This is a genomic window from Streptomyces sp. NPDC102283 (assembly GCF_044766265.1).
In the GTDB taxonomy this organism is placed as follows: domain Bacteria; phylum Actinomycetota; class Actinomycetes; order Streptomycetales; family Streptomycetaceae; genus Streptomyces.
On sequence record NZ_JBIWLQ010000018.1, the window covers coordinates 1 to 113,881 of the forward strand.

At 70.9% G+C, this 113,881-nt stretch carries 98 protein-coding genes, 2 tRNA genes and 1 pseudogene (1 of these 101 cut by a window edge); 56 read left to right on the plus strand and 45 right to left on the minus strand.

The window, feature by feature from the left end; all coding sequences use genetic code 11:
• Positions 1-220: 220 nt before the first annotated feature.
• Positions 221-1,210, minus strand: coding sequence for a transcriptional regulator (locus tag ACIRJT_RS29445; RefSeq protein ID WP_403914921.1), 990 nt, complete (start codon positions 1,208-1,210; stop codon positions 221-223).
• A 176-nt stretch (positions 1,211-1,386) separates the two neighbouring features.
• On the opposite strand from ACIRJT_RS29445, the gene ACIRJT_RS29450 reads away from it, so the two are divergent.
• Positions 1,387-1,731 (plus strand): hypothetical protein, encoded by a 345-nt coding sequence (locus tag ACIRJT_RS29450; RefSeq protein WP_403914924.1) that lies wholly within the window; start codon positions 1,387-1,389, stop codon positions 1,729-1,731.
• A 91-nt stretch (positions 1,732-1,822) separates the two neighbouring features.
• Here the strand turns inward: ACIRJT_RS29450 and ACIRJT_RS29455 are convergent, their stop codons facing one another.
• The gene (locus ACIRJT_RS29455) at positions 1,823-2,050 is read right to left on the minus strand and encodes a DUF397 domain-containing protein (RefSeq protein ID WP_403914927.1); all 228 of its coding nucleotides are present in this window, start codon (positions 2,048-2,050) and stop codon (positions 1,823-1,825) included.
• A complete protein-coding gene (locus tag ACIRJT_RS29460; protein ID WP_403914930.1) occupies positions 2,047-2,883 on the minus strand; it encodes a Scr1 family TA system antitoxin-like transcriptional regulator in 837 nt (278 codons plus the stop codon). Before ACIRJT_RS29460 ends, ACIRJT_RS29455 begins: the two co-directional genes overlap by 4 nt.
• 156 nt (positions 2,884-3,039) lie before the next feature.
• Between ACIRJT_RS29460 and ACIRJT_RS29465 the strand changes: the two genes are divergently transcribed.
• Positions 3,040-3,447: a hypothetical protein gene (locus tag ACIRJT_RS29465; protein ID WP_403914932.1), complete on the plus strand. Its 408-nt coding sequence runs from the start codon at positions 3,040-3,042 to the stop codon at positions 3,445-3,447.
• Here ACIRJT_RS29465 and ACIRJT_RS29470 read toward each other — a convergent pair.
• Positions 3,436-4,053, minus strand: a complete 618-nt coding sequence (locus tag ACIRJT_RS29470) for a GNAT family N-acetyltransferase (RefSeq protein ID WP_403914935.1) — start codon at positions 4,051-4,053, stop codon at positions 3,436-3,438. The two genes, ACIRJT_RS29465 and ACIRJT_RS29470, sit on opposite strands and share 12 nt — an antisense overlap.
• Before the next feature lie 190 nt (positions 4,054-4,243).
• Between ACIRJT_RS29470 and ACIRJT_RS29475 the strand changes: the two genes are divergently transcribed.
• Positions 4,244-4,912, plus strand: coding sequence for a DsbA family protein (locus ACIRJT_RS29475; RefSeq protein ID WP_403914937.1), 669 nt, complete (start codon positions 4,244-4,246; stop codon positions 4,910-4,912).
• A gap of 112 nt (positions 4,913-5,024) precedes the next feature.
• Here ACIRJT_RS29475 and ACIRJT_RS29480 read toward each other — a convergent pair whose 3' ends face one another.
• Positions 5,025-6,155, minus strand: a complete 1,131-nt coding sequence (locus ACIRJT_RS29480; RefSeq protein ID WP_403914938.1) for a hypothetical protein — start codon at positions 6,153-6,155, stop codon at positions 5,025-5,027.
• Positions 6,156-6,488: 333 nt separating this feature from the next.
• Here ACIRJT_RS29480 and ACIRJT_RS29485 point away from each other — a divergent pair, with 333 nt between their 5' ends.
• The 3 genes from ACIRJT_RS29485 (at position 6,489) to ACIRJT_RS29495 (ending at position 7,883) form a co-directional block, all read left to right on the plus strand.
• Positions 6,489-6,968, plus strand: coding sequence for a nucleoside deaminase (locus ACIRJT_RS29485; protein ID WP_403914941.1), 480 nt, complete (start codon positions 6,489-6,491; stop codon positions 6,966-6,968).
• A 60-nt stretch (positions 6,969-7,028) separates the two neighbouring features.
• Positions 7,029-7,349, plus strand: a complete 321-nt coding sequence (locus tag ACIRJT_RS29490; RefSeq protein ID WP_403914944.1) for a DMT family transporter — start codon at positions 7,029-7,031, stop codon at positions 7,347-7,349.
• Between the two features lie 120 nt (positions 7,350-7,469).
• Positions 7,470-7,883, plus strand: coding sequence for a DMT family transporter (locus ACIRJT_RS29495; RefSeq protein ID WP_403914946.1), 414 nt, complete (start codon positions 7,470-7,472; stop codon positions 7,881-7,883).
• A gap of 99 nt (positions 7,884-7,982) precedes the next feature.
• Here ACIRJT_RS29495 and ACIRJT_RS29500 read toward each other — a convergent pair whose 3' ends face one another.
• The 6 genes from ACIRJT_RS29500 to ACIRJT_RS29525 all read right to left on the minus strand — a co-directional run bounded on the left by ACIRJT_RS29500 (position 7,983) and on the right by ACIRJT_RS29525 (position 13,701).
• Complete coding sequence (locus ACIRJT_RS29500; protein ID WP_403914948.1) at positions 7,983-8,612, minus strand: ScbR family autoregulator-binding transcription factor; 630 nt, start codon at positions 8,610-8,612, stop codon at positions 7,983-7,985.
• A 165-nt stretch (positions 8,613-8,777) separates the two neighbouring features.
• Entirely contained in the window at positions 8,778-9,221 is a 444-nt protein-coding gene (locus ACIRJT_RS29505) for a MarR family winged helix-turn-helix transcriptional regulator (protein ID WP_403914951.1), read from the minus strand.
• Positions 9,222-9,371: 150 nt separating this feature from the next.
• Positions 9,372-10,496 (minus strand): IS701 family transposase, encoded by a 1,125-nt coding sequence (locus ACIRJT_RS29510; RefSeq protein ID WP_403914955.1) that lies wholly within the window; start codon positions 10,494-10,496, stop codon positions 9,372-9,374.
• 91 nt (positions 10,497-10,587) lie between these two features.
• Positions 10,588-11,883 carry a serine hydrolase domain-containing protein gene (locus ACIRJT_RS29515; RefSeq protein WP_403914958.1) on the minus strand — a complete coding sequence of 432 codons (1,296 nt, stop codon included), beginning with the start codon at positions 11,881-11,883 and terminating at the stop codon, positions 10,588-10,590.
• A gap of 80 nt (positions 11,884-11,963) precedes the next feature.
• Positions 11,964-13,007, minus strand: coding sequence for an aldo/keto reductase (locus ACIRJT_RS29520; protein WP_403914961.1), 1,044 nt, complete (start codon positions 13,005-13,007; stop codon positions 11,964-11,966).
• A gap of 139 nt (positions 13,008-13,146) precedes the next feature.
• Positions 13,147-13,701, minus strand: coding sequence for a TetR/AcrR family transcriptional regulator (locus ACIRJT_RS29525; RefSeq protein ID WP_403914964.1), 555 nt, complete (start codon positions 13,699-13,701; stop codon positions 13,147-13,149).
• 242 nt (positions 13,702-13,943) lie between these two features.
• On the opposite strand from ACIRJT_RS29525, the gene ACIRJT_RS29530 reads away from it, so the two are divergent.
• The gene (locus ACIRJT_RS29530) at positions 13,944-15,254 is read left to right on the plus strand and encodes an MFS transporter (protein ID WP_403914966.1); all 1,311 of its coding nucleotides are present in this window, start codon (positions 13,944-13,946) and stop codon (positions 15,252-15,254) included.
• Here the strand turns inward: ACIRJT_RS29530 and ACIRJT_RS29535 are convergent.
• From ACIRJT_RS29535 to ACIRJT_RS29545, 3 genes are all read right to left on the minus strand, one after another.
• On the minus strand, positions 15,236-16,930 hold the full coding sequence (locus ACIRJT_RS29535; protein ID WP_403914969.1) for a serine/threonine-protein kinase: 1,695 nt from the start codon (positions 16,928-16,930) through the stop codon (positions 15,236-15,238). The genes ACIRJT_RS29530 and ACIRJT_RS29535 overlap by 19 nt on opposite strands.
• A 268-nt stretch (positions 16,931-17,198) precedes the next feature.
• The gene (locus ACIRJT_RS29540; RefSeq protein ID WP_403914971.1) at positions 17,199-17,723 is read right to left on the minus strand and encodes a MarR family winged helix-turn-helix transcriptional regulator; all 525 of its coding nucleotides are present in this window, start codon (positions 17,721-17,723) and stop codon (positions 17,199-17,201) included.
• Positions 17,716-18,339 (minus strand): DJ-1/PfpI family protein, encoded by a 624-nt coding sequence (locus ACIRJT_RS29545; RefSeq protein ID WP_403914974.1) that lies wholly within the window; start codon positions 18,337-18,339, stop codon positions 17,716-17,718. The genes ACIRJT_RS29540 and ACIRJT_RS29545 overlap by 8 nt, the downstream gene beginning before the upstream one ends.
• A 187-nt stretch (positions 18,340-18,526) precedes the next feature.
• On the opposite strand from ACIRJT_RS29545, the gene ACIRJT_RS29550 reads away from it, so the two are divergent.
• The 3 genes from ACIRJT_RS29550 (at position 18,527) to ACIRJT_RS29560 (ending at position 21,649) form a co-directional block, all read left to right on the plus strand.
• The gene (locus tag ACIRJT_RS29550; protein ID WP_403914977.1) at positions 18,527-19,909 is read left to right on the plus strand and encodes an aspartate aminotransferase family protein; all 1,383 of its coding nucleotides are present in this window, start codon (positions 18,527-18,529) and stop codon (positions 19,907-19,909) included.
• A 198-nt stretch (positions 19,910-20,107) separates the two neighbouring features.
• Positions 20,108-20,875: a GntR family transcriptional regulator gene (locus ACIRJT_RS29555; protein WP_403914979.1), complete on the plus strand. Its 768-nt coding sequence runs from the start codon at positions 20,108-20,110 to the stop codon at positions 20,873-20,875.
• Between the two features lie 123 nt (positions 20,876-20,998).
• Positions 20,999-21,649, plus strand: a complete 651-nt coding sequence (locus ACIRJT_RS29560; protein WP_073800172.1) for a hypothetical protein — start codon at positions 20,999-21,001, stop codon at positions 21,647-21,649.
• Positions 21,650-21,789: 140 nt separating this feature from the next.
• On the opposite strand, the gene ACIRJT_RS29565 is transcribed toward ACIRJT_RS29560, so the two are convergent.
• Positions 21,790-22,590 carry an SLATT domain-containing protein gene (locus ACIRJT_RS29565; RefSeq protein WP_403914982.1) on the minus strand — a complete coding sequence of 267 codons (801 nt, stop codon included), beginning with the start codon at positions 22,588-22,590 and terminating at the stop codon, positions 21,790-21,792.
• Positions 22,591-22,957: 367 nt separating this feature from the next.
• Here ACIRJT_RS29565 and ACIRJT_RS29570 point away from each other — a divergent pair, with 367 nt between their 5' ends.
• The 3 genes from ACIRJT_RS29570 (at position 22,958) to ACIRJT_RS29580 (ending at position 24,789) form a co-directional block, all read left to right on the plus strand.
• Positions 22,958-23,302, plus strand: coding sequence for a YbaB/EbfC family nucleoid-associated protein (locus ACIRJT_RS29570; RefSeq protein WP_403914985.1), 345 nt, complete (start codon positions 22,958-22,960; stop codon positions 23,300-23,302).
• Between the two features lie 99 nt (positions 23,303-23,401).
• A complete protein-coding gene (gene recR / locus ACIRJT_RS29575; protein ID WP_097868467.1) occupies positions 23,402-24,001 on the plus strand; it encodes a recombination mediator RecR in 600 nt (199 codons plus the stop codon).
• Between the two features lie 128 nt (positions 24,002-24,129).
• On the plus strand, positions 24,130-24,789 hold the full coding sequence (locus ACIRJT_RS29580; protein ID WP_403914989.1) for a DUF5063 domain-containing protein: 660 nt from the start codon (positions 24,130-24,132) through the stop codon (positions 24,787-24,789).
• Positions 24,790-24,929: 140 nt separating this feature from the next.
• Here the strand turns inward: ACIRJT_RS29580 and ACIRJT_RS29585 are convergent, their stop codons facing one another.
• Positions 24,930-25,790 (minus strand): NAD(P)H-binding protein, encoded by an 861-nt coding sequence (locus tag ACIRJT_RS29585; RefSeq protein WP_403914992.1) that lies wholly within the window; start codon positions 25,788-25,790, stop codon positions 24,930-24,932.
• A gap of 180 nt (positions 25,791-25,970) precedes the next feature.
• Here ACIRJT_RS29585 and ACIRJT_RS29590 point away from each other — a divergent pair, with 180 nt between their 5' ends.
• From ACIRJT_RS29590 to ACIRJT_RS29620, 7 genes are all read left to right on the plus strand, one after another.
• A complete protein-coding gene (locus ACIRJT_RS29590) occupies positions 25,971-26,522 on the plus strand; it encodes an SgcJ/EcaC family oxidoreductase (protein WP_403914995.1) in 552 nt (183 codons plus the stop codon).
• A 352-nt stretch (positions 26,523-26,874) separates the two neighbouring features.
• Positions 26,875-27,912: a hypothetical protein gene (locus ACIRJT_RS29595; RefSeq protein ID WP_403914998.1), complete on the plus strand. Its 1,038-nt coding sequence runs from the start codon at positions 26,875-26,877 to the stop codon at positions 27,910-27,912.
• Between the two features lie 50 nt (positions 27,913-27,962).
• Positions 27,963-28,541 (plus strand): Uma2 family endonuclease, encoded by a 579-nt coding sequence (locus ACIRJT_RS29600; protein ID WP_403914999.1) that lies wholly within the window; start codon positions 27,963-27,965, stop codon positions 28,539-28,541.
• Between the two features lie 262 nt (positions 28,542-28,803).
• Positions 28,804-30,075: an aspartate kinase gene (locus ACIRJT_RS29605; RefSeq protein WP_403915001.1), complete on the plus strand. Its 1,272-nt coding sequence runs from the start codon at positions 28,804-28,806 to the stop codon at positions 30,073-30,075.
• Complete coding sequence (locus tag ACIRJT_RS29610; RefSeq protein WP_403915003.1) at positions 30,072-31,145, plus strand: aspartate-semialdehyde dehydrogenase; 1,074 nt, start codon at positions 30,072-30,074, stop codon at positions 31,143-31,145. The genes ACIRJT_RS29605 and ACIRJT_RS29610 overlap by 4 nt, the downstream gene beginning before the upstream one ends.
• Positions 31,146-31,417: 272 nt before the next feature.
• Positions 31,418-32,080 carry a SigE family RNA polymerase sigma factor gene (locus tag ACIRJT_RS29615; protein WP_075025223.1) on the plus strand — a complete coding sequence of 221 codons (663 nt, stop codon included), beginning with the start codon at positions 31,418-31,420 and terminating at the stop codon, positions 32,078-32,080.
• Positions 32,077-33,630, plus strand: coding sequence for a hypothetical protein (locus ACIRJT_RS29620; protein WP_403915006.1), 1,554 nt, complete (start codon positions 32,077-32,079; stop codon positions 33,628-33,630). Before ACIRJT_RS29615 ends, ACIRJT_RS29620 begins: the two co-directional genes overlap by 4 nt.
• 50 nt (positions 33,631-33,680) lie before the next feature.
• Here the strand turns inward: ACIRJT_RS29620 and ACIRJT_RS29625 are convergent, their stop codons facing one another.
• The gene (locus tag ACIRJT_RS29625) at positions 33,681-34,586 is read right to left on the minus strand and encodes an SURF1 family protein (RefSeq protein ID WP_403915008.1); all 906 of its coding nucleotides are present in this window, start codon (positions 34,584-34,586) and stop codon (positions 33,681-33,683) included.
• A gap of 51 nt (positions 34,587-34,637) precedes the next feature.
• The gene (locus ACIRJT_RS29630) at positions 34,638-36,479 is read right to left on the minus strand and encodes a prolyl oligopeptidase family serine peptidase (protein ID WP_403915011.1); all 1,842 of its coding nucleotides are present in this window, start codon (positions 36,477-36,479) and stop codon (positions 34,638-34,640) included.
• Between the two features lie 249 nt (positions 36,480-36,728).
• Here ACIRJT_RS29630 and ACIRJT_RS29635 point away from each other — a divergent pair, with 249 nt between their 5' ends.
• Together ACIRJT_RS29635 and ACIRJT_RS29640 are read left to right on the plus strand one after the other, a co-directional pair.
• Positions 36,729-37,568, plus strand: a complete 840-nt coding sequence (locus ACIRJT_RS29635) for a class I SAM-dependent methyltransferase (protein WP_403915014.1) — start codon at positions 36,729-36,731, stop codon at positions 37,566-37,568.
• Between the two features lie 201 nt (positions 37,569-37,769).
• Positions 37,770-38,162, plus strand: a complete 393-nt coding sequence (locus tag ACIRJT_RS29640) for a nuclear transport factor 2 family protein (protein ID WP_403915292.1) — start codon at positions 37,770-37,772, stop codon at positions 38,160-38,162.
• Between the two features lie 101 nt (positions 38,163-38,263).
• On the opposite strand, the gene ACIRJT_RS29645 is transcribed toward ACIRJT_RS29640, so the two are convergent.
• Positions 38,264-39,070 (minus strand): SGNH/GDSL hydrolase family protein, encoded by an 807-nt coding sequence (locus ACIRJT_RS29645; protein WP_403915016.1) that lies wholly within the window; start codon positions 39,068-39,070, stop codon positions 38,264-38,266.
• A gap of 576 nt (positions 39,071-39,646) precedes the next feature.
• On the opposite strand from ACIRJT_RS29645, the gene ACIRJT_RS29650 reads away from it, so the two are divergent.
• The gene (locus ACIRJT_RS29650; protein ID WP_403915018.1) at positions 39,647-39,961 is read left to right on the plus strand and encodes a hypothetical protein; all 315 of its coding nucleotides are present in this window, start codon (positions 39,647-39,649) and stop codon (positions 39,959-39,961) included.
• Positions 39,962-40,042: 81 nt separating this feature from the next.
• Here ACIRJT_RS29650 and ACIRJT_RS29655 read toward each other — a convergent pair whose 3' ends face one another.
• The 9 genes from ACIRJT_RS29655 to ACIRJT_RS29695 form a co-directional block, all read right to left on the minus strand.
• Positions 40,043-41,311, minus strand: a complete 1,269-nt coding sequence (locus tag ACIRJT_RS29655) for a TIGR02679 family protein (protein WP_403915020.1) — start codon at positions 41,309-41,311, stop codon at positions 40,043-40,045.
• Positions 41,308-45,555: a TIGR02680 family protein gene (locus ACIRJT_RS29660; protein ID WP_403915022.1), complete on the minus strand. Its 4,248-nt coding sequence runs from the start codon at positions 45,553-45,555 to the stop codon at positions 41,308-41,310. The genes ACIRJT_RS29655 and ACIRJT_RS29660 overlap by 4 nt, the downstream gene beginning before the upstream one ends.
• Positions 45,552-46,880, minus strand: coding sequence for a TIGR02678 family protein (locus tag ACIRJT_RS29665; protein WP_403915023.1), 1,329 nt, complete (start codon positions 46,878-46,880; stop codon positions 45,552-45,554). Before ACIRJT_RS29665 ends, ACIRJT_RS29660 begins: the two co-directional genes overlap by 4 nt.
• Positions 46,877-48,583, minus strand: a complete 1,707-nt coding sequence (locus ACIRJT_RS29670) for a TIGR02677 family protein (RefSeq protein WP_403915026.1) — start codon at positions 48,581-48,583, stop codon at positions 46,877-46,879. Before ACIRJT_RS29670 ends, ACIRJT_RS29665 begins: the two co-directional genes overlap by 4 nt.
• Positions 48,584-48,719: 136 nt before the next feature.
• Positions 48,720-52,490 (minus strand): AAA domain-containing protein, encoded by a 3,771-nt coding sequence (locus tag ACIRJT_RS29675; RefSeq protein ID WP_403915029.1) that lies wholly within the window; start codon positions 52,488-52,490, stop codon positions 48,720-48,722.
• Complete coding sequence (locus ACIRJT_RS29680) at positions 52,487-52,903, minus strand: hypothetical protein (protein WP_403915031.1); 417 nt, start codon at positions 52,901-52,903, stop codon at positions 52,487-52,489. The genes ACIRJT_RS29675 and ACIRJT_RS29680 overlap by 4 nt, the downstream gene beginning before the upstream one ends.
• A 218-nt stretch (positions 52,904-53,121) precedes the next feature.
• On the minus strand, positions 53,122-53,421 hold the full coding sequence (locus ACIRJT_RS29685) for a hypothetical protein (protein WP_403915033.1): 300 nt from the start codon (positions 53,419-53,421) through the stop codon (positions 53,122-53,124).
• A 916-nt stretch (positions 53,422-54,337) separates the two neighbouring features.
• The gene (locus ACIRJT_RS29690) at positions 54,338-54,826 is read right to left on the minus strand and encodes a DUF6650 family protein (protein WP_403915036.1); all 489 of its coding nucleotides are present in this window, start codon (positions 54,824-54,826) and stop codon (positions 54,338-54,340) included.
• Between the two features lie 107 nt (positions 54,827-54,933).
• Entirely contained in the window at positions 54,934-55,413 is a 480-nt protein-coding gene (locus tag ACIRJT_RS29695) for a hypothetical protein (protein ID WP_403915039.1), read from the minus strand.
• Between the two features lie 860 nt (positions 55,414-56,273).
• Here ACIRJT_RS29695 and ACIRJT_RS29700 point away from each other — a divergent pair.
• Positions 56,274-57,068 carry an IS5 family transposase gene (locus ACIRJT_RS29700; protein ID WP_403915294.1) on the plus strand — a complete coding sequence of 265 codons (795 nt, stop codon included), beginning with the start codon at positions 56,274-56,276 and terminating at the stop codon, positions 57,066-57,068.
• A 319-nt stretch (positions 57,069-57,387) separates the two neighbouring features.
• The gene (locus ACIRJT_RS29705; RefSeq protein ID WP_403915042.1) at positions 57,388-58,170 is read left to right on the plus strand and encodes a hypothetical protein; all 783 of its coding nucleotides are present in this window, start codon (positions 57,388-57,390) and stop codon (positions 58,168-58,170) included.
• Here ACIRJT_RS29705 and ACIRJT_RS29710 read toward each other — a convergent pair.
• Entirely contained in the window at positions 58,151-58,723 is a 573-nt protein-coding gene (locus tag ACIRJT_RS29710) for a hypothetical protein (RefSeq protein ID WP_403915044.1), read from the minus strand. The genes ACIRJT_RS29705 and ACIRJT_RS29710 overlap by 20 nt on opposite strands.
• A 220-nt stretch (positions 58,724-58,943) precedes the next feature.
• On the opposite strand from ACIRJT_RS29710, the pseudogene ACIRJT_RS29715 reads away from it, so the two are divergent.
• Positions 58,944-59,492 (plus strand): annotated as a pseudogene (locus ACIRJT_RS29715) (tyrosine-type recombinase/integrase); the annotation flags it as partial.
• Positions 59,493-59,596: 104 nt separating this feature from the next.
• On the opposite strand, the gene ACIRJT_RS29720 reads toward ACIRJT_RS29715, so the two are convergent.
• From ACIRJT_RS29720 to ACIRJT_RS29730, 3 genes are all read right to left on the minus strand, one after another.
• A tRNA-Pro gene (locus ACIRJT_RS29720) sits at positions 59,597-59,670 on the minus strand.
• Positions 59,671-59,698: 28 nt separating this feature from the next.
• Positions 59,699-60,469 carry a Pr6Pr family membrane protein gene (locus ACIRJT_RS29725; RefSeq protein ID WP_403915045.1) on the minus strand — a complete coding sequence of 257 codons (771 nt, stop codon included), beginning with the start codon at positions 60,467-60,469 and terminating at the stop codon, positions 59,699-59,701.
• A gap of 140 nt (positions 60,470-60,609) precedes the next feature.
• Positions 60,610-61,548, minus strand: a complete 939-nt coding sequence (locus ACIRJT_RS29730; protein WP_403915048.1) for a metallophosphoesterase — start codon at positions 61,546-61,548, stop codon at positions 60,610-60,612.
• A gap of 98 nt (positions 61,549-61,646) precedes the next feature.
• Between ACIRJT_RS29730 and ACIRJT_RS29735 the strand changes: the two genes are divergently transcribed.
• Positions 61,647-62,111 (plus strand): GatB/YqeY domain-containing protein, encoded by a 465-nt coding sequence (locus ACIRJT_RS29735; protein WP_403764616.1) that lies wholly within the window; start codon positions 61,647-61,649, stop codon positions 62,109-62,111.
• A 229-nt stretch (positions 62,112-62,340) separates the two neighbouring features.
• Here ACIRJT_RS29735 and ACIRJT_RS29740 read toward each other — a convergent pair whose 3' ends face one another.
• The gene (locus tag ACIRJT_RS29740) at positions 62,341-64,584 is read right to left on the minus strand and encodes a transglycosylase domain-containing protein (RefSeq protein WP_403915051.1); all 2,244 of its coding nucleotides are present in this window, start codon (positions 64,582-64,584) and stop codon (positions 62,341-62,343) included.
• A gap of 639 nt (positions 64,585-65,223) precedes the next feature.
• On the opposite strand from ACIRJT_RS29740, the gene ACIRJT_RS29745 reads away from it, so the two are divergent.
• Entirely contained in the window at positions 65,224-65,574 is a 351-nt protein-coding gene (locus tag ACIRJT_RS29745) for a WhiB family transcriptional regulator (RefSeq protein ID WP_006126397.1), read from the plus strand.
• 52 nt (positions 65,575-65,626) lie between these two features.
• Here ACIRJT_RS29745 and ACIRJT_RS29750 read toward each other — a convergent pair whose 3' ends face one another.
• Together ACIRJT_RS29750 and ACIRJT_RS29755 are read right to left on the minus strand one after the other, a co-directional pair.
• Positions 65,627-67,120 (minus strand): ArsA family ATPase, encoded by a 1,494-nt coding sequence (locus tag ACIRJT_RS29750; RefSeq protein ID WP_403915054.1) that lies wholly within the window; start codon positions 67,118-67,120, stop codon positions 65,627-65,629.
• A complete protein-coding gene (locus tag ACIRJT_RS29755) occupies positions 67,117-68,091 on the minus strand; it encodes an ArsA family ATPase (RefSeq protein ID WP_403915057.1) in 975 nt (324 codons plus the stop codon). The genes ACIRJT_RS29750 and ACIRJT_RS29755 overlap by 4 nt, the downstream gene beginning before the upstream one ends.
• A 72-nt stretch (positions 68,092-68,163) precedes the next feature.
• Here ACIRJT_RS29755 and ACIRJT_RS29760 point away from each other — a divergent pair, with 72 nt between their 5' ends.
• From ACIRJT_RS29760 to ACIRJT_RS29775, 4 genes are all read left to right on the plus strand, one after another.
• Positions 68,164-68,322, plus strand: coding sequence for a DUF4177 domain-containing protein (locus ACIRJT_RS29760; RefSeq protein WP_017947820.1), 159 nt, complete (start codon positions 68,164-68,166; stop codon positions 68,320-68,322).
• Complete coding sequence (locus ACIRJT_RS29765) at positions 68,322-68,792, plus strand: RidA family protein (RefSeq protein WP_007450324.1); 471 nt, start codon at positions 68,322-68,324, stop codon at positions 68,790-68,792. Before ACIRJT_RS29760 ends, ACIRJT_RS29765 begins: the two co-directional genes overlap by 1 nt.
• Before the next feature lie 194 nt (positions 68,793-68,986).
• Positions 68,987-69,922 carry an NUDIX hydrolase gene (locus ACIRJT_RS29770; RefSeq protein ID WP_403915061.1) on the plus strand — a complete coding sequence of 312 codons (936 nt, stop codon included), beginning with the start codon at positions 68,987-68,989 and terminating at the stop codon, positions 69,920-69,922.
• Positions 69,919-70,755 carry an MBL fold metallo-hydrolase gene (locus tag ACIRJT_RS29775; RefSeq protein ID WP_403915064.1) on the plus strand — a complete coding sequence of 279 codons (837 nt, stop codon included), beginning with the start codon at positions 69,919-69,921 and terminating at the stop codon, positions 70,753-70,755. The genes ACIRJT_RS29770 and ACIRJT_RS29775 overlap by 4 nt, the downstream gene beginning before the upstream one ends.
• A 101-nt stretch (positions 70,756-70,856) precedes the next feature.
• Here ACIRJT_RS29775 and ACIRJT_RS29780 read toward each other — a convergent pair whose 3' ends face one another.
• On the minus strand, positions 70,857-71,531 hold the full coding sequence (locus ACIRJT_RS29780; protein ID WP_003967450.1) for a Crp/Fnr family transcriptional regulator: 675 nt from the start codon (positions 71,529-71,531) through the stop codon (positions 70,857-70,859).
• 370 nt (positions 71,532-71,901) lie between these two features.
• Between ACIRJT_RS29780 and nth the strand changes: the two genes are divergently transcribed.
• From nth to ACIRJT_RS29795, 3 genes are all read left to right on the plus strand, one after another.
• Positions 71,902-72,753, plus strand: coding sequence for an endonuclease III (gene nth / locus ACIRJT_RS29785; protein WP_403915067.1), 852 nt, complete (start codon positions 71,902-71,904; stop codon positions 72,751-72,753).
• A 94-nt stretch (positions 72,754-72,847) separates the two neighbouring features.
• Complete coding sequence (locus tag ACIRJT_RS29790; protein ID WP_403915070.1) at positions 72,848-73,678, plus strand: NUDIX hydrolase; 831 nt, start codon at positions 72,848-72,850, stop codon at positions 73,676-73,678.
• A 91-nt stretch (positions 73,679-73,769) separates the two neighbouring features.
• Positions 73,770-74,975: a MarP family serine protease gene (locus tag ACIRJT_RS29795; protein WP_403915073.1), complete on the plus strand. Its 1,206-nt coding sequence runs from the start codon at positions 73,770-73,772 to the stop codon at positions 74,973-74,975.
• 86 nt (positions 74,976-75,061) lie between these two features.
• On the opposite strand, the gene ACIRJT_RS29800 is transcribed toward ACIRJT_RS29795, so the two are convergent.
• From ACIRJT_RS29800 to acs, 5 genes are all read right to left on the minus strand, one after another.
• Positions 75,062-75,265 (minus strand): hypothetical protein, encoded by a 204-nt coding sequence (locus ACIRJT_RS29800; RefSeq protein ID WP_352239652.1) that lies wholly within the window; start codon positions 75,263-75,265, stop codon positions 75,062-75,064.
• Positions 75,266-75,380: 115 nt separating this feature from the next.
• A complete protein-coding gene (locus ACIRJT_RS29805; RefSeq protein ID WP_403915076.1) occupies positions 75,381-76,403 on the minus strand; it encodes an alpha/beta fold hydrolase in 1,023 nt (340 codons plus the stop codon).
• A complete protein-coding gene (locus ACIRJT_RS29810) occupies positions 76,400-76,954 on the minus strand; it encodes a phage holin family protein (protein WP_403915079.1) in 555 nt (184 codons plus the stop codon). The genes ACIRJT_RS29805 and ACIRJT_RS29810 overlap by 4 nt, the downstream gene beginning before the upstream one ends.
• 40 nt (positions 76,955-76,994) lie before the next feature.
• The gene (gene nhaA, locus ACIRJT_RS29815; RefSeq protein ID WP_403915082.1) at positions 76,995-78,416 is read right to left on the minus strand and encodes a Na+/H+ antiporter NhaA; all 1,422 of its coding nucleotides are present in this window, start codon (positions 78,414-78,416) and stop codon (positions 76,995-76,997) included.
• Between the two features lie 237 nt (positions 78,417-78,653).
• Positions 78,654-80,651: an acetate--CoA ligase gene (gene acs / locus ACIRJT_RS29820; RefSeq protein ID WP_403915084.1), complete on the minus strand. Its 1,998-nt coding sequence runs from the start codon at positions 80,649-80,651 to the stop codon at positions 78,654-78,656.
• A gap of 390 nt (positions 80,652-81,041) precedes the next feature.
• Between acs and ACIRJT_RS29825 the strand changes: the two genes are divergently transcribed.
• On the plus strand, positions 81,042-82,517 hold the full coding sequence (locus ACIRJT_RS29825) for a hypothetical protein (protein WP_403915086.1): 1,476 nt from the start codon (positions 81,042-81,044) through the stop codon (positions 82,515-82,517).
• Positions 82,518-82,625: 108 nt separating this feature from the next.
• Here the strand turns inward: ACIRJT_RS29825 and ACIRJT_RS29830 are convergent, their stop codons facing one another.
• The gene (locus ACIRJT_RS29830; protein ID WP_403915088.1) at positions 82,626-83,621 is read right to left on the minus strand and encodes an ATP-binding protein; all 996 of its coding nucleotides are present in this window, start codon (positions 83,619-83,621) and stop codon (positions 82,626-82,628) included.
• 102 nt (positions 83,622-83,723) lie between these two features.
• Here ACIRJT_RS29830 and ACIRJT_RS29835 point away from each other — a divergent pair, with 102 nt between their 5' ends.
• Complete coding sequence (locus ACIRJT_RS29835; RefSeq protein ID WP_403915091.1) at positions 83,724-84,548, plus strand: oxidoreductase; 825 nt, start codon at positions 83,724-83,726, stop codon at positions 84,546-84,548.
• 560 nt (positions 84,549-85,108) lie between these two features.
• Here ACIRJT_RS29835 and ACIRJT_RS29840 read toward each other — a convergent pair.
• Positions 85,109-85,954 (minus strand): HAD family hydrolase, encoded by an 846-nt coding sequence (locus ACIRJT_RS29840; RefSeq protein WP_403915094.1) that lies wholly within the window; start codon positions 85,952-85,954, stop codon positions 85,109-85,111.
• Between the two features lie 499 nt (positions 85,955-86,453).
• Here ACIRJT_RS29840 and ssd point away from each other — a divergent pair, with 499 nt between their 5' ends.
• The 8 genes from ssd (at position 86,454) to ACIRJT_RS29880 (ending at position 92,967) form a co-directional block, all read left to right on the plus strand.
• Positions 86,454-87,590 (plus strand): septum site-determining protein Ssd, encoded by a 1,137-nt coding sequence (gene ssd, locus ACIRJT_RS29845; RefSeq protein ID WP_403915097.1) that lies wholly within the window; start codon positions 86,454-86,456, stop codon positions 87,588-87,590.
• Positions 87,587-88,735, plus strand: coding sequence for a TadA family conjugal transfer-associated ATPase (locus ACIRJT_RS29850; RefSeq protein WP_403915100.1), 1,149 nt, complete (start codon positions 87,587-87,589; stop codon positions 88,733-88,735). The genes ssd and ACIRJT_RS29850 overlap by 4 nt, the downstream gene beginning before the upstream one ends.
• Positions 88,736-88,743: 8 nt before the next feature.
• On the plus strand, positions 88,744-89,652 hold the full coding sequence (locus ACIRJT_RS29855; protein WP_403915103.1) for a type II secretion system F family protein: 909 nt from the start codon (positions 88,744-88,746) through the stop codon (positions 89,650-89,652).
• Positions 89,649-90,491: a type II secretion system F family protein gene (locus ACIRJT_RS29860; protein ID WP_403915105.1), complete on the plus strand. Its 843-nt coding sequence runs from the start codon at positions 89,649-89,651 to the stop codon at positions 90,489-90,491. The genes ACIRJT_RS29855 and ACIRJT_RS29860 overlap by 4 nt, the downstream gene beginning before the upstream one ends.
• 204 nt (positions 90,492-90,695) lie before the next feature.
• On the plus strand, positions 90,696-90,962 hold the full coding sequence (locus ACIRJT_RS29865) for a DUF4244 domain-containing protein (RefSeq protein WP_403915108.1): 267 nt from the start codon (positions 90,696-90,698) through the stop codon (positions 90,960-90,962).
• On the plus strand, positions 90,949-91,422 hold the full coding sequence (locus tag ACIRJT_RS29870) for a TadE family type IV pilus minor pilin (protein WP_403915111.1): 474 nt from the start codon (positions 90,949-90,951) through the stop codon (positions 91,420-91,422). Before ACIRJT_RS29865 ends, ACIRJT_RS29870 begins: the two co-directional genes overlap by 14 nt.
• Before the next feature lie 200 nt (positions 91,423-91,622).
• Positions 91,623-92,144: an Rv3654c family TadE-like protein gene (locus tag ACIRJT_RS29875; RefSeq protein WP_403915114.1), complete on the plus strand. Its 522-nt coding sequence runs from the start codon at positions 91,623-91,625 to the stop codon at positions 92,142-92,144.
• A gap of 217 nt (positions 92,145-92,361) precedes the next feature.
• Positions 92,362-92,967, plus strand: coding sequence for a TlpA family protein disulfide reductase (locus ACIRJT_RS29880; RefSeq protein ID WP_403915116.1), 606 nt, complete (start codon positions 92,362-92,364; stop codon positions 92,965-92,967).
• A gap of 75 nt (positions 92,968-93,042) precedes the next feature.
• Here the strand turns inward: ACIRJT_RS29880 and ACIRJT_RS29885 are convergent, their stop codons facing one another.
• Complete coding sequence (locus ACIRJT_RS29885; RefSeq protein WP_403915118.1) at positions 93,043-95,559, minus strand: DEAD/DEAH box helicase; 2,517 nt, start codon at positions 95,557-95,559, stop codon at positions 93,043-93,045.
• A gap of 79 nt (positions 95,560-95,638) precedes the next feature.
• Here ACIRJT_RS29885 and ACIRJT_RS29890 point away from each other — a divergent pair, with 79 nt between their 5' ends.
• The 11 genes from ACIRJT_RS29890 to ACIRJT_RS29940 all read left to right on the plus strand — a co-directional run bounded on the left by ACIRJT_RS29890 (position 95,639) and on the right by ACIRJT_RS29940 (position 112,924).
• Positions 95,639-95,992, plus strand: a complete 354-nt coding sequence (locus ACIRJT_RS29890; protein ID WP_003967428.1) for an STAS domain-containing protein — start codon at positions 95,639-95,641, stop codon at positions 95,990-95,992.
• 199 nt (positions 95,993-96,191) lie between these two features.
• On the plus strand, positions 96,192-96,662 hold the full coding sequence (locus tag ACIRJT_RS29895) for an ATP-binding protein (RefSeq protein WP_403915121.1): 471 nt from the start codon (positions 96,192-96,194) through the stop codon (positions 96,660-96,662).
• Between the two features lie 552 nt (positions 96,663-97,214).
• Positions 97,215-99,644: a sodium-translocating pyrophosphatase gene (locus tag ACIRJT_RS29900; protein WP_403915124.1), complete on the plus strand. Its 2,430-nt coding sequence runs from the start codon at positions 97,215-97,217 to the stop codon at positions 99,642-99,644.
• A gap of 372 nt (positions 99,645-100,016) precedes the next feature.
• The gene (locus ACIRJT_RS29905) at positions 100,017-100,703 is read left to right on the plus strand and encodes a small secreted protein (protein WP_403915126.1); all 687 of its coding nucleotides are present in this window, start codon (positions 100,017-100,019) and stop codon (positions 100,701-100,703) included.
• A gap of 78 nt (positions 100,704-100,781) precedes the next feature.
• Entirely contained in the window at positions 100,782-102,308 is a 1,527-nt protein-coding gene (locus ACIRJT_RS29910; RefSeq protein ID WP_403915129.1) for a methyltransferase, read from the plus strand.
• Between the two features lie 479 nt (positions 102,309-102,787).
• Complete coding sequence (locus ACIRJT_RS29915; protein ID WP_403915132.1) at positions 102,788-102,985, plus strand: hypothetical protein; 198 nt, start codon at positions 102,788-102,790, stop codon at positions 102,983-102,985.
• Between the two features lie 281 nt (positions 102,986-103,266).
• Positions 103,267-106,173: a type I DNA topoisomerase gene (gene topA, locus ACIRJT_RS29920; RefSeq protein WP_403915135.1), complete on the plus strand. Its 2,907-nt coding sequence runs from the start codon at positions 103,267-103,269 to the stop codon at positions 106,171-106,173.
• Positions 106,174-106,459: 286 nt separating this feature from the next.
• Positions 106,460-109,759, plus strand: a complete 3,300-nt coding sequence (tmk, locus tag ACIRJT_RS29925; RefSeq protein ID WP_403915137.1) for a dTMP kinase — start codon at positions 106,460-106,462, stop codon at positions 109,757-109,759.
• Positions 109,760-109,911: 152 nt separating this feature from the next.
• On the plus strand, positions 109,912-111,117 hold the full coding sequence (locus ACIRJT_RS29930; protein WP_403915140.1) for a DNA polymerase III subunit delta': 1,206 nt from the start codon (positions 109,912-109,914) through the stop codon (positions 111,115-111,117).
• 79 nt (positions 111,118-111,196) lie between these two features.
• Entirely contained in the window at positions 111,197-112,726 is a 1,530-nt protein-coding gene (locus ACIRJT_RS29935) for an alpha/beta hydrolase (protein WP_403915143.1), read from the plus strand.
• Between the two features lie 124 nt (positions 112,727-112,850).
• Positions 112,851-112,924 (plus strand) — tRNA-Thr (locus tag ACIRJT_RS29940).
• A gap of 607 nt (positions 112,925-113,531) precedes the next feature.
• Here the strand turns inward: ACIRJT_RS29940 and ACIRJT_RS29945 are convergent.
• Positions 113,532-113,881, minus strand: partial view of a hypothetical protein gene (locus ACIRJT_RS29945; protein WP_361333251.1) — the 3' portion only. The gene runs 205 nt beyond the window's last position; only the last 350 of its 555 coding nucleotides appear in the window; its start codon lies off the right edge, out of view; the stop codon is at positions 113,532-113,534.

Below are 113,881 nucleotides of genomic sequence, written 5' to 3' on the forward strand. Positions count from 1 at the left end.
TCGTCGGACAGGATCAACTCGGCCTTCGGCCGCCCAGTACGCGCCACAGACCAAGCCTATACATCTGAACAGAATTCCTGACTCAGAAGACTAGGAGCTGTCGTCGACGTACGGTCGAGCGAGACGCGGCGGGTCGAGCGAGGCGCGATCGGTCGGTTGACCTCCGGTGGGTCGGGGTGCGGACGGTCGGCCGGTCGACGCACGGTCGGGGCGGCAGCCGTCACTCATCGCACCACGATCCGCGCCTCCGCCCCTGCGCCACCTCACGTCCGAGCGGGGTCAGGGCGTGCACCACCTCGCAGCCCCTGCGCGTACTGGTGATGAGCCTCGCCTTGCGCAGCACCGACGCGTGCTTGCTCGCGCTCGCGATCGACACACCGATCCGCACGGCCAGTTCGCCCGTCGAGCACGGTGAGGCCAGAGCGCACAGGGCCATGGCCCTGGTGCGGCCCAGAAGTTCGGGCAGGGCGTCGAGGGTGCCCGCACCGTCGGAGCGACGGTTCGCGGGGTAGACCAGAACCGGTGGGAGGTCGGGGTCGATGAGCGTGATGGGACGCCCCGTGCAGAAGAAGGACGGGATCAGCGAGATACCGCGACCGCGCAGGTGGAGGTCGCCGTTGCGGGGATAGTCGGCGACCAGCGTCGGCGGCTCCCAGCGGATGCAGGGCGACAACGAGCTCAGCAGCCGTTCGGAGCCCCCCTCCAGCACGTCCCGGCTGTGGTGCGCGCGGTCGCTGTGCACCACGTCGTCGATCAGTTGCCGTTGTGGCGCGAGGAGTTCGCGGACGTAGACGATGAGGGCGGCGTCAAGTTCCTGCCGGGCGGCACGGTCGCCCTCCGCGAGCCGCCGGAGCCGGTCGGGCGGCGTCCGCTGCGTGCAGCATGCGGCAAGCTCGGCGCGCACGCGATCCGTCGGCGTGGCGAGGATCAGGTCACGGGCGACCTCCATCCCGCCCCTGTGGGGTGGGGTCAGAAAGTCGGGGAATTTTCCCCGGGCCGGCACCAGCGTGGTGAGCAGCCGGATCGGCTCTCTCAGGTCGCTTCGGGCCAGCCGTCTGCGGACATGCTCCAGCCACGGCGCGTGGTTCGGGGCGGTCTGCCGGGCCTGGAGTGCATGCAGGCTGTTGACCAGCTCCCACATGGGGTCGGGCCGGGGAGCCACCGTGATGCGTGTCAGGTCGTCTGCTGTGAAATGGATACGGAGTTCCATGGATCCCCCGAATGAACGCATCCGTTTTCCGTGCGATGAAAACCCTTGGACCCGTTTTCACGGGCTTCCTCATCATCGTCGGAGAAGCTCCTAAACGAGCGATGAGCGAACCAAGACCAACCAGATGGGGGAAAACGCGCATGCGTCACATTCGGAGCACCATCACGAGGACTGCTATGGCCGCGACGGCGCTCGCCACCGGCGCCGTACTCACGTTGGGCGGAACCGCCACCGCGGTGGAGGCGGCAGCCACGATCCACGGCTGCCCGTCCGGGGCCGTCTGTCTCTACCCGAACGCGAGCTGGAACGGCGACCGGCCGAGCCATGCGTTCTACTCGTACGGCACCCACAGGATCTACGACCAGATCGGCATGAAGCGCTGGTTCAACAACCAGACCGGTGGAGCCAAGGCGTACCGCTGCACGGGTTCCAACGGCACCGGTTGCGGGGGCAACCAGGCGGCCGGCACGTACTACGACCACGACTTCACGCCGATCAATTCAGTGAAGCTGGCAGCGTGACGGAGCCGCGCCTTCCTTGAGCGGTCTGCCTCCTGGCGTGGCGATGCACACGCCAGGAGGCAGACCGCGCGGGAGCGGTGATGCCGGGCTGTCAGCCCGCCCAGCCGAGGAACGCGGACCAGGCGTCCGGCGCGACGGCGAAGGCGGGCCCGTCGGGCACCTTGGAGTCACGGACGTGGACGGCGTGGGGGCAGGTGGCGACCTCGATGCAGTCGCCGCCGCTGGAGCTGCTGTAGGAGGACTTGCGCCAGGCGAAGGCGACCTCGATGCACTCGCCGCTGCTGTAGCTCGACTTGAACCATCGGAGGGTGCTGCTCATACCGCTACTCCTGCCAACCGCTTGATGAGGTCCAGCGATTCACGAGGACCCAGGGCCTGTGACCGGATCTTCGCATAGCGCTGCGCGTAGATGCTCACCTTTGCCGGGTCGCTGATCAGCATGCTCTCGTCCTGCGGCTCCAGATAGACGAGATGCTCGTGCGCCGGAGTCTCCAGCAGGTTCATCGAGCCGCGATCTCCTGCATACTCCCCGTACTTACCGGCGTCCAGCGGCAGCACCAGAAGCGTGACGTTCCGGCGGCGCGCGCACTCCACGAGATGGAGGAGCTGCTCGCGCATGACCTCCTCGTCGCCGATGACCCGGCGCAGGACGGACTCGTCGATGATGATCTCGATCATCGGGACCGGCTCCCGGTCGAAGAGGGCCTTGCGCTCCATCCGCAGCTGGACCAGCTCTTCGACGCGCTGGTCGGAGAGCGGCGGGTATCCGCCGCCGATCAGCGCGCGTGCGTACGCCTCCGTCTGGAACAGCCCGTGGACGACGTTCGTCGCGAACAGCTGAAGGCTCAGCGCCGCTTGCTCCAGCAGCGCGTAGTCCTGGAACTGGAGCGGATACCTCTCCATCCGCATGTACCGCCGCGCGCTCTCGAACATGGCGGTCCCGTTGCCGAGCACCCGTTCCAACTCGACCAGCATCGCGTCGCTCGCGGGCTGCGCGCACGTCTCCATGGCGCTGACGGCCGCTGCCGAGTAGCCGAGCTCGTGACCGAGCTGTTCCTGTGTCCAGCCCCGCTGGATACGCATCGTCCGGGCCACATCCGCCACCATGAGGGCCATCGGGCTCGCGGTCTGCTTGTTTTCAGCACTCGCCATTACGCGATCTCTTTTCGACTCAACCGAACTCAACCGGTCATTACTCGAAGTCGTTGAATTCCGCCCCACTTCAGAGAAGTTCGAGCAGGTCAACGGCTGTGCGACGCACCTCGGCAGGTAGCGAGAACGCTAGGTGATCGGGGTCACAATCGTCTCGTGAACGCACTTAATGGTGGGCTGAGGGCCGAGTGGATTCCGGACTCCGGATTTCATCTCCGCAAGGCGGGCGTGCAATTCGACGCCGTCCGCGTGGACGGCGACGACGGGCGGCGGCTGGCCGACCTGATGGAGGAGTTGGTCGGCGGCGAACCGGGACCCGTCGTCACCGAGTCGAACGGTCGGCGCGGGGTGTACTTCCTCGTGCCGGCGGGCTCGACGGCCGGGCGGCCGTGGCCGCGTGCGGTGACGCAGTTCAACGCGGCGACGGGCCGTATCAGTTACGTCCCCGTACCGGCGCTGGGGGGTGACACCTGGCCGCTGGCGTGGCGGTACCCGCCCACGCGTGCGGGGCGGTTCGTGCACACGCTGATCCTCTTCAACGCCGCCTACGCGTTACTGAACTGAGCGACCCAGATACGTCACGGACCCCGCGTCCGGCACGGCGATCTCGTGGAAGCCGACGCGATCGTAGAAGGCGCGGGCCCGGGTGTTGACGGTGAGCATGCCCAAGTGGACCGCCTTGACGCCCTGTTCGCCCAGGGCGTCCAAAAAGGCCTCCATGAGGCGTCGCCCGTGTCCGGACCGCTGGTGGGTCGGGAGCAGGTCGATGTGCAGGTGGGCCGGATAGCCGGCCAGCTCCGGCACGATCATGCGCTCGGGGGCGTGCATGAGGGCGGTCATCTCCTCGGCCCGTGAAGCGGGTTGGCGTACGGGGGCCGGGTAGCGCTCGGCGAGGCCGGGGAGCCATTCGGCGCGGTAGCGGTCGACGAAGGACGCGGTGTCCGCCGTGCCGAGGATGTAGCCGACCGCGCGCCCGCCGTCCTCGACCACGAAGGCCAGCTCCGGCTCCAGGGCGGCGTAGGGCGCGGCGAAGATGTTCGGCAGCAGGCCCGGGTCCGGGTAGAGGTGGCGGGCGTCCCCGCCCTCGTGCCCCGTGCGTACGCAGATGTCGAAGAGGGCCTCGCGGTCCTCGGGGCGGTACGGGCGCAGCAGGGGCGACGGAGAGGTCATGCGGGGATCTTTCAGGTGTGGGAGCGCTCTCGCAAGGGGTTTCCCGCGGCTTCCGGCTTGCCGTCCCGGCAACGGCGGGACGGCTTGACATAAAAGTGCATGATCGTGCAACCTTTTGATCGTCCGTCAACTCCCACCGCCCTGCCGGGGGGTGTTGTTGCTTGTGCGATCAATGACCTGGAGTCGGCGCATGGCTGAACCCGTGAAGATCAAGATCTGGTCCGACTACGTCTGCCCCTTCTGCATGCTGGCCGAAGGCCCGGTCGAAGAGGCGATCAAGGACGTCGGCGCCGAGGTGGAGGTCGAGTGGATGCCCTTCGAGCTGCGTCCTCACCCCCAGCCCACCCTGCGGCCGGAGGACGCGTACCTGCCCGGCATCTGGGAACGGGCCGTCTATCCCATGGCACGTCGTCTGGGCGTCGACATCACGCTCCCCGCCGTCTCTCCCCAGCCGTACACGGCTCTCGCCTTCGAGGGCTATCAGTACGCGGCCGAGCGCGGCCTCGGAACCGCCTACAACCAGCGGATGTTCCGGGCCTTCTTCCAGGAGGACCAGGACTTGGGGCAGATCGACGTCCTCGTCGCCCTGGCCGGTGGGATCGGCCTGGACGAGGCCGGGTTCCGGGCCGCGCTGGCGGACGGTACCTATCGTGCGCGACACCAGGAAGCCCTGCGGGAGGCGGCGGCCCATCGGGTGCAGTCCGTTCCCACCATGCTCGTCGGCGACACCCGGATCGAGGGAGTCCCGCGGCCCGCCCAGTTGCGCCAGGCGATCCTGGACGCGCAGGCGCAGCAGGCGGAAGGCGACGCGGAGGGCGATGTCTCTGGTGCCTCCTGCGGTATCGGCGGGAGTTGCTGACGCGCCCGGCGTGCGTCCCGCGCTCTCTCCGCGACCGTGGACGGCCGGGCCGGCCTTGTCCACGGAGGGGCGGGACCGAGGCCGAGGAGTCCGGCGCTGTACGAAACACACCCTAGAACGGGTCGGCCGGAGATCTCTGCGTAAGAGTCTCGTAGAGGGTGCGCAGCCATGGGGCGCGCACGGCCGGCAGCCGGGCCAGGGTGTATTGGAGCGTGCGCCGGTCGGCCCGGAACAGGCTGTGGGGGAGCTGCGGGGGCGGGTCGTCGCGGAGTACGTCCTGGGGGAGGCGGCCTGACGCGGGAACGGGCAAGTGCGGCTGGGGGGAGACCAGCCACAGCCACACCCCCAGTGGCAGGGGCACCAGGTGTGCCGACGCGGTCCGGTCGACCGGTGCCCAGGTCTGACCTGTCTCCGGTGCCCAGATCTGACCTGTCTGGGGATGGACCGGTACGAGGAGGATGTCGACGCCGGCGTCCGGTGAGGGCTGTCCCGGTCCGGCCAGGACGGCTCGCCGCCCCGGGGGGCCTGGCGGCAGCAGAGCGTCGAGCGTGCGTCGGAACACGTCCGCGGCCGGACCGTCCGGCACCGTCACCGGCCGCCCCTGGGAGGCGACCAGCAGATGGGCGAGCGCCTGGCCGGCTGCCGCCTCCCACCGCGGGCTCCACGACCAGTAGTGGGTCGCCCCCCGCGGTCCTCGCCATACGGGGATCGCCTCGAACGGGGGCGTCTTCTGCCCCGTCGCCGCCAGCTCCGCCCAGGAGAGGGGCGCGTCGTGGCTGCCGTCGACGGGGGCGCGGTGCACGGCGCCCGAGGGGAGCCGCACCGCCTGCCAGAGCGAGCAGTCGTCGATCCTGGTCGCCACGGGGAGGCCGCATGCCTCGCAGGCCATGTTGGGCCCGTCGGCTCCGTCGGGGCCGCAGCAGGAGCCGCCGAGCTTCTCCGGAATCAACCGGGTTCCACGGATATCTCCGGGCGCGATGACGCTCGCTCCGGTCCTGCTGTCGGGCAGGGAGTAGACCGGAGCGTGGATACCGCGTGCCTCCGCCTCGCCCGGATCGATCTCGTCCCACGTCCGCCACGGTCCTCCCCAGGGGTCCGGGTCCACGGCGAACGTCCCGGACTCCATGAGTACCGGAAGCCGGGTCCCGTCCCCGTACTGCTGACGGGTGTGGGCCGGCAGTGAGACCTGGGACAGCGGGACGGTCAACTCGGCACCGCATCCCGCGCACAAGAAGACGAACACATGACCTCCGTCTGGGAATCAGTGCATCTTCGCAGGTCGCCGACGGTCGCCCAACGTATTTTCGTCCGCTGCTGGACCGGCACCCGACACCGTCGCGGAGTGTCGACGCGGCGCGGGCAAGCGCGGCGGCTGACCCCGAGGTGCGCCGCACGGAGGCGGCACCTGCGCAACGCCCGTGCGTGAGCGTGCACTTGACGGTTGTTACTTGCACATGCAAGATTAGCCCTCGCCGGACACGTCGCCGACGGGGAATTGCGGAAGCATCTGTTTGCATGTGCAGGCAAGTGTCTGGGGAAATGATCGATGCAAGGCAACTCGGGAGACGAACTGCTCATGGGTACAGACGAAAGCGAACTGCTGGGCTTCGCCCGCGAGGCGGTCCGGCTCAGCCGCGAGCATGTCGCGCAGGGCGGCATCCCCTTCTCCGGCATGGTCGTGGGCGGTGGACGGGTCCTGGGGACGGGCTTCAACCGGGTCCGCGAGGACAACGACCCGACCGCCCACGCCGAGGTCGTCGCCCTCCGCGCCGCCACCGCCGAGTACGGGCTCCACGCGGGGGCAGGCGCCACCCTGATCGCCTCCGGCGAGCCCTGCGCCCTGTGCTATCTGGCGGCGCGGTACGCCGGCATCGGCCACATCGTGCACGCCGCCGACCGCGGGGCCGCCGCCCGGTACGGCTTCGACTACACGGGCTCCTACGCCGTCTTCGCCGAGGACCCGGAGCGCTGGCCCCTCAAGGTCACGGCGCTGCGGCTCCCGGAAGCCGAGCAGCCGTTCCAGGACTTCCTCGCCATGAGCACCTCCCCGAGCTGACAGCCGGACTTCCCGCTCGCCCGTTCATCCCGCACATTCCGCCGTACGGAAGGACCTCCCATGCACTGGCTCCACCTCGCCATCGCCGTCGCCCTCGAAATCCTGGTCGCCATCGCCGCCGGAAAGGCCGAGGGCTTCAAGAACCGCAAGTGGACCGGCATCACCCTGGCCAGCGGCGCCGCCGCGACCTTCTTCCTCAGCAAGGCGCTGCTGACCTTCGACGTCGGCGTCGGCTACGCCCTGTGGACGTCCGTCGCGGGCGTCGGTATCACCGTCCTCGGAGCGCTGTTCTTCGGTCAGCGTCTGAACGTGAACAAGGCGATCGGCATTCTCCTCGTCATCGGTGGCGTCGTCGGCCTGCAACTGAGCGGTTCCGCCTGAGTCCTGAGGACCTGAGTCCTGAGGACCTGAGTCCTGAGGCCGGCTCCCGGCCCGGCGCGCCTCGCCCGCATCGCGCCCCGCAACCACCTGACGACATCCCTGAGAGAGGACCCACCTCCCATGTCCAACGCAGCCAAGAGCTCCACCAACGCCTGGATCTCGCTTCTCGTCGCCGGACTCTTCGAGATCGGGTACGCGCTCGCCGTCGGCGGCAGCGAAGGCTTCACCGTCCTGACCTGGTCCCTGGTCGCGGTGGTCTTCTTCCTGCTGACGCTCTACGCGCTGAGCCTCGCCCTCCGCACGATCGACGTGAGCATCGGCTATGCCGTCTGGGCGGGGATCGGCGCGGTCGGCGCCGCGGTTCTCGGCCCGCTCTTCTTCGACGAGACCCTCACCCTGGCCAAGGGTGTCTGGCTGACCGTCATCATCGTCGGCGTCATCTGGCTCAAGCTCGCCGACCGCAAGAAGCCCGAGGCGGCTGCCGCGCCCCGGCCCGACCCGGTCGCGAACCGGTCCGGTGCACTTCAGGTCTGACGCTCCCCCCCCGCCGGTACGCCGCAGGCGCCCGCCGCTCCCTCACGAGGGGCCGCGGGCGCCTGCGGCGTACTCCTCGGGCGGGGCCGGGCGGGGCGGTCAGGGCATCAGCGAGGCGCCGCGGGCGGGGGTCGCTTCGGCGCGGGTGATCACGGACGGGACCGCGATGCCCGGGAGGAGAAGGTGCCACATCTGCTGGGTGCGCTCGGGAAGGTCCCTGCGGCCGCTGACGACGTTGGAGTACAGCTGCATGCCGGTGCAGGCGGAGACCACGAACTCCGCGACCGCGACCGGATCGATGCCCGGCTGCAGTTCGCCCGCGTCCCGCGCCTCGTGGAGACACGCGGTCATGATCCCGCGGAACTCCTCGTAGGGGTCGGCGTCGAGGGAGTCGCCCATGGAGGCCTGTTCGTTGGTCAGCCGTACGCCGGCCCGAAGCAGCGGGTCGCGCTGGAGCTGCCACGACCAGACGAGGGTGAGGTCGATGAGCCGTTGCAGTCCACTGGCGGCGAGCAGCGGGACGAGGGTCTGCGGCTGGCTGTTCATCACCACCTTGGCCAGGTCCTCCTTGGAGCCGAAGTGGAAGTAGAGCGCGCCCGCGGTCACACCGGCGCGCTTGAGGATGCGGGTGATGCTGGCCCCCGCGTAGCCGAACTCGTCGAAGACCTCCGCGGCTGCGTGCAGGAGTGCTCGGCGGGTCTGTTCTGCCCGCTCTTGCTTCAGCGCCATACCTCTCACCTTCCCAAAAAAAATGCTCCTTATGTTATCTGCTCCGAGGGTACGCCGAGGCCGGAAAGTCCTGAGCGCGCAAGAACGGCGGGAGGTCCGGTTCCCGGACGTGTCCCGCCGTCTGTCGTGGTGATGGGGGGTGAGGTCGTGGTGGTCGCGGTCGCGTCAGGCTGCGCTGCGCAGCGCCTGCACCGCACGGGCGAGCTGGTCGTCGGAGCTCGCGGTGTTGAGGGCCGAGCTGAGGACGTCGGCGTACGTGGCGCGGGCGTCCTGGTAGTGCTTGCGGCCCTCGTCGGTGATGACGGCGAAGACGCCGCGCTTGTCGTCGGCGCAGGTGTCCTTGTAGGCGTAACCGGCGCCGTCCAGCCGCCCCACCAGGCGGGTTACGGAGCTCTGGCCCAGACCGATATGGTCCGCGAGCTCCTGCATGCGGCATTCGCCGTTCTCGGCCTGGGTGAGGGCCTCCAGGGCGCGGTACTCGGAGAGGCCGACGCCGAAACGCCGCTGCAGCGTGTGCGCGAGCTGACGCTCCACGAAGGCGTGCAGGCCGAGTACGGCATCCCACATGGCCTGGTCGGAGGCGGCGCGCGGCTGCTTGTGGATCGTCATGGAACGGCTCCCCTTGTCGACTGCGATGAACAACAAGATACATGCCCATGCAATCATCTGGGGGCGATGGAGCCTTAGTAGAGCCTCTGAAGGGGCCCTGAGGGGGCTCAGGTCGGGATGTAGTTGTAGGAGCAAGTAAGGCGGAGTGGGTCAGGGCCGGTAGGGCATGCCCTCCAGGGTGCTACAGGCGTAGGCGGCCGAGACGAGCGTCATGTGCCGGTGCCAGCCGGGGTAGGAGCGGCCCTCGAAGTCGAGGAGGCCGAAGTCCTCGCCCATGCGGTCGATCGAGGCCTGTGCCCCTCGGGGTGAGCGGGTCAGCTCCAGCAGTTCGGCCGGGTGGCGGTCGGTGATGTTCGTCAGCCAGATCCGGCCCGGACGCCCGCTGCTCGCGTCCCACTCGGCCAGCAGCCGACCCGCACCGTGGCCGCGCTCGCCGTCCGGGCGCAGCCCGCGTACGGGAGTGTCGTGCGAGATGGCCTGTCGGCCGGCCTCCGCCGGGTGCCGTACGCCCCGGCGCAGCAGCATGCCGCGTGCCGACTCCCGTTCGCCGGGCGGCAGTTCCGGCCCGCCGAGGGCGGTCTGACCCGGGATGGCGAGGAGGAAGGCGTGCCCGCCGCCCTGTAGCCGCTGTGCCAGTGGCGCGACGTCGCAGAGGGCCGTCAGGTCGGCCACCACGGGCGCCGTCCGCCCGTCCGACCGCGACGTCATCTCCTGGACGAGGCGCAGGGCGTGGTCCCACAGCGGCTGGGCCCGCGTCGTCGCGGGGATCTTCGCCCGGTCGCGCACGGCCTCGTCGTGGGTGAACCGGGGAGGCAGGAAGAGTCGCCAGTCGACCGGGACGTGTGTCCGCCCGGCGTCCAGGAACAGGCCCAGGCCCAGCTGGCAGTTGACGGTGCGCCCGGACTCCAACAGGAAGCGCTGGTGCACCCCGGCCGAGCAGTCGCCGCGCTTGGGGAGCACCGCAGGCGCCAGCGTCCAGGCCCGTACCGGCAGCGACCGGGCGGCCCAGCGGGCCAGCTCGCCGCGGGCCGGGGCCCATTCCCACGGGCTGGCGTTGACGAACTGGTGCAGCGAGGTCGACGCCGCCTCCGAGCCGGTCACGACGGCCGCCATCCGGCGCACGGTCTTCTTTCCCTGTGTCCGCAGCAGCCCCTGGAGGTACAACCGCCCCCAACGCTGCTGGTCGGAGCGGTGCAGATGGCCGAACAGGAGCTCGGACAGATCGCCCGGCGGCCGGCCCGTCGCCATGTCGGGCGTCTCGTACGTCGTCGTCACTGCAGGTCCCTCCCAGGTGGGCGTCGCTGAGCAGACTAACAAACATGGAGAATGTTCGTTATGTTTCTTGTGCAGAGTGAGACGCGTGAGGTCAGGCGGCCGTCCGCGGCGTCCTCGCCACAACGTCCACCACCGCGCCCGGCACCGTGTTCGCCACCGCGTCCGCCACCGAGTCCAGGACCCGCGCGCCGGGGCCCGCCGTCAGTCGGCCGCGGACCAGGGCGGCCCCGATTCCGGCCTGCGGCCACGCCTGGTAGGCGGTCCCGCCGGGGCCCCGGTGGCCGAAGGCGCCGGAGCGGACGGTCGGGTGGAGGCCCTCGTCGAGGAGTTGGAGCCCGCCCTCGCCGTACGCGCTGACCCCGCCGAGCAGCGGGTCCAGGCCCTCGGCCCAGAGGCTCCGCGCCCGGTCCAGGGTGCGGCGCGACAACAGCAGCGGCGCCTCGCCGGGGGCCCGTACGGCGTCCGCCGCCAGGATGCCCTGGAGCCGGGCGAGGCCGCGGGCCGACGCGTATGCCCCCAGCGCGGGGATGACCGCGTGACGCCGTCGGCTCTCGCTCCATATCCCGGCGTCCGCGGGGAACGGGGACGGGTTGTTCCACACCCGCCCGGCCAGATTCGCCCCGCCGTCGTCCGCGCTGCCGTCCGGCGCCGGGAAGCGGGCGCGGAAGTCCGCGTCGTACGAGATCCGTGCTGCGTACGGCAGTTGGTCGGGTACGAGGCCGAAATGGATGTCGAGACCGAGCGGGCCCGCGATCTCCTCCAGGAAGAACAGGTCGAGTTCGCGGCCGTCGACGCGGCGGATCACCTCGGCGGCGATCCACCCGGCGGTCCACGGCCCGTGCAGCACGCCGGCGGCCCGCGGGTCGGCCTCCGGGCTGTGCGGTTCGAGCAGCAGGGCCATCAGCTGCGGGTTCTCGACGTCGCGTTGGTCGAGGTCTGCTGCCAGGCCCGGGAGGCGCGCGGTGAACGTCAGCACGTCCCGCAGCGTCACCGCGCCCTTGCCGCGCACCGCGAACTCCGGCCAGTAGTCGCCGACGGGCCGGTCCAGCGCGAGTGCGCCCATGTCGGCGAGCAGCAGGACCGCCGTGGCCAGGATCCCGTGGGAGCCCGTCAGTACCGGTGCGAGGGTGTCGCCGGTCCACGGTGTCGCGGTCACCGGGTCGGCGGTGCCGTGCCACAGGTCGACGACCGTCTCACCGTTCCGTACGACCGCCAGCGCGGCTCCCTGGGAGCAGGGAGGGCCCGCGTCCCGGCAGGCACGTTCGAAGGAATGGCGCACGGCGGCGAACCCGGGCGCCGTGGTCCCGTGGACGTCGGCCGCCGTCGGCCGCGTCCGCGGTCGGGGTCGGGGGCGCGGGAGGACCTGCCGTACCAGAGAGGTCGTCATGTCAAGAACTCCAGAAGTGGTGGGGAGCCAGGGGCAGAGGTGGGTGGTGGTGGTGGGTGGTGGGTGGTGCGGGGCGCGGCTCACATCTCGGCGGCGCTCGCCGGGCAGGGCGACAACTCCAGTTCGGCCAGGTCCTGTTCGGTGAGGAGGAGCCGGTCGCTGCCGAGGTTCTCCGCGAGGTGGCACGGCGCCGTCGTGCCGGGCAGCGGCACCACGTGCTCGCCGAGCCGGAGCAGCCATGCCAGGGCGACCTGCGCGGGAGTCGCCCCGTGCCGGGAGGCCACCTGGGCGACCGCCCGTGTGAGAGCGACATCGCGGCGGACGGCGTGCGGGGCGAAACGGGTCCGGGTGCGACGCCGGCCGTCCGGGGCCAGGTCGTCTGATCGGCACGGCGCACCGGTCGGCAGGCCGCGCCCGAGTGGAGCGCCGGCCGGCAGATCGCGCCCGAGTGGAGCGCCGGCCGGCAGATCGCGCCCGAGTGGCGCAGCGGTCAGCAGGCCGCGCCCGAGCGGAGCGCCGGCCAGCAGCGCGATCCGGCGCTTCACCGCGTACGGCACGGCGTCGTCGAGGGCGCGGGGTGCGAACAGCGACACCTCGGCGGCCATCGCCGCCGCCTCGTGCACGGCTTCGGCGTCGCGGGCCTCCTGCGCGGTGACGACGGGCAGCCCCAGCATGCGGATCTTTCCCGCCCAGACCTGCTCGGCCAGCGCACCCCAGCTCTCCTCCAGCGGCACGACCGGATCGACGTGACGCAGCAGATAGAGGTCGATGTGATCCACGTGGAGCCGGCGCAGGCTCTCGTCGACCGAGGCCCGCAACGCCCGCGGCTCGCCCGCGGGCCGCAGCACGCCGCCCGCGTCGCCGAGCAGGCCGCCGCCGGTACACAGCACCACCTCGTCCCGGCGCCCGCGGATGGCCTCACCGATCAGCCGCTCGTTGTCCCCGGCCGCGTAGGCGCCGGCCGTCTCGACGAGGTTGACCCCGAGGTCGATCGCCTCACGGACCAGCGATACGGCCTCGCGCCTGGGCCCGAGGGCCGGGGCGCAGCGGTACGAGAGACCCATCGCGCCCAGTCCCAGCCGTCCGACGACCGGCCCGTCCCTGCCCAGCGTTGTGGTTCGCATCCTGCGAGAACTCCCTTCTCCACAGAGGAAAGCGACCACCACATGGCAACAGCCCGCGCTGCCGGAGCACAGGATTCCGTTCCTACTTGCCAACCTCCGGACGACTTCGGGATGTTGACGCGGGCCGGGAGGGCGGGCGCTACTTCCGCCGGGCCGGCGCCGTGATCCGCGCGATCGCCTCGACCGTCAGGGTGCGCTCGTGGGGCTCGGTCTCCAGGGCGCGGTGGATCGACAGGCCTTCGATGAGCGCGTCGAGCTGACGGGCGGTGGCCGGATCGAAGTGCCATTCCAGGGCGCGGCGGCTGCGGCCCATCCAGGTGCGGGTCAGCTCGCGGTAGGCGGGCCGGCGTGCGGCGAGGGTGTAGAGCTCGTGGGTGAGGATCAGCTCGCGCTGGTTGCCGCCGGAGAGGTGGTGGACGAGATCGGCGACGGCCTCGCGCGCTTCGTCGGGGGTGCTCGCCGCGCCGAGGCGTTCCTCGAAGACGGCGACGATCGTGCCGGAGAAGCGCGTGAACGCCTCGTGCAGCAGCTCGTCCATGCCGGAGAAGTGGTACGTCATCGAGCCGAGCGGCACGCCCGCGCGGGCGGCGACCTTACGGTGCGAGACGCCCGCGACGCCCTCGTCGACGATGAGGTCCAGCGCGGCGTCGATGATGCGGTCCCGCCGTTCGGGGTCGGTGCGCCCTGTCGCCACGCAGGCCTCCTCGGTGGGCTCGGTCCTCCGCGCAGCATAGAGGGCGGGGAGGGGGCGGAACGGGCGGCGGGGGTGGAGGTGGAGGCGGCGGCGGAGACGAGAGTGTACGGACGTACGCTTCAGGCGTACGCTCGTACGCCTGTGCACCCGCGTAACTCGCGTACCCGCGTAACTCGCGTACCCGTGCGTCTGAAGCTCGCGCCCTCCTCCCGTATCCACCCACCTCCCGAGGCCCGACTCCCATGAAGAACCCGCCGGTCATGGACACCACCACCCGCCGCTGGCGCGCGGCGCTCTTCCTCTTCATGCTCGCCACCGGGGTGAGCATGGCGTCCTGGGTCGCCCGCACCCCGGCCGTCCGGGACGCGCTGGACGTGACGACCGGATCGATGGGCCTCGTGCTGTTCGGGCTCTCCATTGGGTCGATGGCCGGAGTGCTGGCCTCCGGTGGGCTGGTGCGCGGGCGCGGCGGGCGGCACGTGATCGCCCTCGGGGCGGGACTGCTCGTGGCCGGGCTGCTGGTGATCGCCGGAGGTGCGGCGCTGGAGGTGTCGGCCGGGGTCTTCTGCGGACTCGCCCTGTTCGGCGCCGGGATGGGCCTGGCGGAGGTGGCGTTCAACATCGAGGGCGCGGCGGTCGAACGGGCCCTGGGCCGTCCGGTGCTGCCGGTCCTGCACGGCTGCTTCAGCCTGGGGACCGTGGTCGGCGCGCTGATCGGAATGGGAATGACCGCGGTCCGCTTCCCGGTCGGCTGGCACCTGGCGACGATCGCCGTCGCCGTCGCGGCGGCCGGGGTGTGGACCGTACGGGCGGTGCCCGCGGGTACGGGGCAGGAGGAGGCGGCCTCCGAGGGCGACGATCGCTCCGGCGGCTCGGACGGTGCTGCGGAGTCCGAGGGCGGCGGTGGGAGGAAGCCGGGCGGAATACGCGGGCAGCTGGCGGTCTGGCGGGACCGTCGACTGGTGCTGATCGGCCTGATCGTGCTGGCCATGGCCTTCGCGGAGGGCTCCGCGAACGACTGGCTGCCACTGCTGATGGTGGACGGCCACGGGACGAGTGCGACGGCCGGTTCGCTGACGTTCATGCTGTTCGCCGTCGCGATGACGACGGGCCGTTTCACCGGCGGGCCGCTGCTCGTGCGCTATGGTCCGGCGGCCGTGGTCCGGGCCAGCGCCCTGGTGGCGGCGGTCGGCGTGGCCCTGGTGATCTTCTCCGACAACGCGCTGCTCGCCGGGGCGGCGGTGGTGCTGTGGGGTCTCGGCGCCTCTCTCGGTTTCCCGGTCACGATCTCGGCGGCGGGCGAAGGCGTGCGGAATGCTTCGGCCCGCGTCGCGGCGGTCTCGACGGCGGGCTACGCGGCGTTTCTGGTCGGCCCGCCCTCGCTCGGCTTCCTGGCCGACCATGTGGGGCTGCGCAACGCGATGGTGGTGGTGCTCGTGCTGCTGGGCGGCGCGGCGCTGATCACCCGGGCGTTGCTGACGCCGTCCTCCGGGGCGGGCGTGGAGCCGTCCGGCGCGCGGGCTCCCGGAGCCGCTCAGTCCGACTTGGTGTAGATCAGGCTCTCGCCCGTCCCGGCCGTGGACCGGCGCAGGCCCCCGTCCGGGAGCAGGGTCAGTTCGGTGGGCTTCCCGGGCGTGCAGGAGGAGGCCGGGCGACCGGAGGACACCGTGGAGGGGCCGATACGCACCGGGTCGTCCCCGGCGGGCCGGCCGGCGAGGGGAGCGGTGAACTCGCAGTGGTACGTGGATCCGGAGGCGAGGGGCCCCTCGGCGGTGAGCGTGAGGACCTGGTCGCCCACCTCCCCCTGCCGGATGGTCAACGTCCTTGAGGAAGAACCCTGTTCGCCGGGTATGGAGCCGGTCCAGGTGCCCAGGAATCCCTTCGGGACGGCACCTCCCTCGCCGCCCTGCTGTCCGCCGCCGGACCCGCCGGAGCCCGAAGGCCCGGGGGAGGCGGTGGTGCCCGGGGCGGCGCCGTTCATGAACGCGTACACCGATCCGCCCGCCCCTATCGCCACGGCCACGGCGACCGCGATGAGCGCGACGGTGGCCCCGGTGGAGCGGCGCTCCCGGGCCGGCGGGGGAGGGGTGGGCGCGAAGTAGGCCGGAGGGAAGGACTGTTCGGCGGTATGGCGGGGGGCCGGGTGCGGCGCGTACTGCTGCGGGGCGGCGGGGCTGCCGTGGGGCGCGTGGTGCCGCGCGTACGGGTGGGGGTCCGGCGGTATCCGGGCGGCGGGCTGCTGGGGCTGCTGGGGGGCGTGTGGGGCTTGTCGGCCACGCGGGTCCTCCGGGTCCTCCGGGTCCTCCGCGTCGAGCAACCCCACGGCATGGCGGCCGAGTTGGGCGATGAGGGTGGCGGGCAGCCAAGGTTCGTCCACCTCTGCCTCGCCCAGACGGGCCAGGATCTCGCCGGTGCCGGGGCGGGCCGCCGGGTCCTTCGCCAGGCAGTCCCGGACGACGTCGGCCAGGTCGCCCGGAACCCCGGTCAGGTCCGGGTCCTCCTGAGCTATCCGGAACATCAGGGCATGGACCCCGCCGCTCTCCGGCGTACCGAACGGCAGCCGGCCCGAAGCGGCGTACGCGAGGACGGACCCGAGGCAGAACACGTCGCACGCGGTGGTCACGCGCTCGCCGCGTACCTGCTCCGGGGCCATGAATCCGGGCGAGCCGACCAAGGCGCCGGTGCGGGTCAGATCGCCGTCGGGCACGGATTCCAGGGCGCGCGCGATGCCGAAGTCGATGACCCGGGGGCCGTCGATGGTCATCAGGACGTTGGAGGGCTTCAGGTCCCGGTGGATGAGCCCGGCCCCGTGGATGTGCTGGAGCGCGTGGGCGAGCCCGGAGCCGAGGAACCGTACGGAACGCAAGGGCAGCGGCCCGTACGCTCCCGAGTCCGTGATCGGGGCGCCGGGGCGGCCCGAGACGATGCGCTGGAGGGAGGGCCCGGCGACGTAACCGGTGGCGACCCAGGGGACGGGGGCCTCGGTGTCGGAGTCCAGCACCGGTGCGGTCCACGCGCCGCCGACCCGGTGCGCGGCACGGACCTCCTGGCGGAAGCGGGCCCGGAACTCGGGCCGCTCGGCCAGCTCGTGGCGGACGAGCTTGAGGGCGACGGTGCGGCCGCGGTCGGAGCGGGCGAGGAAGACCTGGCCCATGCCGCCCTCGCCGAGGCGGCCGAGGAGACGGTACGCACCGATGCGGTGCGGGTCGTCGGACCCGAGCTTGTCCATGGTGCGCTTCCTCCCCGTGCGGCCCGCACGAGGATAGCGCCGCCACCCGACGCCGGCCCCGGCTCCCGGTCTAGGACACGGCACCCGGGCCCCCTGGTTCCACCAGACCCACAGAAGCCCACCTCCAGCGAGGGCCCGCACCCTTCAGCCCGTCCGGCGTTTGAGGACGGAACCCTTGATCGGACGAGGGCGATGCACGCAACAACGCCGGTGCCCCGGAGCGGCCAACACGGTCGGGTCGGGGTCCGACATCGGCCCGGTCCCGTCCTCAAGCGCCGGACGGGCTTGGGCGGTCGGGGCCGGGGCGGCCCGGGCCCGGAGCGGACGACCCCGCAGCGGTCAGGTTCTCCACCGCCCCCGACAACCGCTCAAGCACCCGTACCGTCTCCGCCAGCCCCGCCACCCCCAGCTCCCCCGCCAGCCGCGCGGCGAACTCCGCGTGCGGCGGGCCGATCCGGGAGACCGCCTCCTGCCCCGCCTCCGTCGTCCGCAACAGCTTCGCGCGGCGGTGGGCCGGGTTCTCCGCGTACTCCGCGAGCCCCCGTTCGACCAGCAGGTCCGCGATCCGCTGCACACTCTGCCGGGTGATCCCCATCGTCCGGGCGATCCCCGCCACCGGCAACGGCTCCACCAGCACCGCCCCCAGCACCTGCCACCACGCCGACGTGAGGCCCCCCGGCCGCGCCAACTCGTCGGCCACGGACAGGAACTGCCCGTTCAGCCGGAACACCGTCAGTGCCGCCCGGCTCAGCAACTCCTGCTCGGACGGGACGTGCCCCGCACCCTCACTCACCCTGCAACACCTCGTACGCGCTCGCGTCCGAGTCGTGGAACAGCCGGTACCACGCGTCCAGCTTCTTCGCGTCGTACACCTCGAGCAGGGCGAACACCTCGCGGGCGAACGCCACCGGCTCCGTCGGCCCGGCCGTGATCAGCCCGCCGCCCCCGGCCGCCCCGGCGTCCGTGACCGCGTCGGCGTCCACATAGCTCGCGCCGCCCGCGTACCCCGTCGCCGCGAGGTAGAAGGAGACCGCGCTCGTGTGCACCCGATCGTCCAGCAGCCCTTCGCGGGCCAGCCCGGCCGTCGCCCCGCAGATCGCCGCGACCGGGACCCCCGCGTCCAGGAAGGCCCGGGCCGTCCGCGCGAACGGGGCGAGGCCGTCCCCCTCATCCCACCCGGACGCACCGGTCAGGATCAGCAACGCGCTGTCCTGCGGGCGCAGTTCGTCCAACGCCAGGTCGGGCTGGATCCGCAGGCCGCCCATGGTCGTCACCGGCTCCCGGGTCAGCCCCACGGTCCGCACGGTGTAGCCGTTCTGCGCGAGATGGGCCGTGGTGTGCCCGGTCTCCCAGTCGGCGAAGGCGTCGTAGACGGCGAGATGTGCGGTTCTGTCGCTGCTGCTGGTCATGATGACCTCCTCGGCTCGATGACAGAAGACTGTCATGACGACAGTATGCTGTCAATAGCTGAAGTGCTGAAGTGCTGAAGCGAAGGGCTCGACGTCGCCCCCGGACCCGACACCCTGCCGACCCATCCGCCCCAGGCCGTACAAGGTGGCCATGGAGGCGGCCCCCACCAGCGCCTACGCTCGCCGCATGACCCCTCATGCCCCTCATGTCCCGTCCGCCGACCCCGAGGCCGGTGCGGCCGTGAAGGCCGCGGACCGTGCGCACGTGTTCCACTCCTGGTCCGCCCAGGGCCTCATCGACCCGCTCGCCGTCGCCGGCGCCGAGGGGTCCTACTTCTGGGACTACGACGGCAACCGCTACCTGGACTTCACCAGCGGACTCGTCTACACGAACATCGGCTACCAGCACCCCACCGTGATCGCCGCGATCCAGGAGCAGGCGGGCAAGCTCGCCACCTTCGCGCCCGCGTTCGCGATCGAGGCGCGCTCCGAGGCCGCACGCCTCATCGCCGAGCGCACCCCGGGCGACCTGGACAAGATCTTCTTCACCAACGGCGGTGCCGAGGCCGTCGAGAACGCCATCCGCATGGCCCGGCTGCACACCGGCCGCCCGAAGGTGTTCTCCGCCTACCGCTCGTACCACGGGGCCACCTCCACCGCGATCAACCTCACCGGGGACCCGCGCCGCTGGCCCTCCGACAGCGGCTCGGCGGGCGTCGTCCGCTTCTGGACCCCGTTCCTCTACCGCTCCCCGTTCCACGCGGTGAACGAGGCCGAGGAGTGCGCCCGCGCCCTTCAGCACCTGGAGGACACCCTCGCCTTCGAGGGCCCGGCCACCGTCGCCGCGATCATCCTGGAGACCATCCCGGGCACGGCCGGCATCATGACCCCGCCGTCGGGCTATCTGGCGGGCGTCCGCGAGATCTGCGACCGGTACGGGATCGTCTTCGTGCTCGACGAGGTGATGGCCGGATTCGGCCGAACCGGCGCCTGGTTCGCCGCAGACCACTTCGACGTCGTGCCGGACCTGCTGACCTTCGCCAAGGGCGTCAACTCCGGCTACGTACCGTTGGGCGGCGTCGCCATCAACGCCGAGATCGCCGCGACCTTCGAGACCCGCCCCTACCCCGGCGGCCTCACCTACTCCGGGCACCCGCTGGCCTGCGCCGCCGCCGTCGCCACCATCGGCGTGATGGAGGACGAGAAGGTCGTCGAGCACGCGGCCCGGATCGGCGAGGCCGTCCTCGGTCCCGGTCTGCGCGAACTCGCCGAACGCCACCCCTCGGTGGGCGAGGTGCGCGGCCTCGGCGCGTTCTGGGCGCTGGACCTGGTCCGCGACCGGGAGACCCGCGAGCCGCTCGTCCCGTACAACGCCTCGGGCGAGGCCAACGCCCCGATGGCGGCCTTCGGCGCGGCGGCGAAGAAGCAGGGGCTGTGGCCGTTCATCAACATGAACCGGACCCACGCCGTCCCGGCCTGCAACGTCTCCGAGGCCGAGGCCAAGGAAGGGCTCGCGGCCCTGGACGTGGCGCTCTCCGTCGCCGACACGTACACGGTGCAGGGCGCGTAACGGCACGCCCTCCCCGTACGCCGAGTAGCCGGACGACCTGGTTCCGTACGCGATCGGCCCTGTGCGCATCCCCGCCGTGCCCGGAATCGGGCACGGCGGTGGCCCTGGCTTAAGGTAACCCGAGCCAGAAATGGCCCCCCGCCGAAAAACGTCGGCGAACGGGGACGGACAGGGACAGACGGACGGATGGGGGCCGGTATGAGTCCGAGCGGAGGTGTGACGCGCAACACCCTGCGCCAGCAGATCGCCGACGCGCTGCGTGACGAGGTGCTGGCAGGGCGTCTTCCGCCGGGCCGGGAGTTCACCGTCAAACAGATCGCCGAGCAGTACGGGGTCTCCGCGACGCCCGTCCGCGAGGCGCTCTTCGACCTCTCCGCACAGGGGCTCCTCGCCTCCGACCAGCACCGCGGCTTCCAGGTGCGCGAGTTCACCGTCGCCGACTACCGCGCGATGGCCGAGGCCCGCGCCCTCGTCGTCGAGGGCCTCTTCCGCAACTACGCCGAGGGGGTCGCCGTCCGGCCCGAGGGGCTCGCCCCGATCCGCCGCCGGGCCGCGGAGGCGGTCCGCGCGGCGAAGGGCGGCGACCTCGACGTGCTGATCGGGTACGACCTGCGGTTCTGGCGGGAGCTGGGGCAGTTCGTCCGCAACCCGTACATCGCCGATTTCCTCGCCCGGCTCCGCGTCCAGGCCTGGGTGTTCGCCGTCCACCGGCTGCGCCGCGACGGCATGGACGAGGGCGTGCTGTGGTTCGGCCATGAGGAGTTGGTCGACGCCCTCTCCCGGAGCGACCACGAGCAGGTCCACGCCGCCATGCACTCCTACTACGCGCACGCGCTCGCCTGGGCGGACCGTCTGGAGGCGCGGGCGTCCGAGGGCGACGGCCCCGGCCCCTCGGATTCCCCGGATTCCCCGCGTCCTCTGGATTCCCCGGATCCCCTGGACTCCCCGGGCCCCCTGGATTCCTAGGAATCCAGAGCATCCGCACCGGAGGGTCCGAAGGCGCCGGAGCCTCCGGGGCACTGTGCGTGAGGTTCGCCCCGCATTACGCTGTCCCGACGATCGCCCGAACCCGTTGGAGAGCGAGACTTCGTGGCCTGTGACCTGTGGCTGGTCCCCCTCGTCGATGTGCTGTGCCACAGCGCCGACAATCCGTTCGCCGAAGAGATCGCCGTCTACGACAAGGCGCTGAACGACGCCGGGCTGCCGCCCGTCCCCGTCTACGCCTATATGCCGGGCCTCAACGGGGAAGTCGCTCCCGTGGCCGGATTCGACTACGACGCCCTGCACTTCCTGCGTCGCGCCTACCTCCTCCAGCTGAGCGGCCTCGCCGTCACCCCCGTCGCGGGTCTCGACGGCGACTACGAACAACTCCTGGAGATGTTCGAACAGGGCGCCCAGCAGTCGCACCTGGTCTGGCACTACGACCACGCCGGGGCGTACGTCCCGGTGGACTTCCCGGCCCCGCTCTCCGACGACGCGCTCCTGGCGGGCGGCGGACCGCTGGGCTCCGCGCACGGATTGCTGCGCGAGCTGGAGTTCGTCGCCCCGTCCATCGGCATCGACCCGGCCAACCCGCCGGCCGCCCCGCAACCGCCCTCCGGTCCCACGGCCCTGGAGGAACCGGCGGACCCGATCCCCTACGACGACAGCCCGTTCGCCCGGGAACGCCATGTCTGGCTCGGCCTCCACGCGGCGGCGACGCGCAGCCTGGCCCAGGGATCAATGATCATCTTCAGCTAGGACAGCACCCCGGCCCCTCCGCTTCCCGTCGCGGACCGGGGTGCCGCAACAAGCCCGTCCGGCGGTTGAGGACCGGAGGACCGGGGGTCCGGGGGCAGCGCCCCCGGAGAGCGAGCCCCGCACCCCCGGCCCCCGAAACCTCACCGCGGCGGCGACTCCGGCGGCCGCTGCCGCGGCATGTTCGGCCGCGCCGCCACCGAGGGCATCGAGAACCGCCCCGGCGCCGTCCCCGACTCCCCGCGCCCCCCGGCGCTCCCCGTCGCCAGGGCCTGCATGCCCATCGGCGCGGGCCCCGCCCGGAACTCCACCATCCAGTCCGCCGTCTCCGACCGCACCAGCTCGGTGACGTCCTCGGAGAACCGCCGCAGCACCCCCAGGCACCGCTCGGCGGCCTCGCTGGCCGTGCCCTCGGTCGGCCCGAGCATCTCCCGTACGCACTCCGAGGCCCAGTCGAACTGGAGCACCTGGAGCCGCCGCTGCACCGCCTGGGCCGTGGCGAGGTTCCTTATCCAGCCGGAGGTGAGACCGAAATACCGGTCGCAGGCCATGCAGGCGGCACCCAGCAGCAGGGACAGATAGCCCCAGCCCGCCGAGCCGCTCAGCGCGCCGGTCAGGTCGAGCAGCGGCAGGGCGGCCCCGGCGACCACCCCGGAGGCGGTGCCCATCCGCAGCGCCCTGGCGGCCCGGCGCTTCCAGACGCGGTCGCTCAGATACCAGTCGGCGGTGTCCAGCGCGCCGGTCTCGACCCAGCGGTAGAGCTCGTCGAGCCGCTCGGCGGGCTCGCCCCAGTCGCCGAGGGGGAACGGGCGCCCGGTCAGATCACGCCCGGCGGGGCGCTCCCTGCCCGGACCGGAAGCGGAATGCTCAGCTCCGTTCTCACCGGATCCCGCATCGGACTCCTTGCGGGGCGGCCCCTCGGGCTGCATCTCCGGCTGACTCACCGGGGCACTCCTCTGCACTCTGACGGACGGGACGGACGCGTAGGGCTTCCCGGAACCGGACTCGACCGGCCCGGAGCGGACGGGGCGGCCCGCGCGACCGACGACCCCCGTGGGGTAACTCTGCGTCACCGCACATGCACGCTCGTGTATCGATGCGCATGCCCTTCCTACCGCCGAATGGTGGGCCGTGGGGTCGAAATCGCGGGATTCCCGCCTGCGCGAGGCCGCTGGTCAGGTATAGGAGCACTCACGCCGGTTCCTGAATCTCACCCGAAAGAGTTGGTCCCCGGCGGGTGGAGCGCGGTGACCGGGGAGCACGTAGGCTCGGCTTACCGAAACATTTGTCGTCGAAATGCCAGGAGTGACCGTGATTCCCGGTGGTGGTCAGCCCAATATGCAGCAGTTGCTCCAGCAGGCCCAGAAGATGCAGCAGGATCTCGCGACGGCCCAGGAAGAACTGGCCAGGACCGAGGTCGACGGACAGGCGGGCGGCGGTCTCGTGAAGGCCACCGTGACCGGCTCCGGCGAGCTCCGCGCCCTGGTGATCGACCCGAAGGCGGTGGACCCGGAGGACACCGAGACGCTCGCCGACCTCGTCGTCGCGGCCGTCCAGGCGGCCAACGAGAACGCGCAGGCGCTCCAGCAGGAGAAGCTCGGCCCGCTGGCGCAGGGCCTGGGCGGCGGGGCCGGCATCCCCGGCCTGCCGTTCTGACCGGACCGGACCGGACCGGCCACCGGCGGGCCCACGGGCCTACTGGTACCGACCCGTACCCACTACGGTACGGAGCAGGAAGCAAAGAAAGGCGTTCCGTTGTACGAAGGCGTTGTTCAGGACCTCATCGACGAACTGGGCAGGCTGCCCGGCGTCGGTCCCAAGAGCGCGCAGCGGATCGCCTTCCACATCCTGCAGGCCGAGCCCACGGACGTACGCCGGCTCGCGCACGCGCTCCTGGAGGTCAAGGACAAGGTCCGGTTCTGCGAGGTGTGCGGCAATGTCGCGCAGCAGGAGCAGTGCGGGATCTGCCGGGACGCGCGTCGCGACCGGAGCGTCATCTGCGTGGTCGAGGAGCCCAAGGATGTCGTGGCGATCGAGCGGACGCGTGAGTTCCGTGGCCGCTACCACGTCCTGGGCGGGGCGATCAGCCCCATCGAGGGCGTCGGCCCGGACGACCTGCGCATCCGTGAGCTGCTGGCGCGGCTCGCGGACGGCTCCATCACGGAGCTGATCCTCGCGACCGACCCCAATCTGGAGGGCGAGGCCACCGCGACGTACCTGGCGCGGATGGTCAAGCCGATGGGGCTCAGAGTGACCCGGCTGGCCAGTGGCCTGCCGGTCGGCGGCGACCTGGAGTACGCCGACGAGGTCACCCTGGGCCGCGCCTTCGAGGGGAGGCGACTGCTGGATGTCTGACATCACCGCCGCACGCCCCCGTCACGTACCGCGGTCCGCTTTGCCGTGCCTTTTTTTGTCGTGCCCTTCGCCGTCTCCTTCGTCGTCCGCTTCACCGTCTGTGACCGCGCCCACGGGAGGTCCCCTCGATGTCTGACGCCACGCTGAACTCCGTCACGCAGGACCCGGGCGACTTCGCCGTCCAGATCGCGGACCAGATCAAGACGTTCATCGTCGCGGTCACGGAGGTGTCCAAGGTCGACGAGCCGGAAGAGGCCGTCCCGGTCCTGCTCCTCCAGGTCTCGCAGCTCCTGCTCGCGGGCGGTCGCCTCGGCGCGTACGAGGACGTCCTGCCCGACGAGCGGTACGAACCGGACCTCGGCCCCGAGCCGGACGCGGACGGCCTGCGCGAGCGGTTCGCGGCGCTGCTGGAGCCGATCGACGTCTACTCCGAGGTCTTCGACCCGTACGAGCCCCGCAAGGCCCCGGTCCCGCACCGGATCTCCGACGACCTGGCCGACCTGGTCACCGACCTCGGCCACGGCCTCGCGCACTACGACGCCGAGCGCACCGCCGAGGCGTTGTGGTGGTGGCAGTTCTCGTACTTCTCCAACTGGGGTTCCACCGCCTCCGCCACCCTCCGCGCCCTCCAGTCCCTGGTCGCCCACATCCGCCTCGGTCAGCCCCTGGAAGAGCTGGACGGCCTGGACATCGACCAGGACCCGGGCGAGGAGGACCTCGCCGAAGAGGCGGGCCGCGTGATGCTGGAGGAGATCGCGGGGCCGCTGGGCCTGCGCCCGGTGAAGTAGCCGGAGCCGGCGGGCCACCGGAACGCACGGAGGCCACCGGCCCGCGCACGGAGGTCACCGGAACCGCGCACGGAAGTCTCCGGAACCGCGCACGGAAGTCTCCGGAACGCGCACGGAAGTCTCCGGAACGCGCACGGAGGTCACCGGAACGCGTCGGCGTTCTCCTCGGCCCAGCGGCGGTAGGAGCGGGCGGGCGAGCCGGTGACCCGGGCCACGGTGTCGTGCACGGCCAGCAGCGCGTCGTTGACGTCGCCGCCCATCAGGTCGAGGACGCTGTCCGCGACCTCGCCCCCCATCATCGCGGCCATCGGCGGATACGCGTCCGCCCGAGTGACCCCGACGCAGGCCACCTCCCGGCCCAGCACCCGCCCCAGCTCACCGGCCTGCCGCCGCGGGCTGATCCGCTTCGGCCCGGTGAGCGGGTAGGTCCGCCCCCGGTGACCCGGCCCGGTCAGCGCCGCACGGGCCACCGAGGCGATGTCGGCGGGGTGGACGGTCGGCAGCCCGACGTCCGCGTACGGCACGCGCACCACGGATTCGTCGCGCACGGACCGCGCCCACCAGAGGGTGTTGGAGGCGAACTGGGTGGGCCGCAGGACGGTCCACTCCATCCCGCTCTCCCGCAGCCGGCGTTCGACGGCGAGATTCGTCCGCGCCGGGCCGAGGTGCGGATGGGTCACGACGGTGATGGAGGAGACCAGCACCACGTGCTCCACCCCCGCGTCCCGGGCGGCGTCGAGCACTCGGGCGTCGTCGCCGACGCCCGAGATCAGGAACAGCGAACGCACCCCGTCCAGTGCGGAGTTCAGCGACTCGGCCCGCTCCAGGTCGCCCTCCGCCACCTCGACCCCGTCGGGCAACGCGGCCCCGGCCCGCGCCGCGTCCCGGGTCAGGGCCCGGACAGGGGTCCCGTATCCGTCCGCCCCGTCCACCCCGCCCACGGACAACTGCCGTACCAGCTCGCGGCCGATGTTCCCGGTCGCACCGGTCACCAAAATCATCGCTGAGCGCTCCTCTGTCCGGTCATGGCCTGTTCGACGACGGGAACGCTAGGACCTCAACCGGCCTTGAGATCAAGCCGATCGGACCGGACCGCCGGCACTTGACCTCAACCACGCTCGAGGACCGAGGCTCCTGGTGAACGGCCGACACAACGGCCGCGCCCCGCAAGGAGATTCCTCATGAGCGCCACGACCCCCGCGACCACGACACCTGCCACCTCGACGCCCGCCACCACGCCCACCGTCATCGGCGTACCCGCCCCGCAGGAGGACGTGGACGCCATCGTCGCGTTCGTCGCCGGCGTGCAGCACGCCCAGCAGAACGCGCTGCCCGACGCCTTCCTCGACGGCTTCCGCGAGGACGCCATCTGGACCACGGCCCACGGCAAGCGGCTGACCGGCCTGTCGGAGATCGGCGCCTTCACCCGCAAGGTGCTGCCCCCGCAGGCGAACTCCCCGGTGACCGCGACGTACACGGTCGACCTGATCCTCTTCATCCGCCCCGACATCGCCGCCGTCAAGATCCGTCAGCGCCCGGCCACCCGGGACGGAGGCCGGTTCCTGGACGAGATCTTCCACGGCCACCAGGACCCCGCCGAGCTGATGTCCGCCCACCCCGAGGCGGTCCCCGGCACCCCGACGTACGTACTCGCCAAGGACGACGGGGTCTGGCGGATCGCGGCCGCGCAGAACACCCAGGTCCTCGACGTGGAGACGCTGACCGCGGGCTGAAGCGGACCGGCCGCGAACCCGCAGGTCCGCCCGAGGCTCAAGCCCCGAGCCTCAAGCTCCAAGCCTCAAGCCTTGAGCCGCGAGCGCCGGGCTTCGAGCTCTCTCTGTAGGAATGGGCGGTTGGGTTCAACCCACCCACCCTCCCTCCCCGGCCAGGTTTTGAACTGCGCTGCGGGCTGCGCGAATTCGACCGGAGGTGACGTTTGGTGACCAGGTTGCGCCGGAGCGTAGGCACGCTCTAGGTTCGCGATGAGCAACCCACTATCCGTAAAACGGACAACCCCGGTGGTGCTCGCAACACCGACCGGGGTCTGACCGTAAGAGATCGAAGCCTGCTAGAAAGGCGATCCCCATGGCTGCCGCCAACCTTAGTGCCGCCCTGCGCACTCCCGCCCACCCCATGGCGAAAGCCGGGTACGGAAAGCGTCACGCCCCCGACCAGGCCCCGCCCCGCGCCGACGACTTCGCCGCTCTGGAGCCGCGTGAGGCGGCCATCGCCGCATACGTCGACCGGCTCCCCGAGGGCGCGGCGATCGGCTACAAGACGCTCGCCGAGGAGCTGCCGGACTACGGGCAGCAGGCGTGCCGCAGCGCGCTCGATCTGCTGACCCGGGCCGGACACCTGCGGCGCATCAGGGTCCAGGTCACCCTGTCCGACGGCCAGATGCGCTGGGTGACGCGTACGTACTTCTCCCGGACCGCCCGCGACGCCGGCTGGTGGGCCGCCCAGGTGCGGTTCGTCCGGGGCATGGACGCGCCCGGCCAGCCCCCGGCCCCAGCTGCCGCCGGCCAGCCCCCCGCCCCAGCTGCCGCCGGCCGGGCCCCGGCCCCCGCTGCCCCGGAAACGGCCGGGGAGCCCGAGCCCGGCGTCCGGGCCCCGCGCTCGGAGGCGTACGACGTCCTCGCCGGGCTCGGCCGCCGCGAACCCCGGCTCCAGCTCGCCGAGGGCGACTGTGTGGAGCTGGAACACCTGGTCGGGGAGTGGCTGGCGCGCGGCGTCGGCCGCGAACAGCTCACCCGGGTCCTGACGTCGGGCCTGCCGACGCCCGTGCACTCCGCCGGGCACTTCCTTCGTAAGCGACTGGAGACCAAGATGCCGCCGAGCCCCGCACCCCGGCCGGAGCAGGACCACCCGGGCGAGCAGATCGTGGGCATGGTGATGATGTGCCTGTTCTGCGACGAGGACGAGACGACGACCACGCTGGACCACGGCGTGTGCTCCGACTGCCGCGCCGAGATCGCCCGCGACGAGGCGATGGGCCTGACCGGCGACGTCCCGGACACCTTCCTGGCCCGGCCGCGCGCCGAGGTCGACGTCGCCGCCCGCATGGCCGAACTGCGCTCGGCCACCGTCCGCCCGGTCCTCCCGGCCCCGAGGCCGCGCCGGTGAGCGTGCGGGAGATCCCTGTCGGGGCACCATGGAGGCGAGGAGGCGACGCCATGACCCGCAGGACCACCGCCCAGCCCCAGATGAGTACCGAAGAGTTCGAGGAGCTCGCCCGCCGAGCGCCCGAACTGGTGCGGCTGGAGTTCATCCACGGAAGGGTCCAGGTCAAGCCCGTGCCGAACGGGAATCACGCGGAGATCGTCAAGTGGCTGCAGAAGCTCTGCATGCAGCACCGACCGGATCTGTGGCTCTACCCCGAGCAAGGCATCGCCATCGAGACCTACCGCAAGGGCCGCGCCCGCCCGGACGGCGTCCTCGCGCCCGACGAGCACTTCGCCGGGGCGGGGGAGTGGGCGGCTCCCACCGGCGTACTGATGACCGTGGAGGTCACCTCCCGCGACGCCGACACCAACCGGCGCGACCGGGTCGAGAAGCCCGACGGCTACGCGGCCGCAGGCATTCCGGTCTACCTGCTCGTCGACCGTGAGGCGTGCTCGGTCACCGTCTTCACCGAGCCGGAGAAGGGCACGTACCGCTCCGCCACCACCCGGCCCTTCGGCGCGGTCGTCGAGCTGCCCGGGCCGGTCGGCTTCGCGCTCGACACCGAGAAGCTCAAGGAGTACGCCGACTGACCCTCCCGGCTCGCCGGACCTCGCCCGATCGTGTGGGCTGGTACCCGCTCGATCGTGTGTCCGGACGTGCCCGATCGTGTGGGCTGGGACACAAACGGGAGTGCTCCCGGGCTGTGCGGGCAGCAGCCCCGTACGAGCAGTTCGGGACGACACGCCGTACCGGGTGGTGAGCGGGACATCTCATCATCCGGTATGGACGGGTCTATTCCGGACTGCTCGTTAAACTGAGCCGACCGCAGTAATGACTGAGCGAGGAGCGCACGTGGGCCTTGTCGTGCAGAAGTACGGAGGCTCCTCCGTAGCCGATGCCGAGGGCATCAAGCGGGTCGCCAAGCGAGTCGTCGACGCCAAGAAGAACGGCAACCAGGTGGTTGTCGTGGTGTCCGCGATGGGCGACACGACGGACGAGTTGATAGACCTCGCCGAGCAGGTGTCTCCGATGCCTTCCGGCCGTGAATTCGACATGCTGCTGACCGCCGGCGAGCGGATCTCCATGGCCCTGCTGGCGATGGCGATCAAGAACCTGGGCCACGAGGCCCAGTCGTTCACGGGCAGCCAGGCCGGTGTCATCACCGACTCGGTCCACAACAAAGCGCGCATCATCGACGTCACGCCGGGCCGCATCCGGACCTCGATCGATGAGGGCAACATCGCCATCGTCGCCGGGTTCCAGGGCGTGAGCCAGGAGGGCAAGAACATCACGACCCTCGGCCGCGGCGGGTCGGACACGACCGCCGTCGCGCTGGCCGCGGCGCTGGACGCCGAGGTCTGTGAGATCTACACCGACGTCGACGGCGTCTTCACCGCGGACCCCCGGGTCGTGAAGAAGGCGAAGAAGATCGACTGGATCTCCTTCGAGGACATGCTGGAGCTGGCCGCGTCCGGCTCCAAGGTGCTGCTGCACCGCTGCGTCGAGTACGCACGCCGTTACAACATCCCGATCCACGTCCGCTCGTCCTTCTCCGGACTGCGCGGCACCTGGGTCAGCAACGAGCCGCAAGGGGACCAGCAGGTGGAGCACGCGATCATCTCCGGAGTCGCCCATGACGTCTCGGAGGCCAAGGTCACCGTCGTCGGCGTCCCGGACAAGCCCGGCGAGGCGGCCGCGATCTTCCGCGCCATCGCGAACGCCGAGGTCAACATCGACATGGTGGTGCAGAACGTCTCCGCCGCGACGACCGGCCTGACGGACATCTCCTTCACCCTGCCCAAGGCGGAGGGCCGCAAGGCCATCGACGCCCTGGAGCGGGCCAGGAGCACCATCGGTTTCGACTCGCTCCGCTACGACGACCAGATCGCGAAGATCTCCCTGGTCGGCGCCGGTATGAAGACCAACCCGGGCGTCACGGCCGGATTCTTCGAGGCGCTGTCCGACGCGGGCGTGAACATCGAGCTGATCTCGACATCCGAGATCCGCATCTCGGTGGTCACCCGCGCCGACGACGTCAACGAGGCCGTGCGCGCCGTGCACACGGCGTTCGGTCTCGACAGCGACTCCGACGAGGCCGTCGTCTACGGAGGCACCGGCCGATGACCGGACACCGCCCTTCGCTCGCGGTCGTCGGCGCGACCGGGGCGATCGGCGGTGTCATGCTCCGGATCCTCTCGCAGCACGCGGACGTCTGGGGCGAAGTCAGACTCGTCGCCTCACCGCGCTCGGCCGGCCGCAAGCTGGTCGTCCGCGGCGAGGAGAGCGAGGTCCTCGCGCTCGCCGAGGACGTGTTCGACGGCATCGACGTGGCGCTCTTCCTGGTGCCGGACGAGGTGTCCGCCCGCTGGGCCCCGATCGCCGCCGCCAAGGGCGTCGTCGTCATCGACGACTCGGCGGCCTTCCGGCTCGACGACGACGTGCCGCTGGTCGTCCCGGAGATCAACCCCCATGCCGCTCGGCTCAGGCCGCGCGGCATCGTCGCGTCCCCGAACTGCACCACGCTGTCGCTGATCGTCGCGATCGGCGCGCTGCACGCCGAGTTCGGGCTGCGCGAGCTGATCGTCTCCTCCTACCAAGCGGTCAGCGGTGCCGGCCGGGACGGCGTCGCCGCCCTGCGCGAGCAGCTGGCGCTGGTGGCCGGTACGGAGTTGGGCACCCAGCCCGGGGACGTGCGCCGGGCCCTGGGCGACAGCGCGGAGGCGACGGGGAGCCCGTTCGCCGCTCCCGTCGCCCTGAACGTCGTGCCCTGGGCCGGTGAGGACGCCGGGGACGGCTGGTCCTCCGAGGAGATCGCCATCCGCGAGGAATGCCGCAAGGTGCTGGGCCTGCCGGATCTGAAGACCACCGCGACCTGTGTGTACGTCCCCGTGATCGCCACGCACTCGATGTCCGTCCACGCCCGCTTCGAGAACGAGGTCGCCGTCGACAAGGCGCACGAGATCCTGGCGACCGCCCCCGGCGTGGTGCTTTTCGACAGCCCGGCGTCCGGAGATTTCCCCACTCCGTCCGATGTGGTGGGCACCGACCCCACCTGGGTGGGCCGCGTCCGGCGCTCGATGGACGATCCGCATGCCCTGGAAATGTTCCTTTGCGGTGACAATCTCCGAAAAGGTGCGGCTTTGAACGTGGTGCAGATCGCCGAATCGGTCGCCGCCGAATTTCCTCCGGCGTGATCGAATCTGTTTTGTAGGATCTGTGAACGCCCTATGAGTAATTTGCTGGTCTGAACCTCTTGAGCTGGGACGTTGTCGTATCCGACGATGAGTTCCCGGCCATCTGCAACCGCACCTCGGCCGGGCTGCGTCTATGCGGTCACTTCTTGCGTGGCCAGACGCGATGACGGGGCATTTGGGGAAGAGCAGGTACGTATGAGGGCATGTCGCACAGCGTCGAACGTGGCGCCGTACGCGTACAACCCTGACGGGGGGCAGCGTGTCCAACAGGCGTGGCAGAGGTTCTCGACATCACAGTGGTGGGCCCGTTGCGAGGCGCGTCGGTGCGTCCGCTCCGGCGGCCCCGTGCGCCCGGTGGCATGCCGGTGATCGCGCCCATGCCCGCCGCGCGCCCGGCACAACTGCCCTCGCAGCGCGGGGATGCTGAAGAGACGGTGGCAGCGGGAACCACGGTCGACCATCTCACCGAGACCTATCGGGCCCACTACCGCTCCCTGCTCGGCCTGGCGGCCCTGCTGCTGGACGACACCGCGTCCTGCGAGGACGTGGTGCAGGAGGCGTTCATCCGCGTGCACTCCGCGCGGAACCGGGTCCGCGAACCGGAGAAGACCCTCGCGTATCTCCGGCAGACGGTCGTCAACCTCTCGCGCTCCGCACTGCGTCGCCGCATCCTCGGGCTGAAGCTGCTCTCCAAGCCGATGCCGGACATGGCGAGCGCGGAGGAGGGCGCCTACGACCAGTTGGAGCGGGACGCGCTGATCAAGGCGATGAAGGGGCTGCAGCGACGCCAGCGCGAGGTGCTGGTGCTGCGCTACTTCGCGGACATGACGGAGGCCCAGGTCGCCGAGACGCTGGGTGTCTCGCTGGGCTCGGTCAAGGCGTACGGTTCCCGGGGTATCGCGGCGCTGCGCGTCGTGATGGAGGCCCAGGCATGAGCGGGCCCGAGCAGCGCGACGAGCCCAGGCACGAGAATGACCCGACGGGAAACGGAATTGTGAACCACGGGCCGGAGAAGACTCCGCACACCGATCCGGACCGCCCGCACGGCGGGAGCACGGGGCCCGAGCCGGGCGAGACTCCGGAGCCGACGTCACCCGCGCGGGTGGACAACGAGGCCGCCGAGGACTCCGACGAGCGGGACCCGGGGACGGCGGAAACCGCGGCGGACGCGGAGACGGCGGAAGCAGCTGCCGACTCGGAAACGGAGACTACTGCCGACTCGGTCACGGAGACCGCGGCCGACTCGGTCACGGAGACCGCGGCCGACTCGGTTACGGAGACCGCGGCGGATGCGGATACGGAGACGGACGCCGAGGCGGATCCCGCACCCGGTGAGGGCTCCGGCACAGCCTTCGGTACCGACTCCGCCGCCCCCGGCGCCGCCTCCGCCCCCGGCAGGGCCTGCGGGGCGCCGGGCGACGACGACCTCGCCGGCACGCTGACCGACCTCTTCGCCCGTGGCCGGGGCGCACCCGCCTCCGACGAGCTGGACGAGGTGGCCCTGCGCCGCATGCTGCACGGTGCGGTGCGGGAGCTGGCGCCCTCCGAGGGGACCCTCGACCACCTCCACCGCGCTGTCCCCGCCCGCCGGGCCAGGCGACGACAGGCCGTCGTCGGGGCGGCCGCGGCGGCCCTGCTGATCGGCACCGCCGTCCCCGCCTTCGTCCACGTCGCGACCTCGGACGGCCCGTCCGGCGCCCGCCCCGCCATCGCCGGACACGGCGAGCAGGCCCAGGGCGGCAACGGGGACGAGACCGGCCCCGATGCGCCCGGCCGGCGGACCGTGGAGCCCACCGAGCGGGAGAGCGAGGGCGGCGCGGGCGAGACCGACCCGGACCCCAGCCCCACCGAGGGCGAGGGAAGCGACCCCGACGGCACGGTGACGGGCGAGGCGACCGACTCCCCGAGCGCGGGTTTCGCCTCCCTGCCGGTCTGCGACCCGAGCCAGCTCGGCGTAGCCTCCGCGGGTACCGGCGCGCCGGGAGCCGACGGCACGGTCTACGGCAGCTTCAGGATCGCCAACGTGTCCGGCACGGACTGCACGGTCAGCAGCAACGGCACGGTGGGCTTCACCGCGATGGGCGCGGCCGACCCGCTGAAGATCGGCGTGGTCCAGCACACCGCGGGCGACGCGGCCCCCGGACTGCCCGACCCCTCGCAGGAGCCGGGCACGGTGCTGTTGAAGCCGGCCATGGCGTACGAGGTGCGGTTCGCCTGGGTGCCGACCGACACCTGTCCGGCCGTGGGCCCCTCACCGAGCCCGACCCCGTCCGCGGACGGTGCCGGAGGATCGGTCGGCGAAGGGGGCGCCGATCAGCCCTCCGGAGTCGACGCGCAGGCGCTGAACGAGGACGGCGGGGGCGCGGCGGAAGGCAGCATCGCCGTGACGCACACGCCGGAGACGGGAGCGCCCACCGCGGAGACGAAGATCCCCAACGCCTGTTCGGGCACGATCTACCGCACGGGCGTGCTCGCCACGTCGTAGTCCGGCGACCGGACGGGTCGTAGTTCGACGTAGTCCGGCGACGACGGGCCCTACGGGGCCGCCGGGGCCTTCCGAGCCGCCTCAGGGGCCCCTGAGGCCTCAGGGGCTGCCGGGTCATCCGGTGCCTCCTGCCGTGCCTCCTGCGTCTCCGGGGCCGTCGAGCCCTCCGGGGCCGCGGCAGGGTCCTCCGGGACGAGGCCGAGCGCGATGTCGCGCATGGCCTCGGCCTCGCGGCGCACCAGCCGGAACCACATGAAGAGCACGAAGCCGGCGAAGACGAACCACTCGCCCGTGTAGCCCAGGTTCTGGAAGGCCTTCAGATCGAGGCCGCTGCCCTCGGGGGCCGCCGCGGGCACCGGCTTCATCGCACCGCCCGTACCGCCCGCCTCGGGCTCGGGAAGCGTCACCCAGGCGTCGTACACGTCGTACGGCACGATGTTCACCAGGGTCGCGGCGCTGATCATGCCGATCTGGCCGCCCGGCAGCCCGCCCCGGACGTCCACGCCCTTGCTGCGGGCGTTCTCGGAGGCCTGGAGATCGCCGGTCACCGTGACCTCGCCCTCCGGCGCGGCGGGCACCCGGGCGCCGGTCGCGGACCCGGGCAGCCAACCCCGTACCACCGGCAGGGCCTTGCCGCTGTCCGTACGCAGCATGTTCAGGACGTAGAAGCCCCGGCGGTCGTCCAGCTCGCGGCCGGGCACCAGGAACTGGTCGGCGTACGTGCCGGTGGCGACGGCCGGGCGGCCGGACGTCACCTTGTCGACGGGCAGCAGCTCGTCCAGGGGTTTCGCGGCCCGGGTGCTGGGATCGGGGCGCTTCTCCGCCTGTTCGTGCGACTGCACGCGGTCCTCGAAGCGGCCGAGCTGCCACATGCCCATGAACACGCAGAACGGGATGGCCAGCACGACGAAGAGGTTGATCCCCCACCATCGCGGGGTCAGCAGGAACCGGTACACCCCTCAAAGGTACGGTTCCCCGCCCCGGACTCCCGGAGCGGGGTCCGCCATTTATTCGGCCTTTACGCCGGCATCGGAGCCCGGGGAGGCGGCGACGACGCCTCCGCCCAGGTGCTTGAGGGCGAACTCCAACTCCAGCCGCACCTGCTTGATCCGCTCCTCCACCACCAGCGAGCCGTGCCCGGCGTCGTACCGGTACACCTCGTGGACCGCGCCGCGCGCCGCCAGCCGGTCCACGTAGTTCTCCACCTGACGGATGGGACAGCGCGGATCGTTGACGCCCGCCGAGATGTAGAGGGGGGCGCGCACCGCGTCGACGTACGTCAGCGGGGACGAGGCCTCGAAGCGCTCGGGAACCTCCTCCGGCGTGCCGCCCAGCAGGGTGCGGTCCATCGCCTTCAGGGCCTCCATCTCGTCGTGGTACGCCGTGACGTAGTCCGCGACCGGCACCGCCGCCAGGCCCAGCGTCCAGGAGTCGGGCTGGGTGCCGAGCCCGAGCAGGGTCAGATAGCCGCCCCAGGACCCGCCCGCCAGGACCAGCCGCTCCGGGTCCGCGAGCCCCGACGTCACCGCCCACTCCCGTACGGCCGCGATGTCCTCCAGCTCGATCAGGCCCACCCGGTGCTTGAGCGCGTCCGTCCAGGCGCGGCCGTAACCGGTGGAGCCCCGGTAGTTGACCCGGACGACCGCGAAGCCGTGGTCGACCCAGGCGGCGGGGCCGGAGGCGAAGGCGTCGCTGTCGTGCCAGGTCGGCCCCCCGTGGATCTCGAAGATCGTGGGGAAGGGGCCCTCACCGGTGGCGGGCTTCTGCACGAGGGCGTGGATACGGCCGCCCGGCCCCTCCACCCAGGCGTCCTCGACGGGCACCGACGCCGGGGCCTTCGCGCCCGGCGGGTCCAGGACCACCGCGCCGCTGGTCGACCGCACCACGGGCGGCCGCTCGGCCGAGGACCACAGGTACTCCACGGTGCCGTCCGGGCGGGCCGTGGCGCCCGACACGGTGCCCGCGGGGGTCTCCACGCGTACGGGAGCCGGGGCCCCCGGCTCGTACCGCCACAGCTCGCTGCGGGCCTCGAAGCCGTGCTCGATGAGCAGCGCGGAGCCGTCCGGATACCACTCGGCCCCCACATCGCCCGGCAGGTCGACGGGCAGCGCGGTCTCCGTGCCCGCGACCGGGTCCCAGATCATCGGCTCCCAACGGCCCCGGCGCTGATGCCCGACGAGGAGTCGGGTGTCACCGGCCACCGGGGCGAATCCCAGTACGGCGAGCCCCAGCTCCTTCGTGCCGCCCTCGGTGTCGTCCAGCTCGGCCACCGTGGAGCCGTCGGGGCGCACCACGCGCAGCGCGGAGTGCATGGCGTCGCCGTGCTCGGTGTGCTCCAGCGCGATCAGGGTGCCGTCGTGGGAGAGGTCCCCGACCCCCGCGGACTCGCGGTGCCGGTAGATCTCGACGGGCTCGGCGCCCGGCGTCCGTACCAGGTGGATCGTCGTGCCGTCCTCGTCGGTCGAGCGGCCGATCACCGCCGAACCGTCCCGCCCGATGGCCAGGCCCGCCGGGTAGGAGGCAGCGAGGCCCGGGGCGGCCGGCTCGTCCTCCCCGCCGTCGAACGGCTGGCGCATCCACACCCCGAACTCGTCGCCGTCGGTGTCGCTGAACCACCAGACGGCCTCCCCGTCCGGCGTCAGCACGCCGTCCGTCGTGCCGTTCGGCCGGTCCGTGACCTGGCGCTGCCGCCCGCTCGACCGGTCCCACGCGTACAGCTCGTAGGTCCCGGTGGCGTTGGAGACGAACAGCGCGCGGTCGGGGGCGTCCTCGGCCCAGTCGGGCAGGGAGACGCGAGGCGCACGGAACCGCATCTCCCAGTCGGGCACAGCTGCTGCATCAGTCGTCATGCCTCCATCCAACCCGATCCGGGGGCCGGGCCCGTAACGGGATTCCGTCCGCTGTCGGGCCGCGAACCCGGACGAAAGGAAACGGGACAGAGGAGGGCGCCTCCCGGGGTGGGGGAACGCCTTCCGGGGTGGGGGAACACGTTCCGGCGTGGGGGACCCTCCGGAGTGGGGGAACACCTTCCGGTTCCGGGTGGGGGACCACCGAATATCCACTCGCGCCCCTTCCGGCCCGTGGGTAGCTTTCCGGGCATGTACTCCCCGACTCCGGACGACTGGCACGACACCAACCGCGCGCGCTGGGACGAACGCGTGCCGATCCACGTGGCGAGCGACTACTACGAGCTGGACGCGTTCCTGGCGGGCAAGGACGTGCTGCGCGCCTTCGAGCTGGCCGAGGTCGGCGACGTCACCGGAAAGACCCTGCTGCATCTCCAGTGCCATTTCGGCCTGGACACCCTTTCCTGGTCGCGGCGCGGCGCCGCGCAGGTCGTGGGCCTCGACTTCTCCGAGCCCGCGGTCGAGACCGCCCGGGGCCTGGCCAGGTCGCTGGAACTGGGCCCGGACCGGGCGTCGTTCGTCGCGGCCGACGTGTACGACGCACCGGCCGCCGTCCCCGACTCCGCGTACGACATCGTGTACACGGGCATCGGCGCGCTGGGCTGGCTGCCCGACCTCGACCGCTGGGCCGAGACCGCCGCCTCGCTGGTGGCGCCCGGCGGATTCCTCTACCTCGCGGAGTTCCATCCGCTGACCGACTCGATGGACGAGACCGGTTCGGTCGTGACCGACGACTACTTCAGCCGCGACGCCTGGGTGGACGAGACGCCGGGCACGTACGCCGACCTCGACGCGCCGACCCTGCACAATCGCAGCGTCGAGTGGCAGCACCCGCTGGGCCGGGTGGTGACGGCGCTCGTCGCGGCGGGCCTGCGGATCGAGTTCCTCCACGAGCACGACTTCTCGCTCGTCCAGCGGTTCGGTGTGCTGGAGCGTCACGCGGACGGCCACTACCGCTTCCCGGCGGGCCGGCCGAGGATCCCGCTGATGTACTCGATCAAGGCGTCGCGCCCGGTGGAGAATCAGGAGTAACCGCAGGCCGGGACCGTCGCTCGGGGCATCTCCGGCCGATTGTCAGTGCCGGGGTACACACTCGTTTCCATGACCGACACAACAGGCGGAACGCCGGGCGGAGCCACGCCCGGCAGAGCTTCCAGCAGCGCGCGCGGTACTGCTTCCAGCACCACGTCCGGGACGGCTTCCAGCACCACGCCCCGGACGGCGACGGCCGCGCTGCGCGGGGCGGTCGAGGCGTACTGGTCGGCGGCCGCGGCGCGCGACTGGAGCGCGTTCGGGGCGACTCTCGCCGAGTGCGTGGTGTACGACCTGCCGCAGACGCGGGAGCGGATCCTCGGCAAGGAGCGGTATCTCCGGTTCAACCAGGAGTATCCGGGCGACTGGCACGTCCGGGTCGAGCGGATCGTCGCCGACGCGGAGGGCCGGCAGGCCGCCGCCAGGACCGGCTTCACCGTGACGGGAGGCCGGCCGGGGGAGCAGCCGCGGGAGATGGACGCCATCCACTTCTTCACGTTCGACGAGGAGGGCCTGATCACCGGGGTGACGGACTTCTGGCCCGAGTCGTACGAGCCTCCGGCAGGACGCGAGCACCTGGTCGAGCGCTACTGAGAAAGGCGGCCCACCGGTCGCCCGGTGAACCGCCGTTCCGTACGAGAAGCTGAACCGCAGAGCTGAACCGCAGAGCTACACCGCAGAGCTACACCGCAGAGCTACACCGCCGAGCGGAAGGCGGGCAGATAACCGCCCGACTGCCCCGCGGCCTTGGGGTGGTACGAGTTGTAGATCGGGACGGTGACGCTGTGGAGCCAGGCGTCGCCGGAGCACAGCTCGTGCCCGGTGAATTCGTCCACCACGCTGGAGAAGGTGAATCCGGCGTCGGCGGAACGCTTGGCGAGGACGTCGTTCAGGACGTCCGACGCGTTGTTGATCGCGGTCCGTTCGGCTTCGGAGAGCCCGGCGACACAGCTGCCGGACAGCTGGTAGAAGCGCGGGTAGCCGAGAACCACGACCTGGGCCTGCGGGGCGCGGGCCCGGATGCCGTCGTACAGCGAATCGAGGCTACCGGGAAGGGAGTTGTTCATCTGCGCGACCGCGTTGTTCACGCTGTTGATGCAGGTGGCCTCGCTCGACAGCACGCAGTCCTGCATGACGTCGGCGAACCCGACGTCGTTGCCTCCGGCGGTGACGCTGACCAGCGAGGTGGACGCGCTGAGCACGCCGAGCTGGCTGCTGGCCACGGACGAGGTGGTCGCTCCCGAACAGGCGACGAAGTCGAAGGAGGCGGGGGAGTTGGCCGCCTGCCACAGATACGGGTAGGCGTTGGTGCTGCGCCGGCAGTCGCCGCTGTCGGAGAGGTAGTTTCCGGCGCCGACACCGGAGGAGTAGGAGTCGCCGAGCGCGACATAGCCGCCCGCGGCGGCCGAGTCGGTCGCGGAAGCCGGTCCCGCGACGCCGAGAGCGGCCACGGCGGCGAGTGCGAGAGTGACGACGGATGCTCGAATTCTGCGTACTGACATGGCTGCCAGCCCTTCGAAGTGTGGGGGGATGAGCAGATGGGGGGACGAGCTGTGGGGGTTGGGGGGAGCGATGCAGTTTCTAGCAGCTCGCGGTACCCGTCGGTAATGCCCGTGCGAGAAGTCGTCTGATATGCCCGAATGATCGTTCGGTGGGTTGCGCTCCGCGCGTAGATAAACCCTCAACTCAGTGTCAGAACAGGCAAGTTCAAGGAAGATCCGGGCGCCCTGAAAGGCCCGAACGGGTGGCGACGCGCGGTACGGAAGGGCCCTGTCCGGGCGTCGCCGCACCGGGGATTTCATCCGGACGGGTGACGATCTCGGCCCACGACGGAACGGTGTGGTGGCCGTCGCCGCCGCTGATGGCGAGCCGTAACGGGCACGGTCCTTGCGTCGCCCCGGGGTGAATCCGGGCTCCACCGCACGGATGACGTCGTACAGCAGAGCCCCTTCGAACCGGTGCTGCCACGGCCCGCTCGTGCAGCTGCGCGCACCGCTCACAGAAAAAAGCCCGTACGAGCTTCGAAACTGTCATGCTCCGATGGGCCGAATCAGCGTTCCGCCCTCTGGAGGAGTCACATGCCGATCCGTAAGAGCGTGGAGGAGGTCCTCGTGGTCGCCGGGCAGCGCGAGGAGTGGCTCACCCGCTGCGAACAGGGCCTCATTACGGCAGGGTTCAAGGGCGTGCGGACACGCGCAGACCTCGGGCAGGTGACGGGCACGTACAGAAAGTTCCCCACCTGGGGCGAGCTCACGATCACGGTCGTTCCGGGCGCTCAATCGGGGCACACGCGACTGACGCTTCGCTCGACGGCCGCGGTCGACAACGTCTACGCCATCTTCTCCAGCCCGAACAAGAAGGTTCTCGAGGCTGCGAAGTCCGGTCTCGCGTGAGCGCGGCACCGTCTGCTCCCGGACGGCTCCCAGGAACGGGCAGCCTGAGCGGGACCGAGCCAGGTCGGACACCGTGTCCCGCTACGGGATCCCCAGATCGTTTACCAACAGGTCGAGCGTCGCCTCCTCATGGAGCGCCACCCCGAGCGCTGCCATAGCAGGAGCAAGCCCCGCGTCCCAGACCGCGCTGACGGGCTCACCGACCAGCGGCAGCTGGGGAATTCCCTCGGCCTGGCTGCGCGTGGCCAGCTGCTCGTAATCCTCGGCGCTCATGCGCCACGGCCGGGCTTCGTAACGGCGCATGATCCGGTTCGCCAGAGTGATGCCCGGCCAGTCGAAGTCGCCGTGGTAGGCGAAGTGGCAGTCGCTGGAGACGAGGGCGTCGAGAAGGGTGAGGACCACCGTTGCTGCGCTGCCGGAGGTGCAGACCAGGGCTTGCGAACAGCCCGCGTCCGCTGCGGCCTCCACCACCCGTGGGTTCTCGCAGATGTGGACGACGGAGCCGGCCGGCAGGTGAAGTCGCACGTCACGCAGGTCCCGGGACGTCAGGTGGGTCTCCGCGTGGTGATCGGCCCGCTCCCGCAGCGACCTCGCGCGCCACTCCTCGCCGAGGGGCCGGAGGCCGTACGTCAGCACAGTGCTGGAGACCTCGTCCGGGGTCACCGCGACCAGCCGCCACAGTGCCCGTCGGCCGGCCGCGTCACCGGGAAGATCCGTGTCGTGTGCCAGGGCGATGCCGCGCTGGACGAGGCGGGCGAGCCAGGTGCCGTCGTCCAGCCCGTGCGCCGAGCCTGTTACCGACGCGGCCAGCTCGCCGCGGCCCCGTGCGTCCGTACGGTGTGGGTCGAGCAGCATGCCGAGCACCTGGACCGCCTGCTGAAGCGTGCGTACGGCCGCTTCCGGTGTCACGCTCTTCGGGACGCCTGTGCGACGCAGCACATCGGACCACTGCTCCACCCACTCCAGCCCGGCCAGTGGCGACGCGTCGAGGGACGAGGCGAGCGCGGCCCGGACACGCTGACGCTCTGCCGCGTTCTCCTCGCGGGCCGTACGTCGGTTGACGAGGGGAGGGCCGATTTCCTCCAGGACCTGCCTGAGCCCGAGCCCCGCGGCCGAGGCCCGCAGGCGTTCGTCGAGTACGTCGAGCCTCACCGTCACCGCCGTGCCTGTGAGGGGCTTGCCCAGCAGGAGCGACAGGTCGTTCCGCTCCCGGGAACTCACCGTCGCCAGCCGGAGGGAGCCGGTGGACCGCACCCCGTTGCTCTCCAGCCGTTTGCGTGCCGCGCTCCAGAGCCGGACGAGGCCGGGACCTGCCAGCCAGTCGTGCGTGGCGGGCGGAAGGGCGCTCATACCGATGCCGGCCGCCGGTGGCGACCGTTCCACGTGTAGTGCAACGTGGCCACTCCTCGTACGTGAGGGTCGCGCAGGCATTCGTAGATGTGCAGGGAGGGCACCTCGGCCCAATTGCCCATCAGCCGCTCGCTCGTGAGGACGAAGTCGAGGTCCAGGTCGACCAGGATGCGGCCCAGGCGCCCGTGCGTGGGTTCGTCGACCTTGGCGAAGGCGTCGTCCAGGAGGATCAGCCGGGGCGCGTGCGGTGCTGAGTCGGCGAGGCTGGTGAAGTGGGCGGAAGCGGCGGCGAAGAGCACGAGGTAGGAGAGCACGCGCTGCTCTCCCTGGCTCAAGCCGGTGCGGCCCGTCAACTTCCTTCTGCGACCGGGGGCGGCGTCCTCGACCACGAAGGTGTGGAAGGTGAACCAGGAGCGGTAGTCCAGCGCGGTGCGGAGGTGGGCGGTGTAGCCGGCCGACGGATCGGTGCGACGGGCATCCTCGATGCGGCGTTGCAGCACATCGCGGAGCTGCTCGGTCTGCTCGCGCGTCCGGAGACTCGACGGGCTGCGCAGCAGCTCTACGGCCACCCGCACGTCGGCGTCGGCGTCATCACTCAGTTTCCAGAGGAGTTCCACGCCGAGGCCGTGCGAGGTCCGTACGGTCTTCAGCGTGTCGTTGAGGGCCGCGACCAGGTTGGCCGCCGTGATGACCTGCTCGGAGAGGTGGTCGCCGAGCTCGCCGGTCAGGAAGCGCTGGAACACGTCGCTCTCGCGCTCGGTGAGCCTTCCTCGCGCCTCGGCGGCCTCCACGGCGATCCGCTCGCCCACGACCGCGACGTCGTGCGAACCATGGTCGTCGAGCAGGCGGCACACCTTGATGCCGTCGTGTTCGTCGAGCTGTGCGTCGTAGCCGCCCGCCAGTTGATCGCGCAGCGTCGCGTGCCGTTTGAGGAGAAGGCTGTCGGACACCTCCTCCCGGTGACGACCGAGACTCCGGTCCACCGCTTCCGCCAGCGCCCGTAGTGCACGCAGGCGGTCGCGTGCGTGGGAACCCGGGTCGTCCGGTAGCTGATCGGGGAGGGACGAACGGTCCAGTCCCGCTCCGATGACGACTTCCGGACGGCTGAGAGCACCGCGCAGAGCGCGGCCGGTCTCGATCACGGCTGCTTCCTGGTCCGCCAGCTCCCCGCGTAGGCGTTCCTCCTTCTCCTCCGCCCGCACACGTCGGTCGCGCAGACCGTTGTGGTCGCGCTCTCTCGCGGGGATGGCCCCCACGGCGTCCGCGATACGGTCCTTGGCCGCCTGTTCGTCAGCGAGGATCTTCTCCTCGGACGATCCGACAGTGGCCTCCCGGGTCCGCAGATCCTGTTGCGCGGTGTGCAGTTGCCGGTGGCGAAGCCGGTAGCCCTCTTCCGCCTCCGTCCGCTTCTCGCGGGCCCCCGCGTACCGCCGGTCGTCCGCCCGACTTCCGCCGAGCCGGGCGACCGTACCGTTGACCGCCCTGCGCAGGTGGCCGACGCCGGTGAGCAGCGAGGCCAGCGCGGTGTGTACGCGGTCCAGTGCGACGGTGTCGGTGGGCAGGTCATGGGCGGTCGCGGTGGCGTCCGCCTCGGAGCGCGTCGATACGGCCAGAGCGCGGGCCTCCTCCGCCCGGCGCGCCGCCTCGGCCGCCTTGCCGGAGAGTGCTTGCGCCGCCCTCTCCTCCGAAGCATGGGTGTTCCAGGAGTCGGAGAGCCGCGGCGCCCCCGGGAAGTCGCGTTCCGCTCGGGTGAGGGCCCGTCGCCGGGAATCGGCCGCGGCGAGCTCGGTACGGGCTACGGCCAACTGTCGTTCCGTCTGCCCGATCCGGTCCGCCAGCTCGGCCAGCACCCGTCGCCGGGTCTCGGCCCGCACCGCCGCACCCACGTACTCGGCGGCGCTCTTGTGGTGCTGCCCCCGGAGGGCTCCCAGCCGCCAGCTACCGTCCAAGTGGACCGCGCTCGCGGCCGCCGTCCCCGCGGCCGGTGCGAGCACGACGGCTGACAGCAGGCGCTCCACCTGTTCGGACGTGATGCCGCTCTCCGGCTGCGCGACCGGTCGCAGGGCCGAGGCGAGGGTCTGCGCCACCGGCAGCGGGTCGCGGGCCGGTGCCGCGTCGAGAACGGTGTCCCCGGAGAGCGGGTCGAGAAGGGCGCCGCCCGTGCCGACCCACGCGTCGAGAACGCCACTCGCCTCCAGTGCCGCCTCCAGGCCGGCCCGTTCGGCGGCGGTCAGGTGCTCGGCGAAGTCCACCAACCGGTAGAACGGAGCCCCGTTGGCCGGTTCTCGCACCGCGCTGCGGTGGTACGGGGCCGGAGGCTCCGGGTCCGTACGGCGTTCCCGGGCCCGCCTCTCCTCCGCCAGGCGGTCGATCTCCTCGCCGAGTCGGCCGACGCCGACCGCCAGGGTGTCGCGGTGCCGGGTGAGGGCGTCCGCGTACGGCTCCAGAGCCAGGTGCGCCGTCTGCCGCGCGTGGGTGTCGATGCCGGCCGGCAGTGTGCGGGAGGAGAATGCCGCGTCGGAGTCGGCCGCGCAGGCCACTTCCGAGAGGACGGCATCCAGCGGCGGGCACTCGGGCCCCGCCGCGGTCCGCGTCGCGCGCACCCACACGGCGACCTCGTCGGCGTACCCCCGGCTCTCCTCGGCGACCTTCTGACGGCTGACTTCGAGACGGTCGGCGGCCTCCTCCGCCTCGCCCTCCAGCCGTTCCCGCGCCTCGTCGGCCCGGACCGCGACTCCACGCGCCTCGTCGGCCCGTGAGGCGAGGCGTGTCACCTCCTGCACCGTCCGCTGTCGGTTCCGTACGACGGCCTCGGCGGATCCCAGCTGCCCCTGCCAGGACCGCAGGCCGGCCTCCGTCGTCGCCGTGTCCACGCGCACCACCGGTCGGTGCCGTACGGTCTGCGGTTCCCCGTCCGGGCTGGTCAGCTCCGTCCGTGCTGACGAGGAACGGACGGTGCGCGGCAGAGCGACCGCCTCGCCGAGATGTGCGGCGGGAAGTACCGCCCGCTCCGCCTGGGCCAGTAGTTCCCGCTGCTCCGTAGCCAGTTCGGTGAGTCGGGCGCCCAACTCCTCGACGCCCTCGTCCAGCCGTTCGGCCGCGCTCTCCTCCGCCTCGTGCGCACCGCGCAGCGCGGCGAAGGCGGTCATGGCCGTGGTGTGCAGGGCCTCCACCGTGCTGCGGCGCTCCGACAGCTCGCGCAGGCCGCGGTAGGCGTGGCTGTCGTGCAGAGCGGCGAGTTCCGTCCGGGCGGACTCCTCCTCCTCGCGGAGTGTCCTCAGCCCCTCCTCCGATTCCTTCTCGTGTCCCTTCAGGACGCTCGTGTGCCGCGCGGCGTCCCCGGCGCTCCTGCGGCGCTCGGAGAGCGTGTCCAGCTCCCGGCTCACGTCCCGGGCCGAGGAGCGCAGGACCCCGGCGAGGTAGCGGCGGTAGTCGGAGAGGAAGGTGCGCAAGGCCGCGTCGGTACGTTCCAGGCGGCCCAGTTCGGCCCGCACGGTGTCCAGATCGTGGAGGTTGCGCGCCACCTTCTCGACCACGTCCTCATCGAGTCCGGGCAGGGTCTCACTCAGCAGGACGGCCAGACCGCCGTGCTCGATGCGGTCCCCGACCGTGGGCCGCCGCAGCCGGTGCAGGAGCTGGGTGAGGTTGCGGTAGCGCGTCGCGTCCGTGATCCCGAAGAGGTCCCGGGCCACGCGGGCACGGTGTTCGACCGCTCGGTCCGTCCAGTTGCCGGAGCCGACGATCTCCTTGAGCCGGTCGACGGCAAGGGGTTTGCCCGCCTCGACCAGGTGCAGGTCCTCGCCGACGCGCAGCTGGGTGACGAAGAAGGTCGGCACCGCCTTCTGCGCCGACTTCGAGGCACGGATCGCGGCGCCGAGCGTCAGGCAGCGGTGGTCGCCGGCCTCGTCCGTCCCCCGGAACTCCACCCACAGATAGCCGAGGCGGTTGGTCTGCTCGAAGCCGTCCAGCATCAGCCAGGCGAGCGTGGTCCGCCCGGTGCCCGTGGCATCGAGGGCCCGGGAGTCGCCGTCCAGGAGGTACGGGAGCAGCATCTCCAGGGCCTTGGACTTGCCCGCCCCGTTCTTGCCGCGCAGCAGCAGCCGCCCGTCGCCGAAGGCGAACTCCTGCTCGTCGTACTGCCAGACGTTCTGGATGCCCGCCCGGTGCAGCCGGAAGCGGGTGCCCGCCGTCGGCGCGTGACCTGAACGCGGAAGCGGAACGAGACCACGGGCATGGTCGGTCATAACGGCAACTCCTGCTGTGTTTCCATGGGTTCATGCCGCCCGCCGGTCGCCCGCACGGTGACCCGGGTGGCGTAACGGGCCGCCGAGGCGAGCAGGACCCAGCCCTCGCCGTCGCTGGGTCGGGCCGCCCGGACGTCGGTGACCTGGCGCCCCTCCGGCAGCTCGTCGGCGTACTCCTCCGGCAGCCCCGCTCCCTCGGATCGCAGCGGGCCGGCCGGGGCGATCAAGCGCATGCGGGAGAGCAGGCCCAGCACGGCTTCACGCAGGGCGTCGGAGTCTTCGAGGTAACCTCGCTGCCAGTTGCTGCGCTGTCCGTACTCGGCGACCAGCTCGGCCAGAAGCTCATCCACCGCACCGTCCGGAACGGCGACCCCGACGACGAGAACACCGCCGGTCGCGGGGTGTCCGGGCTCCGCCGGGCGGAGCCGCGCCACCAGTCGTTCCAGCAGCAGCAACGCGGCCTGGGCGACGGTTCCCGTTCCCGGCAGGTGGAGGTCGGTCAGCTCCTCCTCGGGGTCGACCAGGGCCACTCCCTCGGCGCGGATCTCCGTCTCCAGGCCGAGGAGTTCGAGGAACGCCTGAGCCTCCCGGCGCTGGCGGGTGCGGAGCCAGTCGCGTTCGGTGTCGGTCAGTTCGTCGAGGTGGACGACAGGGGTCTCGACAAGCATCCGGCGCACGTAGGTACGCGACCCTCCGAACCCGGGGTCCGCCGCACGCCGGACCAGGTCGGCTCCGTCCCGCGACTGGGCGAGCGGTCCGGCCACGATGACGCGGGCGAGCTCCCGGTCGACCGTGATCAGCGCCTCCCCGTCGGCCTCCTGGGCGATGGCGCCCACGTGGCCGTGGGTCTCGATCAGGACACCCCACTCGACGAGCTGCCGCAGAGCCGCGACCAACGTCCGCTTCCCGGCCGCCCGTCCGGTCTCCTCCAGCTCGACGTCCGCGTCGGCCGCCGCGGCCCGGATGTCGGCGACGAGCTGGGACAACAGCAACTGCTCCGGTGCGGTGACCAGCACCGACAGGGCCAGCGCCAGACAGGCGTAGGTGTGCGGGGTGAAGGGCGTGCCGGTGGGCCGTACGAGCCGGTGTCCCGACCGGGCTCCGAGCCCGGCCTTGAACAGCCGGGCGTAGGAGCTGTCGACCAGGAGCCGGTAGCCGAGCACCTGCTGGAACCGGCCGCCCAGCCAGTCGGCGTGCCTGCGGACCAGCGGAAAGAGGTCGGCGTGCGGCCCGTCCGCTGTGACCAGCGGGTGGGCGAGCAACAGCCTGGCCGCGGTCCGCCGTTCGGTGGCCAGAGCCACGTCGTGGGCGGAGGGAAGCGTCATGACACGCTCACCTCCTCCCTACCGCCGGCGGGCGCGCTGCGCGGCTGTGTGGAAAGCGCCTCGCTCCCGGTCGGCTCCGCTCCGTCCACCGCGGCGGCCGTCCTGTGGACCACCAGCTCCAGGTCGTCCAGCAGCAGATCCCCGTCGGCCGAGCGCAGAAGCGTGCGCGCTCCCGCCGTACGGTGCACGTCGAGCCGGATGCCCAGATCGGCGTCCTCGCTCCACGCCGCGTCCAGCCCGAAGCCCCGGTCCTCCTGCCCGTCCGCCGCAGCGCGCCGCCTGAGCTGCGCGTTCCCGAGTGCCGTGGCCAGCAGCTCCAGGAGCAGGCCGAGCGCCGCCGAAGTGAGCCGTACGCCGTCGAATCGGCCGGACGCGCTGCACAGCTCGTCCGCCGCAGCACTTCTGTCAGCGGCCCGCTGACGCGCCGCCTCCCGCAGCCGTTCCTTCTGAGCGGAATGGTCCTCCACCGACGCCGTCCGGCCTCGCTGGGCGCGGCTGCCCCTCTCGCGCAGCGCCACCGGCACCTCGACCACCGGGCCTGTCCACCAGCTGGTGTGGGCGGGCACCACCTCGTCGGCGGCAGGCGGTACGCCCAGGTGACGGGCGCCGTACAGCCCGAAGGCGGCGACGGCGATGTCGTGCGCGTCCTGCGGCGCGGCCTCGTCGAACCACCGGGCCAGCCGCAACAGGTCCCGGCGCCGCGACATCTCGCCGGTGGCCGAGCGCAGCATCCGCTTGGCGTTGGCCAGCAGCGACTGAAGCGCCCGCAGGGTGGCGTCGCGCAGCTGGTCGACCTGGCTGCCCTGCCCGTCGGTGTCCCTGAACCAGCCCCGCAGCCCCTCCCAGTCCGCGAGCTCGCGACCCCGGCTGCGCTGTACGCGGATCTCCGTACGGCTCTCGCTCTGCGTCGGCAGCCCGGCGAGCCCCTGCGCGTGAGCGTCCAGCTGCTCCAGCAGGCCGGTGAGGCGGGGCCAGAGCGCGTCCAGGGCCGCCGAGATGCGCGGGGCGCGGAAGGACACGTCCTCCGTGATCGCCTCGACGTAGTCCAGGAGGAGTTCCTTGAAGCCCTGGTACTCGCCGCTGTCCAGGTCGTACCGGGCGAGCACCTGGCCGAGATAGGCGTAGAAGTCCCGGACGGAGTCCGCGAACCCGGCGAACTGCACGAACAACGTGCTGATCCGCTCCCTCCCGTCCTGCGGGGCTATGCCGCCCGGCTCGGCGGCCAGCTCGGCCAGCTCCCGCAGCCCCCGCTCGACCAGAGCCAGCAGTTCATTGCTCACCTCGCGGGCGGCGTCGGCCTCGGCCAGCACCCCGTCGGCATCCCGCTGGACGCGCTCGCCCAGCCGCGACAGCTGATAGCGGGCCCGCGAACGCTGGTACTCCGTGATGCTGGACGCCTTCACCGTGTGGCTGCCGCGCAGCAGGTTCCCCCACTTCACCAGCTGTTCCAGCCGCGCGGTGAGGGGATCGGCGTCGAGCCCCGCAGCAGCCCCGCCGTCCTCGCGCAGCTTCACCATCACGTCCTGGACGGCCAGGTCAGCCAGGAGCGCGCCGCAGAAGACCCGCATGATCGCGAGGTACTCCAGCCGCTCCGGCGCGCTGAGGTACGCGTACGCGTCGAGGCGGCGGCGGGTCTCGTCGGCGTCGGGAGCCGAAGGCGCGTCGCCGGATTCCGGCGGTGTGCCAGGCGCGGGTTCCTCCATGTCCGCGAGGCTACGTGGAGGGTCCGACAGGCGGTGCGGGGTGGTCGGAACTGACCTCCGGGCAACCGGCACATCGGCCTCGGGCACGCTGGAGCCGGGGCGTACGGAGCGAGTCGACTTCGCAGGGGGCAGAAGGTTATCCCCGCTGCTCGTCGGTGTCGTACAGCCGCCAGGCCGGCCAACGCGCCACTTCGGCTTCGCCGTCACCATCGCCCAGCAGGTTCCGGCGATGCAGCATGAGCCGGAGGTGGCGTGCCGCGTCACCGTTCTCTTCCACTCCGCGATCGAGAAGCACGGCTTGGGGGACGGCCCCGCCGACGCCTCGCACCAAGGCGTCCGCAGCATGTCCGTGAACGGTCTCGCCCAGCGTGACGGTGGCTCCCTCCGTGCAGGAGAGGGCCAGGTACAGGCGTTTGAGCAGCACGTCCTCGGCCCCGCCACCCGGGTCTACGCCGTCCCGCTCCGAAGCCTCCAGCAGCGCGGCGCCCACGCCCCCTCGCCGCCGCCAGAGCCCCTTGTCCCCCACCACGATGAGGTGACTGCGGGCTCGGGTGATGGCGACGTTCCACAGGTTCAGCTGCCCAGCGACCCACTCGACGGCGCCCAGGTGCATGCCTTGGCCGGCTACGAGCGAGAACACCATGACGTCGCGTTCGCCGCCCTGGAAGGTGTGTACCGTGCCGACGCGCAGGCGTTCCTCGTCATACGGTCGCAGCCGCATCCGCAGCGCTTCGGCCTGAGGCGCGAAGGGCGTGACGACGCCGACGGTGGCCTCGGGCGGGAGCTGTTCCAGCAGATACCGGACACTTTCGTGCACTTTGCGGATCTCGTCCTCGTTGACCCAGGAGCCACCGAAGGGAGGGTGGGCGGCCCGCCCGGTCACATCCGTCCAGATGACGGCCGGGCGGCGGGCCAGAGCGGGACGGCCACGGGTGTCGGTGAGAACGGTCAGCCCACCGTCGTAGAAGAGTTCGTTGGAGATCCCGGCGATGTGCGGATGACAGCGGAAGTGCTCGTCGAGAAGCAAGGTGCCGCCCGCGGACTGCTCGGCCGCGTGGAAGGCGGAGTGGCGCCGGTAGGCGAGGTGATGCTTCTCCAGCCAGACGGACCGCAGCCCGTTCCCGCGCCGGATGACAGCCTCGCGGTGCGGGCTGGTCTTCGTGATGTGCGTGAGCTGCATGGGGTCGCCGATGACCAGAGCGCGTCGCGCGCGGAACAGCAGCGGCAGGACATGGGGGATGGCGCACTGGCTGGCCTCGTCGACGACGACGAGATCGAACAGGGCCGGGCCCAGCGGAAACCGCCGGGCGGAAAGACTGGTGACAGCCCATCCGGCCACCGCGGGCGCATCCGTGGAGCCGTCCGAGCGACCCAGAACCCTCCGCATCTGCGGCCAGTCGCCGTGCTTGCCGTCCCGAGCCGTCAACAGGTCCAGAATGCGGCGGCGTCCGGCCCCGGCGGCGGCTTGGACCTTGACGGCGAGGAGTGTGCGTGAAGCGTCCTGGACGGTGCTCTCCGCATCGCGGAGGGCACGCGTGAGCGCTGTGTCGTCAACCGTGGCCGCGTGCCCGCGCCCGTCACGCCATTCCGCCTCGGCCGAGGCGAAGCCGGCGAGCGCGAGGCAGCCCGCGGCGGGATCACCGGTGTATCCCCCCAGACCGGCCTTGCGCAGGAAACGGGATCGGCGCCACGATCCGAGGAAGCGCGCGCGGGAAAGGCGGTGCGCTTTGTCCACCAGCTCCCTCGGCCGGGGCGGACCGCCGAACATGTCCTGAAGTTCGGTGACGGTGATCCCGAGCTGTTCCGCGTGGTGGGCGCGGACTTCACCTGCGCGGCGAAGCCGCAGCTCGGTCTCCGCGATGTGGGCCAGCCCCTGCCGCACGTCTGCCAGACGTTCGGTAGCCAGCGTGGTAGCCATGGACGCCGTGGCCACGGTGGTGGACGGCTCCGGTCCGGTGCGCAGCGCGTGCAGCGCGGCGGCCTCGTGCTCCGCATCGCTCTTGCCGTTCTTCTTCCGCGACGAACCGGTGCGGACGACGCTGCCGGGCATCAGCTCGTCGCAGCGGCGCCAGACCTCGTCCACGGCGTCGTTGTTGGTGGACGCGACCAGCACGGTCTGGCCCGCCGCGATCGCCGTGGCCACGAGATTGGCGACCAGTTGGCTCTTGCCGGTGCCGGGCGGGCCGGTGGCCACGGTGAGGCGGCGGGTCATGGCGGACCGGAGAACCGCGGTCTGGGCCTCGTTGCAGGGCAGCGGCGTCACGAGGCGCACCGGTTCGGGGTCCGTGTGGGCGAGGGACCAGGCACGGTGCGAGGTATCGGGCGCGAGGGCACCGAGGGCGGTCTTCCCGATCTGGTCCGTCCGCTCGGTGATGCCGGCGATGTCTTTGAGGAGGTTCTTCGTGAAGCCTGTCTGGGGGCGCGCCGCGAACAGGACGGCGGTGTTGCGGGCTCCGTGGCCGGGTGTGCGGACGTCGATGCGGTCGGCGAGCTGGTCGGGACGGAGCTCCTGCACACACGGCAGCTCGAACTCCTGGGTGAGGAGGTTCCGTACCTCGACCGCCATGCGATCGTGCTGTCCTCGATGCCAGGACGGCTGAAACGTGTTGATGAGCTGGTTCGCCTCATCCTCGCCCAGCCAGTCGTGCGCCAGCTGAGGATGAGGCAGGACCGGACCGTACGGCTTCAGCCGCACCTCGCCCTCGTCCTGGACGATCTCGACCCGGCGTACCAGCAGGGGCGCGAACTTCGGATGCCGCCAGGGGCGTCCGGTGCGGGGCCCGGTGAGGACCACGGCCGGGTATCCCGCCCAGAGCTCGGCGTCCTCCTCGGCCGCTGAATCCACCAGCGAGGCCGCTTCCTTGGGGAGTGCGACGCAGCCGTCGTCGTCGACCTCGCCGGAGATGAACCTCTCCGCGCCGTCCAGGCACACGTACGACGTGTGCTGACGGCTCACGTCCATCAGAGGTGTCTCGGCACTCTCGGCCAGGACGCACTCGCGGTAGTAGTCCAGCAGGTTGGTCCAGGTGGGCTGCGCGTGAGCGGATTTCGCGATACGTGGCGGTGCAGCTTCTCCGGCGGCGGCCCGGGGCCGAGAACTCAGAGGATCGAGGATGGGGGCCCGGCCGAAGGGGCTGTCCGCGATGACGATGCGGTCGTCGACGCCGTGCGTGGACTGCACCGGCACCTGACGTCCGCCGCTTTGAGCGCGCATACGCTGGTTGACGTGGTGGAACAAGTCGCTGACCGTCACCGCGCTGCTGCCGTCCTTGCTGACCTTCCCCGTGCGCAGCGCCTCGATGACCTCGCCGGTGAACGCCGACGGCTTCACATCATCGCCGCCGCCCGCGTCCGCGTACGAGTCCTCCCCGGCCCGCGAGGACGACAGGACGTACACGCCCCTGCTCGTCAGCGGGGGCTGCTCGCCCGACTTGGCCACGGAGCCGTCAGCTTGCCGGTCCGACGTGCGCAGACCCACGGCGAACCCGCCGCTGCGGCAGCAGTCGATCATCACGATCTTCTGCGGCGCGACGCACTCCTCCAGCGCGTCGTTGAGAAACCCGGCGCTGACTCCGGTCGCGGCCACCCGGTCGTAGTCGGTGTCCTTGGCGACGAAATGGAACTCGCCGCCGTCACGCACGGTGCGCACACCGTGCCCGGAGACGTACACGAGCGCTAGTTCGTCCTCGTCGCGCTCCTGGAGGAACGCACCAATGACTGCTCGCATGTCATCGGCGGCGAGATCGGATTCTGTCTGTACGGAGACGAAGTTGCCGATCTTGTGGTGCTCCAGGACCTGGGCGAGTCCCCATACGTCCGCTTGTACGGAAGCCAGCGGCGAGAAGCGGCCGTCGTCGTAGTGCTCGTTGCCGATCAGGAGAGCCCGGCGCTTGTGGAGGCGGGTCACGCCGCGCCGTCATCCGGTTCGGGACCGTCGTCGCCCGTTACCCGGTCCTGGAACTCCCGGACCAAGCGCTCCTGCGCGGCGTCCGGGCGCCCGGTGATCTCGATGGAGTCGTCCCCGACGGTGACCACGACCTTGCGGTGCCGCTCCTTCGCACACCACTCCTTGATCAGGGTGATCAGGACCTGGGACGCCGGACGGGCGACGGCGGCGGTGGTGGCGGCCCAGAGAGCCACCTCACCGACGCCCGTGCCCTTGCTGCCCGGTTCGGTTGGTCCATGGGCGTCATGGAAGCCGACGACGAGATCGTCTGCCCTTCGCAGGCTGTCGTGCAGATCCCGAGTGAGACGCTCCTGCCGGAGTGTGTCGCCTCCTGTGGGCACGGTGAGCGTCCACGGCGATCCCCCGTTGTGCATGTGCCGCTCCTTGCCCTCGCGTATGCGCTTGCTGGTCTGTCCAGCGACTTTGGCACGCAGCCCGTCGAGAGGGACAGCCGGGGCTGAGCTGGAGGGACGGCATCCGGCCACTCCGCCCAGCGCCGGAGGAGAGTCGTCCGCCCCCTACCCGGCCTGCTCCGAGTCGGGCACGGACCGGCAAGAGCCGGCCTCTCCACCGGGAACACCCTTCGTACGGGTCAGCCCGGGAAACGGTCGTCGGGCGATGCCTGCTCCGGCACCACCCTTATCGCGAGTGCGATGCCGTCCGGCCGGATGGAACTCGCCCCCCGGTCGTCGATGGCATCCGGCTCAGGCCAGTCATTCCGCCGTTCGTACGCCCGTCGGCGGTACTCCTCCACCTTGCCCTTCGCGAGCAGGGCGTAGAGATCCGCGGCCACGCCGGAAAACGCCTCGACCCGCGTGCCGTTGATACGGAATACCTGGTCAGTGCCGGACGTACTGCTCCCCGGCGAAACAGGCTTTCGCGTCGTGGACACTGGCAGTCCCGGCGCAGGCGGTTTCGCTGAAGTGCTTGCGGCCCTGCTCGTCGATCAAATACCGGCCGACAGTCCCACCGCCGCCGGCCAGGGAGAGCTGTCCGGCGGCGTGCGCCCGGACGACGACGCGGCTGAACCAGGAGAACTCCTTCTCAGGGATCAGGAATGCGTTGTGCCGTTCCGCCTCCGTTCCTCGGGGAGGGGCACGGAGTCCACGTACGGCAGAGTCCGGCGGCCGATGGCCGTATCGGCTGAATCCGCACCGGACGATTCAGGCCATGGTGGCGCAGTCGCCCGACTCCGTGGCGACGGACGATCGCCCTTCCGAAGCAGGTCGTGGACGTGCTGGTCGAACACCTTCGGTTCCGGCCGGTGATCACACAGGGAGCGGAAGCTATGGACGAGATCTTTGCCGAGCGAGTAGGGCAGTCACGCCCAAGACGTGATCAAAGCCCTTTGGCCCCCTGTTTGGCCCCCAGGCACGACAGAGACCACAGGGGAACCTTCCCATGTGGTCTCTGACCAGCGTCGGGGTGGCGGGATTTGAACCCACGACCTCTTCGTCCCGAAGCAACTTGGAACGCTCACTATCCTCGGGCTGCTGCGGCCATCACCTGCACTGTTGGTCCGCTGACGTCCACGGTTGTTCGTGGTCGTGCGTCGCGGTTGTCACGCAGTTGGACACTCACCGTGTCGTGTGGGAGGAGCCGTGGTCGCAGCCCGCTCGAGGAAGTGCCCGGGCTTGGACTACCCACTCCGCGCATATGGGTGGGCATGTTCGCACTGGTCTACACCTCGCGCGACACCGCAACGACTCTGTGGGCCTTCGTGGGTGCCATTCTTGGCGTGTGGGCCGGCGCTTGGTACATCCGCCGCCGAGTCGGTTGAGAGTTCCCAGTTCCCTGGCCGATGGGTCCTATTCGTCGTCGGTGTCAGAGGCTGGAAGAATGCCTTCCAGATCTTCCGACAGCTCAAGCTTGTAGCGGGCAGCGATGACACCGAGCTGAATCCCAAAAACCGCGCGTAGTTCCCCCAGCGCTGCACCGAAAGTGGCGCTCTCGAAGCGGTTGGGAACGTCTCCCGAGTGGTTGGGGCCCGCAGAGTTCAGGAACCGTCGGCAAGCGGCTCGCATTGCCTTCAGGTTCTCTGCCAGTTCGTCCCCAGCGTCAGGTTCCATCAAGATCTGGGTCAACGTCTCCCTGATCTGCAGCACTGATGCGACACAGTGCCCTGGCTCCTCGACTGCGTGGATGACGGCACGGGGCATTGTGAGGACTCTGCGGTCCTCCAGGTAGACAACAACCTTCTCGGCCACGGCCCGCTGGGGAACCGGTAGGTCCCAGTCAACGCCGCCCAGCGGTGTGCTGAAGCCTTTGATTCGTCGCATGATCTCCAGAACCTTCACGCTCGGCATCCTAGAGGCCCGAGAGCGGCTGAGCCCGAAAAAGGTCGGGTGCCTCGAAGCAACAGCACGCGATCTAGCGCTGTGTTGCTGTCCTGCCGGGCTGCGTGTCATCGTGCCGTGATCGACGCGGCCGCTCCAAGGTCAAGGCGCATGACGGTGCGGAGCTTGGCCAGGGCAGCATCGAACCTCTCCTCCATCTCAAGATAGGCCGCGTCGTCGACCGAGGCACCTGCCACGAGCAGGTCTCGGGTGTCCCTCAGGACGATGAACGCTGAACGTGAGGCTTCCACGATCTCCGGTGGTGCGACGATGGCCAACTGGTGGCGGATCTCGTACGCACCAGGCGTCAGGAACACTTCACGGACTCTCCGCGTTCGCTCGGCCGCTGGGATGCCCTCCTGGGCGCACTCATTGAGCGCTGTGCGGATCTGTGAGAGCGCAGCGGTGTAGTCGGCATACAACTGCCGTCGCACATCGAGGTCCTGGCCGGCACGGTCCCTGCGCCACCTGGCCCGATCGGCCAACAAGGTGGAGACAACCACGATTGCCGCACCAAGTGCCGTACTGACCAGTGGTATCCACTCCATGACAGGAGGCTAGAACCTTCACCCGCCGACCGCCCGGCAGTTATGACTCACGGCTGCAGACCGTGCAGTTGCGGAGCTTGAGAAGGTGGAGCGCTGCCTTGTAAGCCTGGCGCTGATCATGGGACTGTCTTCGCTGGCCAACGGCCTTACCGGCAACACTGGCTTGGCAGCGCTTGCCGACACCGCTTCACCCCCAATGGCCGTGACTGACTGCTCGATCTGGCACGGTTCTGGCGCCCCGGCACCTGACTTTCTGCTCAGCCGACAGAGCGCAAGCCCGGTAGAGGCGGGGCGGTCGCTGGGATCGGCGTCAGCCCTATGAGCATCGCCACTGAAGTTACGCCTCGCACTTCAAGCCCTCCCGGTCCCAGGGCAGTTCAGTCTCGGGCTGCCGGAGTGCAGGCACTCATCGCTCGTCCGCCGAAGCGATAACGTCCACGTGCTCCTGGCCCGGATGGCGGACCGTAGAGACCGTGGGGTGCGCGTAGTCGAACGCAACTCGAACAAAATCACCACGATAGTCGTCCGGGATCTCGTTGCCCGCCACAATGAAATGCACCGCTCCAGGAGTCTCAGTCACACCGCGCCTAAGAAGCCGTATCTCAACCGGTCATGGAACGTGCGAGTCGAACGGGTTTCCCGCCGGGGTGATCTTGCGGCGGTAGGCGCATGAAGGCAGGGCCCCTTGGTAACTCGGAGGTGCGAACCGAACCGAGCAGTTCCAGGAGGCGCTGTTGTCGCAGCTCTACGCGCTCACGCCCGCATCGTTCAACTCGGCTGCCCAATCGTGTGATTGTCTCGCGCACGTGTACGGGAACGCGGCTGATCATCCTGATCGGGTGCGCCGGTACCCGTCGGATATGACGGACACGGAATGGGCGGCTGTGCGACCGCTGATGCCGGTGCCGGCCTGGCTGGAAGGCAGGGGCGGGCAACCCGAGGGCTACTGCCACCGCTCGATGCTCGATGCGATCCGCTACCTGGTCGCGGGCGGGATCTCCTGGCGTGCGATGCCCGCGGACTTCCCTGCCTGGGGCAGGGTCTATGCCTTCTTCCGCCGGTGGCGGGAGCACGGGCTGGTCGCAGAGTTCCACGACCGGCTGCGTGGACGGGTCCGTGAGCGCGAGGGTCGGCATGCGGAGCCTTCGGCCGGGATCATCGACGCGCAGTCGGTGCGGGCGTCCGCCTCGGTGCCGGCTTCCTCGAGCGGGTACGACGGCGGGAAGAAGGTACCGGGCCGCAAACGGCACATCGTGACCGACACACTCGGCCTGCTGCTGGCCGTCGCGGTGACGGCCGCGAACGTGGGCGACCGGGACGCGGCCGCGCCACTTCTGAGACGGCTGCGCACGCCGCATCGCGAAATCACTCTGGTCTGGGCTGACGGCGGTTACACCGGCGCCCTTGTCCACTGGTGCCGTCAGAAACTCGGCCTCGCCCTGGAGGTCGTCAAGCGCACAGACATCATGGAAGGCTTCGTAGTGCTGCCCCGCAGGTGGGTGGTGGAGCGCACGTTCTCATGGCTGATGCATTCGCGCCGCCTGGCCCGCGATGATGAAACCCTGACCGCCACCAGCGAGGCGATGATCCAGTGGTCGATGATCACGCGTATGAGCCGCCGCCTGGCCCGGCCACTGGCCCACGGCCGACGCTGAACATCCCCGACGCTTCCTGGACCAGCCAGTCAAATTCTCTGTGGGGCAGCAGAACCATGCGAAGGAATTACATGATGCCTAAAACGCCCGAGATGGGGAAAATGGACGCTCGAACGGACTGCTGGGCAAAATTTCCGGGACCGGCCTGTCCGCACCGAGTCCCTGGACGAGTGAGGGCGCTGTTCATGCCGGTTGCCAGCGGCGGGGCGGTTCGACGAGGTCGCGTCGCGGTCGGGTCCGAGCCGCACGCCAGGTGGGCGAGCACATCTCATGGCCCCTTACATGCAACCTCGGGCTTCCGCCGGGAGTCGTTTCAGTCATGTCCTCCTCCCAGATCGTCCGCGGCCGCGGGGCCACCGCCACCCTGCAGAAGTCAGCCGTCATCGTCGACCGCGACCAGGTACGCACCACCATTCCGTTTGAAGTCATTCAGGAGACACGAGTAGGCGGACGTCGCGCGCGTACGGTCGAGATCGTCCTGACCGACGGCATGACTCACGAACTCCGGGCGAACAACACCACCTCCGCAACAGCGTTCGCGGCTGCCGTCAACGCCGGCCTTCCGGTGGAACTCGATCCGCGCGGAAGCGGACTTGTCCGAACCAAGAGGTTGCGCGCGCCCGAAGCCCCGCCACTGTTCACCGACTGGCGCATACCAACTGCGGCCCTCTGCGGCGCAGTCGCCTACTGCGGATACCTGATATATCTCGGCGTCGCGCATTCATCCGAGCTCATCATCGGTGCGGTCGTCGGCCTCTTCCCCCTCATCCTGGGCTCGGTAGGCACTTTCATGTCAGTGAAGCACCTGTGCGACAGGGGCGTGCTGCGACGGAGAGGCGTGACGGTCGAGGCGGTCACCGCGCACAAACTGCATGGGAGATCGGAGTACCGATTCATCGACGGAGAGGGCAGTAAACGCACCTTCAAGAGTGCGCTCAACACGGGCATCCTCGAGGTGACTTACGACCCCAGGAACTCGAAGCGGATGGCTGCGAACATTCCGCTCCTGCTGGCGGTGCCGGTAACGGTCCTGAAACTGGCTGTCGCCTTGGGCCTGGTGGCAGTGGGCGTGGTCGCCGCCTTCAGCCCCGTGATTCCCTGACGCCCCGTGTGCTCGCACCCGGCCCCTGGGCAGTCCTTGCGCTCAGGGCCACGGACCGCCGGCCGGCACTGAATGCCCCCGGCGCCTCCAGGAGGAGCCACCCACGCTCCGCCAGGCGCCGGGCTTTCGACCGCAACCCCTCGACCTTCGCCGGCGTCGCTCCAAGGCCAAGCTCCACCGCGATCTCCTTGGCTCGAAGCGGCCCGTGACCCGTGGATCGCTGCTGTTCCAGCACGCCCAGAATCCGTTGATAGTCCGGCGCCAGAACCGTCACCGGCAGCCCTTCCCGCCAAGGCGGCACCGTCGAGCCCGGCACCGGCGCGAACGATAGCGCCGCCACCTCCTCCGCCTCGGTCGTCGTCATGGCAGTGGACTCCGCCGCAGAGACTGCCAGGGCCTCGGTCAGTTCCTCCCGCGCGATCACCCGACGGTCCAACTCAAGCTCTGCAGCCTCCAATACCTCAGCCAACCGCGCAACTTCCTCCCGCAAGCCCTCCACCCGCACGCGGGCAGCCGCCTCCCGCTCCTCCAGCATTCCCAGAACCGACGCCACCGCCGCACCCCTCGACCATGAAGCGGATACAAGACGCCGCATGCCTCCCTCAACCTGAGTGAAATCATGCCTGAACAGCAGAAATCAAGGGATCACGTTCGGTTGAGATACGGCTTCTAAGTCGTTGATAGATGGCCCTGCATTTCACACTTCCCGGGTCCAACGCCAACCTCGGACCATCAATGATTAGAGTTGACGGATACGGAACACCCAATTTCTCCGCAACCGGGAAGTGAGGGCCCTCACCTGGGACCACGTCTTCCTCAAGGGACGACCTGACCTGGTCCCGCCGCAGCCTCCGCACATCGCCGTGTGGCGGTCGGTCCGGCGGAGCGGCGACACCAAGACCCGCAAGTCCCGGCGCACGCTCGCCCTGCCGTCACGCTGTATCGATGCGCTCTGGCGGCGGTACGAGGATCAGGGCTGGGATCGGCTCGCCACCGGCGACGACTGGGAGGAACACGGGCTCGTCTTCTCCTCGGCGGTCGGTAAGCCGCTCGACGCCGCCAACGTCCGCCGCGCCTTCCGCCAGGCGCTCAAGGACGTCGACGGCCTCGACCCGGCCGAGTGGACGGCTGGGGAGCTCCGGCACAGCTTCGTGTCACTGTCACTGCTCTCCGGCCGTGGCGTCCCCCTGGAGGAAATCTCCCGGCTCGTGGGTCACTCGGGGACAGCCGTGACCGAGGAGGTCTACCGGAAGCAGATCAGGCCGGTGATCCAGACGGGCGCCGTCGTGATGGACGGCATCTTCGGCGCGGACCCATGGAAGGGGGTAGGCACTCAGGAAGCGACAGTCACGCACATAGACACGCACAAAGTCAGAGGGCCCAGTGCAACTTGCACACTGGGCCCTCTGACCTGCGATTTCAGCTGTCGGGGTGGCGGGATTTGAACCCACGACCTCTTCGTCCCGAACGAAGCGCGCTGCCAAGCTGCGCTACACCCCGATGCCCACCGGTCTCCCGGCGACATCGATTACTTTAGCCCACCGGCGGCCGGAGGCGAAATCCGGTTTCTTCCGTGCTCGAACCACCCCGCCACGTTCGGCCGGAGGTGGTCCACGGTGGTGATCAGGGCGCCCAGCGCGGCGAAGAGGAGGCCGAGGGCGAGGGCCTGGGTGAGGGCGCCGGCGTAGCCGTACGCGTCGACGTCGAGGAACCGGTACGGGTAGCGGGCCGGGGCGCCGGGGGAGAGCAGGGCGCCGCGGGCCAGGACGACGCCCAGGTAGGCCGCGGGGGCGGACAGCCAGAGCGGGATGTGGGCCAGGCGCAGGGTCCGGGGTGCGGTCAGCAGGAGCCAGTCCGCGGCGACGGCCAGGGGGGTCACCGTGTGGAGCAGGAGGCTCACGGTGGTGGACCAGCCGGTCTCCGTGTCCGGGCCGGTCCGGGGGGTGCTCAGCGGGGAGCCGCCGAAGTTCACCAGCACCAGGTGGTACATCAGCCCGGTCACCGCGGCGAGCAGGAGCACCCCGCCCCACAGCCTCGGCGACAGCGGTGGACCGCCCCGCCAGGAACGTACCGCCGACCACGCGAAAACACCCGCGACCAGGAAGTTCGCCAGCACCGTGAAGTGGATGAGCGTGGGTGGCGCGTAGCCGGTGGTCAGCGCGATGACCGGGCCCGCTGCCGCCGCCCCGCACGCGGTCGCGCGCAGCGCCGTGGCCCAGGGGCGGCGGGGCACGGCGGGGTCCGGGAGCACCTCTGCCGCCCGGGGGCCGGGGAGCAAGGTGGTCCGGGGCGCGGTCATGATTCGTACCGTAAGCGGGTGGGAAGACCGCCGCGATTCGTCCGCCCGCCGTGCGTGAGGGTGAGGCGTCCCGGGCCCGTCACGCGCTGTGAGCCCCTGTGCTCGCCCCGCCCCGCCGCCCCGCGTGCCCCGCCCCGGGCTCAGGCCTTCGGCGTCAGTGTCAGCAGGGTGACCTCGGGCGGGCAGGCGAAGCGGACCGGGGTGTAGCGGTTGGTGCCGCAGCCCGCGGAGACGTGGAGGTAGGCGCGCTTGTCGCCGACCGTGTGGCTGGACAGGCCCTTGACCCGGTCGGTGTCCAGGTCGCAGTTGGTGACCAGTGCCCCGTAGAACGGGATGCACAGCTGGCCGCCGTGCGTGTGGCCCGCCAGGATCAAGGGGTAGCCGTCGGCCGTGAAGGCGTCCAGGGAGCGGAGGTACGGGGCGTGGACCACGCCGATGGAGAGGTCGGCACCTGTCTCCGGGCCGCCCTGGACCTCGGCGTAACGGTCCCGCTTGATGTGCGGGTCGTCCAGGCCGGTGAACGCCAGCTCCATGCCGTCGAGCTTGAGCCGGCCCCGGGTGTTCGACAGGTTCAGCCAGCCCGCCTCGTCGAAGGCGTCGCGCATCGGCTCCCACGGGTTGTGGACGACGTCGACCGCGGGGGCGTTGCCGTTGAGGCCGTGCTTGCCCCGGGCCTTCTCCAGGAGGTAGCGGGCCGGGTTGCGGAGCTTGGGGCCGTAGTAGTCGTTGGAGCCGAAGACGTACACCCCCGGGAACTCCATCAGCGGGCCGAGCGCGTCGAGCACCTCGGGCACGGCCTCCGGGTCGGAGAGGTTGTCGCCGGTGTTCACGACGAAGTCGGGGCGCAGGCCGGCGAGCGACTGGAGCCAGGCGCGCTTCTTGCCCTGACCGCTCACCATGTGGATGTCGGAGACCTGGAGCACGCGCAACGGGCTTGCCCCGTGCGGGAGTACGGGAACGGTGACCCGCCGCAGGCGGAACGAGCGGGCCTCGAACCCGGCGGCGTAGGCGAGGCCGGCGGCGCCGACCGCCGCGCCGACTGCCGTGACTTTCAGGGGTACTCCATAGCGTGCGCGCATGCGCCCATCGTCGCAGAAGCGGAACCCTGAGCGGAAAACCGGTGGGCGGCCGGAAAACCGGAGGGCGGCCCCGGCCCCGTACCTGTCACAATCGCGGCATGACCACGCTCAAGTCCAAGCTCAAGGAAGACCTCCACACGGCCATGAAGGCGCGTGACGAGCTGACCTCGTCCACGCTCCGGCTCACCCTCACCGCGATCACCAAGGAAGAGGTCAGCGGCACGTCGGCGCGCGAGCTCTCCGACGACGAGGTGCAGAAGGTGATCGCCAAGGAGGCGAAGAAGCGCCGTGAGGCGGCCGAGGCCTTCGCCCAGGGCGGCCGGACCGAGCAGGCCGAGCGGGAGAAGGCGGAGGGCGAGCTGCTCGACGGCTACCTGCCCAAGCAGCTCTCCGACGACGAGCTGAACGCGATCGTGGCGTCCGCCGTCGAGGAGGCGAAGGCCGCCGGGGCCGAGGGGCCGCGGGCGATGGGCGCCGTCATGAAGATCGTCAACCCGAAGGTCGCCGGGCTCGCCGAGGGCGGCCGGGTCGCCGCCGCGGTGAAGAAGCTCCTCGCCGGCTGAGGCACGCAGAGCTGACGGAGCAGCCGGAGCAGCCGGAGAAGCCGGAGTAGCCGGAGTAGCCGGAGAAGCCGGAGTAGCCGGAGTAGCCGGAGAAGACGCGGAAAGACGGAGAACGCGAAGAAAAGGGTGGGCGCCCCGGTCCAGGACCGGGGCGCCCACCCTTTTCCGCTGTCTGTACGGGTGCAGGATGCAGGTGTACGGACGGCAGGTGTACGGATACGGATACGGGTCAGGGGCCGTTCTGGCCTCGCCCGCCGTCACCACCCGGTCCGCCGATCACGCCCTCCGGGAGTTCGATGCCCGGGAACCGGTTGCCGTCGTCGCCGGGCTTGGCGTCGCGGTCCTCGTCGCCGCGGTCGCGGTCCCGGTCGCCCTTCTCCTCGTCCTTGTCCTTCTTCTCCTTGCCCCGGGGGACGGCGACCGGGTTGAACCCGGGAGTCTCCGCCGCGTCCAGGGCTCCGGTCATCGCGATGCGCCAGATCGGACCGGGCAGGCAGCCACCGCAGACCTTGTCGTAGTACTGGCCGCCGATGGTGACACCGAACATCGAGCTCTTCTCGCCGACGTCGTCACCGACCCACACCGCGGTGGACAGGTTCGGCGTGTACCCGACGAACCAGGCGTCCTTGCGGTCGTTGGTCGTACCGGTCTTGCCCGCGTTGTCCCGGTCGTTGAGTCCGGCCTGCGTACCGGTGCCGTCCTCCACGACGCCCTTGAGCATCTGGTTGATCGTGTCCGCGGTCTTCTCGCTCATCGCCCGCGAGCAGGACGTCTTCGGTACGGGGATCTTCTTGCCCTGCGGGTCCTTGATGGACTCGATGGCGATCGGCGTGCAGTAGGTGCCCCGGTTGGCGAACGCGGCGTAGGCACCGGCCATGGAGAGCGGGGTGCTCACCTCACTGCCGAGGGTGATCGACGGGTTCTCGACGACCTTCTTGCCGTCGCCGCGCTCGTAACCGACCTTCTTGGCCATCTCCACGGTCTCGCAGAGGCCGGCCTTCTGCTCCAGCAGTGCGAAGTAGGTGTTGATGGACTTGCCGAGCGCGCTCGTCATGTCCCAGGTGCCCTTTTCGGACTCCAGCTCGTTCTGCAGGGCCCAGTCCGCGTAACCGGCCGGGGAGCCCGTGCAGTTCCGGAAGTCCCGCTCCTTGAGCGTCATCTTCCAGTCCGTCGAGAACGTCGTCGCGGGGCTGATGCCCTTCTCCAGCGCTGCTGCCGCGGTGAACGGCTTGAACGTCGAGCCGGTCTGGAAGCCGTACGTGCTGCCGCCCATCTTGTTGCTGACGGCGAGGTTGAGCACGGTCTCGTTCTGCTTCTGGTCCAGGCCGTACGGGCGGGACTGGCCCATGGAGAGGATCTTGCCGCTGCCCGGCTGGACCTGCACCACGGACGCCGCGAACTTGTCGTCCTTGTTGACCTTCGCGGTGGCGGCCTCGTTGGCGGCCTTCTGGGCGCGCGGGTCCAGCGTGGTCCGGATGGTCAGACCGCCGAGGTTCCAGAGCTTGGCCCGGTCCTCGTCGGTCTTGCCGAAGGCGGGGTCGGTGAGGATCGTCTTGCGGACGTAGTCGCAGAAGAAGCCGGAACCGCTGACGGCGGTGATGCAGCCGTTCTTCGGCCGGGAGACCTTCAGCTTGATGGGCGTCTCCATGGCCTTGTCGGCCTCGGCCTGCGAGATGCTCTTGACCGCGGCCATCCGTGCCAGCACGGTGTTGCGGCGCTTGGTCGCCTCCTCCGTGTCGTTGACCGGGTCGTAGCGGCTCGGCGACTGGACGATGCCGGCGAGCAGCGCGGCCTCCTCCACCTTGAGGTCCATGGCGCGCTTGGAGAAGTAGCGCTGGGAGGCGGCCTCGACGCCGTACGCCTGCTGTCCGAAGAACGTGATGTTGAGGTAGTTCTCCAGGATCTTCTTCTTGCCGAGCTCCTCCTCGACCTGGATCGCGTACTTCAGCTCGCGGACCTTGCGGCCGAGCGTCTGCTGCGTGGCCTGGGCGACCTTCTCCGGGTCGTCGCCCGCCTCCTCGACGAAGACGTTCTTCACGTACTGCTGGGTGAGGGTCGACGCGCCCTGCGCGGCCCCGCCCGCCTGCACGTTGCGGTTCATCGCGCGGAGGATGCCCTTGAGGTCGACCGCGCCGTGCTCGTAGAAGCGGGAGTCCTCGATCGCGATGATCGCGGCCTGCATGTGCGGCGAGATGTCCTTGAGCGGGACGACCGTGCGGTCGCGGGAGTACACCGTGGCGATGGTGGCGCCGTCGCGGTCCTGGATCGTGGTCCGCTGGCTGAGCGGTGGAGTCTTGAGGTTGGAGGGGATCTCGTCGAATCCCTCGACCGTCCCCTTGGCGGCGAGCCCCAGCGCTCCGGCTGCGGGCAGCGCGATGCCTGCCAGGACAGCTCCGGAGAGCGCGGCGACACCGAGGAACTTGGCGGCCTGCTGGGTCGTGGTGAGACCCCCGCCCGAGCGCTTCTTTGGCATAGGGGGCAGCCTAATCCGTCGTGATGAAGGTGTCGCAGGAGCAGGGTCTCTCGGAGCGTTCAGGTACCGGACCGTGACATCCGGGCGGGCCGACCGCCTGTCCGGCGCCTGTTCGGACGCCTGCCGGACGCGCGCCGGGCGGACCGGCCTCGGCCCTGCGGCGAGCGTGTGCCGGGCATCGCGGCACAGGGGCGCGAGCGCGAGGCGCCTGCGTTCTCATTCGCCGGACAGACGGACAGGCCTTGGCCTAAGCTGCTCTCAACTGTCACAGCAGACCGGTTCCGTATCAAGCCCCCTGCCATCCCATGCGCATCTTCTGGTCATTCTTTGCCCGGTGGATGAGCAACCGCATTGTCCTTCACGTAGCCATCGAGGCGCTCCCGAAATCGCCGCGTATGTCGCGAGAAGTCCCTTGCAACTTGAGTGCACTGTCCCCTTTTCGCGGAGATAGTCCCGCATGTCCTCGGCTCACTCCCCTGGGTGATCTGCCGGATACGCATAGTCCGTTCGGACCATTCAAGATTGGGCCCGAAGGGGGTGTTGTGCTGTCCCCACCTTCCGTAACGTCCTCAACTGGCAGCGGTGAATATGCCGCTACCGCCGTGGGGGAGCCTCGATTCGGGAGAGGACGGCGCCGGCATGGGCTGGGTAACCGACTGGAGTGCGCAGGCAGCCTGCCGCACTACCGATCCGGATGAATTGTTCGTACAAGGGGCAGCGCAGAACAGGGCCAAGGCGGTGTGCACCGGATGTCCGGTGCGGACCGAGTGCCTGGCCGATGCGCTCGACAATCGCGTCGAATTCGGCGTGTGGGGTGGAATGACGGAGCGGGAGCGCCGCGCACTGCTGCGGCGTCGGCCGACCGTCACGTCCTGGCGCCGACTGCTGGAGACCGCGCGCAGCGAATACGAGCGGTCCACCGGCATTCTGCCCGGAGTCATCGGGCTGGAGGACGAGGAACTGCACGAGACGTACGCGGCCGTCGGGTAGGCGTCGGCGCCGCTGAGTCGGCCCGTGCGTCATCACGCCCGGCGGGTGGTGGCTACGCCGCTCCGGCAGGGGTCGGAGTGGAACCGTCCGCCAGGCGGTCGCCGATGGCCCGCAGTCCGTTCAGGTCGTGTACGTCGCCGGGCAGCGCTGCCACGGCCGTCACCGGCACCTCGGGGTGCAGGTCGGTGAAGCGGTCGCGGGTGCGGTGCTCGCGGGCGACGACCTGCATGCGCTCGGCGTGCAGGCGCAGCAGACCCGCCGTCAGTTCCTCGACGCCCACGGCCTCGACGCGCACGGCGTCGTCGGCGTTCCCGCCGACAGAGCCGACAGAGCCGACCGAGTCCGCGGGGCTCGTCGCGTCGTCAGGGGTGGTCGCGGATGTCGCGATGTTCTGGTGGGGCGGCTCGTTCTCCGTCGTGTCCTGGTGCTCGGCTGCGGGCTCGGGGCCGGACGCCTGCCCGGCCTCGGGGGAGAGGGGCGGCTCGGTCGGTCCGGAAGCGGTGACCGCCGGGTCGGGGGCTTCCCGGTCACCAAAGCCAGCTTTCCCGGCCCTCTGATCCACAATGCGGGAGTCGTCAAGATTTTCCGTGCGGGTGTCGTCAAGGTTTTCCGCGGCGGCCAGTGCCTGCTCGGCGGAGAGCCGCGAAGCCTCGCTGCCGTGCACGCGGTTGAGGACCAGACCGGCCAGCGGCATCTTCTCGGCGGCCAGCCGCTCCACGAAGTAGGCGGCCTCGCGCAGCGCGTCCTGCTCCGGCGTCGCCACCACGAGAAAGGCCGTGCCGGGTGCCTGGAGCAGCTTGTACGTGGCGTCCGCGCGGCTGCGGAAGCCGCCGAACATGGTGTCCATCGCCGCGACGAAGGTCTGCACGTCCCGCAGGAACTGCCCCCCGAGCAGCTTGCCCAGCGTTCCGCTCATCATCGACATGCCGACATTGAGGAACTTCATCCCGGCCCGGCCGCCCACCTTCGCGGGCGCCATCAGCAACCGGATGAACTTCCCGTCGAGGAACGACCCGAGCCGCTTCGGAGCGTCCAGGAAGTCCAGCGCGGAGCGCGAGGGAGGAGTGTCGACGATGATCAGGTCCCACTCGTCGCGCGCCCGCAACTGCCCGAGCTTCTCCATCGCCATGTACTCCTGCGTACCGGCGAACCCGGCCGACAGGGACTGGTAGAAGGGGTTCTCCAGGATCGCCCTGGCCCGCTCGGCGTCCGCGTGCGCCTCGACGGTCTCGTCGAAGGTCCGCTTCATGTCCAGCATCATGGCGTGCAGTTCGCCCTGGCCATCGATGCCGTCGACCCGCCTCGGCACGTTGTCCAGCCGGTCGATGCCCATGGACTGGGCGAGCCGGCGGGCCGGGTCGATGGTGAGGACGACGACCTTCCGGCCGCGCTCGGCGGCCCGTACGCCGAGGGCGGCGGCGGTCGTGGTCTTGCCGACCCCGCCGGAGCCGCAGCACACGACGATGCGGATGCCCGGGTCGTCCAGCAGCGCGTCCGTGTCCAGCCCCGCCACGGACGGGTCCCCACCGGCTGTGTCCGCCGTCATGCTTCTCCCTCTTCCCCCGCGCCCTGCTTACGGAGCTCCGTGGCCAGGTCGTGCAGCGCGGCGAGGTCCACCCCGTCGCCGATCAGCGGCAGCTCCGCCGTCGGCAGGCCAAGGCCGGCCAGCACCGCGCGCTGCTCCCGCTCCAGGCCGACCCGCTCGGCGTGTTCGGCCGCCTGCTCGACCAGAGGCCGCACGAGCGCCGCGGAACCGGTCACTCCGGCCCGGGTCAGCGCCTTGGCGATCTCCTTGCGTCGGCCGCCCGCGGCGGTGCGCAGGGCGTCCTCGTCGAGCAGGTGCGGGCGGACCATGTTCACGAACACGCTGCCCACGGGCAGTTCGGCGGCGCGCAGCTCGGCGATGCCGTCCGCGGTCTCCTGGACCGGCATCTCCTCCAGGAGGGTCACCAGGTGGACCGCGGTCTGCGGGGACTTCAGGACCCGCATCACGGCCTGGGCCTGGTTGTGTATGGGGCCGATCCTGGCCAGCCCGGCGACCTCGTCGTTGACGTTCAGGAAGCGGGTGATCCGGCCGGTCGGCGGGGCGTCCATGATCACGTGGTCGTAGACGAACCGGCCCTGCTTGTCCTTGCGGCGTACGGCTTCGCACGCCTTGCCGGTCAGCAGGACGTCCCGGACGCCGGGCGCGATGGTGGTGGCGAAGTCGATCGCGCCGAGCTTCTTGAGCGCCCGGCCGGCGCTGCCGAGCTTGTAGAACATCTGGAGGTAGTCGAGGAGTGCGCGTTCGGCGTCGATCGCCAGCGCGTACACCTCGCCACCGCCCGGCGCGACGGCGATCTTGCGCTCCTCGTAGGGGAGCGCGTCGGAACCGAAGAGCTGGGCGATGCCCTGCCTGCCCTCGACCTCGACGAGGAGGGCGCGCCTGCCCTCGGTCGCGAGGGCGAGCGCGAGGGCGGCGGCGACCGTGGTCTTACCGGTGCCGCCCTTGCCGCTGACGACCTGGAACCTGCTCACGTATTCGAGCCTAACCAGTCCTGCCCCGGCCTACGCACGGGACCGTACGTGCCAGGCGTTACAGTCGGGCCCATGACCAAGTGGGAATACGCGACCGTGCCGCTTCTCGTGCACGCGACCAAGCAGATTCTGGACACCTGGGGCGAGGACGGCTGGGAGCTGGTCCAGGTCGTTCCCGGCCCGAACAACCCCGAGCAGCTCGTGGCCTACCTGAAGCGGGAGAAGTCGTAGTGGCGGGCGCCGTCGAGGCGCGGCTCGCCGAGCTCGGCCTGACCCTGCCCGCCGTCGTACCGCCGCTGGCCTCGTACCAGCCGGCCGTGCGGTCCGGGGTGTACGTGTACACCTCGGGCCAGCTGCCGATGGTGGACGGCAAGCTCGCCGTCACCGGCAAGGTCGGCGCCGAGGTGACGCCGGACGAGGCGAAGGAGCTCGCGAAGACCTGCGCGCTCAACGCCCTGGCCGCCGTGAAGTCGGTCGCCGGTGATCTGGACCGGATCAAGCGCGTCGTGAAGGTCGTGGGCTTCGTCGCCTCGGCCTCCGACTTCACCGGCCAGCCCGCCGTGATCAACGGCGCCAGCGAGCTGCTGGGCGCGGTCCTCGGTGACAAGGGCGTGCACGCCCGCAGCGCCGTGGGCGTCGCCGTGCTGCCGCTGGACGCACCGGTCGAGGTCGAGGTCCAGGTGGAGCTCGACGACGCCTGAGAGTCCTCTCTCGCTCCGCCTTGCGATCCCGTCCGGTCACGGCGACCGGGCGGGATCGTCCGTGTACGGGGCACGGCCGGCGTGTACGGGGCATGGCGGGGCGGATACGGGGCGTGTCGGGTCGGCGCGACGATCAGGGAGCCGGGAGCCGGGAGCCCCTCGAACATCGGCGCGGTTCCGGATAGCCTCCGGCCATGTCCCAAGGTCAGTGGTACCCCCCGGAATGGCCCGACCGGATCCGGGCCCTCGCTGCCGGTGAGCTGACGGCCGTGACACCCCGGCGGGCCGCCACCGTGATGCTGCTCCGCGATCCGGGCGGGACCGGGGCGGGCGGGACGGGCGGCGATCCGGGCGGGACCGGCGGCGCGCCCGGTGGCCCTGTCGTGCACATGCTGCGCCGCCGGACCTCCATGGCGTTCGCCGGAGGCGCGTACGCCTATCCGGGTGGCGGAGTGGATCCGCGCGACGACGACCGGCTGATCGGGTGGGCCGGTCCCCCGTTGGAGCACTGGGCAGCCCGTCTCGGCGTGGCGACGGTCACCGAGGCGCAGGCCGTCGTCTGCGCGGCGGTGCGCGAGATGTTCGAGGAGGCGGGCGTTCTCCTCGCAGGGCCGACCGCCCACGCCGTGGTCGGCGACACGACCGGGGACGACTGGGAGGCCGACCGGGAGGCGCTGGTCGCCCGGGAGCTGTCCTTCGCGGAGTTCCTGGACCGGCGCGGCCTGGTGCTGCGCTCGGACCTGCTGGGCGCCTGGGCGCGCTGGATCACGCCGGAGTTCGAACCGCGCCGGTACGACACCTGGTTCTTCGTCGCCGCGCTCCCCGAGGGGCAGCGCACCCGGGACGTCTCCACCGAGGCGGACCGCACGGTGTGGATCGCCCCCGCCGAGGCGGCCCGCCGCTACGACCGGGGCGAGCTGCTGATGATGCCGCCCACCGTGACCACACTGCGGGCCCTCGCGCCGTACAGGACGGCCGCCGAGGCGCTCGGGGCGGCCGACGGGCAGGACATGGCCCCGGTCCTCGCGCAGGCCCGCCTGGAGGGCGGCGAGCTGGTGCTGAGCTGGCCGGGGCACGACGAGTTCACCAAGCACGTGCCCGCGACGGGCCCGGGAGGCGGTCGAGCGTGAGCGACGCGGCGGCCCTGCCCGGACAGCCGCGCGGAACCGTGGCCTCCGGCCCCGCGACCGCCCGTGCGGTCAACATCCTCGCGCCCAACCCGTCCGCGATGACGCTCGACGGGACGAACACCTGGATCGTGGCCGAGCCCGACTCCGATCTCGCGGTCGTCATCGATCCCGGGCCGCTCGACGACGTACACCTGCGGGCCGTGATCGAGGCGGTGGAGCGGTCCGGGCGGCGCGTGGGACTCACGCTGCTCACCCACGGCCACCCCGACCACGCGGAGGGCGCGGGCCGGTTCGCGGAGTTGACGCGGACGAAGGTGCGGGCCCTGGACGCGGCGCTGCGGCTGGGCGACGAGGGCCTCGCGGCGGGCGACGTGATCACGACCGGCGGCCTGGAGCTGCGGGTGGTGCCGACGCCGGGGCACACCGCGGACTCGCTTTCGTTCCATCTGCCCGCCGACCGGGCGGTGCTGACGGGCGACACGATCCTCGGCCGCGGCACGACGGTGGTCGCGCACCCGGACGGGCGGCTCGGCGACTACCTGGACTCGCTCAGGCGGCTGCGGTCGCTGACGGTCGACGACGGCGTCCACACGGTGCTGCCGGGCCACGGCCCGGTGCTGGAGGACGCGCAGGGGGCGGTGGAGTTCTACCTGGCCCACCGCGCGCACCGCCTCGCCCAGGTGGAGACGGCGGTGGAGGCCGGGCACCGTACGCCGTCGGAGGTGGTGGCGAAGGTGTACGCCGACGTGGACCGCTCCCTGTGGCCGGCCGCCGAGCTGTCGGTGCGGGCGCAACTGGAGTACCTGACCGAGCACGGACTGATCCAGAGCTGATCCGGCCCACGCGCGGCGAAGGGCCCCGCCGACCGACGTACCGGAGTGCGCAATCCGGTGCGTGCCCCGGTCGGCGGGGCCCTTCGCGTACGGGATCGGGGTCAGCGCGAACGCTTCGCCAGCCGCTCCACGTCCAGCAGGATGACCGCACGGGCCTCCAGGCGCAGCCAGCCGCGTCCCGCGAAGTCCGCGAGCGCCTTGTTGACCGTCTCGCGGGAGGCGCCGACCAGCTGGGCCAGCTCCTCCTGGGTGAGGTCGTGCACGACGTGGATGCCTTCCTCGGACTGGACGCCGAAGCGGCGCGACAGGTCCAGGAGGGCGCGGGCGACACGGCCCGGGACGTCGGAGAAGACCAGGTCGGACATCTGGTCGTTGGTCTTGCGCAGCCGCCGGGCGACCGCGCGCAGCAGCGCGGTCGCCACCTCGGGCCGGGCGTTCAGCCAGGGCTGCAGGTCGCCGTGGCCGAGGCCGAGGAGCTTGACCTCGGTCAGCGCGGAGGCGGTCGCCGTACGCGGGCCCGGGTCGAAGAGCGACAGCTCCCCGATCAGCTCGCCGGGGCCGAGCACGGCCAGCATGTTCTCGCGCCCGTCGGGTGAGGTGCGGTGGAGCTTCACCTTGCCCTCGGTGACCACGTACAGGCGGTCACCCTGGTCGCCCTCGTGGAACAGCGCGTCTCCGCGCGCGAGGGTCACCTCACTCATCGAGGCGCGGAGCTCCGCGGCCTGCTCATCATCGAGCGCCGCGAAAAGCGGGGCGCGCCGCAGAACGTCGTCCACGAGTTCTCTCCTTGTCGGCCTGTTCAGGGAACCGTGGTCCCCATCATGCCGGACGGTAAAACAGTGCGATCAATCACAAACCAGTTTGACGCACGGGAGTGCCGGACCCTACGGCAGGGGGCCGATCGGGGGCGGATGCGCCGTGACGGCGGTGGTTGTCGGTGCCTGGCTCTAGGCTGGCCGGGTGTCCAGAACGCCGGGGAGAGCGCAGGCCAAGGGGGCTGACGGGGTGCCGAAGGGCGGCGATTCCGCTGTGGGCGAACAGCCCCGGCCGCGCCCGAAGAATGCCGCGAATGGCTCCCCCGGAGGGGCGCACGGCTCCCCCGGAGAGCCGGGGAAGCCGCTCCGGGAGTCGGCCAGGAGGTCCGCAGTGTCATCGTCAAAGCCCGCAAAACCGGCGAAACCCGGCAAAACCGCTAAGGCGCCCGAGACGCCCAAGGCGCCCAAGACACCCAAGGCGGAGTCGCACCTCGCGATGGTCCGCCGGGCGCGCCGGATCAACCGCGAGCTCGCCGAGGTCTATCCGTACGCCCATCCCGAGCTGGACTTCCGAAACCCGTTCGAGCTCCTCGTCGCCACGGTCCTCTCCGCCCAGACCACGGACCTGAGGGTCAACCAGACCACCCCCGCGCTCTTCGCCGCCTACCCCACACCCGAGGACATGGCGGCGGCCGTGCCGGAGGAGATGGAGGAGATCATCCGGCCGACCGGGTTCTTCCGGGCGAAGACCAAGTCGCTGCTGGGCCTCTCGGCCGCCCTCCGGGACGAGTTCGGCGGCGAGGTCCCCGGACGCCTGGAGGACCTGGTGAAGCTCCCCGGCGTCGGCCGCAAGACCGCCAACGTGGTCCTGGGCAATGCCTTCGGCGTCCCCGGCATCACCGTCGACACGCACTTCGGGCGCCTCGTGCGGCGCTGGAAGTGGACCGACGAGGAGGACCCGGTGAAGGTCGAGGCGGTCGTCGCCGGGATCTTCCCCAAGAGCGAGTGGACGATGCTCTCGCACCGGGTGGTGTTCCACGGGCGCCGGATCTGCCACGCCCGCAAGCCCGCCTGCGGGGCCTGCCCCATCGCCCCGCTCTGTCCTTCGTACGGGGAGGGCGAGACCGATCCGGAGAAGGCCGGGAAGCTCCTGAAGTACGAGATGGGCGGCTACCCGGGCCAGCGGCTCAGCCCGCCCGCCGACTACCCGGGAAAACCCGCGCCCGCGCTCGGGGCGGAGTGAGCGTCACGCCCTCGCCTCCACCTTCACTCCTCAGGACGGAACGGCTCGGAACGAAATGGCCGATGACAGGCGTTGTGAATCAACGGGGGTGCCCATGACGCACGCGCAGACACACGGCATGACACAGGCGCACACACAGGCGCACACACAGGCGCACACGCAGGCCGGGAATGGCTTCGCCGAGGGTCTGGGGCCCGGAAGTCCAGGCAGCCCCGGAAGCCCCGGAGGGCCGGGACCGGGAGTCGGGTCGGCCGACGCCGAGGTCCCCGTGACCACAGACGGCCTCCCCGCATGGCTCGACCCCGTCGCCCGCGCCGCGCGCAGCGTCCAGCCGCAGCAGCTCAGCCGCTTCCTGCCGCCCGAGAGCGGGGCGGGTCGGCAGTCCGCCGTCCTGGTCCTGTTCGGCGAGGGGGAGCGCGGGCCCGAACTGCTGCTGATGGAGCGGTCCGGGACCCTGCGCTCCCACGCCGGGCAGCCGTCCTTCCCCGGTGGCGCGCTGGATCCCGAGGACGGCGACCAGGCCACCACCGGGCCCCTGCGGGCGGCGCTGCGCGAGGCCGAGGAGGAGACCGGGCTCGACCCCCGGGGCGTACAGCTCTTCGGCGTGCTGCCCCGGCTCTACATCCCGGTCAGCAGCTTCGTCGTGACGCCCGTGCTCGGCTGGTGGCGCGCGCCCAGCCCGGTCGGGGTGGTCGATCCGGCCGAGACGGCCCGGGTCTTCACGGTCCCCGTGGCGGATCTCACGGATCCCGCGAACCGGGCCACGGCCATCCACCCGAGTGGGCACAGCGGCCCGGCATTTCTGGTCGAATCGGCCCTGGTCTGGGGCTTCACGGCCGGAGTGATCGACCGGATCGTGCACTACGCGGGATGGGAACGCCCCTGGGACAGGGCCAGGCAGGTGCCGCTCGACTGGCGCGCATGACACGCTGGCTGTCCTGCTGCGCTGTTCCGGGCCCGGCCCGGACCCCGTCACCACCGACGGGCCAGGTGACGAAACTGCGAGGCTACAGACGGTGAACGTGCTGGACATCCTGCTGCTGCTGGCTGCCGTGTGGTTCGCGGTCATCGGCTATCGCCAGGGTTTCGTCGTCGGCATCCTGTCGGTGATCGGCTTCCTCGGGGGCGGTCTCGTCGCCGTCTACCTGCTGCCGGTCATCTGGGACCGGTTGACCGAGGACGCCGAGGTCTCCACAGCCGTCGCCATCGGCGCGGTCGTCATCGTGATCGTCTGCGCCTCGATCGGCCAGGCCTTCACCACCCACCTGGGCAACAGACTCCGCCGCTACATCACGTGGTCGCCCGCGCGCGCCCTGGACGCCACCGGCGGCGCCCTGGTCAATGTGGTGGCCATGCTGCTGGTGGCCTGGATGATCGGCCTGCTGCTGGCGGGCACCTCGCTGCCGACCCTCGGCAAGGAGGTCCGCAGCTCATCGGTCCTGCTCGGGGTGGACCGGGTGATGCCGAAGCAGGCGCCCAGCTGGTTCCAGGACTTCTCGTCCGTCCTCGCGCAGAACGGCTTCCCGCAGGTCTTCAGCCCGTTCGCCAACGAGCCGATCACCGAGGTCAAGGCCCCGGACCCGGCCCTCGTCGGCAGCCCGGTGGCCGCCCGCGCCAAGAAGTCGATCGTCAAGGTCGTGGGCACGGCCCCGAGCTGCGGGAAGGTCCTCGAAGGCACCGGCTTCGTCTTCTCCGAGCGCCGGGTGATGACCAACGCCCATGTGGTCGGCGGCGTGGAAGAGCCCACCGTGCAGATCGGCGGCGAGGGCCGGCTGTACGACGCGAAGGTCGTCCTCTACGACTGGCAGCGCGACATCGCGGTCCTGGACGTCCCTGATCTCCGGGCCAGGCCGCTGCAGTTCACCGGCCCGGACGACGACGCGGAGACCGGCGACAGCGCGATCGTCGCCGGCTTCCCCGAGAACGGCGCGTACGACGTGCGCTCGGCCCGCGTCCGCGCCCGCATCGACGCCGACGGCCCGGACATCTACCACCGGGGCACGGTGCGCCGCGACGTGTACTCGCTCTACGCGACGGTGCGCCAGGGCAACTCGGGCGGCCCGCTGCTCACTCCGGACGGGAAGGTGTACGGAGTGGTGTTCGCCAAGTCGCTCGACGACCCGGACACCGGCTACGCGCTGACGGCCGACGAGATCCGCGAGGACATCGAGATCGGCCGCGAGGCCAACCAGCAGGTCGACAGCCAGGGCTGCGCCCTCTAGGGCGTGCTCCGAAAGTCCCGCCTGCGCGGCCTCCGGGCGGACGGCGCTACTTTCGGAAGATGCCCTAGGGCGCAGCCGACGGATCGTCAGTTACGGGGGTGTCGGAGCCGTGCCGAGACCCAGCGGGCCCGGCGGCGGAGGATGCGCGGAATCCCGAGACGGGAACGGTGAAGCTCATGCACATCGTGCACCCGGCCCCGGGGGCCGCCCCCCTCATGAGTGCTCACACCGGCTGACGCGGTGGAGCGGCGGTTGCGTGCTTCGTCAGTGAAGTCGTGCGTCCAGCCCATACCCCGACGTCTGCCCGTGACCCAAGGTCGGTAATCGTGCGCCAGTCAGCCAATTGGCCTATGCGGCAGGCAATTGGCTGTTCGTCGGACACGCGTGCCCGTGACGGGCGGGCGGCTACCGGTCGGGCTCGGGGTCCTTGAGCCAGTTGATGAGTTCGGTGGAGAAGCCGATCGGGTCCTCCTCGTGGGGGAAGTGACCGACACCGTCGAAAAGTCGCCACCGGTAGGGCGCCTCGACGTACTGGCCGGACCCGGCCGAACTACGGGTGCGGACCGCCGGATCGAGCGACCCGTGCAGGTGCAGCGTGGGCACCCGGACCGGACGCTTCATCCGCCGGTTGAACTGGATCCCGTCGGGACGCGCCATCGACCGCACCATCCAGCGGTACGGCTCGATCGAGCAGTGGGCGGTGGAGGGGATGCTCATGGCCCGCCGGTAGACGTCCAGGGCCTCCTCGTCGGGGAACTCCGGGGTGTGGGGGCCCGCCCAGTCCTGGATGAGGCTCCCGACCAGGGCGGCGTCGTCCGCGAGGAGCTGACGCTCCGGAATCCATGGGCGCTGGAAGCCCCAGACGTACGAACCGGCCCGCGACTGCGCGAAGTCGGACAGCATCGACGAGCGCCAGCGGCGCGGGTGCGGCATCGAGGAGACGGCGAGCCGGCGGACCAGTTTGGGCCGCATCACTGCGGCCGTCCAGGCGAGATAGCCGCCGAGGTCGTGGCCGACCAGGGCCGCGTCGGGCTCGCCGAGGGAACGGATCACCCCGGTGACGTCGAGGGCCAGGTTGGCGGGGTCGTAACCGCGCGGCGTGCGGTCGCTGCCGCCCACCCCGCGCAGGTCCATCGCGACCGCCCGGAAGCCCGCGTCGGCGAGCGCCGGCAGCTGGTGGCGCCAGGTCCACCAGAACTGCGGGAAGCCGTGCAGCAGGAGCACCAGCGGCCCCTCGCCCATCTCCGCGATGTGGAACCGCGCACCGTTGGCCGCCACGTCGCGGTGGGTCCAGGGGCCGTCGAGGCGCACCGGGCCCCCGGCGGCGGTCCGGCCCGCGGGGCTCCTGGCCGGTTCGGCCGGGGCGGCCGCACCCTCCGGGGCCACCGGACCCGTCGGGCCGAATGCGCTGGAATCGGGAACCGTCATGTGGACGAGCGTGCCACAGCGTCGGCCTTGCCCCTACCGGAGTCCTTACCGGCGCCCTCTGCGGAGCCGCTCTCGATGCTCTTCTTCGCCAGGCTGCTGCCGGAGCGCTCGATGATCGCGTCGGCCGCGATCGACGGGCGCGGGTGCGGCTTGGCCTTCTGCAGGACGGCGGCGGTCTGCTTGGCGGAGGCGATGGACTTCTCCGGCGGCTTGATCTTCTTGAACTTCCGCAGGCCGATGAATCCGATCAGGGCGGCCAGGAGGATGAAGGCGCCCGCCACGATCAGGAAGGACCACGCCAGGCCCAGACCCAGGTTGTGGATCCCGTACGCGGCCGCGAAGCTCAGCATCGGCATCGTGAACAGCAGCAGCACGCCCGCGGCGATGAACGCCGCGCTGCCGATCGCCCCGCGCTTGACGTCCTGCCGCACCTCCGCCTTGGCCAGGGCGATCTCGTCGTGCACCAGCGCGGACATCTCGGCCGTCGCCGAGGCGACCAACTGCCCGATGCTGCGGTCCGCACTGCCCGCGTAGTTGCCGGGGTCGCTCATCCCTGACTCCCTCTCCGTCTTCGACACATCCGATGTCAGATCATGCCGGACTGTTCGGCTTGTTGCGCGCTGCCCCCGCCCGCTCCTCGGCGAGACGGCGGTGTTCTGCCGCTTTCCGCTCATGGATGGCGGCCATCCGCAGGTGATATTCCGGATCATCCTGCTCGTAGACGTCGGGTACCCCGGATTCGTCCTCGTCCAGCTCCTCGGCCTCGTACAGCTCCTTGTACCTGCGTACCCGGACCTTGAGCAGTACGCAGGCGAGCAGGGCCGCGATCAGGGAGCCGAGCAGGACGGCGGCCTTGATCTCGTTGATCATCTCCTGGTCGCCCTCGAAGGCGAGCTCCCCGATGAGCAGCGAGACGGTGAATCCGATGCCGGCGAGCGAGGCGACCGCGAAGACATCGGCCCAGGCCAGGTCCTTGTTCAGCTCCGCCTTGGTGAAGCGGGCGGCGAGGTAGGTGCCGCCGAAGATGCCGACGGTCTTGCCGACGACGAGACCGAGGACGACGCCGAGGGTCTCGGGCCGGGTGAACACGCCCGCCAGCGCCTCGCCGTTCAGCGCGACCCCGGCCGAGAACAGGGCGAACAGCGGGACGGCGATCCCGGCGGACAGCGGGCGCACCAGGTGTTCGATGTGCTCGCCGGGGGAGTGCTTCTCGCCCTCGCGACGGGTGCAGCGCAGCATCAGGCCCATCGCGACACCGGCGATGGTGGCGTGGATGCCGCTGTTGTACATCAGGCCCCAGATGACCAGGGCGAGCGGAACGTAGACGTACCAGCCCCGGACGTCGAAGCGGAGGAGGAAGTGGAAGACGACCAATCCGAGGACGGCCCCGCCGAGCGCCAGGAAGTTCAGGTCCGAGGTGAAGAACACCGCGATGATCAGGATCGCGAAGAGGTCGTCGACGACCGCCAGGGTGAGCAGGAAGGCCCGCAGCGCGGACGGCAGCGAGGTGCCGATCACCGCGAGGACGGCGAGGGCGAAGGCGATGTCGGTGGCTGTGGGGACCGCCCAGCCGGCCGTCGAGCCGCCGCCGACGACCGTGGTGAGGAAGTAGACGAGGGCGGGCACCGCCATGCCGCACAGGGCCGCCACCACCGGGAGGGCCGCGGCCTTCGGATCGCGGAGTTCGCCCGCGACCAGTTCGCGCTTGAGCTCGACGCCGGCGACGAAGAAGAAGACGGCGAGCAGTCCGTCCGCCGCCCAGTGCGCTACGGAGAGGTCCAGGCCGAGGCTGCCGGGGCCGAAGTGGAAGTCGCTGACCTCTTCGTACGAGCCGCCGAAGGTGTTCGCCCAGACGAGCGCGGTCACCGCCGCCACGAGCAGCAGTACACCGCCGACCGTCTCGGTACGGAGGGCCTCCGCCACGTAGTTCCGCTCGGGCAGCGAGAGCCTGCCGAGCAACGGCCGCCGGGGCGGCGCCGGGGGCGCGGGGGTGGGCGGGTTGGGCGGTGCCACGAGAGGACCTCCAGGTCAGGGCGGCATGAGGGCATGACTGACGGACATGCCGACCAGACTTCCCGGCGCCCCTGTGGAGATGTTCTCTGCAGTTGTGGGTGAAGCGTCCACTGTACCGGGGGCGTAAAGAGCGGGACCGTATCAGGTGATCTTCAGACTAAATGCCCGATGGGCACCCGGCGCGTTGCCGGATGCCCATCGGAGCCGTACTTCCGTGTCTGTTCTCGCTCTGCGGTGTCAGTCCTCGGACGAGGAGGACGGCAGCTGGGTGGTGATCAGGTCCATCACGGAGGAGTCGGTGAGTGTGGTGACGTCGCCCAGCTCGCGGTTCTCGGCGACGTCTCGGAGGAGGCGGCGCATGATCTTGCCGGAGCGGGTCTTGGGCAGTTCGGCGACCGGCAGGACCCGCTTGGGCTTGGCGATCGGGCCGAGGGTCGTGCCGACGTGGTTGCGCAGGTCGGCGACGAGCTCGTCGGAGGCGGTGGCGGTGCCACGCAGGATCACGAACGCCACGATGGCCTGGCCGGTCGTCTCGTCCGCGGCGCCGACCACGGCGGCCTCGGCGACCGCCGGGTGGGAGACGAGCGCGGACTCGACCTCGGTGGTGGAGATGTTGTGCCCGGAGACGAGCATGACGTCGTCGACCCGGCCGAGCAGCCAGATGTCGCCGTCCTCGTCCTTCTTGGCGCCGTCGCCCGCGAAGTACTTGCCCTCGAAGCGTGACCAGTAGGTGTCGATGAACCGCTGGTCGTCGCCCCAGATGGTGCGGAGCATGGAGGGCCACGGCTCGGTGAGGACGAGGTAGCCGCCCCCGCCGTCCGGCACCTCGTTGGCGTCGTCGTCCACGACGGTGGCGGCGATGCCCGGCAGCGCGCGCTGCGCGCTTCCCGGCTTCGTCTCCGTCACACCGGGCAGCGGCGAGATCATCATCGCGCCGGTCTCGGTCTGCCACCAGGTGTCCACGATGGGGCACTTGTCGGCGCCGATGTTCTTCCGGTACCACATCCACGCCTCGGGGTTGATCGGCTCACCGACCGAACCCAGGACGCGCAGCGAGGACAGGTCGAACTTCGCGGGGATGTCGTCGCCCCACTTCATGAACGTACGGATCGCCGTGGGAGCGGTGTAGAGGATCGTGACGCCGTACTTCTGCACGATCTCCCAGAACCGGCCCTGGTGCGGGGTGTCCGGGGTGCCCTCGTACATGACCTGGGTCGCGCCGTTGGCCAGTGGCCCGTAGACGATGTACGAGTGCCCGGTCACCCAGCCGATGTCGGCGGTGCACCAGTAGACGTCGGACTCCGGCTTGAGGTCGAAGACCGCGTTGTGCGTGTAGGAGGCCTGGGTGAGGTAGCCGCCGGAGGTGTGCAGGATGCCCTTCGGCTTACCCGTGGTGCCCGAGGTGTAGAGGATGAAGAGCGGCTGCTCCGCCTCGAAGGCCTCGGGGGTGTGCTCGGCGGACTGCCGGGCGGTGATCTCGTGCCACCAGACGTCACGGCCCTCGGTCCACGCGGTGTCCTCGCCGGTGCGGCGGACGACGAGGACGTGCTCGACGGTCTCGAACCGCGAGACGGCGTCGTCGACCGCGGGCTTGAGCGCGGACGGCTTGCCGCGGCGGTAGCCGCCGTCGGCCGTGATGACGACCTTGGCGTCCGCGTCCTTGATACGGGCGGCGATCGCGTCGGCCGAGAAGCCGCCGAAGACCACGGAGTGCGCTGCGCCGATGCGGGCGCAGGCCAGCATCGCGATGGCGGCCTCGGGGATCATCGGCAGGTAGACGGCGACCCGGTCGCCCTTGCCGACGCCCAGCTCGGTCAGCGCGTTGGCAGCGCGGGAGACCTCGTCCTTCAGCTCCGCGTAGGTGATGGCCCGGCTGTCGCCCGGCTCGCCCTCGAAGTGGATGGCGACCCGGTCGCCGTTGCCCGCCTCGACATGGCGGTCCACGCAGTTGTACGCGACGTTCAGCTTGCCGTCCGCGAACCACTTCGCGAAGGGCGGGTTGCTCCAGTCGAGGGTCTCGGTCGGCTCGGTGTCCCACGTCAGGCGGCGGGCCTGCTCGGCCCAGAAGCCCAGCCGGTCCGCCTCGGCCTGCTCGTACGCCTCTGCGGTGACGTTGGCGTTGGCGGCCAGCTCGGCAGGCGGAGCGAATTTCCGCTCTTCCCGAAGCAGGTTGGCCAGGCTCTCGTTGCTCACGACTTCTCCCAGTCCCAGGGTGTCCGTTGTGTCCCGGGGCATAGCTCATCAGGCGCGGGGCCAGGTGACAAGGGCCTGCCGGGAATTGGTTTAGACCTGTGTTTTCGTGTATGGAGCCATGATCCCGCTCCGCGGCCGAGGGGCGTCGTGCGACGCATGGCGCATGGCGGTTCCGTCCCGGTCGGGTGCGTCGGGGCGTGTCGGGTGCGTCGGGGCGTTTCGGGGGCGGTGGGGAACGGTGGCGCCTGGTTGCACGGGCCGGGGGCTCGTCTGGTTCAGGCCGGAGGCGTTCGGGCTAGTTGATAACTCTTATCAGTGAATAGGCAGCTTTTCATTCGGTATGTCGCCCTTGCTGTGCGGAATCGCGTGCGAATTTGGCCGCGCCGTGTCGGCACTTCAACGCAAATAACCTGCAAGGAAGAGGGTGGGCGGATGATGGCCGCCACGAAGAGGATCGCCTTGGGCGTCATGTCCACGGCCCTGGTCGCCGTTCTCGCGGGCTGTTCCGGAGCCGGGTCCGGAGGGTCCGCGGCCGGGGGAGCTGGAGCCGACGCGGAGAAGGGCGCCCATGGCGCCAAGGAGAACCCTCCGGCCGCTGCCCCGAAGAACGCGGTCAAGCTCATCGGGGACGGGTCCACCGCCTTCACCGGGGTCCAGCCGAAGACGCCGGCCGTCGAACGCCTGGCGCCCGGCGAGAAGCCTCCCCAGTTCGTGGTGTTCTCCTGGGACGGCGCCGGTGAGGACAGCCAGAAGCTCTTCTCGCACTTCCGCGGCGTGGCCAAGAAGTACAACGCCAAGATGACGTACTTCCTCAGTGGCGTGTACCTGCTGCCGGAGGAGAAGAAGGACCTCTACAACCCGCCCCAGCACGCGCCCGGTCGTTCCGACATCGGCTTCAACGACACGGAGGGCATTCGCGACACCCTCAACGAGGTGCGTGCGGCCTGGCTGGAAGGCAACGAGATCGGCACCCACTTCAACGGCCACTTCTGCGGCAAGGACGGCGGCGTCGGGACCTGGTCCGTCGATGAGTGGAAGAGCGAGATCAGCCAGGCGAAAGCTTTCGTCAAGAGCTGGAAGACCAACACTCCGGAGCTGAAGGGTGAGGCCCCGCTTCCCTTCGACTACGACAAGGAACTGGTCGGCGCCCGCACCCCGTGCCTCGAAGGCCAGAAGAACATGGTCGCCGCGGCCCGGAACATGGGCTTCCGCTACGACTCCAGCGGCGTCGGCAACCAGGTCTGGCCCAAGAAGAAGGACGGGGTCTGGGACATTCCGCTCCAGCTCGTTCCGATGCCGGGCCGCGCTTTCGAGACGCTCTCGATGGACTACAACTTCATGGTCAACCAGTCCGGCACGGCCACCCAGGGAGACCCCTCCCAGCACGAGTACTGGGGCAACCAGATGCGGGACGGGCTGCTTCAGGCCTTCGACCGCTCGTACAACGGCAACCGGGCGCCTCTGATCATCGGCAACCACTTCGAGTCCTGGAACGGCGGCACCTACATGCGCGCCATCGAGGAGACCATCGCGCAGGTGTGCACCAAGGAGGGCGTGCGCTGCGTGTCCTTCAGGCAGCTCGCCGACTGGCTGGACGCGCAGGACCCGAAGGCGCTGGCCAAGCTCACCACGCTCGGCGTCGGCGAGGCGCCCAAGACGGGCTGGTCGTCCTACCTCGGCACCCAGCAGGCCGCCGCGCAGCCCGCGGACAAGGACAAGGGCGAGGGCAAGGACCAGAGCGCGCCGGACAAGGGCAAGGACACGGGCGAGGGCAAGGGGCAGGGCGAGGAGCAGGCCCCGGGCAGGGCTGCTGGAGAGGCCGCGGGGCAGGCTCCGGACCTGGCCGCCCCGGGTCATGCCCCGGGTCGGGGCGACGCGGGTTCGGATCCCGCCGGAGCGACTGGCTGAAGCACCTGGGGAACGGCGGCCGAAACGGCGGCCGACCGCGCGCACCGCATCATTCACCCCCTCGTCGGCCACCGAAAGGCGGCCGGCGAGGGGGTTACGTGTGATGAGTCAGGCGGGCGCGGTCACGCCCGCTCCTGCGTGACGTTCGTCGAGCACGAAGGCGGGGTCGACCTGTGCGGCCAGGTCGGCGCCGGTCTTCTCGTTGCCCCAGCTCTCGGCGTTCTTCAGGTGGAAGTGCACCATCTGTCGCGTGTAGCGCTCCCAGTCACGCGACCCGTACGAGTCCTCGGCGGTGTCCTGCAGTGTCTGCAGGGCCATCCGGTTGTCGGCCTCCAACAGCTCGAACCTGGACGGCCGACCCTTCTCCATCGCCCGTACCCAGCCGGAGTGGCCGATCCCGATCAGCAGGTCGTCGCCGACCTCCGCACGCAGGAACTCCAGATCGTCCGGGCCCTGCACCTTGTTGCCCACGACCTTCAGGGCGACGCCGTAGTCGCGTGCGTACTCCTTGTACTGGCGGTAGACCGACACCCCCTTGCGGGTCGGCTCCGCGACCAGGAACGTCATGTCGAAGCGCGTGAACATACCCGAGGCGAACGAGTCCGAGCCCGCCGTCATGTCGACCACCACGTACTCCTCGGGACCGTCGACCAGGTGGTTGAGGCAGAGCTCCACCGCCCCGACCTTGGAGTGGTAGCAGGCCACTCCGAGATCGGACTCCGTGAAGGGCCCCGTCGCCATCAGCCGGACGTCCCCGTCGTCGAGCCGTACCGTGCGCGCGCAGGCCGCGAAGATCGGGTTGTCCTCGCCGACCCGCAGCAGCCGGGAGCCCTCGCCGGGCGGAGTCGTCTTGATCATCGTCTCGGCGGAAGCGATACGGGGGTTGGCGCCCCGCAGATAGTCCTTGATGAGGGGGAGGTGCGCACCCATGGCGGGCAGCGCGGCGGCCTCCGCCTCGTCCAGGCCGAGAGCGGCCCCCAGGTGCTGGTTGATGTCGGCGTCCACGGCGATGACGTGGGCTTCGTTGGCGGCGAGATGACGGATGAAGAGCGAGGACAGCGTGGTCTTTCCGCTGCCGCCCTTCCCGACGAAAGCGATCTTCATGTTCACCTAGGGTAGTGGCTCCATCGCGTTCCGCTGTCACTGTTCGTGAAGAAGGCCACTTGGGGGTGGTGCGGGTGGGGTGGGCGCGTAGCCTCGCTACTTATGAGTACGACTGCCTCAGACCCGCTTGCCGCGCTCGGTTCCCTGCCCGGCGTTCCCGACGCCGTGGACTCCGTGCGCAAGGCCGTCGACCGGGCCTACGGTCATCGCGTCATGCGGCGCCGCAGCAATGAGGTCACGGCCGAGGCCGCACTGCGGGGCTCTCGTGGTTCGGCCGCGCTGGCCGGTGCCGACTGGAACCTCGAGGAGGTGCGTCGGCGTACCGACTTCAGCGGGGAGGACGAGGCGCGCATGGTCGGCGCCGCGCTGAGGCTTACCGCGGAAGCCGGGCAACTCCTCTCCATCTGGCGGCAGTCGCCGCTGCGGGTGCTGGCCCGGTTGCATCTGGTGGCGGCCGGCGGGGCGACTCCCGACGGCACGGTGGGGCGTCCTCGGCTGGCGGGTGAGTCCGTCGACGAGCCGCTGATCGAGGCGCCGGTTCCCGGGGCCGAGGAGGTCGCCGGGCGGCTCGAAGGGCTATCGGGGCTGATCATCGCGGGCGGTGGGGCCCCCGCCCTGGTCACCGCCGCGGTGGTGCACGGCGAGCTGCTGGCGTTGCGCCCGTTCGGCTCGCACAACGGTCTGGTGGCCCGGACCGCCGAGCGCATCGTGCTGATCGGCAGTGGACTGGACCCGAAGTCGATCTGCCCGGCCGAGGTGGGACACGCGGAGCAGGGTCGGGCGGCCTATGTCGCGGCGTTCGGGGGCTACACGGCTGGGACCCCGGAGGGCATGGCCGCCTGGATCACCCACTGTGGGCGCTCCGTCGAGCTGGGCGTGCGCGAGTCGACCGCGGTGTGCGAGGCGCTCCAGCGCGGCGCCGCCTGACGGCCTGGAATTCGACGCGGCCTCAGGGGCCGCTGGCGGCTGCGGTCAGGGTTTCGGCGCGGCTCGTGGTGGACGCGGGCCTCGGGGGCCGGTGCGGCGGGCGTCGAGCGGTCCCGCGGTGCTGGAGAGGCCGACTCCCGGGCGGCCGAAGGGTGACCGACGGCCCGGGTCAAGGGCTGCGGCGGTACCGATGTGCGGTACCGCCGCTGGCACGTCCGCCCAGTTACCAAGCGTCCTCGTAAGTTCGCCCATCAGGTCGGGTGCTTTGCCCGTCACCTGGTGCGGCTGGCCCGTAATCGACGGGTCGACGTCGCGTGGGTGCTCGGCTTTCGTGCTCGGTCCGTGGGGCCGTTCTGCGTAACAGGTCATCCTCGCGGATGTCCTTGGTCTCGCGGGCCGTTAAATCCTTTGTACTCCAGGACCAGGGGAAGGGAAAGCCCTGGCCCCGCTTCTTTACTTTTAGGTTCAATCAAGGGCGAATCGGGCGAGGTGTCACTCCGGTGGAGCGCCCCCGCTTCACCCCGCCGCGCCTTGCCCGTGTCACTCAGGTCTGGCTCGTGTCACCCGGGCAGAGTGGCGCCGACGGTACGCCGACGGCTGGCGTACCAGACCAGCCCGGCGGTGACGGCCGCCGCACCGACCGCGGCCGCCGCCACGAGGGCGGGGCGGGGCGGCATGGAGAAGGCGGGCAGTCGCTGCTTGAGTCGGACCGGGCGGTTGAAGACGAGAATCGGCCACTCGCGAAGGGTCGCTTCGCGGCGCAGCGCGCGGTCGGGGTTGACCGCGTGGGGGTGGCCGACCGACTCCAGCATCGGAACATCGGTCGCGGAATCGCTGTAGGCGTAGCAGCGCGAAAGGTCGTACCCCTCCGAGACGGCGAGCGCCTTCACGGCTTCGGCCTTGGTGGGTCCGTACGCGTAGTACTCGACCTCGCCCGTGAAGCAGCCGTCGTCGCCGACGACCATGCGCGTGGCGACGACGCGGTCGGCACCGAGCAATTCGCCGATGGGTTCGACGACTTCGGCGCCCGAGGTCGAGACGATGACCACATCGCGCCCCGCCGTGTGGTGTTCTTCGATGAGGGTGGCGGCCTCGTCGTAGATGATCGGGTCGATCAGGTCGTGCAGGGTCTCGGCGACGATCTCCTTCACCTGCTGGACGTTCCACCCCTTGCAGAGGGCGGAGAGATATTCACGCATCCGCTCCATCTGGTCGTGATCGGCGCCCCCGGCGAGGAACACAAACTGTGCGTACGCAGTGCGCAGTACAGCGCGGCGGTTGATCAGTCCGCCTTGGTAGAAGGACTTGCTGAAGGTCAGCGTCGAAGACTTCGCAATGACCGTCTTGTCCAGGTCAAAGAAGGCTGCTGTGCGCGGCGAGAAGCAGTTTTCCACAACGCTGAGCATAGGGGCCCACCATTCGGCGTAAACTCCGGCGCGTGGGTTTGCCTGAGAAGGCCCTCGGGTACACCATGGAAGTCACGGATCGTTCGCGACCGTGCTAACCCGGTCCGACTCCTCCCCCCCCGAGTCGACCGTGGGGACGACCCCCGCTCTCCCCCCCGGCGGGGGTCGTCGCATGTCCGGACGCATTTTTGGGGTGGGAACCACCTGAGCCTCCCATCTGGTCGACATCGGCCTGATGGTGCGAGCCGGGCGTCGTGCGACTCGTCCCGTCACAGTGTGTAGCCAAAAGGCTGCGCTCCGGAAGTCGCTGGTTCGGGTGACGAAGTTATTCACAGCCTTGAAGTTGTCCACAGTTTTTCATCAAGATCCACATGATTTTCCGAGCTGTTGCACGTTGATTCCACCCGCGAAGTCCGCGGGTGCCGGAATCGCGCATCTCGGAACGCTCCGAGAACACCGCGAACCGCACTGAAGGGGCAGTGAGAAGGGGGCGGAGATCGTGGCTGGATCCATCGCAGGAGAAGGAGCGGCGACCGTCGAGGGGCGGCGCGGGGGGCCGCTGATCGTGACGGAGGACGTGGAACTGCTCGACGACCTGCTGCGGCTGTGCGCGGCGGCCGGAGCCGAGCCGGAAGTTCATCACGGGCCGCCCGGCCACCGGGGCGGCTGGGAGCGGGCCCCGATGGTGCTGGTGGGAGATGACGCCGCCGCGCGTTGCCGGGGCGCCGGCCGCAGGAAGGGGGTGATGCTGGTCGGCCGGGACCAGGACGACCCGGACGTGTGGCGGCGGGCGGTGGAGATCGGGGCCGAATATGTGCTGCGGTTGCCCGATTCCGAAGGCTGGCTCGTCGATCAGATCGCCAATGCCGCCGAAGGTGTGGGGCGGCCCGCTTTCACCGTCGGTGTGATGGGTGGCAGGGGCGGCTCCGGCGCATCGACGCTGGCCTGTGCCCTTGCAGTGAGTGCGGCGAGGTCCGGAAGGCGGACGATGCTGATCGACGCCGACCCGTTGGGGGGCGGCATCGACGTCCTGCTCGGCGGCGAACGCGCCGTAGGCATGCGGTGGCCGGATTTCGCGCAGACGAAGGGCCGCCTGGGCGGCGGGGCCCTTGAGGACTCGCTGCCCGCGCTTCACGGGTTGCGGGTGCTGAGTTGGGGGCGGGACGACGAGGTGGTGATCCCGCCGCAGGCGATGCGTGCGGTGCTGGCCGCCGCGCGGCGGCTCGGCGGGGTCGTGGTGGTGGACCTGCCGCGCCGGGTCGACGCGTCAGTCGCCGAAGCACTGGCCCAGCTCGATCTGGGGCTGCTCGTGGTGCCGGGCGAACTGCGTGCGGTAGCAGCGGCCAAGCGCGTCGCCGCCACGGCCGCAATGGTGCTGGACGACCTGCGGGTGGTGCCCCGGGGGCCGTATGCGTCAGGGCTGGACGGGCGATGGGTCGCCCGGGCCATCGGCCTCCCGCTCGTTGGTGAACTTCCCCCGGAATCGGGACTTCTGGCCTCCCAGGACGACGGCACCCCGCCCGGCGGCAGTGCCCGCGGTCCGCTGGCCCGGTTCTGTTCGGCCTTCTGGGAACAGGCAGTGGCGGCCGGTGACACCGGCCCCGTGTCCGGCCCGCCCGGGGGAGCGACGGCATGACGGACGAAATGCTCGACGCCGTACGCCGGCGGCTGGCACGCAGTGGTGCCGCTCCCACCCCGGCCGGAGTGGCCGCCGCTCTGCGGGCCCAGGGGCGGCTGCTGGGGGACGCCGAGGTGCTCGGGGCGGCAGCGGAGTTGCGCGGCGAACTCGTCGGCACGGGAGTGCTGGAGCCGTTGCTCGCGGATCCGGGGGTGACCGATGTGCTGGTCTCCGCACCGGACCGGGTGTGGGTGGACCGGGGCGGCGGGCTCCAGCTGACGGGCGTCACCTTCCTGGACGCGGCGGCGGTGCGGAGGCTGGCCCAGCGACTCGCCGCGGTGGCCGGCAGGAGGCTCGACGACGCGCGACCATGGGTGGACGCACGCCTGCCTGACGGCACGCGCATGCACGCCGTGCTGCCCCCGGTGTCCGTCGGCTCGACCTGCCTCTCCCTGCGCGTGGTGCGGCCGCGGGCCTTCTCGCTGGCGGAGTTGGTGGACGCGGGCACGGTGCCGCCGGGCGGAGACCGGATCCTGAGGGCCCTCGTGGAAGCGCGGATCTCCTATGTGATCAGCGGCGGCACCGGGGCGGGCAAGACGACGCTCCTCGCCAGTCTGCTGGGCGCGGTCGGCGTGAACGAGCGGATCGTGCTCGCCGAGGACTCCGCCGAACTGCGGCCGGACCATCCGCATGTGGTCCGCCTGGAGTCCCGTCCGGCCAATCAGGAGGGCGCGGGCCGGGTGACGTTGCGGGATCTGGTGCGGCAGGCGTTGCGCATGCGGCCCGACCGGCTGGTGGTCGGAGAGGTGCGGGGCGCTGAAGTCACCGAGTTGTTGGCCGCTTTGAACACCGGACACGAAGGCGGGTGCGGCACCGTCCACGCCAATGCCGCCGAGCACGTCCCCGCCCGGCTGGAAGCCCTGGGCACCGCGGCCGGTCTCGACCGGGTTGCTCTGCACAGCCAGTTGGCAGCCGCTCTCTCGGTGGTCGTGCATCTGGTGCGGGACCGCGCGGGGCAACGGCGGGTCGCCGAGGTGCACGTCCTGGAGCGGGACGCGGCGGGCCTGGTCCTCACAGTCCCGGCCCTGAGCTGGGGCGTCGGCGGATTTGTTCCGGAGCGGGGATGGGAACGGCTGCGGTCGCTGATCGGGGGTGCGCTGTGACGGGGGCGATGTCCGTGTACGCGGTCCATGCGATGGCTCTCTGCGCGGGTTCAGCGGTGTGGCTCGCGATGGTGCGGGACACGGGTGTTCGGCGGGCCCGGGTGCTGTTCGTGGACGCTCCCACCGACTCCCGTCGCACGGGGAGTCGGTGGCCAGGCCTGTTCAAGGACCTGGGGCGAGTGACGGAGGCGGCCCGGGGGCGTCGGGAGTGGTGGTGCGTCCCGGTCGCGGTGCTGCTCGCGGTGCTGGGGGAGTCGGTGCTGCCGCTGGTCGCGGGGGCCGTGGCGGTCCCGTTGGTGCGCAGGTGGCTGCGGAGGCGGGCCGGGGCACGGGAGGCGGAGCGGGCCGCGACCGCGGTGGCGGCGTTGTGCGGAGCCGTGGTCGGGGAGCTGCGGGCCGGCCGCGAGCCGGGGCAGGCGTTGCTGATCGCGGTGCGCGAAGGCCTGGCGGCGGACAGTCCTTCGGCGACGGCAGGCTTCGGCGGCCGGCTGGGGGAGGCGGAGGCCGCGGTGCTGGCGGCCGCGCGGTTCGGCGGCGATGTGCCGGCGGCGCTGCGGCAGGCGGCGGAGGGTCCGGGGCTGGGAGGCCTGTCCGGGATGGCCGCGTGCTGGCGCGTGGCCGTGGACGGCGGGGCCGGGCTGGCGACCGGGCTGGAGCGCCTGGAGGCCGGACTGCGGGAGGACCGGCGCAGACGTGAGCAGCTACGCGCTCAACTGGCCGGAGCGTGGTCGACCGTTATTGTCCTGGCGCTGCTCCCGATCGCGGGTCTGGGGCTGGGAGCGGCACTCGGAGCCGAACCCCTGCGCGTACTGCTGCACACTCCGGGCGGCCTGGCCTGTCTGGCGGTGGGGGCTTTCCTGGAGGCGGCCGGGCTGTACTGGGCCTGCCGGATCGTGCGCGGCGGGGAGGCGGCGTGAACACGGCGAGCGGAGAAGTTCTCCACAGCCTGGGGATGTCGGCGGCGATGCTGGGCGTGGCGGTGCAGTTGGCAGCCGTGACCGCCGCCAGATTCCGCGAGCGAGCGGTTCGTGGGCGGGGCGCACTACTGCTGGGGATGGCCATTGCGGCACGGCCCGGCTGGTGGAGCCGGCTGGTCGCACCGTTCCGGGCGAGCGATGGTTCGGCTTCTTCCGAGGCAGCTCGGCGGTGGGCGGCCCCGGCGGGGGCCTGGCTGGCCGGGTGGGTTCTGGTCGGCGGTGCGATGGGCTGCGCGGTCGGTTCGGCCGCGGCGTACGGGACGTGGCGGTGGCAGCGAACCCGGCTCCGCACGCGTCCGGGCGGTTCCCATCCGGAGCGGGCGGTGATCGCCGGACAGCTCCCGCTGGCCGCGGATCTGCTGGCGGCCTGTATCGCGGTCGGGGCGGGTCCTCGGGAAGCGGCCGAGGAGGTGGGCGAATCGATCGGCGGCCCGGTCGGTGACCGGCTGGCCAGAACAGCCGCCGAGATCCGCCTCGGCGGCGAACCGGCCGAGGCGTGGGGTCGGTTCGGGGATATACCGGGCGCCGGCCCGCTGGCCCGCTGTCTGCACCGGGCAGGTTCGACGGGGGCCCCGGCCGCGGAACCGGTTGCCAGACTGGCCGAGTCGATGCGCGCCGAACGAGCCGCCGCGGCGGTGGCGCGGGCGCAACGGGCAGGGGTGCTGATCACCGCGCCGGTCGGCCTCTGCTTCCTCCCCGCCTTCCTGGCGGTCGGGGTGGCGCCAGTGATCATCGGCCTGGCCGGTGACCTGCTCGCGGCCGGCCGCCCCGGCCGGTGAAGCCGCTCAGGCCAGGCCGACGAGGCTGCCCGCTGGTGAGCCTCCTTGGGCCTGTGAGGCCGCGTGGGCTGGTGGGGCTGCGTGGGCTGTTCGAGCTGTAGGTACCCGCGGTCGGCGACGACCTGGCGGTCATGCATTTTCGCTGTCACTCAAGGGCGTTCCGTTCGGACGCCCGCTCGTCATCGATGCTCATCGGGGGATGTAATGGAATCGAAGTTCGGGGACCGGGCCGTCAACGCTCTGCGCGGCGGCCGGTTGTCCACGGATGTGCCGAACCGGACGGCGAAATGGGCCGCACGGTGGGCGGGGCGGCTCGGCCGGTCCGACCGAGGGATGACCACGTCCGAGTACGCGGTGGGAACCATCGCCGCGTGCGCCTTCGCGGCGGTGCTCTACAAGGTGGTGAACAGCGGACCGGTGCTGTCGGCGTTGCAGTCGCTGGTCGAGGACGCGCTCGATGCGAAGTTCTGAGACCTCGGCGGGGCCATGCCGGGGGAAGGGGCCCGTGGCGTCGGACCGGTGCCTTCCCCGGGGAAGGCACCGGGGGCTGCACGGTCGCCCGGCGACGCGCGGCTACGGATGTCGCGACCGGGGTGCGGTGACGGCGGAGGCGGCCGTGGTGATCCCGGTGCTGGTGGCTTTCGTCATAGCGCTGCTGTGGGCGTTGATGGCGACCGTTGACCAGATCCGGTGCGTGGACGCGGCGCGGGCGGGGGCGCGGGCGGCGGCCCGTTCGGAACCGGAGGCGGCGGTGCTGGAAGTCGCGCGTGACGCGGCGCCTCACGGTGCCCGGGTCGAGTTGGGGCGGGCGGGAGACCTGTGGCGCGTCCGGGTGGAGGCCCCGACCTCGGGGCCGGGTGTGCTGGCCCTGACGTTGAGCGCCGAGGCGGCTGCCCTGGCGGAGGACACGGTCGGGGACGCCGGGCCATGAGGGAGCGGGAAAGCGAGGGCCGGGGGCCGGACGGGTGTCGTCATCGGGGCGGGCTTCGGCGGTGGGGTCGGGGCGAGAGGAAGGACGAGAGGAAGGACGAGGGCAAGGACGAGGGGAAAGACATAGGCAGGGGCAACAGGAAGGGCAGGGGTGTGGGCTGGGGTTTGGCGCGTGGCGCGGACCGTGTCGTAGGTCGGCGAATGGATCGGATCGCACCCCGGATCGCACGCCGGATTGCGCTCCAGCGTGCGGGGCGTGGCGCGGACCGAGGTGTGGCGACGGTGTGGGTGGCTGTCACCGCTGCCGGTCTCTGCACCGTGTTCGCCGTGGTGCTCGCCCTGGGACAGGCCGTGGCTGCCCGTCACCGGGCAGGTGGGGCCGCGGATCTGGCGGCCCTCGCGGCTGCTGACCGGGCGCTGGAAGGAGCGGTGGTCGCGTGTGAGACGGCCCGGCGGGTAGCGCTGGCGCAGGGGGCCGTGCTCGTTGGATGCGCTGTGCAGGGGGAGATCGCCGATGTGACCGCCCGCTTCAGGTTCGGGCCCTACCTACCCGCTGTCAGGGCCCGGGCCGGCCCTCCCATCGATCCTGGAGCCGGATCCCCGGCCGACCCCCGGGCGGGCCCACCGGCTGGTCCCTGGACCGGACCACCGACCGGTGTCCGGGCCGGACCGTCGGCCGATCTCCCGGCCACGGACGCCCGGCCGCCACGGACCACCGGCTGATTGCCCGGCCGCGCCCGTCCGGCCGATCTCTTGTCCGCTCGGCCACGCCCCGCTTCACGGCGGCCGACAGGGATGTCGGGGTGGGTGGGGCGTGGAGCGGATCGTCGCCGTCGGGAGAGCCGTTCGGCCGGGCCGGGTGTTGTGTGGTGGCACGCGCGGGCGCTCACGGACCCGATGGCGTCATGCAAACGTGAAGACGTCACGGAACTCGGCTGCGGTGGCAGTCCTGTTGGTCGCGCTGGCGGGATGCTCGACCCCGACCCGGCCTGCGGACGGCGTCGGCGGGTCTGCGCTGCTGGAGTCGTACGATCGCGCGGACCGGGTGGCGATGCCGGAGCTGGCGGGGGAACGCGTCGATGGTGACGGCCGGTTCAGCCTGACGGAACTGCGGGGCAAGGTCGTCGTGGTCAACGCGTGGGCATCGTGGTGCGGTCCGTGCCGTGCGGAGGCGCCTGGGCTCTCCCGGGTGCACGAGGACCTGCGGGGCGAGGGGTTGCGGGTGGTGGGGGTCAACGCGGATGTGTCGGTCGGTGACGCACGTGCCTTCGAGAAGGACGCGAAGCTCGTGTATCCGAGCCTGCACGACCCGCAGGGCCGTCAGCTCCTCCGGCTCCCGAGGGGCGTGGTGAACACCGCCGGATACCCCTTCACGATCATTGTCGACACGGAGGGTCGGATTGCCGCGACACGGATCGGAGCGATCGGTGAGGCGGAGCTGAAGCGCTTGGTCATGCCGCTGCTGCCGACCCGACAGCGTGCCTCCCGACAGCCGCGCCTGCGTGCACCGTGTCCCCGGGCCTCTGTCCCGGGCAGAGCCTCCTGACGGGTCGCTATGGCAGGAGCTCATGAAAGCGTCCTCTGCGGTGGCCAGTCGGCCGGCGGCGCTGTCCCTGGCGACTCAGCCTTTCGGCATGGCCGGCCCGGTGGGTGTGTCCGGCCCGGCGGGCGTGACCGGGCCGTTCGGTTCCGGGGGTGCGGCTCTGAGGAGTTCGGTGAGCAGGCGTACGGCTCCGCGTTTGTGCAGGGGCTCGTTGCCGTTGCCGCACTTGGGGGACTGGATGCAGGAGGGGCAGCCCGCCTCGCATTCGCAGGACGCGATGGCCTCACGGGTCGCCGTCAGCCACGTACGGGCGGTGTGGAAGGCCCGCTCGGCGAATCCGGCTCCGCCGGGGTGGCCGTCGTAGACGAAGACCGTCGGCAGCAGGGTGTCCGGGTGCAGGGGTACGGACACGCCGCCGATGTCCCAGCGGTCGCAGGTGGCGAAGAGCGGCAGCAGGCCGATCGACGCGTGCTCGGCGGCGTGGAGTGCGCCGCCGAGGATCTCCGGGTTGACGCGGGCCGCGTCGAGCTGGTCCTCGGTCACCGTCCACCACACGGCGCGGGTGCGCAGGGTGCGGGGCGGCAGGTCGAGCTTCGTCTCGCCCAGGACTTCTCCGGTGATCAGTCTCCGGCGGAGGAATGAGACGACCTGGTTGGTGACCTCGACGGAGCCGTAGCAGAGCCGACCCTGGCCCCAGGGGATCTCGGTGTCGGTCTCCAGGACGGTGATGGCCGTGGTGTCGCGGGCGACCGTCGAGTACGGCGGGTCGGCCTGCTCGACCAGGGCCACGGAGTCCTCCAGGTCCAGCTTCCGGACCAGGTGGGTGCGGCCCTGGTGCAGATGGACGGCTCCCTCGTGGACGGCCGTGTGGGCGGCGGCCGCGTCGACGGTGCCCAGCAGGCGGCCGGTGCCCTCCTCGACGATCTGGACGGGACGGCCCCCGCCGCCCCTGATGTCGGCCAGGTCGGCGGCCCGTTCGCGCCGGGTCCAGTGCCAGCCCGACGCCCGTCTGCGCAGCAGCTTGGCCGCCTCCAGCTGTGGCAGCAGCTCGGGCACGGCCGGGCCGAAGAGCGCGACGTCGGGCTCGGTGAGGGGCAGCTCGGCGGCCGCGGCGCACAGGTGGGGGGCGAGGACGTAGGGGTTGTCCGGGTCCAGCACCGTCGACTCGACGGGCTGCTGGAACAGGGCCTCGGGATGGTGCACCAGATAGGTGTCCAGCGGGTCGTCCCGGGCCACGAGAACGGCCAGGGCGCCCTGCCCCGCGCGGCCGGCCCGGCCCGCCTGCTGCCAGAGGGACGCCCGTGTGCCCGGGTAGCCGGAGATGACGACCGCGCCGAGGCCGGAGACGTCGATGCCCAGCTCCAGGGCGGTGGTGGCCGCCAGACCGAGCAGCTCGCCGGAGTGCAGCGCCCGCTCCAGGGCCCGGCGCTCCTCGGGGAGGTAGCCCCCGCGGTAGGCGGCGACCCGCTTCGGCAGCGAGCGGTCGACCTCCGCGAGGCGCTCCTTGGCGATCACCGAGATCAGTTCGGCGCCGCGCCGGGAGCGTACGAAGGCGACCGAGCGGACGCCCTGGAGGGTCAGGTCGGTGAGGAGGTCGGCGGTCTCGGCCGTCGCGGTACGGCGAACGGGTGCGCCCTTCTCGCCGTGCAGGTCGGTCAGCGGGGGCTCCCACAGGGCGAAGAGCAGCTCGCCGCGCGGAGAGGCGTCGTCGGACACCTCCTTGACCGGCAGGCCCGTCAGACGCCCGGCTGCGACCGCGGGATCGGCCGCTGTGGCCGAGGCCAGCAGGAAGACCGGATCGGCCCCGTAGCGGGCGCACAGACGGCGTAGCCGGCGCAGGACCTGGGCGACGTGGGAGCCGAAGACGCCCCGGTAGGTGTGGCACTCGTCGATCACGACGAATCGCAGGGCACGCAGGAAGGAAGCCCAGCGGGGGTGGGAGGGCAGTATTCCGCGGTGCAGCATGTCGGGGTTGGTCAGGACGTAGTTCGCGTACTGCCGCACCCATTCGCGTTCCTCGACGGGGGTGTCGCCGTCGTAGACCGCGGGCCTGACGGCGTTGCCGAGCGGGGCCGCGAGCGCCTTCACGGAGCGCCGCTGGTCGGCTGCCAGGGCCTTGGTGGGGGCGAGGTACAGGGCGGTGGCCCCGCGGCCGTTGGGTGCCTCCGAGCCGTCCAGGAGGGTGCTGAGGACCGGCGCGAGGTACGCGAGGGACTTCCCGGAGGCCGTTCCGGTGGCGATCACGACCGATTCTCCGTCCAGCGCGTGCTCCGCCGCGGCCGCCTGATGCGCCCACGGATGGGCGATCCCGGCTTTCTCGATCGCCGAGATCACTTCTGGCCGGATGCGATCCGGCCAGATGGCATGGGTTCCCGATCGCGGGGGCAGGTGCTCCGTATGAGTGATGCGCGCGGCCCGGCCCGCCCCTGCGGCGAGCCGGTCGAGGATCATGGCGGGAGAGGGGCGCGAGCCCACACTCTCGGGTGGTTGTCCGGGACGGTGATTCTTGGCCATCGGCACCGAGTGTGTCACTGGCGTGACGGACAATGGTCCCAAGGCGTCGTGCATGGCTGCTGGTAAGTGATTGAATGCCATGGCGGCTGGCGATCCGTCCCCTGGCCTCCGTCGGGGAGACCGAGGGGCGACCGCTCGATAGCAAGGTGCTGGAGGATCCGTGGACCTGTCCCTGTCGACTCGCAATGTGTCCGGGCCTGGTGGCGACCGTACGGTCGTCGAGGTCGGTGGCGAGATTGATGTGTATACCGCGCCCAAGCTGCGCGAGCAGTTGGTCGAGTTGGTGAATGACGGCAGCTACCACTTGGTTGTCGACATGGAAGGCGTCGACTTCCTCGACTCCACCGGCCTCGGCGTGCTCGTGGGTGGCTTGAAGCGTGTCCGGGCCCATGAGGGCTCGTTGCGCCTGGTCTGCAACCAGGAGCGCATTCTCAAGATCTTCCGGATCACAGGTCTGACCAAGGTGTTCCCGATTCACACCACGGTCGACGAGGCTGTCGCCGCCACCGACTGAGGTCGAAGCGGATCGGCCCGCGGGTCGGTCGGCAGGCAGTGAACAGGCCGGCAGCGGCAGCGCATGGGCCGTGACGGACAGGCGGTCGACCCTCGGGTCGGCTGTCGGTTCTGTCGGCTTCCGGAGGAGGAGAGCAGGGGTGCCGGGCGATATGCCCGGGGCCTCTGAGGCGTACGCCCAAACGTTCGAGGGGGATGTCATGGCCACCGTTGAACTCCGCTTCAGCGCCCAGCCTGAACATGTCAGGACGGCCCGCCTGGTGGCGGCCGCCGTGGCGCGCAGGGCCGGCGTCGATGAGGCGGTGCTCGACGAGGTCAGACTCGCCGTCGGAGAGGCGTGCAGTCGCGCGGTCGGGCTGCACCGCAGTCACGGCATCACCGAGCCGGTCAGCGTCGCGTTGACCGAGGAGGAGAAGGCGTTCTCCATCGAGGTCGGGGACAGCGTTCCCGGCCCCGGCGGGGATTCCGCCGCGTCCGGCGCGCGTAACGGCTCCGGTGCTTCCGGAGCGGGGCCTGACCGGCCCGATCCCGAGATGGACGGTGAGGGCGAGGACGAGATGGGACTCGCGGTCATCAGCGGTCTCGTCGACGACGTGGAGGTCCGATCCGGTGCGGGCGGCGGAGTGATCCGCATGAGCTGGCCGACGGCGGGCACCGTGGTAAGCCCCTGAGGGCTCGCGTCCGCGCCTGCGCCCATGCCGTACCCGCGCCCCCTCGCCCGCCGCATTCCGCACCCCCGTGCCCCCGTACAGTTGCCTGCCGTCCGTGCTCGCGTGGCCCGTGTCTCTGCCCGTGCCCCGTGCCGACTCCTGTCGTCCGTGCCCGTGTCCGTTCCGCTGCCCGTGATTCCAGGTGCTGAGCACTGCGTCTGAGGCGCCGGGGCCCGAGGCGTCGGGGTGCTGAGGTACCGGGGCCCCGGGGTGCCGGGGTGCTGAGATCCGCCCTGCGGTTCCGAGGCCCTGCGGTTCCGAGGCCCTGCGATCCGTGGGCGTCGAGGCGCGCCAGTGATGTTTCGTCTTCCTGGGCCCTGCTGAGCAGGGCCTTTTTCCTTGATTCTCTTCGGGTAATGCCCCTGCCTCATTACTGCGTTCGAGCAAAATCCCTCCGCCGATCTTTCGGCGTTGGAGGGAGGGCGATCAATTCTCATCCCACCCACTGTTTTGATCAGGTTCCGCTCCCTACAATCCGTCCACGACTTGAGCGCTGAGCGTCAAGGAGGACGTATGGCGGAGTTCTTCACCACCCCAATGGCAGCACTGACGCAAGAATCCGCATTCTCTGACCGACCCGTCTCCCTCGCGGCGGCGGTACTCACCGACGGGAACCGGCTGATCGTCATCGTGGTGGCGGTCGTCGCCGTCGCCGCGCTGATCGTCGCCCAGCTGCTCGTACGCCAGGTCCTGGCGGCGGGCGAGGGCACCGAGCGCATGAAGGAGATCGCCGCGGCGGTCCAGGAGGGCGCGAACGCCTATCTGGCCCGGCAACTGCGCACGGTCGGTGTCTTCTCCATCGTCGTGTTCTTCCTCTTGTTCCTGTTGCCGGCCGACAACTGGTCGCAGCGCGCGGGGCGTTCCCTCTTCTTCCTGGTGGGCGCGCTTTTCTCGGCGGCGACCGGATACATCGGCATGAGGCTCGCCGTACGGAGCAATGTGCGAGTGGCCGCGGCCGCGCGTGAGGCGACTCCGGCGGAAGGCGAACCGGAAAGGGATCTCACCGCTGTCTCGCACAAAGCGATGAAGATCGCTTTCCGTACCGGTGGTGTGGTCGGAATGATCACGGTGGGACTCGGGCTGCTCGGGGCGTCCTGCGTGGTGCTCGTCTATGCCGCCGACGCGCCCAAGGTGCTGGAGGGGTTCGGTCTCGGCGCGGCGCTGATCGCCATGTTCATGAGGGTCGGCGGCGGGATCTTCACCAAGGCCGCGGATGTGGGCGCCGACCTGGTGGGCAAGGTGGAGCAGGGCATCCCGGAGGACGATCCGCGCAACGCCGCCACCATCGCCGACAACGTGGGCGACAACGTCGGTGACTGCGCGGGCATGGCCGCCGACCTCTTCGAGTCGTACGCCGTGACGCTCGTCGCGGCGCTCATCCTCGGTATGGCCGCGTTCGGCGACTCCGGTCTCGCCTTCCCCCTGATGGTCCCGGCGATCGGCGTCGTCACCGCGATGATCGGGATCTTCGCGGTGGCCCCGCGCCGCGCCGACCGCAGCGGGATGACCGCGATCAACCGCGGCTTCTTCATCTCCGCCGTGATCTCGCTCGCCCTGGTGGCCGTCGCCGCGTTCACCTATCTGCCCTCCTCGTACGCCGAGCTGGACGGGGTCACCGACGGGGCGATCGCCGGGCACGGCGGCGATCCGCGGATCTTCGCCCTGGTCGCGGTGGCCATCGGCATCGTCCTGGCCGCGCTCATCCAGCAGCTCACCGGCTACTTCACCGAGACCAATCGCCGCCCGGTCCGGGACATCGGGAAGTCCTCCCTCACCGGCCCGGCCACCGTGGTGCTGGCGGGCATCTCCATCGGCCTGGAATCGGCCGTGTACACCGCGCTGCTGATCAGCCTCGGCGTCTACGGGGCGTTCCTGCTGGGCGGTACGTCGATCATGCTGGCGCTCTTCGCGGTCGCGCTCGCCGGGACGGGACTCCTCACCACGGTGGGCGTCATCGTGGCCATGGACACCTTCGGACCGGTCTCGGACAACGCCCAGGGCATCGCCGAGATGTCCGGGGACGTCACCGGGGCCGGTGCCCAGGTGCTCACCGACCTGGACGCGGTCGGCAACACGACCAAGGCCATCACCAAGGGCATCGCCATCGCCACCGCCGTTCTCGCGGCGGCGGCGCTCTTCGGGTCCTACCGCGACGCCATCGCCACGGCGGTGGACGAGGTCGGGGCAGGGGCGGGCGAGCTGGGGCTGAGCCTGGACATCTCGCAGCCCAACAACCTCGTCGGCCTGATCCTGGGCGCCGCGGTCGTCTTCCTGTTCTCCGGGCTGGCCATCAACGCCGTGTCCCGGTCCGCCGGAGCGGTGGTCTACGAGGTCAGGCGGCAGTTCCGCGAGCATCCCGGGATCATGGACTACTCGGAGAAGCCGGAGTACGGGCGCGTCGTCGACATCTGCACCCGCGACGCCCTGCGCGAACTGGCCACACCGGGACTTCTCGCGGTCCTGGCGCCGATCGCCGTCGGTTTCACCCTCGGCGTCGGCGCCCTCGGCTCGTACCTCGCCGGGGCGATCGCCACGGGCACGCTGATGGCCGTGTTCCTCGCCAACTCCGGGGGCGCCTGGGACAACGCCAAGAAGCTCGTCGAGGACGGCCACCACGGCGGCAAGGGCAGCGAGGCCCATGCCGCGACCGTCATCGGCGACACGGTCGGCGACCCGTTCAAGGACACGGCCGGCCCGGCGATCAACCCGCTGCTCAAGGTGATGAACCTGGTCGCCCTGCTCATCGCCCCGGCGATCGTGCAGTTCAGTTACGGAGCGGACGCGAACCCGTGGGTGCGGGCGCTGGTGGCCGTCGTCTCCATCGGGATCGTCGTCGTCGCGGTCTACGTCTCCAAGCGGCGCGGCATCGCCGTGGGCGACGACGACGCCTCGGGAGGCGGCGGCCCCTCGGTCCCCGCGCCGGATCCAGCGGCGGCCCCGTGAGCCGTACCTAGCGAGGTGCTCCGGGTGGGCACACCCGTGTGACGTGTGATCAAACAATGGGCGGGCGGCGCGTGCTGACGTGCCGTCCGCCCTCCTCTGCTCCCTTCTCCGCCTCTCTCCGCGCTCCCGCGACTCCTTCCGCTCTCGTCCGGTGGTGTCCGGTGGCGTCCGCGTCGGTGTGGGTCGATGATCGGGAGCAGCCTTTCGGATGAGTGACCGATCGGGCGTCCGATTCTCTGGGCGAGTGGTATCTCCCTCATTTCCCTTGGTGCAAATGGCTTCAAAAGCATGCACACCGGATGACCGGCGCCCGGCTGTCGTCCCCCCGGCGTGTAAGTTCCGGGGCCGAGAGCCTTGGAAGGGACCCATCCGGTGAACAAGAAGCTTGCAGCCGCACTGTCCGGCGGTGCGGTACTCGTACTGACGCTGTCGGGCTGCAGCGACGACAGCGACAACAAGGTCAACGACTGGGCCAAGAAGGTCTGCGACCAGGTTCAGCCGCAACTGCAGAAGATCGCCAACGCCAACGCCTCCATCCAGCAGCAGACCGCGGACAACAGCAAGCCCGCCGACGTCCAGAAGACCGACTCGGCCGCCTTCCAGCAGATCTCCCAGGCGTACAAGTCGCTGGGCGCCGCCGTGGACTCGGCCGGTCCGCCGCCGGTCGACGACGGTGAGACCACGCAGAAGGAAGCGGTCAAGGAGCTCAACGCCTCCTCCAAGGCGTACGCCGACCTCAAGACCGAGGTCGACGCGCTCGACACCAAGGACCAGGCGAAGTTCGCCGACGGACTGAAGGGCATCGCCGACGAGCTGAACAAGATCAGCACCAGCGGTGACCAGGCTCTGAAGAAGCTCCAGTCCGGCGAGGTCGGCGCCGCGATGTCGAAGCAGAAGGGCTGCCAGAAGCCGACTGCCTCGACCGGCCCCTCCGGCTCCGGGGCGGTCGGCTCCGACGCGTCCACGGAGGGCACGGCCCCCGACGAGAAGGACTCGACGGAGAAGGACTCGACGGAGAAGGAGTCCGGGGACAAGGACTCCTCGGAGAAGAAGGGCTGAGCGCCGTTCTTCCGGCCCGGACACCCGGTGGGTGCCCGGGCCGCTGCCGTTGTCGGTGGGAGCGGACACAATGGGTGGGTGAGTAAGAGCAGCCTTCCCGCACCCGACCACGCCGCCGCCCTCCGTGAGGCCCTGCTCGCCGCGGACTTCACCGCGGACGGGCTCCTCGACCGCCTCGGCGCGCCCGCCTATGCCGCCCTCGCCCGCAGCGAGACGGTCCCCGCCCTGCGGGCCACCCGGGGCGACACCTCGCTCGACACGCTGGTGCGGCTGTTCTTGCTGCAGCGTCCCGTCGCCGAGGAGCAGGCACGTGCCGCCCTGCCGCTCGCCGAGTGCGTCACGGACGGCTGGGTGAGCCACGCCGACGGCACGGTCCGTGCGGGCGTCGACGTACGGCCGTACGGCGGGCCGGACGGCGAGGACTGGTTCATCGTGTCCGACCTCGGGTGCGCGGTCGGCGGTGCCGGCGGCATCGGCTCCCGCGAGGAGGGCGTCGTCCTCGGTGTCGGCGGGGCCTCCACCACCCTCGCCGGGATCACCGTCCGGGCGCCGGTGGCCTCGGCCCTCGACCTCGGTACGGGCTCCGGCATCCAGGCGCTGCACGCCGCCCAGCACGCGACCCGGATCACCGCCACCGACCTCAACCCCCGCGCCCTGGAGTTCACCCGGCTCACCCTCGCCCTGTCCGGCGCCGCCCCCGCCGACCTGCGCGAAGGCTCCCTCTTCGAGCCGGTGGGCTCCGACACGTTCGACCTGATCGTCTCCAACCCGCCCTTCGTCATCTCGCCCGGCGCCCGCCTCACCTACCGGGACGGCGGCATGGGCGGCGACGACCTGTGCCGGGAGCTGGTGCGGCAGTCCGGCGACCATCTGAACGAGGGGGGCTACGCCCAGTTCCTCGCCAACTGGCAGCACCTGGAGGGCGAGGAGTGGCAGGACCGGCTGCGCTCCTGGGTGCCGTTCGGCTGTGACGCCTGGATCGTCCAGCGCGAGGTCCAGGACGTCACGCAGTACGCCGAGCTGTGGCTGCGGGACAGCGGCGACCACCGCGGCGACCCCGCCGAGTACACCGAGCGGTACGAGGCGTGGCTCGACGAGTTCGAGGCGCGGGGCGCCACGGCCGTCGGGTTCGGCTGGATCACCCTGCGCAAATCCGCCGCGGCGGCGGCCGGGAACCCCTCGATCGTCGTCGAGGAGTGGCCGCACGCGGTGCGGCAGCCGCTCGGACAGACCGTCCAGGAGCACTTCGCCCGCCAGGACTACCTCCGCGACCAGGACGACGCGGCGCTGCTCGCCGGACACTTCGTGCTTGCTGCCGAGGTCGTGCAGGAGCAGGTCGGCATGCCGGGCGCGGAGGACCCCGAGCACGTGGTGCTGCGTCAGCACCGCGGCATGATGCGGGCGACCAAGGTCGACGCGGTGGCGGCCGGGTTCGCGGGCGTGTGCGACGGCTCGCTGCCCGCCGGGCGGATTCTGGACGCCATCGCGCAGTTGATGGCGGAAGACCCGGTGCTCCTGCGCGACCGCACTCCGCAGGCGATCCGGCTGCTGGTCGAGGAGGGCTTCCTGGAGCCGGCGCCCGGTGCCGTGCCGCGGGGCCGGTAGGGCGCGGAGCACGTGCGGGACGCGGCGGTGGAGTGCGGGGAAGGCGGCGCGGAGGTACGGCGGCCGGCGGCCTGGAGGCCGTGTCCGTAGGGCAGCGTGACCTGGAGGCCGCGGCCGTGCAGCAGCGACCGCGACCGCCTTCCGGTACGGGGCGGGGACGCTTCCCTGTCGGGCGGTGTCGTTCTTGTCACCAGTGCGTTCCCGCTCGGCGCGCTCTCCGACGCGCCCGGACCGCGCATTCCGGTCGTGCGGTCCCTGTGCGGTCCCTGTGCCGTCCTCGGGCTATCCGCATGCGGTCCTCATGCGGTCCGTATGCGGCCGATGGGGCTCCGCTGGTCGGCGGGGGAGTGCTGTTCACCCTGGGTTCGTGTGGGCGATGCCCCGGGGTGACAACCTCCCCGTGCCGGACCGCCGAGGTCCGGCGCCGGGACCGGTCGGCCCGTCCCGGGCGGTTCGCCACGACGGGCTAGGGGTACGACATGGAGAGCGTCTCAGCAGTCTTCGCCGGTACGGCCCTGGCGCTGTTCGGCGCCGCCCTCCTGATCTGGACCGGGGCGCGAGCCCTGCACCGCGCGCCGGTGGCGCACGATGTGAGCCCCGTCGCCTCCACCGCACTCACGACCCTCTTCGGCGTGGTTTTCCTCGGCCTCGGCGTGTGGTGTTTCACGCTCGTCTGATCCCCGCCCCCGGCAGGGCGGCGCCCGGGCCGACAGGATGTCCGGCGGACACCGCGACCACCTCCGAAAAGACACCGGCCACGCCTCCGCGCGGCCCGGACCCGGCGGTCCGGGCGGCAGGAATGGCGGAAGTCGGGTTACCGTTCGAGTGGCCGTTGCGGGCTTTTGCCGTTTGACACGGGGGCGGGTTGTACCGTCACACTCCGCAGCGACAGCACCGCGGGCAGCGTCATGACGCTGCCCGGATGCCCATCGAGTGTCGACCGGAGAGAAGAGCGAAGTTGTCCCCGACCAGCGAGACCGCACAGGGCGGCCGCCGACTCGTCATCGTCGAGTCGCCTGCCAAGGCGAAGACGATCAAGGGCTATCTCGGCCCCGGATACGTCGTCGAGGCGAGCGTCGGGCACATCCGCGACCTCCCGAACGGCGCGGCCGAGGTCCCGGACGAGTACACCGGCGAGGTACGCCGCCTCGGGGTGGACGTCGAACACGACTTCCAGCCCATCTACGTCGTCAACGCCGACAAGAAGGCCCAGGTCAGGAAGCTCAAGCAGCTCTTGGCCGAGTCCGACGAACTCTTCCTCGCCACCGATGAGGACCGCGAGGGCGAAGCCATCGCGTGGCACCTCCAGGAAGTGCTCAGGCCCAAGGTCCCGGTCCACCGGATGGTCTTCCACGAGATCACCAAGGACGCGATCCGGGCAGCCGTCGCCAACCCGCGCGAGCTCAACCAGCGCATGGTCGACGCCCAGGAGACCCGCCGCATCCTCGACCGCCTCTACGGCTACGAGGTCTCGCCGGTCCTGTGGAAGAAGGTCATGCCGAAGCTCTCGGCGGGCCGCGTCCAGTCCGTCGCCACCCGGCTCGTCGTCGAGCGGGAGCGCGAGCGCATCGCCTTCCGCTCCGCCGAGTACTGGGACCTGACCGGAAAGTTCGCCACCGGCCGCGCCGGTGACGCCTCCGACCCCTCGACCCTCACCGCCCGCCTCAGCGCGGTCGACGGCCGCCGGATCGCCCAGGGCCGCGACTTCGGCCCCGACGGGCAGCTGAAGGCCGGCTCCGCCCGGACCCTGCACCTGGACGAGACGAACGCCCGCGCCCTGGCCGCCGCGCTCGCCGACTCCTCCTTCGCGGTCCGGTCCGTCGAGTCGAAGCCCTACCGCCGCTCCCCGTACGCCCCCTTCCGGACCACGACCCTCCAGCAGGAGGCGAGCCGCAAGCTGGGCTTCGGGGCGAAGGCGACCATGCAGGTGGCGCAGAAGCTGTACGAGAACGGCTTCATCACCTATATGCGTACGGACTCCACGACCCTCTCGGACACCGCGATCTCCGCGGCCCGGGCCCAGGTCACGCAGCTGTACGGGGCGAACTACCTCCCCGAGAAGCCGCGTACGTACGCCGGGAAGGTCAAGAACGCGCAGGAGGCGCACGAAGCGATCCGCCCCTCCGGCGACCGCTTCCGCACTCCTGCCGAGACCGGCCTCACCGGCGACCAGTTCCGGCTCTACGAGCTGATCTGGAAGCGGACCGTCGCCTCCCAGATGAAGGACGCGACCGGCAACTCCGTCACCGTCAAGATCGGCGGCCGGGCGAGCGACGGCCGGGACGCCGAGTTCTCCGCGTCCGGCAAGACGATCACCTTCCACGGCTTCATGAAGGCGTACGTCGAGGGCGCGGACGACCCGAACGCCGAGCTGGACGACCGCGAGCGCCGGCTGCCGCAGGTGGCCGAGGGCGACGCGCTGTCCGCCGACGAGGTCACGGTCGACGGGCACGCCACCAAGCCCCCGGCCCGCTATACCGAGGCCTCGCTGGTCAAGGAGCTGGAAGAGCGCGAGATCGGCCGCCCGTCGACGTACGCCTCGATCATCGGGACGATCCTCGATCGCGGCTATGTCTTCAAGAAGGGCACGGCGCTCGTCCCGTCCTTCCTGTCCTTCGCCGTGGTCAACCTGCTGGAGAAGCACTTCGGCCGGCTCGTCGACTACGACTTCACCGCCCGCATGGAGGACGACCTCGACCGCATCTCGCGGGGCGAGGCCCAGTCCGTGCCGTGGCTCAAGCGCTTCTACTTCGGCGCCCAGCCCGGTGACGACACCGCCGGAGCCGGATCGGCCTCCGACGCGGGCAACGGCGACGGCGACCACCTCGGCGGCCTGAAGGCACTGGTCACCGACCTCGGCGCGATCGACGCCCGGGAGATCTCCTCCTTCCCGGTCGGCAACGACATCAAGCTCCGCGTCGGCCGCTACGGCCCGTACATCGAGCGGGGCGAGAAGGACGCCGAGGGCCACCAGCGGGCCGACGTGCCCGAGGACCTGGCCCCCGACGAGCTGACCGTGGAGCTCGCGGAGGAGCTGCTGGCGAAGCCCAGCGGCGACTTCGAGCTGGGCGCCGACCCGGTCAGCGGGAACCAGATCATCGCCAAGGACGGCCGCTACGGCCCGTACGTCACCGAGGTGCTGCCCGAGGGGACGCCGAAGACCGGCAAGAACGCGGTGAAGCCGCGGACCGCCTCCCTCTTCAAGTCCATGTCCCTGGACACGGTCACCCTCGCCGACGCCCTCAAGCTGATGTCGCTGCCGCGCGTCGTCGGCGAGGACGCCGAGGGCGTCGAGATCACCGCGCAGAACGGCCGTTACGGCCCGTATCTGAAGAAGGGCACCGACTCCCGGTCGTTGACCTCCGAGGACCAGCTCTTCGACATCACCCTCGAAGAGGCCCTCGCGATCTACGCCCAGCCCAAGCAGCGCGGCCGGGCCGCGGCCAAGCCGCCGCTGAAGGAACTGGGCACCGACCCGGTCAGCGGTGCGCCGGTCGTGGTGAAGGACGGCCGCTTCGGCGCGTACGTCACCGACGGCGAGACCAACGCGACGCTGCGGACCGACGACAGCGTCGAGGACATCACGCCGGAGCGCGGCTACGAGCTGCTCGCCGAGAAGCGCGCCAAGGGGCCCGCGAAGAAGAAGACGGCCAAGAAGGCCCCGGCGAAGAAGGCGACGGCCAAGAAGACGGCCGCGAAGAAGACGACGGCCACCAAGACCACGGCCGCCAAGAAGACCGCGGCGAAGAAGACGACGACGGCCAAGAAGGCGACGACCGCCAAGACGGCTGCCAAGAAGACGACGGCGACAGCGAAGAAGACGGCTTCCGCCTCGTCCTCCGCCGCCGCCCCGTCGGACGACTGACCCCGCTGCCTTGTCGGACGACTGACTCCGACGTCGCGCGGATCGCACCCAGCCGCCCGGTACCTCGATCCCTGTGATCCAGGTGCCGGGCGGTGGCGCGTGGGCGTGCGGTGCGGTGGTGCGCGGGAGCGCCGGGCGGCGGCGCGCAGCCGTGTGCGGCGGCGGTGCGCAAAGAGGCCGGGCGGTGGTGCGCAAGAGGGTCTCGCGCACCCTGGCCGGAAGTTGTTTACGTCCATATGTTCGGACGGGCCGACGGTCACCGCGCCGCTGCCGATAGGCTGGGCGGATGACGCGAGCCGAGCAGCCAACGGTCGTGAGCCCCACCTCCGACACACTTGCCGCAGACTCACGCGAGCGCGCCGTACGGGCCCTGTTGCGTATTCCCCCGCTGAAGCGGTTGTGGAGCGCCCAGCTCGTCGGCGGTATCGGCGATGCACTCGCCCTTCTCGTGCTGGTGCTGCTGTCGCTGCAAGCGGCGGTCCTTGAGGGCTCATTCGGCACCGGATACCGCGGGGCGGCCTTCGCCGTCGCCGCCGTCTTCGGTGCCCGGATCCTTTCCACCCTGTTCTTCGGAGCCGTACTCCTGGGGCCCTTGACGTCCCTCACGGGGCCCGGCGGAAAGCTGGACCGACGATGGCTGATGATCGGGGTGGACGGGCTGCGCCTGGCGCTCCTGGTCGTCGCCCCGCTGTGGATCGACTGGACGCCCGACAAGGCGCTCATGATGATCCTCATCACCGTCTTCGTGACCGGCGCCGGTGAGCGCCTGTGGGCCGTGGCCAAGGACAGCGCCGCCCCGGCGCTGCTGCCGGCCCCGCCCCTCGAAGGCGCGGCCGTGCGCCCCCTGCCCGACCACCTCGACGCCCTGCGCCGCCTCTCGCTGCGTACGAACTTCCTCGCCGTGCCCGGCGCCGCGCTGGTCCTGCTGGCCGCCACGCTGGTCGGCAACCTCCTCGGGTCGGGCCTGGAGTGGTTCTCCTTCCACCAGGCGGCCCTGGGGTCCTACGTCGCGGCCGGGCTCTTCTCGGCCTCCATCTCCACCCTGTACTTCCTCCGGTTCCCGGCCACGCAGACGCCGCGGCCGCGCTCCCCGCTGGAGGGTCTGCGCCGCCCCGCCACCGGCAACGGCCCCGACAAGGGCCGCACCGGCGCCGTCCCCCTGCTGGTCGCGGTCTGCGCGGCCCTCGCCGGAGCCGTCGCGGCGGCCGCGGCCGTCTCCGTACTGCACGCCTACGACCTCGGCGGCGGGCCCGCGACGTTCGCGCTGCTGGTCCTCGGGCTGACCGGTGGCACCGCCCTCGGCATCCGCACCGCGCGCCATGTGCTGCCCACCCTGTCGCGCCGCCGTCTGCTGGCGCTGGCCGTCACGGTCACCGGCCTCGCGCTCCTCGCGCTCGGCCTGGTGCCGGACACCGCGACCGGGATCGCCATCGCCCTGCTCGCCGGTTACACCGCCGGGGTCGCCGCGAACACCGGGCACACCCTGATCGACCAGGAGACCGAGGCGTTCCGGCAGGCCCGGACCACCGAGCACCTCCAGGCCGTCGTCCGGGTGCTCGTCGCGCTCGGCGCGGTCGCGGGCCCCCTGCTGGCCGCCGCGATCGGGCGGCACCGCCTGGTCGCCGGTGACTTCGTCTTCGCCCACGGCGGGGCCGCTTTCACCCTGATGCTGCTCGGCGCGCTGCTGCTGCCCGTCGCCGCCCTCGTCCTCGCCAGGACGGACGACCGGGCGGGCGTGCCGCTGCGCCGGGACCTGCGCGAGGCGCTGCGCGGCGGCGACCCGGCGGTCGCACCCGCCGCCACCGGCTTCTTCCTCGTCCTGGAGGGCGGCGACGGAGCGGGCAAGTCCACTCAGGTCGAGGCGGTCGCCGACTGGATCCGGTCCAAGGGCCACGAGGTCGTCGTGACCCGCGAGCCCGGGGCCACCCCGGTCGGCAAGCGGCTGCGGTCGATCCTGCTCGACGTGTCCTCCGCCGGCCTGTCCAACCGGGCCGAGGCCCTGCTGTACGCCGCCGACCGCGCCGAGCACGTCGACTCCGTGGTCCGCCCGGCGCTGGAGCGCGGCGCGATCGTCATCTCCGACCGCTACATCGACTCGTCCGTCGCCTACCAGGGCGCCGGACGGGATCTGGCCCCGACCGAGATCGCCCGGATCTCGCGGTGGGCGACGAGCGGCCTCGTACCGCATCTGACGGTGCTGCTGGACGTCGATCCGGCGACCGCGCGGGAGCGGTTCACCGAGGCGCCGGACCGGCTGGAGTCGGAGCCCGTCGAATTCCACGAGCGGGTGCGGTCCGGGTTCCTGACCCTGGCAGCCGCCGACCCGACGCGTTATCTGGTGGTGGACGCCGGCCAGGAGCCGGAGTCGATCACCACCGTCGTACGTCACCGGCTCGACCAACTCCTGCCACTCTCCGAGGCCGAGATCGAGGCCATCGAGGAGGCCCGCCGCCAGGCCATCGAGGAGGCCCGGCGCAAGGCGGAGGAGGAGGCCGCGCGCAAGGCCGAGGAGGAGCGCCTGGAGAAGGAGCGCCAGGAGCAGCTGGCCCGGCTGCGCGCCGAGGAGGAGGAGCGCAAGCAGCGCGAGCTGGAGGAGGCCCGCCGCCGCGAGGCCGAGCGCCAGGCGGAGGAGGCCCGGCAGCGCGCCGAGGAGGCCCGCCGCCGCGCCGAGGAGGACCGGCTCCGGCTGGAGGCCGAGGAGCGGGTCCGCGAGGCCGAGCAGGAGCGCCTGCGCAAGCAGGCCGAGGAGGAGGCCCGGCTCCGCAAGGAGGCCGAGGCGCAGCGGCTGGAGAAGCAGCGCAGGGCCGAAGAGGCCCTGATGCGTGCCGAGGAGGCCCGCCGCCGGGCCGAGGCCGAGGCCGCCGCCCGCACGGAGGCGGCACGGGCCGAGGCCGATCGGGCGGAGGCTCAGCGCGCGGAGGCCCAGCGTGCGGAAGAGGCGCGTGCGTCGCGTACCTCCCACGACTCCGGTATGGAGACGTCGTCGCGGTCGTCCGCGTCGTCGTCCTCACGGTCCTCGGAGTCGGAGGGCCCGTCCGTTCCGGAGAACGAGCTCACGGTGCCCACACCGATCGTGAACCCGAACGAGATCACGCAGCCGGTCCCGGCGGTCCGGCCGGAGGACGACCGTCCTTCCGGATCCGGTACGGGTGCGGGCAGGGGTGCACGTTCGGGGTCCGCTCTCGGGGACGACGAGACGGCGATGCTGCCGCGCTTCTCGGATCAGCGGCCGGCGGACCGGGGGTCGGCGGACCGGCGGCCGGCCAGGGACGCGGACGAGACGGCCGTGCTGCCGCCGGTCTCCGCCGATCAGCCCTCCGACCGGGTGCCCCAGGGCTTCTTCCGGGACGAGAGCCCGGCGTCCTCGCCCGCGGAGAGCGAGAACGAGCGCACCCGGGAACTGCCGCAGGTCGAGGACCCGAACGCCGGGGCCACGCCCGACCGGCAGCAGGGCCGCCGCAAGCGCCCCCGCCCGGACTGGGCGGAGGAGACTCCGCTGGACGATCTGCCGACCCTGGCGGACGAGCTGCTCGGCGGCCAGGAGGACGACGGTCCCGCGGGCCGGGGACGTCGCCCGCGCGGCTGACACCCCGCCCCACCGCCGACGGTGAAGTACCGGCCCGTCCGTCCCTCCGGGGGCGGGCGGGCCGGACTGTCAGTGGCGTCCCCCACAATGGGAAGCCACGACGCACCGCGGCTCCGCGGCACCGCACGACACCACCGGAAGGGCGGTGACCCATGACCGTATGGGACGACCTGGTCGGACAGACCCGCGTGCAGGAACAGCTCGCCGCCGCCGCCAAGGACGCCGACGCCCTCGTCACCGCGGTGTCCGACGGCAAGCCGCTGGACCAGGGCTCGAAGATGACGCACGCCTGGCTGTTCACCGGACCGCCCGGTTCCGGCCGGTCCACGGCGGCACGGGCCTTCGCCGCCGCGCTCCAGTGCACGAGCCCGGACCGGGCGCTGGGAGGCGTGCCCGGCTGCGGGTTCTGCGACGGCTGCCACACCAGCCTGATCGGCACGCACGCCGACGTCCAGATCATCCGTACGGACCTGCTCTCCATCGGTGTGAAGGAGACCCGCGACCTGGTCCGGCGCGCCCAGCTCTCCCCGGCGGTCGGCCGGTGGCAGGTCATCGTGATGGAGGACGCCGACCGCCTCACCGAGGGCGCCGGCAACGTCCTGCTGAAGGCCGTCGAGGAGCCCGCGCCACGCACGGTCTGGATGCTGTGCGCCCCCTCGCTCGAAGACGTCCTGCCCACGATCCGTTCCCGCTGCCGGCACCTCACCCTGAGCACCCCGCCGGTGGAGGCGGTGGCCGACGTCCTGATCCGCCGCGACGGCGTCGACCCCGAGCGGGCGCACTCCGCTGCGCGCGCCACCCAGGGGCACATCGGCCGGGCGCGCCGTCTCGCGACGGACGAGCGGGCGCGGGCGCGGCGGGCGGCGGTGCTGAAGGTTCCGCTGCGGGTCGCCGACGTCGGCGGCTGCCTCAAGGCGGCCCAGGAGCTGATCGACACGGCCACCGACGACGCCAAGCAGATGGCGGAGGAGGTCGACGTCAAGGAGACCGAGGACCTCAAGGCGGCGCTCGGCGGGGTGGCCGGGGGCCGGATGCCGCGCGGCACAGCGGGGGCGATGAAGGAGCTGGAGGACAAGCAGAAGCGCCGCAAGACCCGTACGCAGCGGGACAGCCTCGATCTGGCGCTGACCGAGCTCACCGGCTTCTACCGCGATGTGCTGGCGCTCCAGCTCGGCTCCCGGATCGCCATCGCCAACGTCGACGTGCAGGACTCCCTCGACCGGATCGCGGAGTCCTCGACGCCCGCGCAGACCCTGCGCAGGATCGAGTCCGTGATCGCCTGCCGCGACGCGATGGACCGCAACGTGGCGCCGCTGCTCGCGGTGGAGGCGATGACGATGGCGCTGCGGGCGGGCTGAGGGGGTCCTGCCGCGGTCCCTGTTCACCCGAATGCGCAGGGAATCGGACGACTCGTCACCCGGCGGATACGCTCCCTGAATGGATACCAGGCGGCTGCTCCGCACCTTCGCCCTCGGGATCGGCACTGCCGGCCTCCTCATCTCCGGCTGCAGCGGCAGCGGCTCGTCGCCGAGCGCTTCGGCCACCGGCACCGCGGCTCCCGAGGGGCTGTCGTCGTACTACGCGCAGAAGCTGAGCTGGCGCGACTGCGGGGTGGAGGGGTTCGAGTGCACGACGATGAAGGCGCCGAAGGACTACGACCAGCCGGATGACGGCGACATCGAACTCGCCGTCTCCCGCAAGAAGGCCACGGGACCGGGCCAGCGGATCGGATCCCTCCTGGTGAATCCTGGCGGCCCCGGCGGCTCCGCGATCGGCTATCTCCAGGGGTACGCGGCACTGGGTTATCCCGCCCAGGTGAGGGCCCGCTACGACATGGTGGCGATCGACCCGCGCGGCGTGGCCCGCAGCGAACCCGTCGAGTGCCTCACGGGGCCGGAGATGGACGCCTACACCCAGGTCGACCAGACGCCCGACGACGAGGCGGAGGTCAAGAAGCTGAGCGCGTCCTTCCAGAAGTTCGCGGCGGGCTGCGAGAAGCGGAGCGGCGAGATCCTCCCGTACGTGTCCACCGTCGACACGGCCCGTGACATGGACGTCCTGAGGGCCCTGCTCGGCGACGAGAAGCTGCATTACGTCGGGGCCTCGTACGGGACCTTCCTGGGGGCCACCTACGCGGACCTCTTCCCGGAGCGGGCGGGCCGCCTCGTCCTGGACGGTGCGATGGACCCCTCCCAGAAGGCCGTCGACATGAACCGCGACCAGACGGCGGGCTTCGAGGGCGCCTTCCAGTCCTTCGCCGCCGACTGTGTCGAACAGCCGGACTGCCCGCTCGGCACCACGTCCACCGCCGACGCGGCGACCGCGCTGAAGCAGCTCTTCAAGGACCTGGACGCCAAGCCCGTCCCGACCGGCGACGACCGCAAGCTGGGCGAGTCCCTGGCCACCACCGGGGTGATCGCCGCCATGTACGACGAGGCGGCCTGGCCCCAGCTCCGCGAGGCGCTCGCGGGCGCGCAGCGCAGCGACGGCTCCGGCCTCCTGTCCTTGGCCGACAGCTACTACGAGCGCGAGCCGAACGGGAAGTACGAGAACCTGATGTTCGCCAACGCCGCCGTGAACTGCCTCGACCTTCCGCCCGCCTTCGACGGCCCCGACGCGGTCGAGAAGGCGGTCCCGGACTTCGAGAAGGCCTCCCCGGTCTTCGGGCGCGGCTTCGCCTGGGCCTCCCTGAACTGCGCCTACTGGCCCACCGAGGCCACGGGCACCCCGCACCGCACCGAGGCGAAGGGCGCCGACCCGATCGTGGTCGTCGGCACCACCCGCGACCCGGCCACCCCGTACAAGTGGTCCCGCTCCCTCGCCGAGCAGCTCTTCTCCGGCACCCTGCTCACCTACGAGGGCGACGGCCACACCGCGTACGGCCGGGGCAGCGACTGCATCGACACGGCGATCAACACCTACCTCCTGGAGGGCACCGCGCCCACCGACGGCAAGAAGTGCACCTGACACCCTGCCCCTCCAACCTGCCCTGAGCAGCGCGAACACCTCCGGGGACGCTGTGTGCGGAGCACCCCGAGAAACTGTGTAGACTTGGCCCCGCTGCTGATCGCACCATGGTGCGACAGGGCGCGCCGCCTTAGCTCAGTTGGCCAGAGCAACGCACTCGTAATGCGTAGGTCTCGGGTTCGAATCCCGAAGGCGGCTCAGAAGAACCCCAGGTCACATAGCCGGTGACCTGGGGTTTTCTCTTTTGATGATCGTGACATCGCGGTAGATCCATCACTGATGGCCTGTTCGTCTCGATGCGTAGGTCGCAGGTTCGTTTCGCTGTCGCCTGTAAGTTCCTGCAAGGTCATGACCTGCAGTTTTGGTGCAGTTGAGCCCTTCGGTGACTAGTGGTCACTTGCTCCGGTGGACTGCCGGTGGACAAGCGTGCTGACGCTGCCTCAGGGAAGCCGCGCCTGCCGTGGGTAAGGGGAAGGTTCAGGGGCCTGCGGAGGGGCGGTTCGGCCGGAGAGCTCGCTGTGCTGGTCCGACATATGGAAGAAGCCTCTTAGCAGCTGGAAGAAGCCTGTTAGCAGCAGCAGCTGCCTGTCGTTGTTCCCTCCAGCCTGCTGGTCGCCCGTCGGCCGTCACCTCCCTCGCTGTGTGCGGGGGGTGCGGCGACCGCTTGCGGGCTGGCTTTAAGGGGAAGCGCCTTGTGGTGTGCCGCAGGGGTGCGGCATGGCACTCACGACAGCTGTGAGCCCGGGCCAGCGGCTGTCGTACGCCACAGACGCGCCGTTGCCGAGGCCAGCGCGAGAGCCTGTTCTCAGACGTTCGACCAAGCCTTGAGGAAGGCCTTCCGCCCTACAGGATCGTCCGACCTGCGGTCGGCGTGCAGGACATGCCAGGCGGTGAGTTCGAGATCGCGGATCCATAGTTCGCCGATGACTTGTGTCTTGAGGTCGGGAAGGTGGTCGGACTCGATGAGGGCTTGGCCGATCACCTCTCCGGCTGCGAGACGTTGTGGCGGGGTCATCTCGTCGACGGCAGAGAGAATCTGTCGGGCCAGGGTGGTTCCCTCGCCGGTCAGTGACTCGAGTACGCCCGCCTTGATAGTGGCGGGCAGCAGGTAGGCCGTGCCCGAAGACCTCCACAGGTCCGACCAGAAGCGTTCTC

Bases quoted from the DNA above. Each gene is read 5' to 3' on its own strand.
- ACIRJT_RS29445 (WP_403914921.1), bottom strand. From the start codon at position 1,210: ATGGAACTCCGTATCCATTTCACAGCAGACGACCTGACACGCATCACG.
- ACIRJT_RS29450 (WP_403914924.1), top strand. From the start codon at position 1,387: ATGGCCGCGACGGCGCTCGCCACCGGCGCCGTACTCACGTTGGGCGGA.
- ACIRJT_RS29455 (WP_403914927.1), bottom strand. From the start codon at position 2,050: ATGAGCAGCACCCTCCGATGGTTCAAGTCGAGCTACAGCAGCGGCGAG.
- ACIRJT_RS29460 (WP_403914930.1), bottom strand. From the start codon at position 2,883: ATGGCGAGTGCTGAAAACAAGCAGACCGCGAGCCCGATGGCCCTCATG.
- ACIRJT_RS29470 (WP_403914935.1), bottom strand. From the start codon at position 4,053: ATGACCTCTCCGTCGCCCCTGCTGCGCCCGTACCGCCCCGAGGACCGC.
- ACIRJT_RS29475 (WP_403914937.1), top strand. From the start codon at position 4,244: ATGGCTGAACCCGTGAAGATCAAGATCTGGTCCGACTACGTCTGCCCC.
- ACIRJT_RS29485 (WP_403914941.1), top strand. From the start codon at position 6,489: ATGGGTACAGACGAAAGCGAACTGCTGGGCTTCGCCCGCGAGGCGGTC.
- ACIRJT_RS29490 (WP_403914944.1), top strand. From the start codon at position 7,029: ATGCACTGGCTCCACCTCGCCATCGCCGTCGCCCTCGAAATCCTGGTC.
- ACIRJT_RS29495 (WP_403914946.1), top strand. From the start codon at position 7,470: ATGTCCAACGCAGCCAAGAGCTCCACCAACGCCTGGATCTCGCTTCTC.
- ACIRJT_RS29500 (WP_403914948.1), bottom strand. From the start codon at position 8,612: ATGGCGCTGAAGCAAGAGCGGGCAGAACAGACCCGCCGAGCACTCCTG.
- ACIRJT_RS29505 (WP_403914951.1), bottom strand. From the start codon at position 9,221: ATGACGATCCACAAGCAGCCGCGCGCCGCCTCCGACCAGGCCATGTGG.
- ACIRJT_RS29515 (WP_403914958.1), bottom strand. From the start codon at position 11,883: ATGACGACCTCTCTGGTACGGCAGGTCCTCCCGCGCCCCCGACCCCGA.
- ACIRJT_RS29520 (WP_403914961.1), bottom strand. From the start codon at position 13,007: ATGCGAACCACAACGCTGGGCAGGGACGGGCCGGTCGTCGGACGGCTG.
- ACIRJT_RS29530 (WP_403914966.1), top strand. From the start codon at position 13,944: ATGAAGAACCCGCCGGTCATGGACACCACCACCCGCCGCTGGCGCGCG.
- ACIRJT_RS29535 (WP_403914969.1), bottom strand. From the start codon at position 16,930: ATGGACAAGCTCGGGTCCGACGACCCGCACCGCATCGGTGCGTACCGT.
- ACIRJT_RS29545 (WP_403914974.1), bottom strand. From the start codon at position 18,339: ATGACCAGCAGCAGCGACAGAACCGCACATCTCGCCGTCTACGACGCC.
- ACIRJT_RS29550 (WP_403914977.1), top strand. From the start codon at position 18,527: ATGACCCCTCATGCCCCTCATGTCCCGTCCGCCGACCCCGAGGCCGGT.
- ACIRJT_RS29555 (WP_403914979.1), top strand. From the start codon at position 20,108: ATGAGTCCGAGCGGAGGTGTGACGCGCAACACCCTGCGCCAGCAGATC.
- ACIRJT_RS29580 (WP_403914989.1), top strand. From the start codon at position 24,130: ATGTCTGACGCCACGCTGAACTCCGTCACGCAGGACCCGGGCGACTTC.
- ACIRJT_RS29585 (WP_403914992.1), bottom strand. From the start codon at position 25,790: ATGATTTTGGTGACCGGTGCGACCGGGAACATCGGCCGCGAGCTGGTA.
- ACIRJT_RS29590 (WP_403914995.1), top strand. From the start codon at position 25,971: ATGAGCGCCACGACCCCCGCGACCACGACACCTGCCACCTCGACGCCC.
- ACIRJT_RS29595 (WP_403914998.1), top strand. From the start codon at position 26,875: ATGGCTGCCGCCAACCTTAGTGCCGCCCTGCGCACTCCCGCCCACCCC.
- ACIRJT_RS29600 (WP_403914999.1), top strand. From the start codon at position 27,963: ATGACCCGCAGGACCACCGCCCAGCCCCAGATGAGTACCGAAGAGTTC.
- ACIRJT_RS29610 (WP_403915003.1), top strand. From the start codon at position 30,072: ATGACCGGACACCGCCCTTCGCTCGCGGTCGTCGGCGCGACCGGGGCG.
- ACIRJT_RS29620 (WP_403915006.1), top strand. From the start codon at position 32,077: ATGAGCGGGCCCGAGCAGCGCGACGAGCCCAGGCACGAGAATGACCCG.
- ACIRJT_RS29630 (WP_403915011.1), bottom strand. From the start codon at position 36,479: ATGACGACTGATGCAGCAGCTGTGCCCGACTGGGAGATGCGGTTCCGT.
- ACIRJT_RS29635 (WP_403915014.1), top strand. From the start codon at position 36,729: ATGTACTCCCCGACTCCGGACGACTGGCACGACACCAACCGCGCGCGC.
- ACIRJT_RS29645 (WP_403915016.1), bottom strand. From the start codon at position 39,070: ATGTCAGTACGCAGAATTCGAGCATCCGTCGTCACTCTCGCACTCGCC.
- ACIRJT_RS29650 (WP_403915018.1), top strand. From the start codon at position 39,647: ATGCCGATCCGTAAGAGCGTGGAGGAGGTCCTCGTGGTCGCCGGGCAG.
- ACIRJT_RS29655 (WP_403915020.1), bottom strand. From the start codon at position 41,311: ATGAGCGCCCTTCCGCCCGCCACGCACGACTGGCTGGCAGGTCCCGGC.
- ACIRJT_RS29660 (WP_403915022.1), bottom strand. From the start codon at position 45,555: ATGACCGACCATGCCCGTGGTCTCGTTCCGCTTCCGCGTTCAGGTCAC.
- ACIRJT_RS29665 (WP_403915023.1), bottom strand. From the start codon at position 46,880: ATGACGCTTCCCTCCGCCCACGACGTGGCTCTGGCCACCGAACGGCGG.
- ACIRJT_RS29670 (WP_403915026.1), bottom strand. From the start codon at position 48,583: ATGGAGGAACCCGCGCCTGGCACACCGCCGGAATCCGGCGACGCGCCT.
- ACIRJT_RS29680 (WP_403915031.1), bottom strand. From the start codon at position 52,903: ATGCACAACGGGGGATCGCCGTGGACGCTCACCGTGCCCACAGGAGGC.
- ACIRJT_RS29695 (WP_403915039.1), bottom strand. From the start codon at position 55,413: ATGGAGTGGATACCACTGGTCAGTACGGCACTTGGTGCGGCAATCGTG.
- ACIRJT_RS29700 (WP_403915294.1), top strand. From the start codon at position 56,274: ATGACGGACACGGAATGGGCGGCTGTGCGACCGCTGATGCCGGTGCCG.
- ACIRJT_RS29705 (WP_403915042.1), top strand. From the start codon at position 57,388: ATGTCCTCCTCCCAGATCGTCCGCGGCCGCGGGGCCACCGCCACCCTG.
- ACIRJT_RS29725 (WP_403915045.1), bottom strand. From the start codon at position 60,469: ATGACCGCGCCCCGGACCACCTTGCTCCCCGGCCCCCGGGCGGCAGAG.
- ACIRJT_RS29730 (WP_403915048.1), bottom strand. From the start codon at position 61,548: ATGCGCGCACGCTATGGAGTACCCCTGAAAGTCACGGCAGTCGGCGCG.
- ACIRJT_RS29735 (WP_403764616.1), top strand. From the start codon at position 61,647: ATGACCACGCTCAAGTCCAAGCTCAAGGAAGACCTCCACACGGCCATG.
- ACIRJT_RS29740 (WP_403915051.1), bottom strand. From the start codon at position 64,584: ATGCCAAAGAAGCGCTCGGGCGGGGGTCTCACCACGACCCAGCAGGCC.
- ACIRJT_RS29745 (WP_006126397.1), top strand. From the start codon at position 65,224: ATGGGCTGGGTAACCGACTGGAGTGCGCAGGCAGCCTGCCGCACTACC.
- ACIRJT_RS29750 (WP_403915054.1), bottom strand. From the start codon at position 67,120: ATGACGGCGGACACAGCCGGTGGGGACCCGTCCGTGGCGGGGCTGGAC.
- ACIRJT_RS29760 (WP_017947820.1), top strand. From the start codon at position 68,164: ATGACCAAGTGGGAATACGCGACCGTGCCGCTTCTCGTGCACGCGACC.
- ACIRJT_RS29770 (WP_403915061.1), top strand. From the start codon at position 68,987: ATGTCCCAAGGTCAGTGGTACCCCCCGGAATGGCCCGACCGGATCCGG.
- ACIRJT_RS29790 (WP_403915070.1), top strand. From the start codon at position 72,848: ATGACGCACGCGCAGACACACGGCATGACACAGGCGCACACACAGGCG.
- ACIRJT_RS29800 (WP_352239652.1), bottom strand. From the start codon at position 75,265: ATGGGCTGGACGCACGACTTCACTGACGAAGCACGCAACCGCCGCTCC.
- ACIRJT_RS29805 (WP_403915076.1), bottom strand. From the start codon at position 76,403: ATGACGGTTCCCGATTCCAGCGCATTCGGCCCGACGGGTCCGGTGGCC.
- ACIRJT_RS29810 (WP_403915079.1), bottom strand. From the start codon at position 76,954: ATGAGCGACCCCGGCAACTACGCGGGCAGTGCGGACCGCAGCATCGGG.
- acs (WP_403915084.1), bottom strand. From the start codon at position 80,651: ATGCCCCGGGACACAACGGACACCCTGGGACTGGGAGAAGTCGTGAGC.
- ACIRJT_RS29825 (WP_403915086.1), top strand. From the start codon at position 81,042: ATGATGGCCGCCACGAAGAGGATCGCCTTGGGCGTCATGTCCACGGCC.
- ACIRJT_RS29830 (WP_403915088.1), bottom strand. From the start codon at position 83,621: ATGAAGATCGCTTTCGTCGGGAAGGGCGGCAGCGGAAAGACCACGCTG.
- ACIRJT_RS29835 (WP_403915091.1), top strand. From the start codon at position 83,724: ATGAGTACGACTGCCTCAGACCCGCTTGCCGCGCTCGGTTCCCTGCCC.
- ACIRJT_RS29840 (WP_403915094.1), bottom strand. From the start codon at position 85,954: ATGCTCAGCGTTGTGGAAAACTGCTTCTCGCCGCGCACAGCAGCCTTC.
- ACIRJT_RS29850 (WP_403915100.1), top strand. From the start codon at position 87,587: ATGACGGACGAAATGCTCGACGCCGTACGCCGGCGGCTGGCACGCAGT.
- ACIRJT_RS29855 (WP_403915103.1), top strand. From the start codon at position 88,744: ATGTCCGTGTACGCGGTCCATGCGATGGCTCTCTGCGCGGGTTCAGCG.
- ACIRJT_RS29865 (WP_403915108.1), top strand. From the start codon at position 90,696: ATGGAATCGAAGTTCGGGGACCGGGCCGTCAACGCTCTGCGCGGCGGC.
- ACIRJT_RS29870 (WP_403915111.1), top strand. From the start codon at position 90,949: ATGCGAAGTTCTGAGACCTCGGCGGGGCCATGCCGGGGGAAGGGGCCC.
- ACIRJT_RS29875 (WP_403915114.1), top strand. From the start codon at position 91,623: ATGGATCGGATCGCACCCCGGATCGCACGCCGGATTGCGCTCCAGCGT.
- ACIRJT_RS29885 (WP_403915118.1), bottom strand. From the start codon at position 95,559: ATGGCATTCAATCACTTACCAGCAGCCATGCACGACGCCTTGGGACCA.
- ACIRJT_RS29895 (WP_403915121.1), top strand. From the start codon at position 96,192: ATGGCCACCGTTGAACTCCGCTTCAGCGCCCAGCCTGAACATGTCAGG.
- ACIRJT_RS29900 (WP_403915124.1), top strand. From the start codon at position 97,215: ATGGCGGAGTTCTTCACCACCCCAATGGCAGCACTGACGCAAGAATCC.
- ACIRJT_RS29915 (WP_403915132.1), top strand. From the start codon at position 102,788: ATGGAGAGCGTCTCAGCAGTCTTCGCCGGTACGGCCCTGGCGCTGTTC.
- tmk (WP_403915137.1), top strand. From the start codon at position 106,460: ATGACGCGAGCCGAGCAGCCAACGGTCGTGAGCCCCACCTCCGACACA.
- ACIRJT_RS29930 (WP_403915140.1), top strand. From the start codon at position 109,912: ATGACCGTATGGGACGACCTGGTCGGACAGACCCGCGTGCAGGAACAG.
- ACIRJT_RS29935 (WP_403915143.1), top strand. From the start codon at position 111,197: ATGGATACCAGGCGGCTGCTCCGCACCTTCGCCCTCGGGATCGGCACT.